The following is a 115343-nucleotide window of genomic DNA, read 5'->3' on the forward strand; positions in this document are numbered from 1 at the left end:
GGTACGTCACCCCGCTCGAAACGAGATCCTTGCTCAGGCAGAGCTTCGTCCCGGCAGCGTAAACACCCGCTGTCCAGTTCGCGGGGGGAACTTCACCGCGCCCCTTTGGGGCGCTTACGCCAGGCCCGCTACCAGGTCGGCGATGTCCTTGCGGCGGCCCGTGTAGAAGGGGACCTCCTCGCGCACGTGCATACGGGTCTCGGAGCCGCGCAGGTGGCGCATGAGGTCGACGATGCGGTACAGCTCGTCGGCCTCGAAGGCCAGGATCCACTCGTAGTCGCCGAGGGAGAACGAGTTGACCGTGTTGGCGCGCACGTCGGGGTAGCCGCGGGCCATCTTGCCGTGCTCGGCGAGCAGGCGGCGGCGGTCCTCGTCGGGCAGCAGGTACCACTCGTAGGAGCGCACGAACGGGTAGACGCTGACGTAGTTGCGCGGGGTCTCGTCGGCCAGGAAGGCCGGGATGTGCGAGCGGTTGAACTCGGCGGGGCGGTGCAGCGCCATGTTCGACCAGACCGGCTCGAGCGCGCGGCCGAGCTTGGTACGGCGGAAGAGGTTGTACGCCTCCTGGAGCTGGTCGGCGGTCTCGGCGTGCCACCAGATCATGAGGTCGGCGTCGGCGCGCAGGCCCGACACGTCGTACGTGCCGCGGACCGTCACGTCCTTCGCGGCGAGCTGGTCGAACAGCTCCTGGACCTCGTCGGCGTATCCGGCCCGCGCAGTGTCGTCGGGGAGTACGTCCTTCAGCTTGAAGACGGACCACAGCGTGTAGCGGATGGCCTCGTTGAGGTCCTTGGCCAGCTTGCCCTTGTTCGGGATGCGGCCGGACTCGGTGGTGGGGGCGTCGTCGCTCATGGGGCTATTCTCCCGCTCCGCCGGACGCGCTCGGCACCGGGTCACCGGTCAGCCGCTCGACGGCAGCGTAGGCGCTCGCGATGGTGGCCGGGATGCCGACGCCGTCGTAGGCCGCGCCGCACACGGCGAGGCCGGGCAGCTTGCCCACGTGCTCGCGGATGCGGGTCACGCGCGCGTGGTGGCCGACCGGGTACTGGGGCAGGCCGTCGGTCCAGCGGGTGACTCGGGTGTCGAGGGGCGTCGCGTCCAGGCCTGTGGCCTCGCGCAGGTCGTGGCGCGAGACGTCGACCAGGTCGGTGTCCTCGCGCTCCAGGATCGCCGTCTCGCCGTAGCGGCCCACCGAGGTGCGCAGGACCAGCACGTCCGGGTTCTCGTCGGCGATCCAGCCCCACTTCTGGGAGGCGAAGGTGGATGCCTTGATGGTGCGGCCGTCGACCGGGGGCACCAAGAAGCCGCTGCCTTCGGGGAGTTCGACGTCCGCGCGGCGGTAGGCGAGGGTGATCAGGGCCATCGAGGCGTACTCGACGGCGGTCAACTCGGCGGCGGCGCCGGGTGCTTCGGGGCGTAGCAGCTCGGCGGCCACGGGTGCGGGTACGGCGACGATCACGCCGTCGGCGTCCAGGACGCGGTCGCCGGCGACGATCCGCCAGCCTTCCGCTCCGCTGCGGCGCAGCTCCGTCACCGGGGTGCCGGTGAGGATCTCGGCGCCCCGTGCGCGCACCGACTCCGCGACGGCGAGCGGGAGTTGGCCCACTCCGCCCTGGATGCCCATGAAGACCGGGCCGGTCTGCTGGGCGGCTGCGGCGCGCTCCTGGATGCCCCGGACGGCCTCCGTGAGGGAGTCGTGGGTCCGCGCCGCCTGGAAGAGCTGGGGGACGGCGGAGCGCATCGAGATGCGGTACGCGTCGCCCGCGTAGACCCCGCCCAGAAGGGGCTCGACGAGGCGGTCGACGACCTCGCGGCCCAGGCGTGCCGCCACATACTCCCCGACCCCGACGTCGTCGCCGACCTCCGTGCGGGGCAGGTCGGCGTCGCGCTCGATGCGGTGCAGGCCCTCGTCCGAGAGGACTCCGGTGAGGGCGGAGGCGGTGCCGGGGACGCCCATGACATGGCCCTTGGGCATGGGGCGCAGGGCACCCCTGGTCCAGATCGACGCGGTGGCGGTGGCGGGCGCCTGGAGGCGGTCGGTGAGGCCCACCTCGCGGGCCAGGGCGACGGCCTCGGGGCGGCGGGCCAGCATCGCCTCGGCGCCGAGGTCCACGCGGGCGCCGGCGATCTCGCCGGGCAGCAGCTTGCCGCCGACCCGCTCCGACGCCTCGACGACCGTCACGCGCACACCTCTGTCCAGCAGCCGGTGTGCGGCGGCCAGCCCGCCGATCCCGGCGCCGATGACGACGACATGCCCTGTGCCCGTCCGAGTCTCCACTTCGCGCATGCACCCAGCCTCTCAGACCCCACTGACAGTCCAACCCCGGCCCGGTGTTCGACGCGAGTCCCGACCGTGACCGCATCGGGACCGTCTGCGGCCAACGTCCCGGCCGGTCCGGGCGTCGAAGGAGCGTCAGTCGTCACGACGACCCTCGGGGGTAGCGACACATGCGCACACGACACTCCATACGGCCCGTCCAGGCCCTGGCCGGGCTCCTGCTGGCCTCGGCACTCGCGCTGACCGGGTGCAGCGGCAGCGGGGACAGCAGCACCGCGAGCCAGGCCGGCGCCGGCGCCGACGACAAGGCCGTCGCTCCAGAAGCCCAGCAGGAGGGCGCGGCGGGCAGCGGCAACGCCCGGAACACCAAGTCCGTGCCCAAGCTCACGGCGAGCAGCATCATCCGTACGGCCTCGCTGTCCGTGCGGGTCAAGGACGTACCTAAGGCGCTCGACGAGGCCCGCGCCTCGACCGAGAACGCGGGCGGGTTCGTCGGCAACGAGACGACCACCCGCGACGGGCAGGGCCACGAGCGGACCCGGGTCGTTCTGCGGGTGCCGACCGACAAGTACGACGAGGTCCTCGCCGACCTGGAGGGCGCGGGCAAGCTGCTGGAGCGCAGCGCGAAGGCGCAGGACGTCACCGACCAGGTCGTGGACGTGGAGAGCCGCATCACCTCGCAGCGGGCAAGCGTGGCACGCGTGCGTGAGCTGATGGACCGGGCCACCAAGCTCAGCGATGTGGTGCAGTTGGAGGGCGAGTTGAGCACCCGCGAGTCCGACCTGGAGGCGCTGCTCGCCCAACAGGCCTCCCTGAAGGACCGCACCGGCCTGGCCACCATCACGCTGTCCCTGTCGCAGAACCCGGTCGCGAAGGCCGCCCCGAAGGACGACTCCCCCGGCTTCGTGGACGCCGTGGCGGGCGGCTGGCACGTCTTCGTGACGATGCTGCGCTGGGCCGCCCTGGCGATCGGCGCGGTGCTGCCGTTCGCGGCCGTGGCGGCGCTGCTGGTCGTCGTGTGGCTGCGTCTCGTACGGCCGCGCCGGGCGGCGGCCGTCCCCGCGGCCACCCCGGTGGGCCCGCTGCCTGCGGCCCGGCCGGTGCGCGAGGAGGAGCAGGGCGGGCAGGACTGAAACCATCGGTCGCCGTAGCGTGTTCGCATGGACATGAGCCGTGCGAGGGGTACCCGGGAACGACTGGTCGTCATCGGCGGTGACGCCGCGGGCATGTCCGCGGCGTCACAGGCACGTCGCCTCAAGGGGCCGGACGAGCTGGAGATCGTGGCCTTCGAGCGGGGGCACTTCACCTCGTACTCGGCGTGCGGGATCCCCTACTGGGTGGGCGGTGACGTGTCCACTCCGGAGGAGCTGATCGCCCGTACCCCGGAGGAGCACCGGGAGCGTGACATCGACCTGCGGATGCGTACCGAGGTCGTGGAGCTGGACGTCGCGGGCGGGCGGGTACGCGCGCGTGACGTCGATTCCGGGGCCGAGTCCTGGACGTCGTACGACAAGCTCGTGATCGGGACCGGGGCTCGGCCGATTCGCCCCGAGATGCCCGGTGTCGATGCCCCCGGGGTGCACGGGGTGCAGACGCTCGACGACGGGCAGGCGTTGCTCGACTCGCTGGCACGCACGCGTGGGCGTCGTGCCGTGGTGGTCGGGGCCGGGTACATCGGGGTGGAGATGGCGGAGGCGTTCGTCAACCGCGGGTATGACGTCACCGTCGTCAACCGGGGCAAGGAGCCGATGTCGACGCTCGACCCGGACATGGGGCGTCTGGTGCACAAGGCGATGGAGGGCCTGGGCATCACCATGGTCAACGACGCCCATGTCACCGAGCTGCGCACCGGGGACGACGGGCGGGTGCGGGCGGTCGTCACCGAGGACGCGGAGTACCCGGCGGACGTCGTGGTGCTGGGGATCGGAGTGCGGCCCGAGACGAGCCTCGCCGAGGCGGCCGGGCTGCCCCTGGGCCAGCACCACGGGCTGCTCACCGACATGGCGATGCGGGTGCGCGGACACGAGAACATCTGGGCCGGGGGCGACTGCGTTGAGGTGCTCGACCTGGTCTCCGGGCAGGAGCGGCACATCGCCCTGGGGACGCATGCCAACAAGCACGGGCAGGTCATCGGCACGAACGTGGGCGGGGGTTACGCGACCTTCCCGGGGGTGGTCGGTACGGCCGTGAGCAAGGTGTGCGATCTGGAGATCGCCCGTACCGGGCTGCGCGAGAAGGACGCCCGTCGCGCGGGCCTGAGGTTCGAGGCGGTCACCATCGAGTCGACCAGCCGCGCGGGCTACTACCCCGAGGCCTCCCTCATGACGGTGAAGATGCTCGCCGAACGCCGTACCGGCCGTCTCCTGGGCGTGCAGATCGTCGGCCGTGAGGGTGCCGCCAAGCGTGTCGACATCGCGGCGGTCGCCCTCACGGCCCGTATGACGGTGGAACAGATGACGGCCCTGGACCTGGGCTATGCCCCGCCGTTCTCCCCGGTGTGGGACCCGGTTCTGGTGGCGGCCCGAAAGGCGACCGCCAAGGTCCAGGCCGGTCTTCGTTGAACGATCCTGTCCGGCCCTTGGTGAACGTTCCTACGCCGTGCCGTTGATGCGGTCTATGGCCTGCCGTGCCTGCTCGGCCGGCGGCCTGGCGGGCAGCGAGGAGACCGACGCGCTGGTCGGCGGCATCATCGCGGCGGGCTGCGCCGCCGCGGGCTTCGCGTGGGCGCCCAGCGCGTTGGACCGCAGCCGGTTGCTCACCGCCTCGTCCAGGGTCACCGGCCGCTGCATCTGCGCGGCCAGGCGTCCCGCTTCCTGGCCGAGCCTGGCGACGTCCTCCCAGGGGAGGCGCACCACCAGGGAGATCTCGGCCTCGCCGTCGGGCGTGGCGGTCATCTGAGGGGAAATACGGTCGTTCATCGCCTGTTCCTCACGTCGTCCCCGCGACACGCCTTCCCCGCACCGCGAGCGGTTGAGGAGTCATACGCACAGGCGGACGGCGGTGTTCACCGGTTCGCCGCGCGGATCGGGGGCACTAATCCCTTGTGGTCATCCCCGTCCATGACGTGAACCCGGTGCGCCGCACCCCTTGGGTGACGTATGCGCTCATCGCCGCGAACGTGCTCGTCTTCCTGTTCACACCCGGAATGGCGGGTTCCGTGGCGGGCGGCAGCGACCTCTCGCAGCTGTGCCATCTACAGGCGTTCCTGGACCACTACGCGGCGGTACCAAGGGAGTTGATCCACCATCAGATGCCGCAGCTCGTCCCGACCGGCGCGGTACAGGCAGGCCCCGGCGGCGCGAGCTGCGCGGCCGGCCCGCCGGGCTACGACAAGTCGGCGCCGCTGAGCGTCTTCACCGCGATGTTCCTGCACGGCAGTTGGATCCATCTGCTGGGCAACATGCTGTTCCTGATGATCTTCGGCAACAACGTCGAGGACCGCATGGGCCACATCCGCTACACGCTCTTCTACGTAGCGTGCGGTTACGCGGCGGGCTACGGCTTCGCGCTGCTCAACGCGGACTCGGCCGACCCGCTGATCGGCGCCTCCGGGGCGATCGCCGGTGTCCTGGGCGCGTATCTGGTGCTGTACGCGAAGGCCAGAGTGTGGGTCCTGGTGCCGTTCCTGTTCTTCCTGCCGCTGCGCCTGCCGGCCTGGCTGGTGCTGGGCTTCTGGTTCGTGCTCCAGGCGTTCTACTCGGCCGGCGAGGGCGTCTCCGGCGCCGGCACCGTGGCGTACGCGGCGCATGTCGTCGGCTTCCTGGCGGGCATGCTGCTGGCCTGGCCGCTCAAGGCGGGCACGCCCCCGCCGCCGGAACCGCGCGGCCTGCTGTTCGGCAGACGGGCCCGGCCCCGGCACACGTGGTGAACGCCTTCTAGACGGCCGTCTCGGTGTGGACGTACTCCACGAGCCGGGTCAGCGCGTCCGGGTCGGTGGACGGCATGACGCCGTGGCCGAGGTTGAAGATGTGCCCCTCCAGGCCCTTCGCCGCGTCGAGGACCTCGCGGGTCTTCGCCTCGACGGCCTCCGTGGGGGCGAACAGGACGGTCGGGTCGAGGTTGCCCTGGAGCGCCTTGCCGGGGCCGACACGGCGGGCGGCCTCGTCGAGCGGGACCCGCCAGTCGACGCCCACGACGTCCGCGCCGGCCTCGCCCATCAGGCCGAGCAGCTCGCCGGTGCCGACGCCGAAGTGGATGCGCGGGACGCCGTAGCCCTCGACGGCCTTGAAGACCTTGGCGGAGGCGGGGAGCGCCGAGCGGCGGTAGTCGGCCGGGGCGAGAGCGCCGGCCCAGGAGTCGAAGACCTGGACGGCGCTGGCGCCCGCCTCGATCTGGACCTTGAGGAAGGCGGCCGTGATGTCGGCGAGGCGGTCCAGGAGGTCGAACCAGAGCTCGGGGTCGCCGTACATGATCGCCTTGGCGTTCTCGTACGTGCGGGACGGGCCGCCCTCGACGAGGTAGCTCGCGAGGGTGAACGGGGCGCCGGCGAAGCCGATGAGGGGGGTGGAGCCGAGCTCGGCGGTCAGCAGGCCGATGGCCTCCGTGACGTAGGAGACGTCCTCGGGGGTGAGGTCGCGGAGCTGGGCGAGGTCGGCGCGGGTGCGGATCGGGTTCTCGACGACCGGGCCGACGCCGGGCTTGATGTCGAGGTCGACGCCGATGGCCTTGAGCGGGACGACGATGTCGCTGAAGTAGACGGCCGCGTCCACCTTGTGCCTGCGCACCGGCTGGAGGGTGATCTCGGCGACCAGCTCGGGCCGCGTGCAGGAGTCGAGCATCGCGATGCCCTCGCGCGCCTTGTGGTACTCCGGCAGCGAGCGCCCGGCCTGCCGCATGAACCACACGGGTGTGTGCGGCACGGGCTCACGCCTGGCCGCCTTCATGAAGGCGGAGTCGTAAGTGGCGGACGGCTGCTGGCCCGTAGGGCTCTGGTTGGCACTCACGGGGCAAGTCTCGCACGGCGCCAGAAGGCGATTACACGGTGTGCTGAGCGGAAGAGCGGGTGTCTAGTCCCGCACGATGCCTCCGTTCCCCTTAATCTTCCCGCATGGCTGCGGCTCAGGGACGATTGTCGGACGGCACTGACGGAATGGACGACTCGAAGGAGGGGGATGGGGGCGGTGCGGCGCCGCCGGCTTTCCAGGCCGCGGTCCAGGCGCTGAAGAGCAGTCGGCTGCGGCCGCAGATCGAGATCGATCCGACGCCGGCGCCTCAGCGGCTCGCCCCCTACGCGTACGCGCTGGAGGCCGCGGTCGTCGACGGCGACCAGGACCTGGCCGACGGCCGGCTGGTGCTGCTGCACGACCCGGCCGGGCACGACGCCTGGCACGGCACGTTCCGGCTGGTGACGCTGGTGCGCGCGGAGCTGGAGCCGGAGATGGCGGCGGATCCGCTGCTGCCCGACGTCTGCTGGTCGTGGCTGACCGGTGCGCTCCAGGCGCGCGGGCTGACGTACGGCGAGCCGAGCGGCACCGTCACGCGGGCCAGCTCGCACTACTTCGGCGGGCTGTCCGAGCGCCCGTCCGCCTCCCAGATCGAGATCCGCGCCTCGTGGACACCGCGCGAGGGGCTCGGCGGTATCCCGGACACGGCGGCGCATCTGGCCTCCTGGTGCGATCTGCTGGCCCAGGTCGCGGGCCTGCCGCCGGCGGGTCCGGGCGACGCGTCCATCGTCACGCTGCCGCAGCGCCGGGGTCCGCAGTCACGCTGAGCCTTACCCGAGGCACACCGAGGTCTTACCCGTCGCTTGCGGTGTCTTTGTCGATACGGCCACTTTCCATCACAACCAGGCCCTCGAACGAGCCGTTTCGTTCACCGAACGATCGACAGCGTGTCCGAATTGAACTGATTGATACTCACTAAATCGTGATCTTTCTCTAAAGGACCGCGGGTTTGCTGCCGAAGACGACTGTGACCTTGAAAGTCGTCCCACACCCCAGGAGGCCTGGTGTCCGTTCTCCTCGAGCAGCCCGCAAGCCTGGTCGCCTACCGCCCGAACAAGCCGACCGCCATGGTGGTCGTGGCCGACCCGCGCGTCCGCTCCACCGTCACCCGCCATCTGTGGGCGCTCGGTGTGCGCGACGTCATCGAGGCCTCGTCCGTCGCGGAGGCTCGTCCCCGCATCGGCAACCCCCGCGACATCTGTGTGGCAGACGTCCACCTTCCCGACGGTTCCGGTCTCACCCTGCTCTCCGAGACCCGAGCCGCAGGCTGGCCCAACGGCCTGGCCCTGTCCGCCGCCGACGACATCGGTGCCGTGCGCAACGCCCTCGCGGGCGGCGTCAAGGGCTACGTCGTCACCGGCACCCGCACCAATGTCGGGCTCCCCACCCGACCCGGCGCCGCCCCCATCGGCTCCGCCGCCGCCCGTATGCACCGCCGCCCCCCGGGCTCCCCGAGCCACCCGGGTGGCTACCGCGAACTGTCCGGCCGTGAGGTCGAGGTCCTGCGTCTGGTCGCGGAGGGCCAGTCGAACAAGGCGATCGGCGTCTCCATGGGCCTGTCCGCACTGACCGTCAAGAGCCACCTCGCCCGGATCGCCCGCAAGCTCGGCACGGGTGACCGCGCCGGCATGGTCGCGGTGGCACTGCGCACCGGAATCATCCACTGACCCTCTCCCGCGACCCCGTCCCCCACCCCTTCCCCTCTCCCCCGCCGAGCCGTGAACCGGATCTTTCACTTACCTGACTGGTTTACGACCCCCAGACGCCCGTCGACGGAACGTTCCGTCGGCGGGCGTTGTCCATACACGGATACCCTTGACAGGTGACCGACGCCCAAGAAACCGCAGCAGACAGCTCACTGCGAACCACCGGAGGCGCCCCTCCGGACGACGTCGAACCGGCGCCGATCCCTTTGCTTGAGCCCCGGGAGGGCATTCCGCCCGTGATCGCCGACGAGGACGCCCTCGCCGAGGTGATCGCGGCCTTCGCCGCCGGCACGGGTCCCGTGGCCGTCGATGCCGAGCGCGCGTCCGGCTACCGCTACGGACAGCGCGCCTATCTGGTGCAGCTGCGCCGTGAGGGCGCGGGCACCGCACTGATCGACCCCGTCGCCTGCCCCGACCTGTCGGGCCTCGGCGACGCCATCTCCGGCGTCGAGTGGGTGCTGCACGCCGCCACCCAGGACCTGCCCTGTCTGCGCGAGATAGGCATGGTGCCGACGCGGCTCTTCGACACCGAGCTGGCGGGTCGGCTCGCCGGATTCCCGCGGGTCGGCCTGGGCGCGATGGTCGAGGGGGTGCTCGGTTTCGTACTGGAGAAGGGGCACTCCGCCGTCGACTGGTCCACCCGCCCGCTGCCCGACCCCTGGCTGCGCTACGCGGCCCTCGACGTGGAACTCCTCGTCGATCTGCGGGACGCCCTGGAGAAGGAACTCGACCGGCAGGGCAAGCTGGACTGGGCCCGCCAGGAGTTCGACGCGATCGCGGCGGCGCCACCCGCCGAGCCCCGCAAGGACCCGTGGCGCCGTACGTCCGGGATGCACAAGGTACGGCGACGCCGGCAGCTCGGTGTCGTACGGGAGCTGTGGCAGACGCGGGACCGGATCGCGCAGCGGAGAGATGTGTCGCCGGGGAAGGTGCTGTCCGACGCGGCGATCGTGGAGGCGGCGCTCGCACTGCCGCTGGACGTGCAGGCGCTGGCGGCGTTGAACGGGTTCGGGCATCGGATGGGGCGGCGGCAGCTGGAGCAGTGGCAGGCGGCGGTCGATCGGGCGAAGGCGCTGCCGGACTCGGCGTTGCCGCAGCCGGGGCAGCCGGTTACCGGGCCGCCGCCGCCCCGCGCTTGGGCCGACAAGGATCCCGAGGCCGCGGCTCGGTTGTCCGCGGCCCGTGCTGCGGTGTCCGCGGTGGCCGAGGGGCTCAACATGCCTCAGGAGAATCTGATCACTCCGGACACGGTGCGGCGGGTTTGCTGGGAGCCGCCGAAGCATGTGGACGCGGAGTCCGTGGGGGCCGCGCTTGCCGGGTACGGGGCGCGGGCCTGGCAGGTGGAGCAGGTGGCGCCGGTTTTGGTGGAGGCGTTGACCGCGAAAGCGCCGTAGGGGTCTGTGTGGTTTTGCGGGTGCGGGTTCGCTGTGGCTGGTCGCGCAGTTCCCCGCGCCCCTTTGGGGCGCGTCACCTGATCGCCTCTCGAGTGCGTGCCGACGAAGCCCGAAAAGCGGATCCCCGGCGTCGAGATCAGGCCAAGATCCTTGGACAGCTTGTGGGGAACAGGGCGCGGTCGAAGTAGGTGGCTGCCAGACTCCGGGGGCAGCCGTCGACCGATCGCCCTGTATCTCGTGGAGCGCACCCGATGACGACAACTCGCGTCACCATCAAGGACGTTGCCGCGCGTGCCGGTGTGTCGAAGGGGGCGGTGTCGCTCGCCTTCAATCACAAGCCGGGGTTGTCGGAAGCGACCCGGGAGCGGATCTTCGAGGCCGCGCGGGCGTTGGAGTGGGCGCCGAACCTGGCCGCGCGGTCGCTGGCCGGGGCGCGGGTGGATGTCGTAGGACTCGCTCTGTGTCGGTCCGCGCGGCTGCTCGGGCTCGAATCGTTCTCCATGGAGTTCGTGTCCGGTGTGGAGAGTGTGCTGACCGAGCGGTCCTGTGGGCTTCTGTTCAGGCTCGTCGGGGATCCGGCGGAGGAGGCCGGGCTGCTGGAAGCCTGGTGGAAGGCCCGGCAGGTCGGTGGGGCGATCCTTGTCGATCTGTGGGCCGACGATCCGCGGGTCGCGGTGGTGCGGCGGCTCGGGATACCCGTGGTGGCCGTGGGGCAGCCCGCGTTGACGGGTGGGCTGACCTCCGTGTGGGTCGACGAAGCCGCTGCCGTGACCGAGGCCGTGCGGTATCTGGGGGCGCTCGGGCATCGGCGGATCGCGCGGGTCGGTGGGGCGGCGGAGCTGGGGCGGACGGCCGTGCGGAGCGCCGCCTTCGAGGCGGCGGTGCGGGCGCTGGGGGTGCCGGAGGTTCGGCAGGTGGTCACGGACCAGTCCGGGGAGGCGGGGGCGCGGGCCACTCGGTCGTTGCTGGCGGAGGCGGAGCGGCCCACGGCGATCGTGTACGACAACGACATCATGGCCGTCGCCGGGCTGGCCGTGGCCGCAGAGGCGGGGCTCGGGGTGCCGGACGATGTGTCACTGCTGGCCTGGGACGACTCCCCGTTGTGCCGGGTCACCCATCCGACGCTCTCCGCGATGGGCCATGATGTGCACGGATTCGGCGCGGACGTGGCCCGGACGCTGTTCGGGGTGATCGCCAGGCAGGGGCCCGGCTCGCATCCCGCGCCCGCTCCGGTGCTGACCCCGCGGGGGTCGACGGCTCCGCCCGGGGGATGATCGGCCGGCGCTCCGGGTGTGACGTTCGCCGCTCCCGCCCCCGGGACTGGGCAGCTTGGTTACCCACAAGTAGCATGGTTCCTGAGCGCGCGCTCAGCGCATCGCAGCAGTGCCGATCCCGCACCCTGGAGGAGAGCCAATCGTGCCTCGTACCGTCAGGGATGTCGTCTTCGTCGACGGCGTCCGCACCCCGTTCGGCAAGGCGGGCCCGAAGGGCATCTACCACGAGACCCGGGCCGACGACCTCGTCGTGAAGGCGATCCGGGAGCTGCTGCGCCGCAACCCCGGACTCGACCCCGCGAAGATCGACGAGGTCGCGATCGCCGCGACCACCCAGATCGGCGACCAGGGGCTGACCCTGGGGCGGACCGCGGGCATTCTCGCCGGGCTGCCGCAGTCGGTCCCCGGTTACTCGATCGACCGTATGTGCGCGGGTGCGCTGACCGCCGTCACGACCACCGCGGGCTCCATCGCCTTCGGTGCGTACGACGCCGTCATCGCCGGTGGTGTCGAGCACATGGGCCGCCACCCCATGGGCGAGGGCGTGGACCCGAACCCGCGCTTCGTGAGCGAGAAGCTGGTCGACGACTCCGCCCTGTTCATGGGCATGACGGCGGAGAACCTGCACGACCGCTACCCGCACATCACCAAGCAGCGCGCCGACGAGTACGCGGTGCGTTCGCAGGAGAAGGCCGCCAAGGCGTACGCCAACGGCAAGATCCAGCAGGACCTGGTGCCGATCTCGGTGCGCAACACCAACGAGCAGGTGGGCGAGACCGGTTGGGGTCTGGTCACCGCCGACGAGCCGATGCGTCCGGGGACGACCCTGGAGAACCTGGCCGGGCTGAAGACCCCGTTCCGGGTGCATGGGCGGGTCACCGCGGGCAACGCGGCCGGTCTCAACGACGGTGCCACCGCGTCGATCATCGCGAGCGAGGACTTCGCCCGCGAGCACAACCTGCCGGTCAAGATGCGGCTCGTCTCGTACGCCTTCGCGGGCGTCGAGCCGGAGGTCATGGGCTACGGTCCGATCCCCGCGACCGAGAAGGCGCTCGCCAAGGCGGGTCTGTCCATCGAGGACATCAACCTCTTCGAGGTCAACGAGGCTTTCGCCGTACAGGTGTTGGCCTTCCTCGACCACTACGGCATCGCGGACGACGACGAGCGCGTCAACCAGTACGGCGGCGCGATCGCCTTCGGTCACCCGCTGGCCTCGTCGGGCGTCCGCCTGATGACGCAGCTGGCCCGTCAGTTCGAGGAGCAGCGACACGTCCGCTACGGCCTGACGACGATGTGCGTCGGCTTCGGCATGGGCGCCACGGTCATCTGGGAGAACCCGCACTTCGAGGGGGACAAGTGAGCACCACCACCGAGCTTCTGAAGGGTGCGGCCGAGCTGTTCCCGGACGAGGTCGTGACGTCCGCACACGTCCGGCACCTCGAACTTCCGTACAGCGCCGGGCGGTTCGCGCTCATCACGCTGGACAACGGCTTCGACCACACCAAGCCGACCACCTTCGGTCCGGCCTCGCTGGCGAATCTGAACACCGCCATCGACCAGGTCGAGAAGGAGGCGGCGGCCGGCGAGATCGTCGGTGTCGGCATCACCGGCAAGCCGTTCGTCTTCGCCGTCGGCGCGGACCTCAAGGGCGTCGAGCTCCTCAAGAACCACGACGACGCGCTCGCCATCGGCAAGGGCGGCCACGAGGTCTTCAAGCGCCTCGCGGACATCGCGGTACCGACCTTCACGTACTACAACGGCGCGGCCATGGGCGGCGGCGTCGAGGTCGGTCTGCACTGCGAGTACCGCACGGTGTCGAAGCACATCGCGGCCTTCTCCCTTCCCGAGGTCTTCCTCGGCCTCGTCCCCGGCTGGGGCGGCTGCGCGCTGCTGCCGAACCTGATCGGCGCCGAGAAGGCCGTCTCGGTGATCATCGAGAACAGCCTCAACCAGAACAAGCAGCTCAAGGGCCAGCAGGTCTTCGACCTCGGGATCGCGGACGCGCTCTTCGAGGGCGCCGACTTCCTGGAGCAGTCGCTGATCTGGACGGCGAACGTCCTCAAGGGCGAGATCAAGGTCGAGCGTCCGGCGATCGACCGCGGCGAGGCCTGGGACCAGGCCGTCGCCAAGGGCCGGCTCGTCGCGGACTCCAAGGTGCACGGGGCTGCCCCGGCCGCCTACCGCGCCCTCGACATCATCGAGGCCGCCAAGAACGGCGACCTCCAGCAGGGCTACGACGCCGAGGACCTCGCGCTCGCCGACCTGATCATGGGTGGCGAACTCCGCGCCGGTATCTACGCGTTCAACCTCGTGCAGAAGCGCGGCAAGCGCCCGGCGGGTGCGCCCGACAAGTCCCTGGCGCGTCCGGTCACCAAGGTGGGTGTGGTCGGCGCGGGCCTGATGGCCTCGCAGCTCGCCCTGCTCTTCCTGCGCCGCCTCGAAGTACCGGTCGTCCTCACGGACATCGACCAGGAGCGCGTCGACAAGGGTGTGGGCTACGTCCACGCCGAGATCGAGAAGCTGCTCGGCAAGGGCCGTATCAACCAGGACAAGGCCAACCGCCTCACGGCCCTGGTCACCGGTGTGCTGGACAAGGCCGAGGGCTTCTCCGACGCAGACTTCATCATCGAGGCCGTCTTCGAGGAGATCGGCGTCAAGCAGCAGGTGTTCGCGGAGGTCGAGGCGGTCGCCCCGGCGCACGCGATCCTCGCCACCAACACCTCGTCGCTGTCCGTCTCCGAGATGGCGTCGAAGCTGAAGAACCCCGAGCGGGTCGTCGGCTTCCACTTCTTCAACCCGGTGGCGATTCTGCCCCTGTTGGAGATCGTGCGCGGCGAGCAGACGGACGACGCCTCGCTCGCGACCGCGTTCGCGGTGGCCAAGAAGCTGAAGAAGACTGCCGTGTTGGTGAAGGACGCCCCGGCGTTCGTCGTCAACCGCATCCTCACCCGCTTCATGGGCGAGATCCAGAACGTCATCGACGAGGGCACCCCGGTCGCGGTCGCGGAGAAGGCGGTCGAGCCGCTCGGTCTGCCCATGTCCCCGCTGGTGCTGCTCGAGTTGGTCGGTCCGGCCATCGGGCTGCATGTCTCGGAGACCCTCAACCGGGCGTTCCCGGACCGCTTCACGGTCTCCCCGAACCTCGCGGCCGTCGTCAAGGCGGGCAAGCGCGGCTTCTACGTCTACTCCGCCGAGAACGGCTTCAAGCCCGAACTCGACCCCGAGGTCGCGGCGTTGCTCCAGCAGGGCGACTCCGTCCTGACCGAGGAGCAGGTGCGTGCGCGGGTCCTGGACGCGGTGGCGCAGGAGATCGGGCTCATGCTCGACGAGGGTGTCGTCGCCGAGGCGCAGGACATCGACCTGTGCCTCATCACGGGCGCCGGCTGGCCCTTCCACCTGGGCGGCATCACGCCGTACCTGGACCGCGAGGGTGTCTCGGAGCGGGTGAACGGCAAGCCGTTCCTGGCGCCGGGCGTGGCGAGCGTTCCGGCGTAACCGCCGTCGTAGGGAAGTGACTTGGGGAGGGCCTCCGCTTTCGGGCGGAGGCCCTCTTCTCATGCCTCGGCCGCCGCGCGCCGTGCCGTGCCGTGCCGTGCCGTGCCGTCAACTCGACGTTCTCCGCCTCCAGATGGGCGATGCGCTTGCGGGCGAAGTAGAGCTCCATGACGCCGTCGTGGAACTCGGAGATGAGTTCGTCGGGGTGAGTTGCATGCCGAATTCCCTTTACACGGGGGCGAGTTGGGTCACCGTACCGGCGGAGCCCTTCCAGAACAGCCTGCCTTCCCGGGCGTAGAGGGAGCCGCCGCCGGCCGCGGCGGGCGCGTCGGTGGGTTCCGTCGTGACGTTCGCGAGGCGTACGGCGCCCTCGGCGAGGACGGCCGACGCGGCTCCGCCGCGCTGGACCACGTGGAGCTGGGTCTGGGGCCTGGCGCCGCGGTCGATGCCGACGCCGATCCGGCCGGTGCCCTTGACCACGAGGTAGTCGAGGCCGTCGTTGTTGCGCAGGACGAGCAGGGCGCCCTTGGTCGCGCCGTTGGTGGCGGTCGGACAGATGCCCTGGGAGGCCGTGCCCGCCGTCTGGAGGTCGATGGACAGGGCGGAGGCGTTCGCGTCCGAGCCGTCGGCGTACCCCACGTGGGCGATCTTCAGCGTGCCGCGGCCGGTCTCCACGCCGGTCGGATACATCGCCGAGGTCTCGGGGTTGTCCGAGGTCACGTTGAGCGCCACCGCCGACCCGGAGGTGGCCTTGTGGTTGATCGTCACCGTGTGGGCGGTCGTGGAGGTGCCGTAGAACCGGGCGGGCGCGGTGTATTCCGTGTACTCGCCGGCGGGTTGGTTGCCCGCGGTTCCTCAGTAGGTTCCGCCGTAGTAGGACGCGGGTGCCGCTCCGGCCGGGGCGGCCATGACCGTGAAGGGGACCCTGGTCACCGGGGACTCCGTACCGGAGGCGTCGACGGCGAAGACGTCGACGACATGCGCGCCCGGGCCCCACTCCCAGCCCGCTTCCCACGACCAGCCGCCGTTCGGGGCCACGGGGGTGCCGCCCAGCAGCACTCCGTTCTCCCGGAAACCCACCTGGGCGAAGGCGGCGGCCGAGCCGGTGAAGACCACACGGGCGGACGGCACCTGCTCGTGGGCCACGGGTTCCAGCACCACCGGCGCGGTGCTGCTCGGACCGACCGTGGAGATCATCGCGGCCCGGTCCATGGGCGGGGCGGCGACCGTCCCGCCCGGGTCGACCGCCGTGAAGCGGATCTCGGTGCGCCGGGACTGGAAGCCCGCCGCGTCCACGCCGTAGACCTTCACGGGGTGTTCGCCCTTGCTCCAGGATCTGCCGAGTTCCCAGGACCAGGTGCCGTGGGGGTCGATGTCGGTCTGTCCGAGGTACTTGCCGTGCTCCCAGACGATCACCTTGACCGCCCCCGGGGCGTGGCCCGCGAGGTGTACGGCGTCCCTGCGGATCTCCGTGCCCGGTGCGGGTGTCGTCACGGTCGGGGGCAGGAACTCCTCGCCCCGGACCATGGTCGTGGCGGCGAGGTAGGAGTCGATGGCGGACCTGTCGCGGTCCGGCTCCTCGAATCCGTTGCTCACGTAGCCGAGCCGCGGGGCGATGCCGTCGATCAGGAGGTTGACGATGCCCATCAGCATCGGGACGTTGCGTCCGGCGATCTGGGTGTGGTCCGCGATGTGCGGGGAGTCGCTGAAGACGAAGTTGAAGTTCTCGTAGTGCTGGAAGAGCCCGAGGAACGGCTCGATCTGGGTCGGGTACTGGTCGTCCTGGGGCGAGGAGACCTGGTACACGTTGCCGCGCGGTTGGCGCCGGAGCGGACCAGGTTGGGAACGAGGGAGTCGACGATCCGCACGTTCTCCTCCGGCACGCTCTCGCCGAGCATGAAGCGGGCGGTGCCGGGGTGCACGTTCTTCACGTACGTGCCGATCGAGAACTGGGGCGCGATGGCGACGATGTTCTTGAAGCCGTACTTCAGGCCGAAGTAGAGGGCCGCGCTGCCGCCCTTGGAAACGCCCCACAGTGTGACCGACTCCGTGGTGAGGTCGCCAGCCGCCGGCCCGCCACGACATCGCGGCGCCGCTGTCGGCGTCGGTCCAGAAGAAGGTGGCCTGCTCCGGGCCGGTCTCCACCCCGGCGACCGTGCCGGGCGAGGTGCGCAGCGCGAAGCCGCGCGGACCCGTGAAGTCACCGCCTGCTTCGAGCTGCCGCCAGACGAACACACCGGTCTCGGCGTCGACGCACACCTCGATCCGGCCGCCGGACAGGGTCACCGGCGCGGGCCACGGGCCGATACCGGAGCCGTGCAGTTCCTCCCAGGCCCGCCACTTGCCGTTCGCCGACTCGCGGCGCAGTACCAGTCCGCCGTGCGCACCCCGGGCGAAGACGTGCACACCGCCGTCCGCCGCGACCGCGCCCACCGGCGGGCCCAGCAACAGCCCCTGCTCCCGGTCCTTGTGCGGGTTGCCCAGCGAACGCCAGTCGGTGAAGGCGAGCCCCGTCTGGTACTGGATCGCGTGCACGACGTCCATCGTGCGTACCCCGTCGGCGCCGGTGCGCTCCCGGCGGCCGAGGAAGTGGACGTAGGAGTCGGCGCCCTGGACCACGGTCAGATGGGTCAGACCGGCGACGGGCACGACGTGGGGTCCGCTCCAGCCGGTTCCGGCCACGGTGTTCTCGGTCCAGCGCAGCAGCCCGCCCTCGGTCGGCGCGTAGAGGCTGAGCCGGCCGTCCCGGCCGAGGGTCAGCCAGTCGCCATGGGCCGCACCGGACGCGGCCGGTCTCGGGGCCCGGGCGTCCGCCCCGGCCGACTCCGACGACTTCTTCCGCATAGCGTGCCGCACTCCCTCGAAGCCGACGCGTCATGCGTACGGACTGGCTGAAACGCGGATCATCATATGTCGCCCGAGCGGATGTTCCAGGGCGGTACCGACGGATGTGCGGGCCTGCGACCAGGGGGTCAGACCTCCCGCCAGGCCTCCAGCGCCAGCCCCGCCTCCGCCTTCCGCCGGGTGACCAGGAGCTGTCCGGTCGACGACGACACCGTCGCGGCGGCCACCCGCTCGTCCTCGTCCAGGGTGAGGGAGACCTCGGCGTCCGCCGGGAGCTGGGTGCCCGACTCGGTCCACCAGGCGCCGGCCGACTCCTGTTCCGTGGGGTACGCGGCGAAGGCGACCCGGCCGCTGGCCGAGCGCTGGGCGAGCAACGTGCAGTCGTAGCCGTCGAGTTCGCAGCGGACGACGGAGACCGGGCCGGGGCCGGCCGAGGCGAGGAGGGGCATCGGCTTGCCGCCGGGGCGCCAGGCGGACAGGTCGCCGGAGTCGTCGGTGTAGAAGAGGGTGGTGCTCTCCGGAGAGGTGGCCAGCGCGCGGAGCGTGCCGGGGCGGACGCGGGCCTCCATCGCCTCCTCCAGCACCGGTTGCGCGCCCGGCTCCAGCTGGCGCCAGTGCAGGATCGCGCCGGACACCGCCGCGTACAGCTCGACCGTGCCGGACTCCCCCGTCACCGCCGCGAGGTCCTCGTGCACGTCGTGCCCCTTGAGGTCGCGCCACGGGTCCCAGCCGCCCTTCTCCCGCTGGGCCAGCATGCTCACCCCGCCCGCGGTGTTGCGCACGAAGACATGGGCGCGGCCCTGCGCGTCGACCGCGAGCGCCGGTACGCCGGTGCGGTCGCCCTTCTTGTCGGGGTGGCCGATCGGGGTCCAGTCGAGGGCCGCCAGTCTGGGCCGGAAGTGCGTGGAGTGGACCAGGCCCGACTCGCCGGCCGCCGTGGGGCGCCAGGACACGAGGTGGGCGTAGCCGTCCGCGCCCTGTCCGATGCCGAGCAGCCCCGGGTGCAGCTTCTGGTCGCCGCCGATCCTGCGCGGGGCGCTCCAGAGGCCGCCGGAGGCGGGTTCCGCCCGGCACAGGACGGCGTCGCCCGAGGGCAGATACACACTGAGCCGGCCGTCACGGCCGCGGAGGAGCCAGTCGCCGTTCACCTCTTCACTGTAATTGGGGCGGGCGTTCGCGCACGGGGCACCCCCCGCCCGCGTGAGACCCTTGCCCCATGGACGAGGACACTCCCCTACTGGTGATCGTCGACGGCGCCAATGTCGTCGGATCGGTGCCCGACGGCTGGTGGCGCGACCGCAAGGGTGCCGCCGAGCGCCTCCGCGACCGGCTCGCGAGCGACGGTCTGCCGGGGCGCACGGACCCCGTGGAGCTGGTCCTCGTCGTGGAGGGCGCGGCCCGCGGTGTGGCGTCCGTCCCCGGCGTACGGGTGGTCTCGGCCCCCGGCAGCGGCGACGACCGGATGGTCGAACTGGTCGCCGAGGTTGCCGGCCGCCCCTGTCTGGTGGTCACCGCGGACCGTGAACTGCGGCGCCGGGTAACGGAGTTGGGCGCGGAGGTCACCGGGCCGCGCAGCGTACGGGGCTGAACCTCCCTCGTGGCGTACGGAGTTGACCTGGACGGCACACGGCCCGGCAACTCCCGCGCACTGAGCGGGACTTACCGGGCCGACGGTCAACCGGTGTGCCTACGGGGCGTTTCCGCCCGGCGGTGCGGTGGACTCGCGCGCCTCCGCCGCCTGTTGCAGACCCAGGCGGCTGTGCGTGCGGCCGTAGAAGAAGTACACGACGAAGCCGATGGCCATCCAGATGGCGAAGCGGAGCCAGGTCTCGGCGGGGAGGTTGAGCATCAGCCAGAGGGAGGCCAGGACCGAGACGATGGGGAGGGCCGGGACCAGCGGGGTGCGGAAGGAGCGGGGCAGGTCCGGGCGCTTGTTCCGGAGGATGACCACGCCGATCGCGACCACGATGAAGGCGAACAGGGTGCCGATGTTGACCAGTTCGGCGAGTTCGCTGAGGCTCGTGAAGCCCGAGACGATCGCGATGATCACGCCCAGGAGGATGGTCGGGCGGTAGGGCGTGCGGAAGCGCGGGTGGACGTGCGAGAAGAAGCGGGGCAGCAGTCCGTCGCGGCTCATCGCGAAGAACACGCGGGCCTGGCCGAGCAGCAGGATCATGCACACCGTCGTCAGGCCGATCGCGGCGCCGAAGCTGATCAGGCCCGCGAACCACGGGTGTCCGGTGGCCTTGAACGCGTCGGCGAGGGGCGCGTCGATCGACAGCGAGCTGTACTTCTGCATACCGGTCACGACGACCGCGACGGCGACGTACAGCGTGGTGCAGATGATCAGTGAGCCGAGGATGCCGCGCGGGACGTCGCGCTGCGGGTTGCGGGTCTCCTCGGCGGCGGTGGCGACGACGTCGAAGCCGATGAAGGCGAAGAAGACCACGGAGGCGGCGGTGAAGATGCCCATGACGCCGAAGTTGGAGGGCGCCCAGCCGAACATCAGCTGGATCAGCGGGGCCTTGAGGTTGCCGCCCGCCTCCACCGACTGTGCCTTGGGGATGAAGGGCTTGTAGTTGTCGCCCTTGATGAAGAAGGAGCCGGCGACGATCACCACGAGGACGACGGCCACCTTGATGGCGACGACGACCGAGGTGACTCGCGCGGAGAGCTTCATGCCGAGCACGAGGATCGCGGTGAGGACCAGGACGAGCGCGGCGGCGAGGATGTCGAAGCCGAAGCCGTGGGCGCCGTCCCGGCCGCTGAGCGCCTCGGGCAGATGCCAGCCCGCGTTGTCCAGCAGCGAGTGGATGTACCCGGACCAGCCGACGGCCACCACCGCCGTGCCGAGGGCGAGTTCGAGGACCAGGTCCCAGCCGATGGTCCAGGCGGGGAGTTCGCCGAGCGAGGCGTACGAGAAGGTGTACGCCGAGCCCGCGACCGGGACCGTGGACGCGAACTCGGCGTAGCAGAGCGCCGCGAGGGCACAGACGACGCCGGCCACGACGAAGGACAGGGCCACGGCCGGGCCGGCGGTGTTCTTGGCGGCCGTTCCGGTGAGGACGAAGATGCCGGTGCCGATGACCACGCCGACGCCGAACACCGTCAGATCCAGGGCCGAGAGGGATTTTCTGAGCGCGTGCTCGGGTTCCTCGGTGTCCTTGATGGACTGTTCGACTCTCTTCGTCCGGAAGAGGGTGCTGCTCACGGGTGTACCTCCCACGCTTGGCGTCCTCGACATGATCGAGAGGGGGCGATGGGGGCGCCCCCGGTCGAGCGAAGCCGAGACTGGGGGACCGTATGCCCCGACGCGGGCGGGTTCACGCGAATGGGCCGCTTTCACCACTGCAAAGAGTGGTGGAAGCGGCCCGTTCGGCGGTGCGGCCGTGCCTCAGTCGCGTGCGGACTCCACCGAGTCGACCTCCGCGGTGGGGCGGTCGAAGCGGCCGTCCAGCTTCGAGACCAGGCCGGTGACCTGGCGGGCGATGTCGGGGGCGGTGAGACCGATCTCCGTCATCACCTCGGCGCGGGAGGCGTGGTCGAGGAAGCGCGGCGGGATGCCGAAGTCGCGCAGCGGAACGTCCACGCCCGCGTCGCGCAACGCCTGTGCGATCGACGAACCGACGCCGCCGACACGGGAGTTGTCCTCGACGGTGACGACGACCCGGTGCTGCTCGGCGAGCGGGGCCATGGCCTCGTCGACGGGCTTGACCCAGCGCGGGTCGATCACGGTGGTGGTGATGCCCTGCTTGTCGAGCAGGTCGGCGATCTCCAGGCACATCGGCGCCAGCGCGCCGACGGAGACCAGCAGGACGTCCGGGGCGTCGGTGCCGGGCGCGCGCAGCACGTCCATGCCGCCGACGCGGCCCACGGCGGGTACGGCGGGTCCGACCGCGCCCTTGGAGAAGCGCACCACGGTCGGCGCGTCCTTGACCTGGACGGCCTCGCGGAGCTGGGCGCGGACCTGGTCGGCGTCGCGCGGCGCGGCGAGGCGAAGGCCCGGGACGACCTGGAGGATCGACATGTCCCACATGCCGTTGTGGGAGGCGCCGTCGGTGCCGGTGACACCGGCCCGGTCCAGGACGAAGGTCACCCCGCACCTGTGCAGGGCCACGTCCATCAGCACCTGGTCGAAGGCGCGGTTGAGGAAGGTGGCGTAGACGGCGAAGACGGGGTGCAGTCCCCCGGTGGCGAGGCCGGCCGCGGAGACGGCGCCGTGCTGCTCGGCGATGCCGACGTCGTAGATCCGGTTCGGGAAGGCGTCGGCGAACTTCTTCAGGCCGACCGGCTGGAGCATCGCGGCGGTGATCGCGACGATGTCCTGGCGCTCCTGGCCCAGCGCGACCATCTCGTCGCCGAAGACGGAGGTCCAGTCGGCGCCGGAGGCCTTGATCGGGAGGCCGGTGTCGGGGTGGATGGGGCCGATGCCGTGGAAGCGGTCGGCCTCGTCCTGGAGGGCGGGCTGGTAGCCGCGGCCCTTCTCGGTGAGGACGTGGACGATGACCGGGCCGCCGAAGCGCTTGGCGCGGGCGAGCGCGGACTCCATCGCCTCGATGTCGTGGCCGTCGATCGGGCCGACGTACTTGAGGCCGAGGTCCTCGAACATGCCCTGCGGGGCGATGAAGTCCTTGAGGCCCTTCTTCGCGCCGTGCAGCGTCTCGTAGAGGGGCTTGCCGACGACCGGAGTGCGCTCCAGGAGGTCCTTGCCGCGGGCCAGGAAGCGCTCGTAGCCGTCGGTGGTCCGCAGGGTCGCCAGATGGTTCGCGAGGCCGCCGATGGTCGGTGCGTACGACCGCTCGTTGTCGTTGACGACGATCACCAGGGGGCGGTCCTTGGCGTCGGCGATGTTGTTCAGCGCCTCCCAGGCCATACCGCCGGTCAGCGCGCCGTCACCGATGACCGCGACCACGTGGTCGTCGCGTTCGAGCACCTGGTTGGCCTTGGCGAGGCCGTCGGCCCAGCCGAGGACCGTGGAGGCGTGCGAGTTCTCGATGACGTCGTGCTCGGACTCGGCCTGCGAGGGGTAGCCGGACAGGCCGCCCTTCATCTTCAGCCTCGAGAAGTCCTGGCGGCCGGTGAGCAGCTTGTGGACGTAGGACTGGTGGCCGGTGTCCCACAGCACCCGGTCCTTCGGCGACTCGAAGACGCGGTGCAGGGCGATGGTCAGCTCGACCACACCGAGGTTCGGGCCGAGGTGGCCGCCGGTCTTGGAGACGGCGTCGACGAGGAAGGTCCGGATCTCCTCGGCCAGCTGGTCCAGCTGCTCCAGGCTGAGCCGGTCCAGATCGCGCGGTCCCCTGATGCGGGTCAGCAGCGGCACCCGTGCCTCCTTGCAGTAGAGCTGATCGAGCTGTTGCCGGGCTTGTCGAGTCTAATGTTCCGCCTTCGCGGACGACGCCCGGGCTGTGCGTCATACGTCACGCGATCGGCTGTACCCACGAACAGTCTTTCCTATGACCTTTCTACGACATGACTGTGCCCGGTACCGCGAGCGGTACCGGGCACTGGGCCGAACGGGTGCGGGTCAGCCGCGCCCGGACGCCTTCTGGCTCTTGCGGGACACCGAGTCGATGACGACCGCGCCGAGCAGAACGCCGCCGGTGATCATGTACTGGATCGACGTGTTCATGTTCAGCAGGTCGAGGCCGGTCTGGATCGACTGGATGACGAGCATGCCCAGGAGGGCGGACCAGACGGTGCCGCGACCGCCGAAGAGGCTCGTACCGCCGATGACCGCGGCCGCGATGGCCAGCATCAGGGTGTTGCCGCCGCCGGCGTTGAGCGTGGCGCTCTGGGTCTGACCGGCGAAGAACATACCGCCGACCGCCGCGAAGCCACCGGAGATGGCGAACACGGTGATGCGGATCAGCGGCACGTTGATACCGGCACGGCGCGCGGCCTCGATGCCGCCGCCGACCGCGAAGACCTTGCGGCCGTACGGGGTACGACGGAGCACGAAGTCCACGATCACCAGCGACACCAGGAAGATCACCAGCGCGTTGGAGACGCCGGCGGACTGGTTCAGCACGTACGCGGTGACGAACGCGGCCACGGCGAGCAGACCGACCCGCAGCCCGATCTCGCTGGTGGGCCGGAACGGCACCCCGGCGGCCTTGCGGCGGCGCTGCTCGACGAGCGAGCCGTAGAGCAGGGAGGCGACGCCGAGGGCGGCCAGGAGGTAGGCGCCCGCGATGGACTGGTCCATGAAGAACGAGCTCTGGCCGAGCAGGTGCACCGGGCCGCTGTCGGTGATGTTGATCGTGCCGCTCGAACCGAGCAGCCACAGCATCAGACCGTTCCAGCCGAGGAAGCCGGCCAGGGTGACGACGAACGCCGGTACGCCGATCCTCGCGAAGAAGAAGCCGTGCAGCGCGCCGATGCCGATGCCGGTGATGATCGTGAGGACCAGCGCCAGCCAGCCGTTCATCCCGTGGTTGACCACGAAGACGGCGAACAGGGTGGACGCCAGACCGCTGACCGAGCCGACCGACAGGTCGATCTCGCCGAGCAGCAGCACGAAGACCAGGCCGATGGCGAGCATGCCGGTCGCGGACAGGTAGTAGCTGATGTTGGACAGGTTGTCCGCGCTCAGGAACCGGCTGTTCTGCGACTGGAAGATGATGCCGATGACGATCAGGCCGGCGACGACCGGCAGCGAGCCGAGCTCACCGCCCTTGACCTTGCGCTTGAACTCGGTGATGTAGCCCCGGTAGCCCTCTTCGCGGACCAGCAGACGCGGGTCGACGACGGTGGCGGACGCGGCCGCCGCCGTGGGGTCGTCCGCGGGAGCCGCGTTGGCCGTGGCCACCGCGTCCTTCTTCACGGTGTTGGACGTGTCGCTCACTTTGCCGCCTCCGTGCTGCGCACCGCACGACGGGTCACGGCGTTGTCCGTGGCACCGGTGATCGCGGCGATGATCGTTTCCTGACTGGTGTCCTTCACCGGGAAGGAGCCGTTGTTCTTGCCCAGGCGCAGCACGTTGACGGTGTCGGCGACCGCCTTGACGTCGGCCATGTTGTGGCTGATGAGGATGACGCCGAGGTTGCGCTCGCGCAGCCGCTCGACCAGGTCGAGGACCTGCGCGGTCTGCTCGACACCGAGAGCGGCGGTGGGCTCGTCGAGGATGACGACCTTGGGGTCACCGATCAGCGCGCGGGCGATGGCGACGACCTGCCGCTGACCGCCCGAGAGGCTGGCGATCGGGATGCGCACGCTCGGGATGCGGATCGAGAGCGTGCTCAGCAGCTCACGGGAGTTCTTCTCCATCGTGACCTCGTCGATGATGCCGCGGTGCAGCAGCTCACGGCCGAGGTAGAGGTTGCCGACGACGTCGAGGTTGTCGCACAGCGCGAGGTCCTGGTAGACGGTGGCGACGCCGAGTCCCTGGGCGTCGTGCGGCTTGTTGATGCTGACCGGGTTGCCCTCCCACTCGATGACTCCTTCATCGATGGGGTGCACTCCGGCGATGGTCTTCACCAGGGTGGACTTTCCTGCGCCGTTGTCGCCGACCAGTGCGACGACCTCTCCGGCGTGAACCTCCAGCTCTACTTCGGTGAGGGCCTGCACCGCACCGAATCGCTTGGAGACTCCGCGCAACGCCAACACGGGCGTAGCGGACACGTGAACCATCTCCTTCGCCGCCTGACCGGCGGGGATGCCGCGCTTGTCAAAAGACGCGGAGGGTTGTGCCTAGGCACAGATTTACAAGATGAACATGCGCGCGGCCGATGCCTGTTGGCAACGGCTGCGTTCGCGCGGGTTCCGATCGGCGCCCGCCCCACAGCGGGGTTGGAAGGTGGGGCGGACGCCGAAGGGGGTCTGTCACCGCTGGGCGGTGGCTGCACCGCCGGGCGGTGCTACTGCAGACCGGCCGCCTTGCACGCCGCGGCGTAGTCGGCGGTGCAGATCTGCGCGACGGTGTAGAGACCGTCCTTGATGACCGTGTCCTTGATGTTGGCCTTGGTGACCGACACCGGGGTCAGCAGCTGCGAGGGCACCTTGTTGCCGGAGCCGCTGGTCTGGGTCGTGGTGGCGAGCGAGGAGATGCTCTTGCCCTGCGCCAGGTCGACGGCGAGCGTGGCGGCCGCCTCGGCCTCCGGCTTGAAGGCCTTGTAGACGGTGCTGGACTGGGTACCGGCGACGATGCGCTGGATACCGGCGAGCTCCGCGTCCTGGCCCGTCAGCGGGATGCCGCTGATCTTGGCGCCCTTGAGGACGGTGGCGATGCCACCGGCCATGCCGTCGTTGGCGGAGTAGACGCCCGCGATGTTCTTGGCACCGAGCTGGGTGATCGCCGCGGACATCTTCTGCCCGGCGACGCTGTCCTTCCACAGACCCGACTGCTCGTAGGCGATGTCGACCTTGCCGTCGAGGGCCTCGTGCGCGCCCTTCTTGAACTGCGCGGCGTTCGGGTCGGCGTCGTCACCGTTGATCATGACGATCTTCGACGACTTGGTGGCCTTCGAGCCCAGCGAGGTGAGGAGCGCCTCGCCCTGGAGCTTGCCGACCTGGACGTTGTCGAAGGACACGTACGCGGAGACCGGGCCCTGGGCCAGACGGTCGTACGCGACGACCTTGATGCCCTTGTCGACCGCCTGCTGGATCGAGGACTTGATCGCGGCGGAGTCCTGGGCGCTGATCACGATGACCTTGACGCCCTTGGTGATCATCGTGCTGACCTGCTGGGCCTGCGTGGCGGCGCTGGCGTTGGCGTTGGCGTACTGGACGCTGCAGCCGGAGCAGAGCTCCTTGACCTTCGCCTCGAAGTACGGCTTGTCGAACTTCTCGTAGCGAGCGGTGACGCTGTCGGGCAGGAGCAGGCCGATCGAGGCGTTGGTGCCGCCCGAGGAGCTGGAGCTGCTGCTGTCGGACTTCTTGTCGTCGCCGGCCTTGCCACAGGCGGCCACCGAAACGGCCATCGTGGTGGCGATGAGAGCAACGGCGGCACGACGCATGCGCGTGTTCACTTTAAACCTCCCTGACGAGGCCGCGTCGTTGCGGCCGAGGTGGCTGGAAGTCAACTCGGCCGCGCGTTCGGCGTCAAGAAGTAAATACTTAACGAGATGGCAACGGCGTCGTGCGTTCTCTAAGTGAAGACAGGTGTCGCTGCGGTCAGCGACCCGTCCAAAAGGGTCGAATCGCCCATCTCGCTGAGTGCGAGAGCGAGCGCTCCGAGCACTTCCGCACGGCCTCCAAGTGCCCCCGGGAGAACGGAAAGTTGACGCGCCGCACTGGGGATCGCGTAGCGGCCGACAGACTCCCTGATCGGCCCGAGCACAAGCTCACCGGCCTCGGCGAGATCGCCACCGAGGACCACTCGGCTCGGGTTCAGCAAATTGCAGAGATTGGCGACTCCACTGCCGATGTGTCGGCCGACGTCGGCGATCACCCGACGGCAACCAGGGTCTCCGTCCCGTGCCAGCCGTACGACTCCTTCCATGGTCAGGTCGGTGCCGTGGCTGGACTGGAGCAGCGGCAGCACATAGCGCGCGGCCGTGAAGGTCTCCAGGCAGCCCCGGTTTCCGCAGCGGCAGACAGGGCCGGACTCATCAAGAGTAATATGCCCGATTTCTCCCGCTGTGCCACCCGGGCCCCGGTAGATCGTCCCGTTGATGACCAGTCCCGCGCCGACTCCGCTCGCGACCTTGATGTACGCGAGGTCCCGGACGCCCCGTCCACTGCCCCAGACCAGCTCACCGAGGGCGCCGAGGTTCGCGTCGTTGTCCACGTGCACCGGTACGCCCAGACGGCTGCCCAGCTCCTCCGCGGGTCTGGTGCCGGTCCAGCCCGGGAGGATCGCGGTGGAGCCCAGGGTGCCCGACTCCACGTCGATCGGACCGGGCACGCCGAGACCCACTCCGGCGATCTTGGAGCGGTCCACGCCGGTCGCCGCGATCAGCCGGTTGACCAGCTCTTCCGCCCGGTCGAAGCCCTGGGTCGAGGAGGCGTCCACATCGACGGGCTCGGACTCCTCGGCCAGTACCTGATGGGCCAGATTCCCGACCGCGACGCGCAAATGCGTGTGCCCGAAGTCCACGCCGATGACAATGCCGGCGTCCCCGCTCAGCGACACGCTGCGGGCCCGGCGGCCGCCCGCCGAAGTCGGTGTGACCTCGACCGTTCCGCCGTCCTTGAGCTCGCGCACGATGTTGGAGACCGTCGCGGCGGACAGGCCCGTCGTCCGCGCGATCTCCGCCTGCGTCAGCGACCCGGCCAACCGCACCGCTCGCACGACCCGTTCGAGATTGGCTCGGTGCAGTGACGACTGCGACCCCGGAGTCTCCACGACGACCTCCTGCGCGCGGGACCGCATCGATGAGGCCCCGTCTATGTCCAACTAGTGAACTCTAAGCTGAGCTGTTCGGGTCGCCTCCCGTCAAGAGGTTGAACCGCATCCGGGGTCTCGGACACATACGTGACCACCGCTCCCGGCCTGCCGGGAACGGTGGTGGAACGATCACTTCCTGTCACGTTCTCCAGGTGCGCTACTTCAGGGTCGCCGAGGTCAGACCGGACTGCACCTGGCGCTGGAACGACAGGTAGACGACCAGCATCGGGATCATGGCGATCGTGACCCCCGCGAAGAGAACGGGCAGGTCGGAGGCGTAGCCCTGCTGCTGCTGGAGCTGGATGAGCCCCTGGGTGAGGACATAGCGCTCGGGGTCCGAGCCGCTCTGCGGCTGCATCAGGACCGTCGGCAGGATGAACTGGTTCCACTGACCGAGGGTGTTGAAGATGCCGACACTGATCAACCCGGCCTTGGCCATCGGCAACATCACTTGGAAGAACGTCCGGGTGTGCGAGGCCCCGTCGAGGACCGCCGCCTCGAAGACCGCCGTGGGCAGCGTCCGGAAGAACGCGTGCATGAAGAACACCGTGAACGGCATCGAGTAGGCGATGTAGACCAGGATCAGCCCCTGGTACGTGTTCAGCATGTCCAGCCGCTTGACCATGAAGAACAGCGGCACCAGCGCGAGGAACACCGGGAACATCGCGCCGGCGACGAAGAAGTAGTACAGCAGCCGGTTGCCCCAGAACTGGTAGCGGGCCAGCACGTACGCGGCCATCGAGCCGAACAGCATCGTCAGCGGTACCGAGAACACCAGCACGATCAGGGTGTTGAGGAAGTAGTCGCCGATGCCCTTGCTCCAGGCCCGCCGGAACACGTCGAACGACCAGTTGTGCGGCCAGCCGAAGGCCGAGTTGCCGATCTGCACGTCGGTCTTGAACGAGCTGAGCACCAGCCACAGCAGCGGCAGCACGATCAGCAGGGCCCACAGGGCCAGGAAGCCGTGCGAGAAGACGTTCAGTACGACGCCCTCGCCGCGGGGTTCACCGGGCCGGGCACTGGACTTCCCGGCCGACGGCTGCGGCGGGACGGTGCCGCCCGTGGGGGCGGTCTCCTTCAGGGGTGCGCTCATCGTCGTATGTCTCCCGCTCAGAACTCGATGCGCTCACGGCGGGTGGCGCGCAGCGTGACCACGGACAGGACCAGGGTGAGCAGCAGCATGACGACGCCCATCGCGCAGGCGTAGCCGCTCTTCCCGAAGTAGAGGAAGTTGCGCATCATCACGGTCGACATGACGTCGCTGCCGTGGTCGGGACCGCCTCCGTAGGCGCCCATGTTGGAGGTCATGGAGGAGACCAGGACGAACATGTCCATCGCGATGATGCCGAGATACACCCAGGCCGTCTGGACGGTCTCCCAGAGCAGCGGCAGGGTGATCCGGAAGAAGGACTGGGAGCGGTTCGCGCCGTCGATCAGGGCGGCCTCGTAGATGTCCCTGGGAATGGACTGCATGGCGGCGGAGAACAGCACCAGATAGAAACCGACGCCGTGCCACACCACGACCGCCATCAGCGCCCACAGCACCACGTTGGGCTCGTTGAGCCATTCCACGGGATTGTTGACGTCCACCAGGTGGAGTTTGATCAGGAAACCGTTGAGCAGACCGCCGCCGTCACTGCGGTACACCGCGTTGAACAGCACCGCGAGAATCGCCAGCGACAGGACCTGCGGGAAGAAGTAGACAATTTTGTAGAACCCGCTGCCGGTGACTCCCTGCACGCCACCGGCCTTGCTTCGCCCTCCCGCGTTCACCATGAAGGCGAAGAAGAGGGCGAGCAGAATGGTGATCACCGGGATGAACACCAGGAACAGGAGGTTGTGCCAGATGGCCTCCTTGAAGACGTCGTCGTGGAGCAGCGCTCGATAGTTGTCCAGTCCGACGAACTTGAAGGTCTGTGACTCGCCCTTCCAGTCGGTCAGCGAATAGCCGAACGTCTGGATGTACGGCCAGATCACGAAGATCAGATAGAGCGCCACGGGAACGAAGAGAAATCCCGCGACGAACCTGTACTGCCCTTTGCGCATTGGCGTTTCCTGCCCCTGGTGTCCCGAGCGTGATCAGGTGGTGCGATCAGGCGTTGTGATCAGGAGTGCACGTTCTTCTTGGACGCCGGGTCCTTGGCCTGCTTGTCGACGGCGGCCTGGCAGCGCTTCAGCCACTCCTTGGGCTGGATGCGCTTGGCCATCAGCTCGTTGGACGCGTTCTGGATGGAGGTGTCCATCTCGCTGTACCAGTCGGGGTACAGGAAGCGGAAGGTGTTGTCGCCGGCCGCCTTGGACGCGTCGACCGTGGACTGCGTGCCCGGGCGCAGGGTGACGCTGGAGTCGACACCGTCCTTGAGGATGGTGAGCGAGTTGGCCTCCTTGGCGAAGAGCGTCGACCACTCCTTGGAGAGCATGTGGCGCATGAACTCCTTGGCGCCGGGGAGGTTCTTGGCCTTCGCGGGGATGATGAAGGGCTCGCCGGAGCCGGCCCGGATCGCCTCGAAGGGCATCTGGCTGTCGGGCAGCAGCGGCATCGGCAGGAACTTCATGTCGAAGTCCGTCGGCGTCAGCTTGAGCTGCTCGTTCTCCAGCCAGGAACCACAGGTGATGAACGCGGCCTTGTACTGGTTCCAGCGCGTCTGCGACTCGGTGTGGGTCAGACCGTTGGTGCCGGGCATCAACAGGTCCTTCTCGACCACCTCGTAGATCGCCTCGACACCGGCCTGCGCGGCGGCCGAGCCGACAAACGCCTTCGGGTCGAGGTTGTCGATCGCCTTGACGGCGTCGAGCCCGCCCTTCTTGGCGATCAGGTCCATGATCGCGACGTTGATGTAGTACGGGTACTTGCCCTGGTGCGCGAGTCCGCCGATCCCGGCCGTCTTCGCCTTCTGGCACACGGCGATGAACTCGTCCCAGGTCTTCGGCGGGGTCCAGCCCTTCTCCTTGAAGAGCTTGCCGGAGTACCACAACCCCCAGACCGTGTAGATGTAGTTGAGGGCGACGACCTTGCCCTCCTGCACACCCGGGTCGAGGGTGCCGGGGATCAGCAGATCGCGCACCTTCTTGGTCGGGTCGTCGATCGCGGGCGCGTCCAGCACCGGCGAGAGGTCGAGCAACTGGCCGTTCTTGTACAGGACGTCGATCTTGATCTGCTGGGCGCCGGAGTCGTCGACGATGTCCGGCGGGTTGCCCGCGTTGAAGCGGGGCTGGAGCTTGCCGGTGATCTCCTGCGTTCCGGTGTGGGTGGAGGCGACGCCGATCTTCGTCTTGAAGTTGGCTTCCCACGCCTTCGCGTAGTCGTCGCCGTAACCGCCCTTGAAGACGACGACGTCGAGCGTGCTGCCCTTCTTCACACCGAAGGGATTCGTCTTCGACGTGGTGCCCTTGGTGCTGTCGTCACTGCTGCTGTCGTCCCCGCCACCGCTGGCACACGCGGACAGGAAACTCATCGTGGGTACGGAGATCAGACCGAGTGCGGCCGACCTCTTGATCAGATCACGGCGGCCGACGCCATTGGAACCGTTGTTCTCGGCTGAAGTGGATCCCATGCTCAAGTCCTCGCCTTCAACAGGACTCAGGCGGTGAACCGGATCCTCCCCGGCACCGCGGTCAGGTCGAGCTTGGTCGTGCAGAGGTACTTCGTGCGTGCTGCTGTGAGAGCGGTGTCGAACGCGACAGGTATAGTCCACTTCCCGCCGACAGAGCAAGATCGAATGCAGGGTAGGTTGTCGGTCTTTTCCGAAGTGAGACCTCGCGGAAATATGAACGCCCTGTGTGTTCGATGGCGGAGAAATCCCCGTTATTGCCCTCGAATGCCTCACTCAACACCCTTGACACACCAGGGCACTTGACTCCCTACTGTTCCTTGCGCGTCGTAGCTGACAACGTTGTCCAACGTGCAGGGAGGGTTCTCTCGTATGCGTCACAGATGGTGGAGTTCAGCAGTCGCTCTGGCGTTGGTGGTGGGATCGCAGGGAGTGGCGGTCGCGCTTCCGGACGGGGCCCCGGCCGCGGGCGGGGAGTTCGCCTCCTCCTTCGAGTCGGGAGATCCGGCACCGGACTGGCTCAACACGGTCGACACCGCGCCGGACGGCACCAAGCGCGCCTCCGGCGTCGACGGCGGCTACAGCACCGGCATCCCCGGCAATGTGACCGACCATGTCACCGACGTCCGGGCGAGCTCCGAGAACACCGGCGGCGGCGAGGTGAAGGAGAACCTCGTCGACGGCGAGTCCGGCACCAAGTGGCTGACCTTCGCGCCCACCGGCTGGGTCGAGTTCGACCTCGACAGACCGGCCAGGATACTGACGTACGCGCTGACTTCGGCGAACGACTTCGCCGAACGCGACCCGAAGGACTGGACGCTGTCGGGCTCGACGGACGGCAAGGACTGGAAGCCCGTCGACACCCGCACCGGCGAGACCTTCGCGAACCGCTTCCAGACGAAGTCGTACGACCTCGCCGCACCGGCCGAGTACCAGCACTTCCGGCTCGACATCACGAAGAACAACGGCGCGAGCGGCATCCTCCAGCTCGCCGACGTCCAGTTCTCCACGGGCGGCTCCACCGCGCCGATCCCCGAGGACATGCTCTCGCTGGTCGACCGGGGCCCCAGCGGCTCCCCCACCGCGAAGGCGGCCGCCGGCTTCACCGGGAAGCGGGCGCTGCGCTACGCGGGCCGTCACACGGCCACCGGGCGGGCGTACTCGTACAACAGGGTCTTCGACGTGAATGTCCCGGTCGGCAGGGACACCGCGCTGTCGTACAAGATCTTCCCGCAGATGGCCGACGGCGACCTCGACTACGACGCCACGAACGTCTCCGTCGACCTGGCCTTCACCGACGGCACCTACCTCAGCGGCCTCGGCGCGACGGACTCGCACGGCTTCGCGCTGACTCCGCAGGGGCAGGGCGCGGCGAAGATCCTCTACGTCAACCAGTGGAACAACGTCCTCTCGCGGATCGGTTCGGTCGCATCCGGGAAGACCGTCGACCGGATCCTCCTCGCCTACGACTCCCCCAGCGGGCCGGCGAAGTTCCGCGGCTGGCTGGACGACGTGAGCCTCAGGACGGCCGCGCCCGAGAAGCCGAAGGCGCATCTGTCCGACTACGCGCTGACCACCCGGGGCACCAACTCCAGCGGCAGCTTCTCGCGGGGCAACAACTTCCCCGCCGCGGCGCTGCCGCACGGCTTCAACTTCTGGACGCCGGTGACGAATTCGTCGTCGCTCAGCTGGCTCTACGACTACGCACGCGCGAACAACGACGACAACCTGCCGACCCTCCAGGCGCTCAGCCTGAGCCATGAGCCCAGCCCCTGGATGGGCGACCGGCAGACCTTCCAGGTGATGCCGTCGGCGGTCTCCGGCACCCCCAACACCGACCCGAACGCACGGGAGTTGGCCTTCAAGCACGAGAACGAGACGGCCCGCCCGTACTACTACGGCGTCACGTTCGAGAACGGTCTCAAGGCCGAGATGGCCCCGACCGACCACGCGGCCTCGCTGCGCTTCACCTACCCCGGCGACGACGCGAGCGTCATCTTCGACAACGTCACCGAGCAGGCGGGCCTGACCCTCGACAAGGCGACCGGGACCTTCACCGGCTACTCCGACGTCAAGTCCGGGCTGTCCACCGGAGCGACCCGGCTCTTCGTGTACGGCACGTTCGACGCGCCGGTGACGGACGGCTCCTCCAGCGGCGTCAAGGGCTATCTGCGGTTCAAGCCGGGCGCCGACCACACGGTCACCCTGCGTCTGGCCACCTCGCTGATCAGCGTCGACCAGGCGAAGGACAACCTGCGCCAGGAGATCCCGGACGGCACCACCTTCGACGCGGTGAAGACCCAGGCCCAGAAGGTGTGGGACAAGCTGCTCGGCAAGGTCGAGGTGGAGGGCGCGACGCCGGACCAGCTCACCACCCTCTACTCCAGCATGTACCGGCTGTACCTGTACCCCAACTCCGGCTTCGAGAAGGTCGGTTCGACGTACCAGTACGCCTCGCCGTTCTCCCCGATGACGAGCCAGGACACCCCGACGCACACCGGCGCGAAGATCGTGAACGGCAAGGTGTACGTCAACAACGGTTTCTGGGACACCTATCGGACCACTTGGCCCGCGTACTCGTTCCTGACACCGAGTCAGGCGGGTGAGATGGTCGACGGGTTCGTGCAGCAGTACAAGGACGGCGGCTGGACCTCGCGCTGGTCCTCGCCCGGCTACGCCGACCTGATGACCGGCACCTCCTCGGACGTCGCGTTCGCGGACGCGTACGTCAAGGGCGTGAAGTTCGACGCCAAGTCGGCCTACGACGCGGCCGTGAAGAACGCCACCGTCGTCCCGCCCGCCTCCGGTGTGGGCCGCAAGGGCATGACCACCTCGCCCTTCCTCGGCTACACGAGCACCGACACCAACGAGGGCTTCTCCTGGGCGATGGAGGGCTATGTCAACGACTACGGCATCGCCCAGATGGGCCAGGCCCTCTACAAGAAGACCGGCGAGAAGCACTACAAGGAGGAGTCGGAGTACTTCCTCAACCGCGCCCAGGACTACGTGAACCTCTTCGACAAGCAGGCCGGGTTCTTCCAGGGCCGGGACGCCAAGGGCAACTGGCGCGTGGACTCGGCGAGTTACGACCCGAAGATCTGGGGTTACGACTACACGGAGACCGACGGCTGGGGCTACGCCTTCACCGCCCCGCAGGACAGCCGGGGCCTGGCCAACCTCTACGGCGGCCAGAAGGCTCTCGGCGACAAGCTCGACGAGTACTTCGCCACCCCGGAGAAGGCCTCGTCGGCCACCGTCGGCTCCTACGGCGGTGTCATCCACGAGATGACGGAGGCGCGGGACGTCCGGATGGGCCAGTACGGCCACTCCAACCAGGTCGCCCACCACGTCACGTACATGTACGACGCGGCCGGCGAGCCCTGGAAGACCCAGAAGGACGTGCGTGAGGTGCTGTCACGCCTCTACACCGGCAGCGAGATCGGGCAGGGCTACCACGGCGACGAGGACAACGGCGAGCAGTCGGCCTGGTACCTCTTCTCCGCGCTCGGCTTCTACCCGCTGGTGATGGGCAGCGGCGAATACGCCATCGGCTCCCCGCTGTTCACCAAGGCGACCGTCCACCTGGAGAACGGCAAGGACCTGGTCGTCAAGGCGCCGAAGAACAGCACGAAGAACGTCTACGTGCAGGGCCTGAAGGTCAACGGCAAGGCCTGGACGTCGACTTCGCTCCCCCACTCGCTGCTGGAGAAGGGCGGAGTGCTGGACTTCTCCATGGGCTCCAAGCCCTCGTCGTGGGGCAGCGGCAAGAACGCGGCGCCGGCGTCGATCACCAAGAACGACAAGGTGCCCACCCCGCGCAGTGACCAACTCGTGGGTACCGGTGCCCTGTTCGACAACACGTCGGCCACGGCCGCGACGGTGACCTCGGCGGACCTGCCGGTCGCGAGGGCCACCAGGGGCGTCCAGTACACGCTCACGTCGTCGGCGGACCACACGCAGGCGCCGACCGGCTGGACCCTCCAGGGCTCGACCGACGGCAGCAAGTGGAAGACGCTCGACAAGCGCTCCGGCGAATCCTTCACCTGGGACAGGCAGACGCGCGTCTTCTCGGTCAAGTCACCGGGCTCGTACGGGTATTACCGCCTGGTGCTGACCGGCTCCTCGACCCTCGCGGAGGTGGAACTGCTCGGCTGAGGGCCGCTCACGGCACGGGGAGGCGGGGCAGCAGCCGCCGCAACGCCTCCGCGTGCTGATGGACCCGTTTGAGCACGCCTCTTCTGGTCGACGCGAAGACGGGGACGTCCTGGGCCGGTCCGCACGCGGCGGCCTTGTACAGGTCGTCGAGCCACGCCCCGCTCCCCCTGGTGCCGTCCGGCGCCAGGGGGATCAGTCGTGTCAGGACCTCCGATTCGGCGCCGCCCAGGAACCAGACGCGCACCATCAGGTCGGAGCGGAGATATCGCAGGCCGCCGTCTATGTCCTCGGGCGGCGCGAAGCCCTCGTCCCCCACCAGGAACGCGAAGGCCGTGCGCGCCTCGGCCCGGAACTCTTCGGGCATGTGCGGCCGTTTCACCATCTGCGGATGCTCGCACGCGCCGATGTGCCCCCGCCACCGAAACCGGCGAGGGCACACGGTGTGGACGTCAGTTCACCGCAAGGGTGAACACATGGAGATCCGGGTCGTCCGGAAGTGTCACGCTCTTGATGGTCTTGCCCGTGGGTGCCGCGAACGGCTTGGTGGCGAACACATAGGTGACGACCGGGTCTTTGTCCGCACCCGCGACATTGCGGTACGCCGTCCTGGCGACGACCTCGTTGCCGTACTGCACGGTGCCGCCGCCCCCGCCGACGGTCCAGTCGGTGAAGGACAGGTCGATCGCGTCGGTGCTGCCGTCGGTGTAGGTGACGGTCGCCTTCGTCTGCTGGTTGCCGTTCACCGCGCTTCCGATGAAGGACAAGTGCGCTGCGGGCTGGGGAAGTTGGACGGTCTGCCCGGCCGTCGAGACATTGTCCGGGCGCCCGTTCGGCGAGCCGGGCCAGGTGAACCCGAGCCCGTCGACCGTACCCGCGCCGCCCGGGGTGAGCCCGGCCGTCGCGAGCGCCTGGAGGGAGTAGCTCCAGCCGCCGCCGTCGTAGTCCGCCTCGTCGTGCTCACCGGTGTCGTCGGAGACCCCGGTGTTGTTGTAGGCGGCGAGAAGAGTGCCGGGCGCGGCGACCGTGAGGGACACCGGCTGCTCGTACGACGTGTCGCCCGAGGTGACGGTCACCTTCACGTCGTAGAAGCCCTGTGTCATGTCGTCGGCCGCGGTGAGGGTGATGTCCTGCGAGCCGTCGACGACCGTGCCCTGCGCGGGAGTTGCCGTCACTCCGGTGGGCGTCTCGACGCTGTAGCGGACCTCGGGTCCGGTACCGCCGCTCAGTGCCAGGGCCTTGATGTTGACCTTCGTGGTGTCGCCGGGGGCGAGGGTCGCGGCGGTCGGGCCCACGCCGATCTGGTACGGCTGCTCGCCGGTGCGGAAGGACGGCGGGGCGTCGGCGGAGGCGCTGCCCCAGGTGCGGTTCGGGGTGCCGGCGAGGGTGTAGTCGAGGGTGCCGCCGTTCCTGACGATCGAGGAGGAGAGCCAAGGCCGTTGCGTGCTACGGCCGTTGACCTTCAGGGACTGGATGTACGGGGCGTCGGTCGCCGCGCCCTTCGCGCGGATGGAGATGTCGTTGCCCTGCGGGCGCTTGATCTCGATGCGCTCGAACAGCGGTGAGGCGAGGGTGAGTTCGGCGCGGGAGGGGACCTGGGGGTACATGCCGAGGGCGGAGAAGACGTACCAGGACGACATCTCGCCGAGGTCGTCGTTGCCGGGGATACCGGCCGGGTCGGTCGTCCAGAGCTGCTTCATGGCCGCCCTGACGGTCTCCTGGGTCTTGTAGGGCGCACCCGCGTAGTCGTAGAGGTAGGGGACGTTGACGGACGGCTCGTTGTCCAGCTCCGACTTGTCGCCGCCGCTGCCCGTGAAGGACCAGCTACCGTCCGCCTCATGGAAGAAGGAGTCGAGGCGGGCCAGCGCCTTGTCCGTGCCGCCCATCGCCGCGAACAGCCCGGCGGGGTTGTGCTGGACCATCCAGGTGTACTGGGCGGCCGTGCCCTCCACGAAGCCGTTGCCGGTGCCCGGGGTGAAGCCGGTGACCCAACTGCCGTCCGCCTTGCGGTTGGCGATGTAACCGCCGGTGGGGTCGGCCGCGATGTTGAAGTTGTTCTGCCACCACTGGGCGCGCTTGGTGAAGTCGGCCGCCGTGCTCTTCTTCCCCGCCGCCGTGGCGAGTTGGGAGAGCGCGAAGTCCGCCGTGGACATCTCCAGCGTCTCGGCGGCGCCGCCCCAGGCGTTGGAGACGGACGGCATGTAGTGCAGGTTCAAGTACTTGTCCAGGGAGGGGCGTTGGCCCACCGAGAGGACCGGCTTGCCCGAGGAGGACAGGTCCTGCGCGGTCGGTACGGTCGCCGCCTTCACGAGGGAGGCGAGGGCCCCCTTGAGGTCGAAGTCCGTGCCGCCGAAGGCGCGGATGCCGGCCAGGGCGGTGGGTGAGGGGTCGCCGTTCATGACGTGGGTGCCGCTCGCGCCGTGCAGCCAGCGGTCCCAGATCCCGCCGTTCTGCTGGGCGAGTTCGTAGAGGGACTGCGCGATGTCCGAGCCGGTGCTGGGGCTGAGGAGGGTGAGCAGTTGGACCTGCGAGCGGTAGATGTCCCAGCCGGAGAAGGTGCCGTACTGCGCCTGATGGCCCCGGCTGACCTTGTGCACCTTGCCGTCGCTGCCGGTGTATCTGCGGTCGGCGTCGCTGATGACGTTCGGGTGCAGGAGGGAGTGGTAGAGCGCGGTGTAGAAGGTGGTGCGCTCGGTGTCGGTACCGCCGCCCACCATGATCGCGCCGAGTTGGTCGCGCCAGGCGCGGTGCGCGGCGTCCTCGACGGCGTCGAAGGAGCGCTTCGACGGGTTCTCCGCCGCGAGGTTGGCCTTCGCGCCGGCCTGACTGACATACGAGATGCCGACCTTGACGCCGACCGGGCCGGTGCCGGGCTCGAACTCGACGTAGCCGCCCGCGCCCTTGCCCGCGACGGGACGGCCGCCGTTGGTGAAGCCGCCCGTGCCGCCGGTCGCGGACGTCGATCCCGGGGTCACCTTGTCGTCCTGCCAGGTGCCGGTGGTCTTGAAGGCGCGGTCGAAGGTGGCGGTGAAGTACAGGGTGTAGTAGGCGCGTTGGCCCTCGGGGTCGAGGTAGCCGCAGAAGTTGCCGGAGGTGACCGAGCCGGAGACCGTGCGGGTCGCCGGGTCGATGGTGACCGACGAATCGGTGGAGCCCACCTCGGAGTTGGCGGTGCGGATCAGCAGCGAGGCGGGCTTGTCGGCCGGGTAGGTGAAGCGGCCGGAGCCGGTGCGGGCGGTCGCCGTGAGGTCGGCGGTGACGCCGGAGGCGAGGCCGACCTTGTAGTGGCCGGGTTCGGCGGTCTCGGCGGTGTGGCTGAAGTCGGAGGCGTAGACGGCGTCCTTGGTGTCGCTCGCCGGGGAGGAGGTGACCTCACCGGCGTAGGGGTAGAACGGGATGTCGCCGCTGCCGCCCGCGCAGCCGGTACCCGACATGTGGGTGAGGCTGAAGCCGCGGATGCGGGTGGCGTCGTACTGGTAGCCGCCCGGTGCGGCCGTGCTGGTCGCGCTGCCTCTGGTGTTCTCCGGGCTCCAGGAGAGCATGCCGAAGGGCACGACGGCGCCCGGGAAGACATTGCCGCCGTTCTTGGTGCCGATCAGCGGATCGACGTAGGCGCTGGGGTCCTTGACGAGGTGCGGTGGGGCGGCGGTGGCCGCCAGGGCGGGGGTGGCGCCGCCGACCGCGAGTGCGGCGGCGAGCATCAGGGACATGGGACGGAAACGCATGACGCGGCCCCTCCTCCTTCGGACGGGTCGCGCACCACAGGTCGCACAAGCCGCAGGGACAGTAACGTGCGCCACCCGTACCACGGAAGAGCGCGTGCGTCGGCGAGGGCGCGCGGACCGGCCACTCGGACGGCGTCCGCAGGCCAACTGGGTTGACATCGTTGTCCGTTGAGGCGGTAGAGTCGTATGCAGACCATTAGACAACGTTGTCGCACCGCAGCGTCGCCCCAAGCCACGCACCACCCGGGCAGGTTCACCCCCATCACCTGCCCGGCTCGCGGACCCGGTGGCCCCCGACCACCGGGTCCGCCCCGAGCGCGCGCTCAACCGACCTGGCAGGGAAGGGCAGTTGCCGGGTCACCGCCGTCGCCGTTCACGACGTATCCGAAGGTGGAGCTCTGGCCCGGACTCAGTGAGCCGTTCCAGTCGGCGTTGTGGACCATCACGTCCTGGCCGCTGTAGGTCGCGTTGCCGTTCCAGAGGCTGGCGACCGACTGGCCGCCGGGGAGCGTCCAGTTGACCATCCAGCCGAGCATCGGGACGTCGCCGGAGTTGGTGACGGTCACCTCGGACTGGTAGCCGCCGGGCCAACTGCCCGTCGTACGACGGGTCGCCGAACAGACCCCCGGCACCGGGTCGGTGGGGTTGCCCGGGTCGTGAATACCCGTCACTTCCCCATTGCCGCCGTCGAATACGACGTCGGAGCAGGAGTAGAAGGTCTCGGTGCTGTCCGAGCGCTGCCACACCATGTAGATGATGTGCCGCCCCGACTTGTTCGCCGGAAGCTGCCCGGTCCAGGAGTAGTTGGCCTCGACCGTGCCCGGGGTGCCGTTGAGCGGCGGGTGGTCGACGGTGAGGAACGGGGTGTCCTCCATGGCGTCCCAGGTGAGCGCCTTCGTCGGGTCGAAGCCGTCCTTGGTGACGTAGACGTAGAACCAACCCGGGTGCGCCGCCCAGGCGTTGTACGAGAAGTCGACCGTCGCGCCCGAGGTGAGATGTGTGAGCGGCCAGTCGTCGCGCGGGAGGTTGAAGCCGGTGAAGTTGGCGTTGCCGCCGCTGCACAACTGCCCGTCGGGCACGAAGCCGCGGGTGCGGCCGGCGCCGTCGGAACGCAGCACGGAGAACCAGTTGTAGAACGGCGTTGTGCCGCTGACCTGTTGGGCCGCCTTGCAGGCCGGGTTGACGGGTTTGATCTCGCCGGTCGAGGTCAGCGCGTCCTGCCAGCAGAGGAAGGTGCGGCTGGCGGGTTTCATGGGCGTGCCGTGCGCCTCCGCGGTGCCGCCGGTGGCGAGGATCAGGGCCAGGGCGGGGACGGTGGTGAGCAGGGCGAGGAGGGTGAGGAAGAGGGCTCGGTGGGGGGTGGGGCGTGGTAATCGCGGCATGGGTTTCGGTTGCGCTTGCGGCTCTGTCATAGACATGACAGTTCTACGTCCCTTCGCTCGGCGGTCGTGAGGAACGTGCGGATGGGGATGCGTGGGGTGGGACGATCCGGTGCCGCCCGACGGGTTCCGGACCGCCGGCCGGGTGGGAGCGCTCCCACCCCACTTGCCCGTGAAGTTAGCGCGGACTGGGGAGGGTGTAAACGGCGGGCGGGGGTTGAAGTGGCTTTCGGGGCGGGCTTGTTCGGGAACCGGGGCTCGTACGATCCCGTCATGATCGCAGTCGTCGTCACGGTCACGCTGACCTTCGCCGGGTATCTCGCCACGTACCTCAACGGCCTGCGGCTGGCCCAGCGGCAGGAGCGGCTCGCCCGGGTCAATCGCCAACTCGGCGACTTCTACGGGCCGTTGTTGGCACTGACGGAGGCGAATGCCCGCACCTTCGCCGCGTTCGTGGAGCGGTACGCCCGGCCCGGGGGCGTCTCGCCCTTCAGCGACGGAACCCCGCCGACCGACGAGGAGTTGGCGCAGTGGCGGCTGTGGGTGACGGCCGTTTTCCTGCCGGCCCTTCGGGACATGCGCGAACTCGTCGTCGGGCGGGCGGATCTGCTGCGCGAGCCGGAGATGCCGCCCTTGCTGCTGGAGTCGTGCGCGCACGCGGCGGGATACGAGATCACTGCGGCACGCTGGGCACAGGGGGACTTCTCGGAGCACCTGTCGTTGGTCGCGTTCCCGGGCGCGGAGTTGTCCGGGTACGCGCGGCGAGGCTTCGGTGAACTGAAGCTGAAGCAGGCGCGGTTGCTGGGCGGCGGTGCGGACGGCGGCAGGTGACCGCGGCGGCCGAACGCCCCGATGCGTGGGGCGACACAGGCGGGGCTTCCTCCACCGCCACCACAGTCGCCCCACAGGCTTGACCCAGTTTTGGCCAAGCGCTCCATGTGGTGACTGTCGTTTGATCCTGTTCGCTTGTCGCGTTGACGGGGTTGGTTCTTGACGTTTTCTGAGTCAGGTGAGCGTTGCGATGGAGGAACAGCTCATGAGAAGGCGGATTCGCGGCGTGCTGGCCGCGTTGACCGGAGCGTTGCTGCTCACCATGGGGGTCACCGCGACCGGTGGCCAGTCGGCGAGAGCCGATGACAACGATGTCGGGCTCAAACCCGTGCTGGGGTGGAGCAGTTGGAGTTTCGTGCGGCGCGATCCGACCGCGGGGACCATCGAGGCGCACGCGAAGGCGCTCAAGACCAGCGGCCTGGCGAAAAACGGCTTCGTCTACGCCAACGTCGACGACTTCTGGTACCAGTGCCCGGGCGGTCAGGGGCCGGACGTCGACCAGTACGGGCGTTGGGTCACCGACCCCGTCAGGTCCCCGCCGCGCGGCGGTGAGAACGGCGTCCAGGTCGTGGCCGACCATGTGCACTCCCTGGGGCTGAGGTTCGGCCTGTACGTCACTCCCGGCATCTCCCAGCAGGCGGTCGCGAAGAACACCGAGATCAAGGGAACGCCGTACCACGCCCGGGACATCGCCACCACGACGACGGAGAGCAACTACAACTGCGGGGGCATGGTCGGCATCGACTACACCAAGCCCGGTGCGCAGACGTTCGTCGACTCGTGGGCCGGGCAGTTCGCCGGGTGGGGCATCGACTATCTCAAGATCGACGGCGTCGGCACGTCCGACCAACAGGACGTCCAGGCCTGGTCGGAGGCCCTGCGGCACACCGGGCGGCCCATTCATCTGGAGCTGTCCAACAAGCTCGACATCAACAACGCCGCCACCTGGAAGAAACTCTCCAACGGCTGGCGCACCGGCGGCGACATCGAGTGCCACTGCGGTCCGGACGGCAGCGGTTACCCGCTGACGACCTGGGCCTCGGTCGCCTCACGGTTCGACCAGGTCGCGGCCTGGGCACCGTACGGCGGGCCCGGCGGATACAACGACTACGACTCCCTGGAGATCGGGAACGGGGACGGCAACGGGCTCACCCCCGACGAGCGCCGGACGCAGATGAGTCTGTGGTCGCTGGCCGCCTCGCCGCTCGTCCTCGGCACCGATCTCACCCATCTCGACCCCGCCGACCTCGCCCTGCTGAAGAACACCGACGTGCTCGCGGTCGACCAGGACGGCATCGACGCCAAGCGGATCTCCTCGGACGCGAACTCCCAGGTGTTCGCCAAGACCGAGCCCGGCGGGGATGTCGTGGTCGGTCTGTTCAACACCGGGTCGGCTCCCCGCGAAGTCGCCACGACAGCGGGCGCGTTGGGGCTGTCCGCGGCGCGCGACCACGCCCTGCGGCCACCTACCCCTCGTGGCTGAAGCTCGTCCGTGACGGCACCTCGTACAGCGGCTACTACTCGACCGACAACGCCAGTTGGAACCTGGTCGGCACCATCGACGTGCCGACCGGCGCCGCCACCCAGGACGTCGGCCTGACCCAGACCTCGCACGCCTCGGGCACGACGGGCGAGGCCGACTTCGAGGGGTTCACGACCTCGCCCTAGGCCGTGTCCGCAAGGTCCCGCCGTCCGCCCGAGAGGCGGCCCCCGCGGCGTCCGGTGCGTGCTCCGGGGGTCCCCCCGGTCGGCGGCTGGGCGTCGCGGGCGGGCGGGACTTCGCGGACACGGCCCGGCGGTCCGGGTCCTCGGTCGCAGCGTCCGTGCGGCGCCGGTGCTCTTCTAGACCGGCGCCGTTCGGGCGTGCAACGCCGTTTCGGCGGGCGGGAGTTCGGTGGCGGCCGCCGGAAGCTCGATGGTGAACTCCGTGCGGCCCGGGACGCTGGTGACGTCGATGCGGCCGCCGTGCGCTCCGGTGATCGCCGTCGCGATGGCGAGGCCGAGGCCGGAGCCGCCCTCCTTGCCGCCGGCGCGGGTGCGGGAGGCGTCGGCCCGGGTGAAGCGTTCGAAGACCGTGGGGAGAAGGGCCGGGGGAATGCCGGGGCCGTCGTCGCGGACCCGGACGACGACGCTGTGGCCGGCCGTGGCCTCGACGCTCGCCGTGACCGTGGTGCCAACAGGCGTGTGCATACGCGCGTTGGCCAACAGGTTGGCCAACACCTGGTGCAGGCGGGCCTCGTCGCCGACGACCAGGGCCGGGGCGTCCAGGGACAGCTGGAGCTGCCACTCGTGGCCGGTGCCGGCCGCGCGCGCGTCCCACACCGCCTCGGCGAGCAGCGCCGCGAGGTCCACCTCGGCGGACTGGAGCGGCCGGCCCTCGTCGAGCCGGGCGAGCAGCAGCAGGTCCTCCACCAATCCCGTCATCCGCGCGGACTCGGCGGTGACCCGGCGCCAGGCGAGACCCGATTCGATGCGGTCGGTGCCCCGGTTCATCAGCTCGGCGTAGCCCGCGATCGAGGCCAGCGGGGTGCGCAGTTCGTGGCTGGCGTCGGCGAGGAAGCGGCGCATGCGTTCCTCGCTGCGGCGCATCTGCTCCTCGCTGCGCTGCCGTTCGGCGAGCGAGGACTCGACATGGTCGATCATCCGGTTGAGCGCGGCCCCGACCTGGCCGGCCTCGCTGCCGGGGTCGGTGTCCCGCTCGGGCACCCGGGTGAGCGCGGTGACCTCGCCGTGCCCGAGCTGCGAGCGCGAGACCTCGACCGCGGTGGCGGCGACCCGGCCCAGCGGCCGTAGCTGCCGTCGTATGACGACCGCGCACAGACAGCCCGCCACGGTCAGGCCGGCGAGGGCGACGGCCGCCTCGACCACGACCAGGCCCCTGATCATGTCCTGTACGTCGTCCATCGGAAGACCGGCGAGGACCCGGACGCCGTTGTCGTCGAGCACGGTGATCCGGTAGGTGCCGAGGCCGGGCACGGTGCGGGTGTGCTTCGCGCCGTCGGCCGTGATGCCCTTGAGGGCCGCGCGCTGGACGGTGGTGAGGTTCTGGGGCGGAGCGTCCTGGCCGACCACGGCCGCCGCGATGATCGCGCCTTTGTCGTCCAGCCGCGCGGCGAGTGTCCCGGCCGCGTGACCGTTCTCCGAGAGGAACCCGAGGTCGTCGTCGAAGCCCGGACGCAGTTCGGCCCCGCCCAGGCTGCGCTGGGCCGCGTTGCCGACCCGGTCGTCCAAGTTGCCCAGCAGATAGGCGCGTTGGACGAGGACGGTGGTAAGCGACATCGCGGCGCAGACCACCACCAGGGTGGCGCTGATGAAGAGGAGCAGGCGGGTGCGCAGTGAACGGCTTTGCAGGCGGCCCCGGTTGCTCTCGCCGTCGCGGTCCCGGTTGCGGGTCAGGAGGTTCATCTGCCGTCCTCCACGGGCCTGAGGGCGTATCCCATCCCGCGCACGGTGTGGATCATCGGAGCGCGGCCCCGGTCCATCTTCCGGCGGAGGCTGGAGATGTAGACCTCGACGAGGTTGCCGCCGCCGTCGAAGCTGCTGCTCCAGACCTGGTCGAGGATCTGCGCCTTGCTCAGTACCTGGCGGGGATGGTCGAGGAACAGGGTGAGCAGGTCGAACTCCTTGGCGGTGAGCTGGATCGGCTCACCGGCGCGGCGCACCTCACGCGTCTCGCCGGACAGTGTCAGATCGCCGAGGACCCGTACGGAGTCGTCGGTCGGGGTCCGTTCGCTGCCGGCCCGGCGCAGCAGTCCGCGCAGCCGCAGGACGACCTCCTCCAGGGAGAAGGGCTTGGTGACGTAGTCGTCGGCGCCCGCTTCGAGGCCGTCGAGGCGGTGCTCGATCGCGTCACGGGCGGTGAGCATGAGGACGGGCAGCCGGGGGTTCTCGTACCGGAGTCTGCGCAGCACCTGGACTCCGTCGAGGTCGGGCAGCATGCCGTCGAGGACGACGGCGTGCGGGGCGCAGCCGCGGGCGATCCGCAGCGCGCTGTAGCCGTCCGGCGCGGGGTAGGGCCGCCAGCCGGCCTCGGTGACCGCGACGGAGAGCAGCTCGGTGAGCGCGGGCTCGTCGTCGACGATGAGCACGCGCACGCGGCTGCTGCGGGACCCCGAAGTGCCAGTCATGTCCCGATTCTGTCCCGGCCCGCTGAGGGAACCCTGTGTTCCACCTGAGCCGCAGCCGTGTGAACGGGCCGCAAGCCTGGGCGAGCGCGGGGGCGGGCGACCGGCCGGGGCCGCGCCCGCCGACCGGCGGTTTCGTCAACTGCCGTGGCCGAAGCGGGCGTTGGCACTCTCCGGCCACCTGATCCTCTTGAGTCGCCGTCGACCCGGCACTCACTCTGATGACTGGCTTCCGCTCACCGGGCGGAAGCGTTTCCGCGTTCAGGGGAGGACGTCCACCCATGCGAAGACTCCACGCCCTGTGGGCCGTGGCCTCAGCGGCCGGACTGCTCTCGGGGGCCATCACGCCCGCGACAGCCGCCGCCGGTCCCACGGTCTCCACCCACCTCACGGGCCCGAGCACCGCCCCACCGCAGACCGTCACCCTCATCACCGGCGACACCGTGACCCTCACCGTCGGACCGGACGGCAGGAACGCCGTCGACGTCCGGCGCGGCAAGGGCCGCGAGTCCGCCACCTTCCTGTCCAGCGAGAAGGACGGCGAGATCAGCGTCCTGCCGGCGGACGCCGTCCCGCTCATCAAGGCGGGCCGCCTCGACCCGGCCCTGTTCAACATCACCCAGCTCGTCGAGCAGGGGTACACGGACGCGAAGACCGGCTCCACCCCGGTCATCGCGACGTACGGCAAGGGCACCGAGACCCCCGAGGGCGCGCGCCGGACGCTGGCGCTGCCGGGGATCGACGGCGCCGCGCTCAGCGCGAAGAAGTCCACGGCCTTCTGGTCGGACATCGCCCCGGCGCTCGGCACCGCGCCCACCGCGAAGGCCGCGAAGCAACTCGGCGACGGCATCGACAAGCTCTGGCTGGACGCCAAGGTGCAGGCGTCCCTCGACGTGAGCGTGCCGCAGATCGGCGCGCCCGAGGTGTGGAAGGCGGGCTACGACGGCACGGGCGTCGACGTCGCGGTCCTGGACACGGGTGTGGACACCGGGCACCCGGACCTGGCCGGGAAGATCGCCGGCTCGGAGAGCTTCGTACCGGACGAGACGATCCAGGACGGCTTCGGCCACGGCACCCATGTGGCGTCCACGATCGTCGGCTCGGGCGCGGCCTCGGGCGGCCGGTACAAGGGGGTGGCGCCGGGCGCGCGGCTACTGGTCGGCAAGGTGCTGGACGACACGGGCCACGGCCAGTCCTCCTGGATCATCGCGGGCATGGAGTGGGCGGCGCACTCCGGCGCGAAGATCGTCTCGATGTCCTTGGGCGGTACGGCCTACGGTCCCTCCGACGTGCTCAGCGAGACCGTCGACCAACTGTCCGCGTCCACCGGCGCGTTGTTCGTGATCGCGGCCGGCAACGCGGGCCCGGGCGAGCAGACCGTGGGCACCCCGGGCATCGCAGACTCGGCGCTGACGGTGGGCGCGGTCGACAAGTCGGACCAGTTGGCCTCGTTCTCCAGCCGGGGTCCGCGCCTCGGCGACTACGCGGTCAAGCCGGAGATCACCGCGCCGGGCGTGAACATCACCGCCGCCCGTGCCGCCGGCACCACCATGGGCACGCCGGTGGACGCCAACTACACGACGGCCAGCGGCACTTCGATGGCCACCCCGCATGTCGCGGGCACGGCGGCGCTGGTCGTACAGGCCCATCCTGACTGGACCGGCGAGCAGATCAAGGAGGCGCTGGCCAGCACGGCGAAGACGAACGCCGGCGACTCCGTGTTCGAGCAGGGCGACGGCCGGGTCGACGCCGTACGGGCGGTCGAGCAGGACGTCTTCGCGACCTCGGCGCTGAGTTTCGGCAGGTTCGAGGACGGTGACAACGGTGTCGTCGGCAAGGACATCACGTACACCAACACCACTGACAACGCGGTGGAGTTGACGCTCTCGTCGTCGCTCGCCGACCTGACTCTGAGCGCGGACACCTTGGCCGTGCCCGCGCGGGGCACCGCGACCGTCTCCGTCGGCGTCGACCCGGCACAGGAGAACGAGGGCCGCTATACGGGCCATGTCACGGCGACCGCCGACGGCGGCGTCCAGGTCACCACGGCCGTCGGCTTCGAGAAGGCGCCGAAGACCTACGACCTGAAGGTCTCGCTCGTGGACCGCGAGGGCAACCCGTCGACCGGGGCCTCGCTCTTCACGCTCCAGGAGCTGAACGGCGCCTACCCCGACGACTACGGCTTCCTCGGTACCGGCTGGACCTGGCAGGTGCCGGCCGGCACCTACTCCATCGCGACCTGGATCCCGGACCAGGACGGGAGCGGTCTGGCCGTGGGCACCTCGATCGTCGGCAACCCTGAGATCAAGGTCGACGGCGACACCGCGGTGGTCCTAGACGCCCGCAAGGCGGTGGAGATCAAGCCGCGGACGAAGGAGGACTCCGAGTTCCGGGGTTTCAGCACCAGTTGGCATCGGGAGGGGCCGGGCAGCGCCTGGGGACTCACCTACAGCCAGGGCTTCTGGACCGATCACGTCTACGTTGCGCCGACCCCTCCGGTGACCGTGGGCACCCTGGACTTCAACGCCAAATTCCGGCTGTACGCCAAGGAGTTGACGGCGAGCGTCACCAGTCCGGAGAAGACCTCGCTGTCGTCGCTGTACTACTCCCAGACGTACAACGACTTCCCGTTGAAGATCAGCGGTGACCACAAGGTCCAGGCGGTGGACGCGGGCGGCGGTACCGCGGCCGACTTCGCGGGACTCGACGTCAAGGGCAAGGTGGCGGTGGTCGGCATCGGCGCCACCGAGCGGGCACAGAGCGCGCTGGACAACGCGACCAGGGCCGGGGCGGGTTACCTCATCGTCTACCGCAAGACGCCCGGCTTCTGGATCGAGGCCGTGGACCGGGCGACCACCGTCCCGCTGATGATCGCCACCGGGGAGCAGGGCGCCGCGCTGGCCGATCTGCTGAAGACCGGCAAGAAGGTCACGCTGAAGCTGAGCGGCACACCGGTCAGCCCGTACGTCTACAACCTGCTGGCCGCGCAGAGCGGCGCCATCACCGCGAACCAGACCTACCGCCTGGACAAGTCCAACACCGTGAAGCGGAAGGCCCGTTACTACGGTGGCACGGCCGGCGAGCCAGGCGCGGACACCCTGTACACCTTCCGCCCCTGGCAGCTCTTCGGCGTCGAGAACAGCGTGTACACGCAGTTGGGCACGGAACGCGACGAGTACTACTACGTCGACCCGGACACCCGCACCTGGCATGTCGTCTACCCCAACTGGAAGGCTTACCGGGGCGAATGGAGCCCGTTGCACACCTTCACCAAGGCGGCCACCGAGCCCACCGAGGAGTGGCTGCGCCAGGTCGTCCGGCCGGGGAGCAGCAAGGAGTACGGCCTCTCGGCCCGCGCCGGCGACAAACTCACCCTGTCCGTAACGGAGTTGAACGACTCCACACCGGGCCACTACGGATACATCGACGGCATCGACAACACGGCGCAGGGCAAGCTCTACGCGGACGGCCAGCTCGTCGGCGCCTCGACGCGCGGCGGCTACGGCGTCTTCGACGTCCCGGCGGCCAAGTCGACGTACCGCTTCGATCTGGACGTGCAGCGCAAGGCGGCCTGGGCGAAGTACTCCACGAGCACGCACACCGAGTGGACCTTCGCCTCGGCGCACACCGACACCGCGACGGCACTGCCGCTGCTCACCGTCGGCATCGCCCCGAAGGGCCTCGATCTCCTCAACCGGGCCGACGCCAAGCGGGAGTTGACGGTCGGGCTGCCGGTCGCGAACCCGTCGGGGAGCGTCCGGGCGAGCAGCCTGAAGGCGTGGGTCTCCTACGACGACGGCGTGTCCTGGAAGGAGGTGAGTGTGAAGAAGGGCGAGGCACGGTTCAGGCCCGCGAAGGGCGCCGCGTCGGTGTCGCTGCGGGTGCGGGCCGCCGACCGCGACGGGAACGGGATCGACCAGACCGTACTGCGGGCCTTCGGCCTGAAGTGAGCCCGACGGTAGCCCCGAGTGAGCCCGAACCGAGCGGTCGGGCCGACCGACGGTAAGGACTCTTAACAAACACGCTCTACCGTGGCGAGCCATGGTGAACACGGCACAAGACCCTGCGGGACAGACCCCTGCCGCGAGCCCCTGGGCCGCGGTGGGGGTCTCCGCCTACGACGAGTTGGTGTACGGGTCGATTCTCCACCAGCCCGACGCGGGTGCGGGCGGCTGGGCGCTGCTGACCGGCGGGACCCCGGCCGAGCTGCGCGAGGCCTGCAACCGGCTGCTCACGCTCGGGCTGCTCCAACCCCCGGACTCCATGGGCGGGTTACGGGCGGTCGACCCGCGGGTGGCGATCCGCGCGCTGATCCGGCGACGCGAGACGGAGTCCGAACTGGTCGCCGCCACCGCCGAGGAGATGGCCACCGCGTACGAGGCCGGGCTGCTGCGCGAGGAGCCGTCCCGGCTGATCGAGGTCGCCTCCGGCGAGGGCGCCATCGCGGCCCGCCTGGAGGAGATGTACGCCCGCGCGGAGCACGAGGTGTGTCTCTTCGACACCCCGCCGTACCTCGCCCCGCCCGCACCGCAGGTGGACCTCCAGGCCGATCTGCTCAAGCGCGGGATCGTCTCGCGCGGTATCTACGCGGCGACCGCCCTGGAGGATCCGAACGCCCTGTCCCGCGCCTGGAACATGGTCGAACTCGGCGAGCAGGCCCGGGTGTTGCCGTCCGTGCCACTCAAACTGCTGGTGGTGGACGGCCGTCGGGCGCTGCTCCCCCTGACCTCGTCGGCGGCGGGCGGCTACTGCGCCGTCGTCGTATGGCACTCGGCGGTGACCGAGGCCCTGCAGAAGCTTTTCGAGCTGGCCTGGCGGCAGGCGACCCCGCTCGGCCGGGCCGCGGGCAACGGTGAACTCTCCGAGGACGAGGAGGCGTTGACGCGGCTGCTGGCGGCCGGGCTGAAGGACGAGGCGGTGGCCCGCCATCTGGGGGTGAGTCTGCGCACGCTGCGGCGACGGGTGAGCGACCTTCAGGAACGGCTCGGGGCGGCGAGCCGGTTCCAGCTCGGGCTGCGGGCGGCGCAGCGGGGCTGGCTGTAGGGAACGGCGGAGGGCCGCACCCCCGTCGCCGGGGATGCGGCCCTCAACTGCCCTACCGGATCTGCTAGTTGCGGATCAAGTTGCGCAGCACGTACTGGAGGATGCCGCCGTTGCGGTAGTAGTCGGCCTCGCCGGGGGTGTCGATGCGGACGACCGCGTCGAACTCCACGCCGGTGTCGGTGGTGACCTTGACCGTGCTCGGGGTGGTGCCGTCGTTCAGCTCGGTGATGCCGGCGACGGAGAAGGACTCCTCGCCGGTCAGGCCGAGGGACTCGGCGGTCTGGCCCGCCGGGTACTGGAGCGGGACGACGCCCATGCCGATGAGGTTCGAGCGGTGGATGCGCTCGTAGGACTCGGCGATGACGGCCTTGACGCCGAGGAGCGCGGTGCCCTTGGCGGCCCAGTCGCGGGACGAGCCGGAGCCGTACTCCTTGCCGGCCAGGATGACCAGCGGGATGCCCTGCTCGATGTAGTTGCGCGAGGCGTCGTAGATGAACGCGACCGGGGCGTCCGCCTGCGTGAAGTCGCGGGTGAAGCCGCCCTCGGTGCCCGGCGCGACCTGGTTGCGCAGGCGGATGTTGGCGAAGGTGCCGCGGATCATGACCTCGTGGTTGCCTCGGCGCGAGCCGTAGGAGTTGAAGTCACGCCGCTCGATGCCGTGCTCGGTGAGGTACTTGCCGGCCGGGGTGTCGGCCTTGATGGCGCCGGCGGGCGAGATGTGGTCCGTCGTCACCGAGTCGCCGAGCTTGGCGAGCACGCGGGCGCCGGCGATGTCCGAGACCGGGGTGGTCTCCATCGTCATGCCCTCGAAGTACGGGGGCTTGCGGACGTAGGTGGACTGCGCGTCCCACTCGAAGGTGTTGCCCTCCGGGATGGGCAGCGCCTGCCACTGGGCGTCGCCCGCGAAGACGTCGGCGTAGGACTTGTTGAACATGTCCTCGCCGATGGAGTTCGCGACGACGTCGTTGACCTCGGCCTCGGTCGGCCAGATGTCTTCCAGGTAGACCGGCTTGCCGTCCTGGTCGGTGCCCAGCGCGTCGCGGGTGATGTCCACCTTCATGGAGCCCGCGAGGGCGTACGCGACGACCAGCGGCGGGGACGCCAGGTAGTTCATCTTGACGTCCGGGTTGATCCGGCCCTCGAAGTTGCGGTTGCCGGAGAGCACCGAGGTCACGGCCAGGTCATGGTCGTTGACGGCCTTGGAGACCTCTTCCGGCAGCGGGCCGGAGTTGCCGATGCAGGTGGTGCAGCCGTAGCCGACGAGGTTGAAGCCGACCTTGTCGAGGTAGGGGGTGAGCCCCGCCTTGTCGAAGTAGTCGGTGACGACCTTGGAGCCCGGGGCGAGGGTGGTCTTGACCCACGGCTTGCGGGTCAGGCCCTTCTCCACGGCCTTCTTCGCGACGAGCGCGGCGGCGACCATGACGTACGGGTTCGAGGTGTTGGTGCAGGAGGTGATGGCCGCGACCGTCACCGCGCCGTGGTCGATCTCGTAGGTCGAGCCGTCGGGGGCGGTGACCGTGACCGGGTTGCTCGGGACGCCGTTGGTGGCGGCCGGGGCGTCGGAGGCCGGGAAGGACTCCTTGCCCGCCTCGTCGTCGTCGGCGACGTAGTTGCGCACGTCGCTCTTGAACTGCTCGGAGGCGTTCGCCAGGACGATGCGGTCCTGCGGGCGCTTCGGGCCTGCGATCGAGGGGACGACCGTGGCGAGGTCGAGCTCCAGCTTCTCGGAGAAGTCGGGCTCGGCGGCCGGGTCGAGCCAGAGGCCCTGCTCCTTGGCGTACGCCTCGACGAGCGCGACCTGCTGGTCGCTGCGGCCGGTCAGGCGCAGGTACTTCAGGGTCTCCCCGTCGATCGGGAAGATCGCGGCGGTGGAGCCGAACTCCGGCGACATGTTGCCGATGGTGGCGCGGTTCGCGAGGGAGGTGGCGGCGACGCCCTCGCCGTAGAACTCGACGAACTTGCCGACCACGCCGTGCTTGCGGAGCATCTCGGTGATGGTCAGCACGAGGTCCGTGGCGGTGGTGCCCGGGGTCAGCTCGCCGGTCAGCTTGAAGCCGACGACGCGCGGGATGAGCATCGAGACCGGCTGGCCGAGCATCGCGGCCTCGGCCTCGATGCCGCCGACGCCCCAGCCCAGCACACCGAGGCCGTTGACCATCGTGGTGTGCGAGTCGGTGCCGACCAGGGTGTCGGGGTACGCCTGGCCGCCCCGGACCATGACGGTCCGGGCCAGGTGCTCGATGTTGACCTGGTGGACGATGCCGGTGCCCGGCGGGACGACCTTGAACTCGTCGAACGCGGTCTGGCCCCAGCGCAGGAACTGGTAGCGCTCGCGGTTGCGGCCGTACTCCAGCTCCACGTTCTGCGCGAACGCCTCGTGGGTGCCGAACTTGTCGGCGATGACGGAGTGGTCGATGACCAGCTCGGCCGGCGCCAGGGGGTTGATCTTCGCCGGGTCGCCGCCCAGCTCCTTCACGGCCTCACGCATGGTCGCGAGGTCCACCACGCAGGGCACGCCGGTGAAGTCCTGCATGATCACACGGGCCGGCGTGAACTGGATCTCCTGCGACGGCTGGGCCTGCGAGTCCCAGGTGCCGAGGGCGCGGATGTGGTCGGCGGTGATGTTCGCGCCGTCCTCGGTGCGGAGCAGATTCTCCAGCAGGACCTTAAGGCTGTAGGGGAGCCGAGCCGAGCCCTCCACCTTGTCCAGGCGGAAGATCTCGTACGACTCGTCGCCCACCTGCAGTGTGCTGCGGGCGTCGAAGCTGTTCGCCGACACGACAGTCTCCTTCATTGATGTGCGCGTTCCCACCGCATCCTGCCGCCACAACGTCTTGGCCGATCCGCTAAGGTAAGGCTAAGTTAGGCAAGCCTTACTACTGGGATCGGCGGAGTGTGCGGCTGCGGTGCACCTCGGCAGATATCTCGATGTCGAGATAACTCTAGTACATGGGGGCGGGCTGGTCATGCCCGGACCCTTTCCGCCGCCATACCCGCGCATCTTCGGGGTACCAGGTGCGGGACGAAAGGGGGCGGGATGCCGCTCACGTTCCGCAAGAGCTTCCGGATCCTTCCTTGGCTTCGGCTCAACATCAACAAGGGGTCCATGTCGTTCACCACGGGTGGCAAGAAGGGCCCGCGGTACACACGCAGCACCTCAGGGCGCCGTACGACGTCGATGAACCTGCCCGGGCCCTTCGGGTGGCGCAAGACGCGCACCAAGAAGGACGACTGACCGGCCGTCACCCGAACGGCCCCCCCCATGAGGCGCCATCTCATATCTGAGATAACCTCGGCCTCATGGCAGACGACTACCTCGTACGCATCGGCAAGCTCATCCGTGACGCCCGGCAGCATCGGGGCTGGACACAGACACAGCTCGCCGAGGCGCTCGGCACCAGTCAGAGCGCCGTCAACCGCATCGAGCGCGGCAATCAAAACATCAGCCTTGAGATGATCGCTCGAATCGGTGAAGCCCTGGACAGCGAGATCGTCTCTCTGGGCTACGCCGGTCCGATGCATCTCCGGGTGGTCGGCGGTCGTCGGCTCTCCGGCGCGATCGATGTGAAGACCAGCAAGAACGCGTGCGTGGCACTGCTGTGCGCCTCGCTCCTCAACAAGGGGCGCACAGTGCTGCGCCGGGTCGCGCGGATCGAGGAGGTGTACCGCCTTCTGGAGGTACTCGGCTCGATCGGCGTCCGCACCCGCTGGATCAACGACGGCGTCGACCTGGAGATCGTGCCGCCCGCCGAGCTGGAGATGGCCGCGATCGACGCGGAGGCCGCCAAGCGCACCCGCTCGATCATCATGTTCCTCGGCCCGCTGCTGCACCGCATGGACAGCTTCAAGCTGCCGTACGCGGGCGGTTGCGACCTCGGTACCCGCACGATCGAGCCGCACATGATCGCGCTACGGCGGTTCGGGCTCGACATCGCCGCGACCGAGGGCCTCTACCACGCGCGGGTCGACCGGTCCGTCTCCCCCGACCGCCCGATCGTGCTGACCGAGCGCGGCGACACCGTCACCGAGAACGCGCTGCTCGCCGCCGCCCGCCACGACGGCGCCACGGTCATCCGCAACGCGTCCTCCAACTACATGGTCCAGGACCTCTGCTTCTTCCTGGAGGCGCTCGGCGTACGGGTCGAGGGCATCGGCACCACCACGCTCACCGTGCACGGCGTGCCGACCATCGACGTCGACGTGGACTACTCCCCCTCCGAGGACCCGGTCGAGGCGATGAGCCTGCTGGCCGCCGCCGTCGTCACCGAGTCGGAGCTGACGGTCCGCCGGGTGCCCATCGAGTTCCTGGAGATCGAGCTCGCGGTCCTGGAGGAGATGGGCCTCGACCACGACCGCACCGCCGAGTACGTCGCGGACAACGGCCGTACGCGTCTGGTGGACCTCACGGTCCGGCCCTCCAAACTGGAGGCGCCGATCGACAAGATCCACCCGATGCCGTTCCCCGGCCTGAACATCGACAACGTGCCGTTCTTCGCGGCGATCGCGGCGGTCGCGCAGGGGCAGACCCTCATCCACGACTGGGTCTACGACAACCGCGCGATCTACCTCACCGACCTCAACCGCCTCGGCGGACGCCTCCAACTCCTCGACCCGCACCGGGTGTTGGTCGAGGGCCCGACCCGCTGGCGGGCCGCCGAGATGATGTGCCCGCCGGCGCTGCGGCCCGCGGTCGTCGTCCTGCTGGCGATGATGGCGGCGGAGGGAACCTCCGTGCTCCGCAACGTGTATGTCATCAACCGGGGTTACGAGGATCTGGCGGAGCGGCTCAACTCCGTGGGGGCGCAGATCGAGATCTTCCGGGACATCTGATCGGCGGGGGTGTCGTGCCCCTGGGAGATGAGGGGCACGACACTCCTAAATGCCCGCTGACCTGCTGCTTCACACTTGCAGGACCCTCCATTGATCATCGCCGTTTTTCATCACCTTGTGCAACGTGTGTGCAAGATGATCTTAAATTGGTGACGATGCATCAGAGGTACCTGAGTGACCGTCAGCCTTCACGGAGAGTGCTCGCCCAAGGGGCCTCGCAATGTCCGCACGGACGGTGCCACTGGCGTTCCTGAGATTCGGAGTTCAGTCCTCGCCGCGCACGCGCATCAAGCCCACTACACCGCTACGGCCAGTTCCAGCCCGGACCCCCACGCGCACCGGCGCTCCTTCGATCATCCGGCTGACCCCCACGTCCGGGTCCACGACCTGCTGACCGAGGCGCCCGCCAACAACATTCGCGACGATGATCACCTGCTAATAATCACGTCCGAGACCAGCAAGAGCGCGTCAAACTCCACCCACACCAGCGGCCCGACCTGCGAGTTCAAGATGAAACGATCTCACTGGGAGGACGCCCGGCCTGGGTGCCAGGTCAGGGACCCGGTTTGGGATCCTGCTCCAGAGTGCGGGCGATCTCCAGGGCCAGGCGTAGTTCCATCGGGTCGCCGATGGGGTGGCCGAGCAGTTCCTCGGCCTTGTGAACTCGGTAAGTGACGGTGTTGCGGGCGATGTGGAGTTGTTCGGCCGCGGCCCGGGGGCTGCGTTCGCAGTCGAGGTAGACGCGGAGGGTCTCGCGGAGTTCGCGGGTGCGCTCGTCGTCGGCCAGTAGTGACCCGAGGATGTCCTCGGCGTACCAGCGGGCTTGTTCGCGGTCAGCGGTGGCCAGGGACAGGGCCCGCACCTGGGCGTAGTCGCACCAACGGAACGTCGGGTCGCTGTGCTGCGCGGCAACGCGGGCGCCTTCGCGGGCGCCCAGATGGCTGCGCCGCATGCCCTTGGGCCCGTACGCCACCGGCCCGGCGGCGACCCTGATCCCGGGCGGCTGCGGCAACTGCCGAGCCCGGTCGGTGCGGTCGGGAGCGGGCTCGGCTCGCCAGCCTGCCCAAGCCGATACCTGGCCGGGGACGGCCGGGACGGCGAGCCAGCCGTCGGCGGCCAGCGCACGGCCCAGGTCCTCGACGTAGCGTTGCAGGCCGGTGGCTGCCCTGTGCCGGTCGTCGGCCACCACCACGAACGCCTGGTGGTGACGGGCCAGTTCGTACCCCAGCGTGGTGGAGGCGGCCCCGGCGGGGACATCCTTCCCGGTCAGCAGCCTCTCCACGACGCGACGCCGTTCGGCCTCCCGGCCGGCCTTCCAGTGGGCTCGCTCGGCCAGGTATTCCTCGGCCACGAGACTGGCATGGGCATCGGCGTAGGCGAACAGCAAGTCGCTCACCCGGCGGCTCTCCGTCCGACGGTCCGGCTCGGGCAAGGTGGCGATGGCCGCGGCGAGCGCCTGGTGCAGACGGGCGTGCCCGATCCGCACCCCACGCAGCACCCGGTCCAGGGGGATCCCCCGGCGTGCGAACTCCGCACCACCGGCGGCGGCTTCCTCGGTGATCGCCTCGTCTCTGGGCGAGAGGTCTTCGAGGAGGCCCCGCAGCGCCAGCAGCACGGTCGATTCCACCGTGGCACGCAGGGTGGCGAACGGCGCGGGACCGCCGCCGAACTCGGGCATCCGCGCGATGCTCTCCTCGGTCATCTCCAGCGCGGTCTGCACGGCCCAGGCCACCGGCCCGGGTCCCAGCACCGCCGTGGAGACAGCGATGGTGACCGCCGAGCAGACGGGCTCCGGTCCGGGTGCGCCGTCCGGCGTGCCGTGGGGCACCAGGGTGAGGATCCAGTGGTGCGGGGCGCTGCTCATGCGGTCAGTCCTATCAGCTCAGCGCCGCCAGTTCGCCGCGGAAGAACACCAGTGGTCTCGCGTTGCCGGACGCGTGCGCATCGTGGACCAGGCCTGCCACCGCGAGATGGTCGCCGACCTCGTGGACCGCGTGGAGTTCGCAGTCCAGCCAGGCCAGGACGCCTTCCAGCAGCGGAGATCCCAGGGGGCTGGGCACCCAGGCCTGACCCGTGAACCGGTCGGTCTTCCTCGCCGCGAATGCGGTGGCGATCTGTGGCTGGCGGGCCGCCAGCACGTTGACACAGAACCTGCCCGCAGTCTCGATGAGCGGCCAGGTGGTAGAGGATTTTCCGGCAAAGAACGACACCAGCGGCGGATGCAGCGACGCCGAGGTGAACGAACCAACGGTCATCCCGATCGGGACGCCGTCGTACAGGGCCGTGATGACCACGACACTGGACGGCACATGCCGCATGATCTCTCGCAACGCGTTCATGGCATCCACCTTGCGCGGCCGGGTTGGGCCTCGCTTGGCCTCCGGGTACCAAACGGCACAGGTCCTTTGGTCACAGCGCCAGTTCCCCCTTGACGTACATCTGCCGGAGCGCCCCCGGGCTGCCGTCCGGCTCGGCGAGAGGCCTGGCCTCCAGCACGTCGGCAAACCGCCTGATCTCCAGAGCGAGCCGCACCTCAAGTTGATCCACCACGTCGGATGAGCCCAGCAGTTCCTCGGCCCGCTTGACTCGGTAGGCGACGGTGTTCCGGGCGACGCCGAGCTGGGCGGCCGTGGTCTTCAGGCTGCGCCCGGACGCCAGATAGCAGCGCAGGGTGTCGCGCAACTGCCCCGACCAGTCGTCCGCCGCGCCCAGCGGGCCCAAGGTCTCGTCCATGTACCAGCGGGCGTGCTCGGCGTCCGCGGTCAGCAGGCACGCGGTGCGTACGTCCCCGTAGTCGCACACGCCGCCCTCAGCGGGCATGGTCTCGGCGATCCGTGCGGCGCGCCGCGCGCCGAGGTGGCTGCGCCGCATGCCGGCCGAACCGTACGAAGGTGGGCCCGCCGCGGCCCGCCAGCCGGTCGGCAGTCCGGGCGGCCATGACAGTCCGGACGACGGCCAGGCACCGAAACCGATCCATACCCAGACCGTCCTGGCATGACCGCCCACCCGCAGCAGCGATTCACCGCCACAGGCTGCCAGCAGGTCGGCTGCCAGCAGGTCCGCGGTCGTCGTCCCGGTGTCCGCGGCGCCTTCACGCCACAGGATCAGAGCCACGTGGTAACGGTCCAGCGCGTAGTCCAGCATGCGCTCGGCCGTCACCGGATCAGGATGCTCACCCGCGACGATCGCCTCGACCGTCCGCCACCGTGCGCCCTCCTCGCTCACCTCCCACCGGTCGCGCTCGGCGACGTACACCTCCGCCAGCTCACCCGTGAGCCGGTCCACCTGCTCGAACAGCGCCTCCGTGATTTTCGCGGGCATCTCACCGTCCGGCGCGCCGTCGCGCAGGGCCCGGTGCAGGAACGCGTGCCCCACCCGGATCCCGCGCAGCATCCGGTCCAGCGGGATCCCCCGGTGCACGCAGTCCCGGATGGTGTCCACCCCGTCAGCGGGTACGGCGTACGCAGCCTCCTGGCCGTCCACGAGGGCGCACAGGCAGGTCAGCACCATCGCCTCGACCCCCCGGCGCAGCGTCTCGAACGGAGCCGGGCCGGACGGATCCTCGGGCACGTTGCTGATGATGTGCTGCGTGACGCCCTCGGCGGTGGCGATCGCCCACCGCAACGGACCGTCCCCCAGGAGAGTGCCGGCCAAGGCGAGGGTGGCCGGGTCGCAGCACGGTTCCACCGACCGTGAACTGTCCAGATCCGAGATCCACGAGAATTCCATTACCCAACTTCACCACCGGCCGGACCGCGAAGCGAACGTGTTCAGTGCAATCCCGTCCCTGGACTTTGGGCCGGCAGACCAAGCGGGACGACCGGGCAGGGCCATGAAATCGGCGTACGCAGCACCCATTCCAGGAGGTATCCCGTGTCTGTTTCAGGCGTTCCCGGCGACTTCCCGCTGCAGTACAGCCCGGCCATCGACGCCGGCCTGGTCCAGCGCGCCCGTGACCTCGGCCCGCTGATCGCGGCGGGCACGGCGGAGGCCGAGCGGGAACGGCGACTGCCCGAGGCGACCGTCACCGCGCTCGCCGAGGCGGGGCTCTTCAAGCTGACCGTGCCGCTCCGCTACGGCGGCCACCAGGCCGACTTCGCCACCTTCCTGGCCGTCAACGCCGAGATCGCCCGGGCCTGCGGCTCCACCGCCTGGGTGTCCAGCCTGACCAACATCTGCAACTGGGCCGCCGGCCTCGGCCCCGACCGGCTCCGCGACGAGGTATTCGGCACCGACCCCGACGCCCGGCTCTGCGGCGTCCTGGCGCCCAGCGGCACCGCCGTACGCACCGGCGACGGCGCCTACCTGGTCAACGGCTCCTGGGGCTTCGCCTCCGGCTGCCTGCACGCCACCTGGGCATTGGTGGGCGTGCAGGTCGCCGACGACAGCGGCCAGGTTACCGAGTTCGGCAACGTCCTGATCCCGATGGACCAGATCACGATCAAGGACACCTGGCACGTCACCGGGATGCGCGGCAGCGGCAGCAACACCCTCATCGCCCGGGACGTCCTCGTCCCCGCTCACCGCTACACCCCGCTCGCCATCGGCGGCGACCAGCCCGACAACCACCCCGGCGAGCCGCTGTACCGTTCCTCCCTCGTTCCCGCCCTCACACTGATCCTGGCCGGCCCCCAGCTCGGCCTCGCCCGCGCGGCCCTCGACCACACCCTGGCGACCATCGGCAAACGCGGCATCTCTTACACGTTCTACGAGCAGGCGGTCCAGGCGCCCTCCACTCAGTTCCTCGTCGCCGAGGCCGTCGAACTGATCGACACCGCCGCACTGCACGTCTTCCGCTCAGCGGCTCAGATCGACCAGGCAGCTGCCGAAGGCCGCGCCATGGACGTCACAGAACGGCTGCGCGTCCGCATGGACACCGGCTACGCCATCACCCGCTGCCGCCAGGCCATCGACCTGCTCCTCGACGCCAACGGCGCCTCCAGTTTCGCCGAGTCCAACCCTCTCCAGCGCATCTGGCGCGACTCCGCCACCGCCGCCCGTCACGCCATCGCCAGTCCCGGCATCAGCGCCGAAGCCTACGGACGCGCCCTGCTCGGCATCCAGGAACAGATGACACCCGTCATCTGACACCCCTGTTCAGAATGCAGGAGGCCCGATGAGCGATCGCATCGACGTGCGCCAGTACATGCTGCCGCACCTTCTTGAGTGCGTCCCTTGAGCGCACAACTCTGGGACTGCGCGGGCGGGGGCATGCATACAACTACCAGGAAATGAAACTGCCCGACTGGAGCCCGCAGACCGCGCTGGACTACGGGGATTGGAGCGGCATCACGACCGGCGTCCCATCCATCAGCGCCCCCGGCGCCCATCTGGGCGACGATGCCGAAGCCTGTGCCATGGCCCGCCACCAGACCTTGGCCCTGGTCGACAACATCTCGCCCGTCGCAGCCCGCCCTGGCCGTCCACGCCGCCGCCCTGAGGCGCCGCTCGGCGACAAGGGCTACGACTCCAACTCCAACCGCGAACAACTGCGGAAGCGCCGAATCCTGCCGGTCATCTCCCGCAAGGGGCCTCCGACCTCAAGGGCCTGGGCAAGCTCCGCTACGTCGTGGAGCAGGCCTTCGCTCTGCTCCACCAGTTCAGACGTCTCGCCGCCCGCGGGGAACGCCGCACCGAACTCCACGACGCCTTCGTCTCATTGGCCTGCGGCCTCATCTGCTGGAGGGGGCTGAAGAGGCACCGATGATGAGCTTTCAGCTACAACCCACACCACTTACACGGTGTCATCCGTCAGATGGACCACCTCGTGATCATCTCGGAAGGCCAGGGCCAGCGCCGGGAACGCCCTGGTCGGCGGCCTAACCTCGATATACCCCTGGCCAAGAGAACGCAGGTCGTTAAAGCGGTCCGCCAGATCCTTCGCCTCGGAACGCCTCTCATCCGGATGGAAGAGTCCCGATTCCGGTGACGTCGCCGCCGATACCACGCTCATCGAGCCCCCTTCCTCACACAGCCCATTGCCCACGATCCAGGGCCACGCACCCACGCTCCACCACGACTACTGGGACTGGGTCGCATGATCGTGCTACGAGCTCTTCGGGTTGAGCCTGCGAACACCTTCCCCAACGGCACGGGAGCCACGGAAGCCCAGGGGTCGCTGCCCCTGAGCTTCGGATCCACTCAATGCGTGGCGTCGGCGTGCTCCTCGTCGCGGTCGGCTTCCCCCGCCACCGGCTCCTGGTGGTGCTTGCCGACGGACCGGCGGCCGGGCAGGACCAGCAGGACGATCACGGTTCCGGCGGCCATGATGATCCCGCCGATGAGGCTGGTGTGGGCGATGGCGTGGGCGAAGGACTCGTGGACCGCGCCGACCAGGGTCTGGGCCTGCTGGGGTCCGCCGCCCGGCTCCTTCGCGACCTGTTCGGCGACGGCGAGACCGCCGCCCACCGAGTCCTTGGCGGTGTCCATCGCGGCGGCCGGGAGATGACCGCCGATCAGGTCGGTCAGCTTGTCCTTGTAGGACGTGGCGAGGAGCGAACCGAGGATGGCGATGCCCAGGGAGGCACCGAGTTCCAGCGCGGTGTCGTTGGCCCCGCCGCCGACGCCCAGCTCCGACTCCGGGAACGAGCCCATGATGGTGTCCGTGGCCGGTGAGACGCTCAGACCGATCGCGAAGCCGAGCAGCAGCAGCGGGGCCAGGAAGTCGGCGTAGGTCGAGCCCGACTCGATCCGCGTGAGCAGAAGGGCGCCCGTGGTCCCGAGCACCATGCCCGCCCCCACCACCAGCTTCGCGCCCAGCTTCGGGGCGATTCGCCCGGTCACCGCGGCGCCGAGGAACACGGCTCCGGCCAGCGGCACCAGCCGTATGCCGGTGTCGAGCGCGTTGTAGCCGAGGACGAACTGCAGGAACTGGGTGGAGTAGTAGATCGAGCCGAAGGTGCCGAAGAAGAAGAACAGCACCGCGAGCATGGAACCGCTGAAGGGACGCTCCCTGAACTTGCGTACGTTCAGCATGGGGTGGGGGTGGCGCAGTTCCCAGGCGACGAAGGCCGGCAGGCCGACGCCGGCGACCACGGCCGCGGTGATCGGGCCGGTGCCCCAGCCGAAGTGGGGGCCCTCGATGGTCGCGTAGACCAGACTGCCGACGGTGACGATCGACAGCAGACCGCCCACATAGTCGATGCCGCCCATCTTCTCCGCCTTCGACGGCGGTACCAGGAGCAGCGCTCCGACGACGCCGAGGACCGCGAGGGGGACGTTCATCAGGAAGGTCGAGCCCCAGGCGTGGCTCTCCAGCAGCCAACCGGCGGACAGCGGACCGGCGGCGATGGCGAGTCCGGAGGTGGCGCTCCAGGCCGTGATGGCCTTGGCGCGCTCCGCCCTCGGGAAGATCGCGACGAGCAGGGAGAGGGTGGCCGGCATGACGACGGCGGCGCCCACGCCCATGATCGCGCGAGCGATGATGACCAGTCCGGTCTCGTCGACCAGACTGCCCATCACCGAGCCGGCGGCGAAGATCAGCAGACCCAGGATCAACGCGCCGCGACGGCTGTATTTGTCGCCGATCGAGCCCAGCAACAGCATCAGTGCGGCGTACGGGACGGTGTAGCCGTCGATGACCCACTGCAGGTCGCTGCTGGACAGGCCGAGGTCCTTCGTCATGTCCGGCGCGGCGACGATCAGCGACGTGTTCGCCATGACGACGATCAGCAGACTCAGGCACAGCACCAGCAAGGCCCACCATCGCCGCGCATAGGGCTCCGCCATCTTCTCGATGGGCGTGTTGACCAAGAGCGGCATCGGGACCTCCTCAGACGAAGCGGCAAATTCAAAGGGGATGGGTCGGCAGGTGCGGTGCAAGTGACCGCGACATCACAGACGGGGCACTTAATTGCCCATCAATGTGCAGTCTAGTTTATTGCTCATAGATGTGCAAGTATGCAGATGCCCTCTCACCCTCGACCGTAGGTCTGACATGACTGGACCGCATATCACAGGCGACGAAGACCGCCGGCCACAGCTCACGCGGGCCCGCATCCTCGAAGCGGCGAGGCAGGAACTCGGCCGTGATCCCGACAGCAGCCTCAGCCACATCGCTGGGGCGGCCGGAGTGGCACGTCGCACCGTCTACGGTCACTTCGCCGGCCGATCCGCGCTGATCGAGGGGCTGGTCGCGGACGCCACGGAGGCGCTGCGACGCGCACTGGTGGCCGTGAAAGTCTCCGATCCCGACGCCGTCGCGGCCATGGCACGCTTCGTCCTGGCCCTCTGGCCCGTCGGCGACCGGTACCGCACTCTGCTGAGGCTCTCGCCCCAGGACCTGGGGACGGAACGCGTGAACGAACTCCTCGCCCCGGCCCGCGACATGGCGACCGCGATCATCACCCGGGGGCAGCGCCAAGGTGTCTTCCAGAGCAACGTCCCGCCCGGGCCACTGAGCCGGGCTGTCGAAGGACACCTGCTGGCACTCCTGGAGTGTGTGAACGCGGGGACCTGGCGCGACGACGGCACGCGCTCCGCGACGGCAGCCCTGATCGCGGTGGGGGCGGACGGTGACCTCGCGGTCGCACGGGTCCGTCAGCAACGGGAAGTCTCGTTCGAAACCGGCTCACCGGCTGGTTCGCACCACCGTTGATCACTCCCCGGGAGGAAGACCATGTACCGGTCCCAGCACGGCGAAGAACCCATGAGTGAGACTCGTCGCAGCGATGGGGCCGCGTGCTCGCCGGCCCCCTGGAGGCGGCGCAGGATCATCGCCGCGGCGTCCCTGACGGCGTTGCTGGTGGGCGCCGTCGCCGTCGACCGTGTTGCCGCGGCCCGCGCGGAGAGCTGTACGGCGAAGGCGTTCCAGGAGGGCTTGGAGACCCCGGAGCAGCCTGCGGTGCACGTCAGTGGTTTTCCTGTACTGACACAGCTGGCCGAGGGCAGCCTGCGACACGTCGACATCACCGCATATGACATCCCGGCAAGTGGAACGAGCAGGCCGCTACCGGTGACAAAGCTGACCGTCGGCCTGGACGGGCTGAGGACTTCGGGGAGCGCCGACGAGGCTCACGCGCGCAGCGTCGAGGCGATCGCGTTCCTGTCGTACGAGGACATGTCGAACGCGCTGGGCCTGGACGTCTCGCCGGGAGACGCGCCGGGCCGGGTCGACGTGAAGGTCCGCCTGCCGCTCGGCGGCGAGGTGACCGTGAGCGCCGCCGTATCGGCGGCGAGCGGGAACCGTATCGCCTTCACCGACGCCCGGGTCACCCAGGGTGAACTGACACCTCCCGCGAAGGCGTTGGTCGACACGGCACTACGAGAACCCGTCCCCCTGCAGAACGTCCCCGAGGGACTGCACCTGAGGTCGGTTGCCGCCACGGAGGACGGAGTGAACGCACGCTTCACGGGTGAAGGGGTCACCTCCGCCCGAGTTCGTCGTCCGCGTGATGCCCCCGGGAGGTGCCGCCGTGGAGTCAGCCGTCGGCGGTTTCGGCGCGCATCTCCGACGCCACGTCGTCCACGATCTCGGTCGCCGACCGTTCGGCCACGCCCGCCGCGACCAGTGTGGCGACAGCGGTGCGCGTCCCGTCGTCCTCCCAGGTTCCCTTGTTGACGCTCTCCAGCAGGGAGAGCGTCAGGGCTTCCAGGGCGGCGCTGAGCACCGGCGCCGGCAGGTGGTCGTGAAACGCCCCCTCCGTCTGCCCTCGCTCAAGGATGGCCGTCGCCTCGTCGCGGGCCGGGGCGAGGATCTCGGACACGCGTGCCGTGCCCAGGTCCTGGCGGGCGAGCGCGAGGAGCAGCCGGTAGCGGTCTCCGACGGGCCAGATCGACAGGACGAAGCGGGCCAGGGCACGTTGGGGCGTCTCCTCGGTCCCGGGCGCGTGGGCAGCGGTGCCGCGCAGGGCCTCGGACGCCTCGTCGGCGAGAGCGTCCACGAGAGCCGCCCGCCCCGGGAAATGCCCGAAGAGCGTACGACGGACCACACCGGCGGCCCTCGCGATCTCCTCCAGGGTCACGTCGGGGTTCCGGCCCAGCTCCTGCCGGGCGGTGGCGAGGATACGGGCCCGGTTGGAACGCGAATTGCTTCGCAGCGGTTCGCGGACGACAGGTTTCGGCACAGCGGTCGGTCCCTTGTCAGTCGATGTCGGGCAGTGGGCGCCGGGACACGTCATGGGCGTCCTCCGGCGGGACGCCGAGCATCCGCAGCAGCATCTCGGCCAGGTTCGAGGCCGCCTCGTCGCCGTCGAGATCCGGGCGGGCGAACCGCAGTTCCACCAGCGCCAGCAGGGAGCCGCCCAGAGCGGTCAGGGCGACGGTCGGGTCCCCCGTGGTGAAACGGCCGGAGGCGATGCCGGCCTCCAGGTCCCGCACGGCGCGCGGGGCCAGGCCCGAGTGGGAGTGGATGTGGCCGAGGCCGCGGTGGCGCAGGACCTGCATGAGTTCCGGTCGGGAGTCAGCCAGGCGCGCACTGAGGCGGAGGCCCGCCGCGACGAGTTCCGCCGGGTCGTCCACGTCCCGCAGGTGCTCGTCGAAGGTCTGGCCGAGCTCTTCCAGGGCGTCCACGACGGCCGCGTCGAACAGCTCCGTCTTCGATTCGAAGTGGTTGTAGAAGGAGCCGAAGCCCACGTCGGCGCGTTCGGCGATCGCCTGGATGCTGGCGCTGGTGTCGCCGGTCTCGGCAAGGATCTGCCGGGCCGCGCGGACGAGCGCCTGACGGGTCTCTGCGCGGCGCCGTTCGAAGCGGTTACGGGGCGGGGCTGATGTCGGCATACGCGCGAGTCTACCTGCGAGAACCCTTGCACCACAGATCTGATGAAGCAATCAGTGCATATCTGATGCAATTATCACTGATACCCGCCCTCGCTATTGACGATCCATGAGTCAAGGTTGATGATTTCCTCATTACGGCAATGTTGCTTGGAGGACACCATGTCCGAAACTCGCGTCAACGCAGTCGGTGACCACGACGTCAGGACGGCCCATCAGGACCTCCACAGTGAGCAAGGCGCCCTGCGCGGCGAGCACTCCGGACGGTCCCGCAACCCGGTGATCAAGGTCGCCGACCTGGCCTGGCTGGAGTTCGAGAAGCCCGACCTGGACCGGGCCGAGGTGTTCGCCCGGGACTTCGGCTTCCAGGTCGCCGCCCGCACGGAGCGGGACCTGTGGCTGCGTGGCACCTTCGCCGGCTCACCGTGCATGGTGATCCGCAAGGGACGTGCCAGCCGCTTCATCGGCCCGGCGTTCCGCGCGGCCGAGCACGCCGACCTGGACCGGCTGGCGCGCGTCACCGGAAACGCGGTGCGGGAGGCCGATGTCCCGGGCGGCGGCCGGACGGTCGACCTGCTCGCCCCGTCCGGTTTGCCCGTACGCGTCGTGCACTGCGGCGAGGAACTACCCGCCCTGCCCGAACAGCAGCCGCAGCTCCTCAACTTCGGCACGGATCACCGCCGCGTCAACGCGACGCAGCGTCCACCGCGGGAGCCGTCGCGCGTCCAGCGGCTCGGGCACATAGTGCTGGAGACCCGCGTTTTCCGAAGGGCTCTGGACTGGTACCTGGACACGCTCGGCATGATCGTCAGCGACTTCCACTTCCTGGACGGTCAGCGCGACCGAGGTCCGGTGATGGCGTTCATCCGCTGCGACCTGGGAAGCGAGCCGGCCGATCACCACACGCTGGCCCTGCATCTCGGCCCCGGCAACGGCTACGTCCACTCCGCCTACCAGGTCACCGACCTCGACGCGATCGCCGCAGGCGGGGAGTACCTCGGCGAGCGTGGCTACGAGCGCAGCTGGGGGATCGGCCGGCACGTCAAGGGCAGCCAGTTGTTCGACTACTGGCGTGACCCGGACCGCTTCCTGCTGGAGCACTTCGCCGACGGCGACCTGTTCCCCTGCGACGTCGAGCCCGGCTGGTCGCCCATGTCGGCCAGCGGACTCGCCCAGTGGGGGCCGCCCGCCTCCCGCGACTTCCTCGGTACGAATCCGTCCCCCGCCAAGCTCCGCGAGGTCATGCACGCCCTGCGCGGCGACAACGAACTCGACCCGGCGCGGCTGCTGGGCCTGCTGAAAGCGATGAACTCATGAGCACCGACGTCCTGCGCACCGCCGACGGCTGGTGGGTGGTGCGCGACGCGCGCGCCGTCCGCATCGACACCAAGGCCGTCACCACCGCCGAGCTACTGGCCGACCGGGCCGCCGTAGCGGAGGCCGCCGACTCGGGCGAGGCGGGCACGCCCGTGGCCGACCTGGTCGCCCTGTCCCCTGTCACCACCCCCTGCCGGGTGGTCGCCCAGATGGTCAACTACCGCAGCCACGCCCGCGACTCGGGCTTCACCGGCGACATCCCGCCCGCCTTCTTCCGCAAGGCGTCCGGCTCGGTCAGCGGCCCGCAGGAGAGCATCGTCCGCCCGCCGCACGTGAGATTCCTCGACTACGAGATCGAGCTCGGCCTGGTCATGGGCGCGCCCCTTCCGGTCGGCACCGTCGTGGAGGAGCGGGACCTTCCCTCCTACGTCGCCGGTCTCGTGCTCACCAACGACGTCAGCGCGCGCGACGTCCAGCTGACCAAGACGCAGTTCTACGAGAGCAAGTCCTACCCGACCTTCACACCCACCGGCCCCTACCTGACCCTGCTGGAGCCCGAGGACTTCGCCCACCTCCTCGACCTGCGGCTGAAGCTGTCCGTCAACGGTGACCTGCGCCAGGACCGCACCCTCGCCGACATGATCGTCCGCCCGGCACAGGCGCTGACGCTGCTCGCCCGCTTCCAGACCCTGGCCCCCGGCGACCTGCTGCTGACCGGCACTCCCGGCGGCACGGCTCTGAAGGCTCCACCGAAGGCCGTGGAGAAGATCGGCGCGCTCCTGCCGCCCGCGCTGAAGTGGAAGGTGTTCTTCAAGAACCAGGCCAAGAACCCGCGCTACCTGCACCAGGGCGACCTGATCACCGCGACGATCGCCACGCCGGACGGGCGGATCGACCTGGGTGAGCAGCGCACCCCCGTCACCGACGCGACATGACCGACGCGAACCGATCCCCGAAGTGAGCCGCACATGACCGCCGACCAGGCCACCGGACCACGGGACTTCGCACCCCGCCCGGGACACGTACCCGTGGTGATCGTCGGAGCCGGACCCGTGGGCGTGACCGCCGCCCTCCTGCTGGCCCGGCGTGGCGTGAGGACCCTCGTCCTCGAACGCCATCACGACGTCTACCCCCTGCCCCGCGCCGTCGCCACCGACGACGAGGTGCGCCGCATCCTCCAGGCCGCGGGTGTGCAGGAGGAGTTCACCGCGATCGCGCGCCCCGCGCGGGGGCTGCGGCTGCTGGACGCCCGGCACCGGGTGATGGCCGAGTTCCCGCGCGCCGCACAGGGGGCCCACGGCTTCCCGCAGACCAGCATGTTCGACCAGCCCGAGCTGGAACGGGTGCTCCGCGACGCCCTCGGCCGCACCCCGGAGTGCGAGCTGCGCGGCGGCGTGGAAGTCACCGGCGTGGAACAGGACGGCGACGGTCCGGCCCGGGTGGCCTACCGCGACGACGAGGGCGAACACATCGTGCGGGCGGACGCCGTCCTCGGCTGCGACGGTGCGAACAGCCTCACCCGCGACGCCATCGGTGCCATGTGGGAGGACCTGCGCTTCGAGGAACGCTGGACGGTCATCGACGTGCGCACCAGCCTCCCGGTCCGCTGCTGGGAGGGTGTCGAGCAGATCTGCGACCCGCACCGGCCGGCCACCTTCATGCGCGTCAGTGAGGACCGCTACCGCTGGGAGTTCCGGCTGCCGGACGACTCGGAACCGGACCACGAGCGGCTGCGGGAGCTGACCGCCCCCTGGGTGGACCTCGCGCCCGGTGCCGACTTCGAACTGGTGCGGCAGGCGCAGTACACCTTCCGGGCCCGTATCGCGGACCGCTGGAGCAACGGCCGGGTCTTCCTCCTCGGCGACGCCGCGCACCAGACCCCGCCCTTCATCGGGCAGGGTCTGTGCGCCGGCCTGCGCGACGCCTACAACCTCTCCTGGAAGCTCGCCCGCGTCCTCCGACAGGGCGCCGCTGAACGGCTGTTGGAGACGTACGAAAGCGAACGCAAGCCGCACGCCCGCCATTTGATACGGCTCGCGGTCGCCATGGGCTGGGCCATGACCGGCGGCCAGGACGGCGCCGCGGCCGTCCGCCGCGGCGTCCTGAGCGCCGCGTGCCGCGTCCCCGGTCTCAGTACGGCGGCCGCACGCGACCTCAGCCCCACCCTGGCCGCGGGGCCGCTCGTCCGCCGTCGGCCCCGCCGGGGCGGCCGCGGTCTCGCGGGCACCTTCTGCCCCCAGCCGTGGGTGACTGTCGACGGACGGCGCTCCCGCCTCGACGACCTGCTCGGCGACTCCTTCACCATGCTGACCGCCGTGCCCTCGCCCTCGCTGCGGGCGGTCGCCGACGGCCTCGGTGCCCGGACCGTCTCCGTGGCCGGCCTCGGCGACGACGGCCGCCTCGCCGCATGGCTGCGCGAGGGGCGGGCGGACGCCGTACTGCTGCGACCGGACCGGATCGTGATGGACGTCGTCCCGCCCGGCGGCCACGACTTCACGGACACGGCCGGCTGGGCATCCCTGCTGCACACCACCCGAAGCCCCCGTCCTTCCCAACGGATCATTGGGAAAAGCCTGTTGAGGAGCATGACGTGACGACCACGCCGTATCCGACCCCCTTCTTCACCCCCGATCCGCAGGCCGCGACCGCCAGCCGCATCGTGGACTTCGGCCGCTGGGCCTCCCAGCGCTGGGAGGTCGACGCCGACCTCACCGACTACGCCGCACTGCATCGCTGGTCGGTCACCGACCTGGAGGGCTTCTGGGGCGCGGTGTGGGAGTACTTCGACATCGAGGCGTACGCCCCGTACGAACGGGTGCTGGGCGAAGAGGCCATGCCCGGCGCCCGGTGGTTCGAGGGCGCCACCCTCAACTACGCCCACCACGCCCTGCGCAACCTCGCGGACGACGAGGTGGCGATCGTCGCCCTCGACGAGACCGGCTCGGCATACGAGATCACCGGGGAGCGACTGCGCGCCCAGGTCGCCTCCGTCGCCGCGACCCTGCGCGACCTCGGCGTGGGCATGGGCGACCGGGTCGTCGGCTACCTGCCCAACACCCCGCACGCCATAGTGGCGTTCCTCGCCGCGGCCGGCCTCGGAGCCGTCTGGTCGGTGTGCGGCCAGGACTACGCTCCCAAGGCCGCCGCCGACCGCTTCGCGCAGCTAGAACCCACCGTCCTGATCGCCGCGGACGGCTACCTGTTCAACGGCACCGCCTATGACCGCCGCGACGCCACCCTCGAACTGGCCACCGCACTGCCTACGTTGAAGGCCACCGTACTGGTCGACCACGTCGGCCTGCCCTGGCCCTCGCGGAACTACCCCTCGCTGGTCATGCCATGGGAGGACGCCGCCACCCGCACCGAGCAACTGGCGTGCACACCCGTGCCGTTCGACCACCCCCTGTGGGTCGTCTTCTCCTCCGGCACCACCGGTCTACCCAAAGGCATCGTCCACGGCCACGGCGGCGTCCTCATCGAGCACCTCAAGACCCTCGGCCTGCACTCCGACCTCGGCCCCGGCGACCGACTGCTCTGGTACACCACCACCCACTGGATGATGTGGAACCTGGTCGCCTCCACCCTCCTGACCGGCGCGACCACCTGCACCTACGACGGCAGCCCCGCCCCGCTCACCCGCCCCGACCTCCTGTGGGAACTCGCCGCCCGCCACCGCGTCACCGTCTTCGGCACCAGCCCCCAATACCTGCTGGGTATGGCCAAGTTCGGCATCGACCCGTCCGTGCACGACCTGTCGTCGATCCGCGTCGTCGGCTGCACCGGCTCCGCACTGCCGGCCTCCGCCTACCCGTGGGTCCGCGACCACGTCGGCGGTCATGTCCTGCTCGCCTCCATCAGCGGCGGCACCGACATCGTCTCCGGCTTCGCCGGGAGCGCACCCAACACCCCTGTCTGGGCAGGGGAGTTGTCGGCCCCGCACCTGGGTGCGGCACTCGCCGCGTACGACGCCGAGGGCCAGCCGGTGGTCAACCAGGTCGGCGAGCTGGTCGTCACCCGCCCCATGCCGTCGATGCCGCTGTCCTTCTGGAACGACCCCGACGGCACCCGCTACCACGACGCCTACTTCTCCGCGTACCCCGGTGTGTGGCGGCACGGCGACTGGATCACCCGCACCTCCCACGGCTCGGTGATCGTCCACGGCCGCTCCGACAGCACGCTGAACCGCAACGGCGTACGGCTCGGCAGCGCCGACATCCACGACGTCGTGGAGCGCCTCGCGGAGATCACCGAGGCGCTGGTCATCGGCGCGGAGGAACCGGACGGCGGCTACTGGATGCCCTTGTTCGTGGTTCCCGCCGCCGGCGTGACCCTCGATGAAGCACTGCGCGACCGCATCCGGGAGGCCATCCGCACCGGCGCCTCACCCCGCCACGTCCCGGACGAGATCATCGAGGTCCCGGCCATCCCGCACACCCGCACCGGCAAGAAACTCGAGGTCCCGGTCAAACGACTGCTCCAGGGCGCCGCCGTCGAGCAGGTCGTCAACCCTGCTGCGTTGGACGCTCCGGAACTCATCGACTACTACGCCCGTCTCGGCGCCGAACGCCGCAGCGGAAAGGCCTCGGCGTGAGAGCGGCGCAGATCACCACCGCGGTCGTCCTGGCCCTGATCCTCCTTCCGTTGGGCGTGGCGAAGATCGCCGCCCTGCCAGTCATGCGCCAGGCGGCGGCGCACTTCAACATGTCGCCGGGCTTCTACCGCATCGTCGGCGTCCTGGAGGTGGCCGGCGTCGCCGGGCTGTTGCTGGGACTGACCGCGCCCACTCTCGGCATCACCGCCGGGACCGGGCTGGCACTGCTGATGGCCGGAGCCGCCGCCGTCCACCTGCGCCACGGCGACCCGCCCGTACGGGCTCTGCCGGCCGCCGTGCTGGCCCTGGCAGCGGCGGCATACGTCGCTCTGTCGGCGACCCTTTGACCACGGGACCGCCACACACGGTCCCTTCCCACGCTCAAGGCCACCCCGCCGGATCCGTGACGGGGTGGCCTTGAGGCGTTGGCTGTCTCCCGGTTCAGGTGGGAAGCTCCTTGATGTCCGTCGGCTCCTGCCGTTCGACGCCGTTGAGGCGGTGGCGGAAGTCGCTTCATGGGCGAGGGCGGCATGATCCACCACGGGCGACCTTGACCGCGTGTGAGCGGAGATCGATTGTCTGGCGACGTCGCAGCTGTGCCGGCGTTCCTCGCCGGAACGAGCGAGAGATGGCGGTGGGGCGCCGGTATCGCGTCGCGTCAGCTCGTCAAACGGAAGGTGTCGTCGCTGCGCCCCATCGCGGTGCTGATCGGGTCGAGCCGCAGCTGGAAGACGTAGTGCCGGATGTAGCGGTCCGGGTGGTTGTACGACTGGAACGGCGGCCATGCGGAGTCGGCGAGCCCGGCGACCTGGCGGAAGGTGGCGTCCTCGGCGAACGCTGTGGTGCCGTCGTTGTGGATGAGCTGGAAGTCGAATCCGGAGTGCCGTAGGAAGTACCCGGGGAAGTTCACCGACTCGAAGGAGACGGTGCCGGGGCCCGCCAGGCCGGGCCTCATCCGGAACTGGGCGTCCTGGTCGGGGCTGACGTTCGGGTCGATGCGCACGTCGAAGTTGGTGTGCCGCACGTAGCGGTCCTGGTAGTTGAACGACTGGAGCCGGTCGGTTTCCGGGACAGCCATTTTCAGACGCGGGAAGCAGCCCGGGTCGGCATGCTGTCCGACGGTCGACCGTCCGGTACTCGTTGGCTTTTCGACTACGGCGAACTCGACCTGGTGGCCATGCTCAGCTACCGCGTCGACCTGGCCCGCGAGTTCGTGCGACGCGAGCTCGGCACGCTGGCAGGGTCCCGGTGAGTCCGCCGCCACGGTACGGACCACGCTCAAGTGCTACCGGGCCGAGGAGCGCAGCCTCAGCAGCGCGGCCGAGCGCCTGCACGTCGCACGCAACACGGTCGCCTGCCGGGTGCAGCGGGCGGAACAGCTGCGCGGGAGGGAGATCAGCGTGCGGCGCATGCAGCTCCAGGCCGCCTTGACGTTGGTCGAGGAGCTCGGCGAGGCGGTCCTCCATCCGGAATCGAAGCCGTCCTCGGGCAGTCATGACCGGGCTTCCTGGCCCGCAAGGTGGCTGGAGTGCAAGCCGGGCGCATGTGTTTGCACTGCGGTCCAAGCGACGGCACGGTGCCGCGGGGCTTCATGGAGGGGTCCGTTCCGATCCCCGACGCCGCTGACTCGGTACGTCTGCCCTTGCCATGAGCCCAGGAGCCCGTGATGCCGGCTGCCACGAACAACCCGACCCGCCTTCCGGCCGAGGCGCTCGCATCCGTCGAGCGGCGTGTCCTGTGGCTCTCGTCCGCCATGGTCGACCACGCCGACAACATGTGCGAGAACCCCTCGGGCCTGAGGTCGGAGGTCACCAGGCATAGAGCGCGTCGATGGTCTCGGTCATGACCGCACTGTGGTTCCAGCACCTCCGGCCGCAGGACCGCGTCGCGGTCAAACCCCCCGCCTCACCGGTGCTGCACGCGATCAATTACCTTCTCGGCGGTCTCGACGCCAGGTACCTCACGACGCTGCGTGAGTTCGGCGGCCCGCAAAGCTACCCCAGCCGTACCAAGGACCCCGATCCGGCCGACTACTCGACCGGATCGGTCGGCATCGAGGCGACGGCACCGGTCTGGGGCGCGCTGGCACGACGCTATGCCCTGGTCACGGTGCTCGACGGGCATCCGCACACCCTGGCCTTCCTCGCCGGAGTGCAAGGCGTTCCCGCTGCGCACCTCGGTGTCAGCCGGTTCGGGCAGTCGGGCGACCTGGCGAGCGTGTACCGCCACCACCGCATCGACGAGCCGGCGATCGTGTGCGCCGCCCTGGACCTCGTCGACTGAAGCCGACCGACCCGGCCCAGCCCCAAACCCCCACTTCCGCAAGGCAGTTCCACCACCACCCCGGAGGCTCGCCCATGGTCACCCATCTGGCCCATTACCGCTCCGACGGCGGCGACAACAGGTGGGGTGTCGTCGTCGACGGTGGGCTCTCGCCTCTGAGCGACACCTACCGCACCACCACGGAACTCATCCGGCACGGCACCGACGATTGGCGAGCCGCGAGCCGCCGGCCGGCAGTCCTCCACCTGGACGACGTGGAACTGCTGTCCCCGGTGACGCGGCCCTGCCGGGTGATCTGCCAGGGAACCAACTACCGTCAGCACGCGATCGACTCCGGGATGAACCCCGACGCCCGCGCGTTCAACCTCTTCTTCGACAAGACCGACGCCTCCCTCACCGGCCCGCACGCGTCTGTCGTACGGCCGAGCCACGTACGCCTCCTCGACCACGAGATCGAACTCGCCCTGGTCATGCGCAAGGAGGTCACCGAGCCTGAGGAAGTCACGGACCAGAACCTTCACGAGTACGTGTTCGGCGTGACGATCGCCAACGATCTCTCCGCCCGCGACGTCCAACTGCCCCAGGGCCAGTACCTCAAGGGCAAGAGCTACCGCGGCTTCTGCCCCGTGGGTCCCTTCCTCGCCGTACCGGAACCCCACGAGTTCCCCCTCCTCGACGAACTCGGCCTGCGTCTCGAGGTCAACGGACAGCTCCGCCAGCAGGACAGCACCGCCAACCTGCTCCACCGCCCCGCCGAGACCCTCACGGAGCTGACCACCTTCTGCGACCTCAGCCCCGGTGACCTCCTCCTCACCGGCACCCCCCACGGCTGCGCGGCGACAACACCTCCCGCCCTGGTGCGACGGCTCGCCACCGCCCTGCTGCCCGAGGACAAGCTGTGGGCCCTGTTCGTCCGACTGAACCTGAAGAAGCCCTACCTCACGCCGGGTGATGTCATCACCGCGGCCATCCACAACGCCGACCGGTCCATCGACCTGGGCATCCAGCGCACCACCGTCACCACGCCCTGAGCGGCCCCGTGGAAGGACAGCACATGCAGCACACGAACCCCGACACCGCGGCCGGCCAGGGATCACCGTCCGCGGACGCCGTCGCTCCCGACTTCCTGGCCCACTGGGTCGTCAAGACCGCCCGCAGCAAGGAGATGACCGCCTGGTACGGGACCGTCTTCGGAGCGCACGTCGTCCACGAGGACAAGCAGATCGCCTTCCTGACATGGGACGAGGAGAGCCACCGCCTGGCCCTCGTCAAGGTCCCTCGCCTCCTTCGATACGTCTTCCCCCTGGCCCGGTTCCGCCGGAAGATCTACGGAATCGACCACCTCGCCTTCACCTTCCGGTCGTTGGAGCGGCTGCTGTCGAACTATGACCGCCTCAGGAAGGCCGGAGTGCTGCCGGTGTGGGCGATCAACCACGGCCCCACGACCTCCCTCTACTACGAGGACCCCGACGGCATCCGGCTGGAGTTCCAGACCGAGAACTTCCCCACGTCCCAAGAGACCGCGGACCACTTCGGCAGCACCGCCTTCGCCGACAATTCCATCGGCACCGAGATCGATGCCGGCTATCTGCTCGAACGGCTCAGGAGCGGTGCGTCCCCAGCGGACCTGCTGAAGCCCGGCGCCGGCACCCGCCCGGGCACGACCCCGCGGGCCAACAAGCGGGCGATCACGTGGAAGACGCTCTGAGCCGTGTCCATCGAACCGACTGAAGCGACCGACACGACCGGCCCGACAGAGACGACTGACCGACCGAGCCAGTCGTCATCGTCGGAGCGGGAGCGACAGGTTGCACCCTCACTCTCCTGCTCGCCCGCCACGGCATACCCGGCACCGTCGTCGAACGGCGAACGAACCCCCTGCTGCATCCCGCGGCACATGTCGTCAACGCGCGCTCCTTCGAGATCTGGCACCAGGCATCACCGAAACCGGCACAGGAGATCACTGAGCTGGACCCACCCGTCGAGACGGTCAACATCATCCGCCGGAACTGCCGGCTCACCGACGAACCCTGGGCGAGATCGACCTCCTCGAAGACTCCGCACAGCTTGCGCACGTACGCACCCACAGCCCGTTCCTCTCTCCCACATCGGACAGCACCTCCTGATGCCCGTGCTGCGGAAGGCCCTGGAACGGGAACCCCTCGTGGACTTCCGGCGCGGCACCACGGTCCGTGACACGGAGGACGTGACCGCGAGATTCGTCGTAGCCGCCGACGGCGCCAACAGTGCCCCCGCCCTTCACCCGGAGGGCACAGACACACCCCTGCTCGATCTACGAACCGAACCTCTGCGGCGTCCTGATCGCCCACGCAGACGGCGACTACGTGCTCATGACCGCCGGTGAGGGCGCACCGCGCCAGCACATGGACCTCGACGCACAGCAGCGCGTCTACCGCCACGCGCTCGACCACCTCGCCGACCGCGATGCCATCGACACCGACCGGCTGGGCGTCGTCGGCACCAGCATGTCCGGCGGTCACGCACTGGCCCTGGCCTCGACCGATGCCCGGATACGCTCCACCGTCGCACTCGTCCCCTTCACCGGCCTGGATCTCTCGGCCTACCCCGCCGAGCTTCTCTCCGTGGTCGAGGAGGCCGCCAAGAATCTCGCCGCGGGCGAGGAGCCCCTGATGATCGCCAGCGTGGGTCACCCCGGCGACGGCGCCTGGGACTGGATGGAGCGGATGACTGCCGACACGCCCAGCTACCGCAACGAGGTCACCCTCGCCGCCCTGTGGAACCTCGCCAACCACCGTCCCGCCGACAAGCTTCAGGCATCAGCACGCCGGTACACGCGATCCTGGCCGCAAACGATGCCACTACCGACTTCCAGTGACCGTTGCCGCCATCCCACCTGGATGGGTGGCGGTCCTGCCGGCCTGCACGATGAGACTGCGGGCGACCGATCCAGCACATCGCGGCGGAAGCCGGTGTCCCCCGCCGCTGTCCGGCCAAGCGGTACGCCCTCCGGCGCGCGCACGGCGAGAACGGCCTGCTCGACCAATCCTCCCCGCCCGCCCAATGCCCGACTCACCGCCGACCTGCAGCGGCAGCACGGCATCACCGTGACCCCGGCCACGGTGCACCCCGTCTCGTTCGGCGCGGACTGAACCGGCTGTGCGAGGTCGGCCGCTACGAACACGAGCGTCCTGGCCACGTTGCCCACGGCGACAACAAAAAGCTCGGATACATCCCCGCGGTAGCGCCCTGTCGTGCGAGGACGTCGTCCACGCCGACCGCGTACGGACCGCCCGTGCGACCGGCCTCATCACCCGTCGCCTCGGACACGGCTGCATGATCTCGGCGCCAGGAAGTGGCCACCCGCTTGACAGCAATCCATATCGGCAACACTGTAACCGTTATGAGTATCTGGTCTGAACCCCAATCCGACTCACTGTTCGTGGACGTCGATGGTCTGCGGGTCCACTACAAACGCGCCGGGCACGGACCGGCGGTCGTGCTGTTGCACGGCAGTGCCTCGTCCCTGCACCACTTCGAGGGCGTGGCATCCCGGCTGTCGGCGTCCTACGACGTCATCCGCCCCGATCTGCCGGGATGGGGTCTCACCGGGCCGCGCGCCGACCGCAACTACCGCGTGCCCACGTACGCGGCCACGGTCGCCCGGTTCCTGGAGGCCCTGGGTGTTCGCCGCAGTGTCGTGGTGGGCAACTCCCTGGGCGGCAACATCGGGTGGAACCTCACGGTGGACCGTCCGGAGCGGGTCAGCGCTTTGGTGCTCGTCAACGCCACCGGTTACCCGGAGAAGTCGCTCCCGACAGGCATGCGACTGGCCCGCAACCCACTGTTGCGCCCCCTCCTGCGCCGGGCGATGCCGCGTCGCGTGATCGAGCGGAACCTGCGCTCGGCCGTCGGCCCGAACCCCCGCATCGCCGAAGAGTCGATGGCGCAGATGGTGGAGCGGTCGTACCAGCTGATGAGCCGGCCCGGGAACCGGTCGGCCTTCGTCGACTTCGTCAACACCGACCAGCCCGACCGCAGTGCGGAGATCTCCGGTATCGCGGTGCCGACCCTGGTGCTGCGCAGCGCGGGCATCGACGGCCAGCACTTCGCCAGGGACATCCCCGGCGCCCGGGAGTTGGTCCATCCGGAAGGCGGCCATCTGTTGCCCGAAGAGGATCCGCACTGGGTCGGCGGCGCCATCGCCACGTTCCTCGACTCCCACTCCGACAGCACCCGGCAGCGGCAAGGAGGCCGACCATGAGGTACTTCGTAGCCACCGACGAGGACCGCCGTCTCGACCCGGTCTCGCGGCAGAGCCTGCGCGGCAGCTTCATCGAGCTGTCCGTCGGTGTCACGCACTACGAGCTGGCAGGACCCGAGGCCGGCGACGTCGTCCTGCTGGCCGGCAGTCTCACGGTTCCGCTCTTCTACTGGGACCGCTTGGCTGCGGAACTGCAGGCCCGGGGGCTACGCACCCTGGCCTGCAGCGCGTACGGGCGCGGCTACTCGGACCGGGTGCGGGCGACGTACGACGAGACGCTCTTCGTCCGCCAGCTCTTCGAGCTCAAGGACAGGCTCGGCATCAGGCAGCCGGTACATCTCGTCGGCACCTCCATCGGCGGCCTCGTCGCGATGCGGTACGCCGCGCGGTACCGGGAGTCCCTGATGACCCTGACCATCGCGGGACCCGCGGGGCTCATCCCCAAGAAGGTACCGACGCACCGGCTGTTCACCAGTGACCTGCTGACCGGGGTCATCGCGCGCCGGTTCGGGCGCCGGCTGCTGGAGGGACACCTGGGCCACAACGTGCGTGATCCCCAGCGGCAGGCAGAGCTGACCGCGATGGTTCTCGACGCCTACCGCTACGAAGGCTCGCTGTACGCGTTCTTCGACACGCTCCAGCATGTGCCGTTGTCCGGCCGCGCCGAGCTGTTCGGGCGCGCGGGCGAACTGGGCATCCCGACGCTGCTGCTCTGGGGCGCCGACGACAACGTCACGCCCATCGACCAACTCGACACCGCGCGAGCTCTGTTGAAGCCGCAGCAGTGCCACGTCATCGACTGCGGCCGCATGGCCCCCTACGAACGACCCCGCGAAGTCGCCGAGCACATCGTCTCGTTCACGGCGGCCCACGCGAAAAGGCAGGACTCATGAACCAGCACAAGACCCTCGACGTCCTGGTCATCGGCGCCGGTCCGACCGGGACCACCCTGGCGGTCGACCTCGCCCGGCGCGGCCTGGACATCCGTGTCGTCAACAAGTCGGACCACGTCTTCGACGGTTCACGGGCCAAGGGCGTCCAGCCCCGCACCCTGGAGGTGCTGGAGGACCTCGGAGCACTCGACTCGGTCCTCGCGAGCGGCAGTCCCTATCCGCTGCTCGGGATCCACGCCGGCCCGCTGGCGGTTCCGTGGCGGATGATGCGCAACCGGCAGCCGAGCACGGACGTTCCGTACCCCAACACGTGGCTGATCCCCCAGTACAGCACCGACCGCGCTCTGCACGACCGCCTCGAACAGCTCGGCCACCACGTCGAGTTCGCGACGGAACTCGTCGAACTGACCCAGGACAGCGACCTTGTCACCGCCAAGGTGGCGGGCGCCGACGGCACCGAGGAGATCACAGCTCGTTACGTCGTCGGCGCCGACGGCGGTTCGAGCACCGTCCGCAAGCAGCTCGGCATCGACTTCACCGGGTCGACGGACGAACAGGACCGGATGATCATCGTGGACGCCATCACCACGGGCCTGTCCCGGGACCGGTGGCACATGTGGCCCCGCCTCGGAGGCAGGTTCGCCGGCGCCTGTCCGCTGCCCCACAGCGACATCTTCCAGTGGATGATCCGGCTGGCGGCCGACGAGGAGCCCGTGCTCGACGAGGCGCGGCTCAACGAACGGATCCGCTCGATCACCGGCAACAAGCGCATCACGCTGAACGACATCCGGTGGACATCGGTGTTCCGGCCCAACATCCGCCTCGCCGAGAGGTACCGCCAAGGGCGCGTCTTCATCGCAGGCGACGCCGCCCACGTACACACCCCGGCCGGCGCCCAGGGGCTGAACACCGGCATCCAGGACGCCTACAACCTCGGCTGGAAGCTCGCCCAGGTCCTGGCCGGCACCGACCCCGCACTCCTTGACACCTACGAGAGCGAACGGATGCCGATCGCGGCCGAGGTGCTCGGCCTGTCCACGAAGAACTACGCCGGCATGACCAAGCTCGACCCGTCGAGCCTCAAGCGCGGCAAGGACGAACAGCAGCTCGCCCTCACCTACTTCGGCGGCCCCCTCGCCCCCGCCCACAGCGACCGCACCACGACCCTTCGCGTCGGCGACCGGGCGCCGGACGCCGTGCTGAGCGGCGGCGACGGCAAGCACGTCAGGTTGTTCGACGTCCTGCGCGGACCGCACTTCACCGCCCTCGCCCACGGCCGGCGAGCCGTCCACGCCCTCGATCAGCTCGAATGGCCCGCATCCGGCGCGCCGTTGCAGCGGATCGCCGTCGGCTCCGCCGCCGTGCGCGCCGACCACGTCCTCGCCGACCCCGCGGGAACACTCGGCTCGGTCCACGGCCTCACCCAGGACACTCTGCTGCTCGTGCGCCCCGACGGCTACATCGGACACATCGCGACCGAAGACATCCTCTTGAGCACCCGCACCGCCATCCAGGCCGTAACGCCCTCCGCAGGAGCGGCACCGTGTCAGGAGCCTCCCGGTATGAAGGGCATCGCATGAACCGCACACTGCTGCGCGGCGCGCGGGTCGTCACCATGGCGCCCGGCCGCCCCGACGCCGAACGTGCCGACATCCTCATCGACGGCGACCGCATCGCGGTGGTCGGCCAGGACCTGGACGCATCCGACGCCGAATCCGTCGACCTCACCGGACGCGTGATCATCCCCGGCCTGGTCAACGCCCACCTGCACACCTGGCAGACGGGGTTGCGTGCCGTGGGCGCCGACTGGACGCTCATGGAGTACCTCACCCACCTGCACGGGGGCGCCGTCCGGCACTACCGGCCCGACGACATGTACGTCAGCAATCTCGCCGGCGCGCTGAACCAGCTCAACTGCGGTACCACCACCCTCGGCGACTGGTGCCACAACAGCGTGACGCCCGAGCACGCCGACGCCGCCGTCGAAGGGCTCGTACAGGTCGGCATCCGGGCCGTCTTCCTGCACGGCACCCCCTACCGGGACCCGGATCTCCCCCATCCGCTCGCCGAGATCGACCGCCTGCTGGACGGACCCGCCGGCGATCACCCCCTCCTCACGCTCGGCATGGCCGTCCAGGGACCGCAGTACTCCTCCCCCGACACCGCGGTGGCCGACTTCAGAGCCGCGGCCGAACGCGGTCTCGTCACCTCCCTCCACCAGAGCGGCGGGGACCTCGCGCCCGGTTGGGACGCCGTACGCGACGCCGGACTGTTCGGCCCCCGCACCAACGTGGTGCACGGCTCCGACCTGCCCGACGGCTGGGTCAAGAGGCTCGTCGAGTCCGGCGTCACCTTCACCAGCACACCGGAGAACGAACTCGGCCAGGGCCACGGCACCCCCGTCACCGGCGCCCTGCTGCGCCACGGCGCGGCCCCCTCGCTCGGCACCGACGTCGACACCGTCGTCCCCGGCCAGGTCCTCACCGCCGCCCGCGTCGCCCTCGCCCACCAGCGGGGCCTCGATCACGCCCGCCACCGGCAGAGCACCGGCACACATGCCACCACGCCGTCGGTCACCGCCAAGCAGGCGCTGGCATGGGCCACCGTCGAAGGAGCGAAGGCACTCGGCCTCGCCGATCGGGTCGGCCGCATCGAGCCGGGTATGCAGGCCGACCTCGTCGCCGTCGACACCCGTGCCCTCAACCTCTGGCCCGCCCACAACCCGGTCGCCGCGGTCCTGCACGCCGACATCGCGAACATCGAAGCGGTGATGGTGGCCGGCCGCTGGCGCAAGCGCGACCATGCCCTGCTCCATCCCGGCCTCGACAAGATCAAGGACCGGCTCCTGGAGTCGGGCGAACGACTCCTCCGTGCGATGGACACGGCGTGAGGCCTCGTAGTCGGCTCCCCGCGTCCCCCGGACAGCCACGCCTGGACGAACGTCCGCGCCGACCCTCCGTACCGCGAGGTACGGCGTTCTGGCTGGTGGCCCTGGCCTTCGCCGTGATCATGCTGGGCACCACCCTGCCGACCCCTCTGTACGTGCTCTACCAGCACCGCATGGGCTTCTCGACCCTCATGAGCACAGTGATCTTCGCCGCGTACGCGGTGGGGGTCCTGACCGCGCTGGTGCTGTTCGGGCGGGTCTCGGACGTCCTCGGACGGCGGCGCACGCTGCTGCCCGGCCTCGCCTGCGCCGTACTCAGCGCACTGGTGTTCCTGAGCGCGGACAACCTGCCCCTGCTGATCGCCGGACGCGTCCTGTCGGGCCTGTCCGCGGGCGTCTTCACCGGGACCGCGACCGCCACACTGGTCGACCTGGCCGACCAGGACGCGGGGGAACGCGCCACGCTGGTGGCCACGGTGGCGAACATGGGCGGCCTTGGTGCGGGGCCGCTACTGTCCGGCCTGCTCGCCCAACTCGCCCCCGCTCCCCTGCGGTTGCCGTTCGAGGTGCACCTCGGCATGCTCGCCGTGGTCACGGCCGGGGTATGGCTGATGCCGGAACCGGTGGAGGTCACCGGGCGGCCGCGGCTTCGCATGACCCGCCCGAGGGTGCCCGAGCAGGTGCGTGCCACCTTCCTACGGGCCTCCATCGCCGGATTCGCGGGCTTCGCGGTGCTCGGGCTGTTCACGGCGGTCGCACCGTCGTTCCTCGGGCGGCTGCTCCACCTGCAGGATCCCGCGCTGTCGGGCGCCGTGGTCTGCACGGTGTTCGCCGCCTCGGCCATCGGCCAGATCACCCTCGTACGACCACTGGGCCGAGCCGCCCTGCCCGTGGGGTGCAGTCTGCTGATGGCAGGCATGGCCCTACTGATCGCGAGCCTCGCCGTCGGATCGCTGGTACTCCTGCTGGGCGCAGCCGTGACGGCCGGCCTCGGCCAAGGGGTGAGCTTTCGCGCGGGGTTGGGCGCGATCAATGCCGAAGCGCCCGGTGGGCAGCGGGCGGAGGTCGCCTCGACCTACTTCACCGTGCTCTACGTCGCCATCTCCGTGCCCGTGGTGGGCGTCGGGCTGGCGGCCGACGTGGTGGGGCTCCGGGCGGCCGGCATCGGCTTCGGCCTGGCGGTGGCCCTGTTGGCCGTGAGTGCGCTGGTGGCTGTGCACCGGGGCCTCCGTGAGCGGCGAACCGACGCTCTGACGTAGAAACGGCCACCCGGCGCCGTTGCCGGCGACGCCGAGTGGCGTACCCGTACGGTGCGGGTCTTACGTCAGCCGCGGACGGCCGACAGCGGCTGACGGCCGATCCACTCGAACATCAGCTTGAGCACCTGGGGCATCTTGGAAACGGCACAGTGTCCGGTGTCCGCGAGCAGGTGGACTTCCGTGTCCCGGCGGCCGTCGAAGACGAGGGTGTCCTGCTGGGGGACGTGGACGTCGTCGGCTCCGTTGATCACGAGCATCGGGACGTTGGTGTCGAGGTCGAGCAGTGGACGCAGGACGAAGTGCGGCCAGTTCTCGGCCAGTTCGTCGGGGGTCGGTTCGTGGTCGAACCCCAGCGCGTTGCCGACGATGCCGTCCATGCCGTGCGCGAACCCCCGGCCCCGGGCGAACGCCGTCTCGACGGGACCGCCGATGACGATCGCCGCGTCCACGTCACCGGCCAGGCCCGAGCGGGCCGAGAAGTGTCCGCCCATGGACATGCCCAGGTGCAGGACGCGCCCATTGCCCAGCGCTCGCGCCTCGGCGGCCAGTGCGCGCACGATATCGGCGCCGACCTCCGAGTTCATGGGACCGGCGCACTCACCGGTGCCGGGGATGTCGAAGGCGAGCACGCCCATGCCGGTGCGCAGGGCGACCATCTCGAACAGCCCGTGGGAGTCCATCTTCCATGTGTCCACTCCCCCGCTGGCGAGCAGGACCGGAGTATCGCCGGACCAGCCGCGCGGAGTGAGCAGGTGTACGGGGAGGGCGGTGACACCCTCCCCGCAGGGCACGTCGACGATGCGGCGCTCGAACGCTGCCTCGAACCCGGGAGCGGCGAGGACGTACTGCTCCAGCTGCCGCTCCAGAGCCGTGCGTTTAGTGTCGTCGGCCAGGGTGGGGAACTTCGCCCAGCCGTAGGCGAGCGCCGCGAGTCGGTGCTGCCGACGCTCGGCGTATCCGGCGGCCAGTCGCGACCACTCGTACACCCAGCCGCCCGGCCGGTCGGGCCACATCTCGGCGATCGCCGATCGGACCGCGTCGACATCCTCGGCCGGCAGACCGCTGTTCACCATCTGCCGGTACCGCTCCACGAACAGGTCCTCGGGGGCGACTTTCCACTGGTAGGGCATGCGGCTCCTCATTCCCACCGCATCGACGCGGTGTTTTGGTGTGAACGCCGTGGTCGGCATGGATCTCAGCGGGGTGCGCCATCGGTCCGCCCGTCCGGAGGCCGTGCGGGCAGCACGAGACGGAAGGTGCACCCCTGGCCCGGCGCGGTGTCGAGTTCCAGGCGGCCGCCGTGGCCCTCGGCGATGGCGGCGGCGATGGCGAGGCCCAGCCCGCTGCCGCCGTGGGAGCGGGAGCGGGAGGAGTCGGCACGGTAGAAGCGCTCGAAGACGTGCCTGGCGTTCTGGGCGGCCAGTCCGGGCCCCTCGTCCGCCACTTCGAGGACGCCCACGGGTGTGCCGTGAGGCAGTGGTGGTGACGCACTGGTGCGTCCCGGACGGTCGGCTCCGCAGGTGTCCACGCTGACTCCGGTCGCGCCCACTCTGACATGGACCGGGGTGCCGGACGGGGTGTGCAGGCGGGCGTTGGAGAGCAGGTTCTCGACGATCTGTCTCAGCCGGTGAGGATCGCCGGTGGCTTCGACCACCTCCAGTTCGTCGTTGCCCGCCGGGTCCGGCAGCGGCCCGAGGTCGACCGGATGGCTCGTCCCGTGCAGGGCGGCGGTCCGCACGGCGTCCGCCGCGAGGGAGAGCAGGTCCACCGGGGCGCTCTCGTACGACGGTTCTCGGTCCAGTTGAGCGAGGAGTTGGAGGTCGTTGACGAGGAGGCCCATGCGCTCGGCGTTCTGCGCGATGAGCTGATGGGCCTCGCTCTGCTCGTCGGCCGACAGACGCGCTCGGCGCAGTGCAAGCTGCGCATAGCCCTGGATCACGGTGAGCGGAGTGCGCAGTTCGTGGCCGGCGTCGGCGACGAAGCGCCTCATGCGCGCCTCGGAGGCCTCTCGTTCTCGAAGCGCCTGCTGCAGTCTCTCCAGCATGGAGTTCAGCACCCCACCGAGCCGTCCGATCTCGGTGCGTGCATCGGTGTCCGGGAGTCGTAGATCGAGTTGCCCCGCGCTGATCCGCTCAGCCGTGTGCTCCATGCGAGTCAGCGGGAGCAGGCCGAGCCGCACGACCCAGCGGCCCAGCGCGAGCAGGGCGGCGACAGCGACGGTCAGCAGCATGGCATTGAGCCACAGGAGTTTGGAGGTGGCGCCGTCGACCGTGTCCAGGGGCAGGGCCACGACGGCGTGCATGCCGTCCGGCCCGGCACTCGGCAGCACCCTCCATCGGCTGTCGCCGCTGACAGCGTCCACCGTCTCCGGATGGCCGTCCCGCAGACCCAGCCGCGGCACGGAATCCGCGATCCTCGGCCCTGGCCTGTCATCCGCACCGAGCGACCTGTCCATCCGGCGGCCGGAGGCATCGTAGAAATAGACCCGGAAATCGGACGGCAGAAAACCGAGCCGCTCGCCGGGGACGCCCCCTCTGGCGGCATCGAAGTAGGCGGGGTCAGGCGGGTGGAAGTCGGTGAGCTGCTGGTCGACGCGGTCCACCAGCCAGGAGTGCAGCACCGCGTAACCGATGACCTGGGAGACGAGCACGGCGACCGTGGCCAGCACAGTGGCACCCAGGACCAGGCGTCGGCGCAGGGAACCGGGCGGGCGGGGGAGGAACCGTCTCACTGGTCCGCCGCCCCGCGCGGCAGCCGCAGACAGTAGCCGACGCCGCGCACGGTATGGATGAGCGGCGGTTCGAAGCAGTCGATCTTCTTGCGCACGTATCTGACGTACGTCTCGACGATGCGTGCGTCCCCGGAGAAGTCGTAGCTCCACACATGATCAAGGATCTGCGCCTTGCTCAGCACCTGACCGGAACTTGCCATCAGATAGGCCAGCAGCTTGAACTCGGTCGGCGACAGCGGAACGTAGTGCCCGGCGCGGTGTACCTCGTGCGCCCCCTCGTCGAGTTCGAGGTCGGCGTAGCGCAGCAGGCTCTCCGGAAGGAGCGGTTCCGCCCCGTGGTCGGCCGTGCGGCGCAGGATGGCCTCGATGCGCAGAAGCACCTCCTCGATGTGGAACGGCTTCGTCACGTAGTCGTCGCCGCCGGAGCTCAGCCCCTTGATCCGGTCGTCGACGTCGATGCGGGCGGTCAGGAACAGCACGGGCACGACGTTCCCGGCCGCCCGCAGCCGCCGCGTGACCTCGAAGCCGTCCAGGTCGGGCAGCATCACGTCGAGCAGCACCAGGTGCGGTTTCCGCCGTTCGATCTCGACGAGGGCCGACTGGCCGTTCTCCGCTCCGCTCACCTCGTATCCGGTGAGACGGAGGGTGGACTCCAACAGTGTGCGGATGCTGGGTTCGTCCTCGACCACGAGGAGCCTGTACCGCGGCCTGCCCTGGGGCTGCTCGTTCATCGTGCTGCGGGGTCCGTCCTGTCGCTGTTCATCGACCGGCGCAGTCGTAGAGCACGGTGTCGCCGAAGAGCGCCGCGATGCCCGTGTTCTGCTGCGACGTCGTACTGCCTCCGTACGCCGAGGCGGAGACCTTGGTGCAGTTCTTGGAGATCCAGTCCGAGCGCTGCTTGGCCGGCCCCGTCGACATGTTCGGCAGCATCGTCGCCGTACCGCCGGAGTTGTCCGTTCCGAGGACGTACCGCAGCTCCCCGTCCCTGGTCCACTTCTTGAGCTGGGCGACCGACGGAGTGTCGTCGGAGTTCAAGAAGCCACCCATGCCGATCACCGTCTCGTCACTGTTGAGGATGAACGCGCTGGTGGCGCTGGACCCCGACCCGCCTGCCACAGCGAGCTTGATCCGCGCCTTCGGCGCGTGCTTCACGGCGTAGGCGAGCATCTTGCGCTGGTCGGAGGTGAGCGTCGCGCCGTCGGAGCCGCCGGAGGCGCGTTTGAGATCGGCGGAGCCACCCGAGAAGGAGGGCATCTCCTGACCGCCGGACGACGAGCCGGAACCACCGGACGCACCGGGCATGCCGCTGGGGTCACCGGAAGGCATACCGCCCTGACCGGCGCCGGGCATTCCGGACGGCATCCCAGACGGCATTCCGGAAGGCATCCCGCCCTGTCCCGAGCCGGTGTCCCCGCCGGGGAAGCCCTGCATGTCCGTCGGCATCCCGGAGGGCATGCCCGACAACCCCTGGCCCCCGCCGAAGCCCTGGCTCGGCAGGCCGCCGCCACCGAACATCGAAGAGGTTTTCGGGCCCGCTGTCGGGTTGGAGCCCTCCCTGGACGAGCTCGAAGAGGCCGACGCGCTCGCCGCCCACGCCCCCGGCGCCACCAGCATCGACACCACCGCGGCGACCGCCCCGGCCAGGAGAATCCGTCCACCGCGCCGAGCCAACAGGAGCGCGATCGCCGCGCAGCCGATCAGCAGCACGGGCCAGATCAGCCACCCGTTCCAGTCCGGCGTACGGCGGATGAGCACCACCGACCAGACGACCGTCACCGTCACTGCTGCCGCTCCGACCCAGGGAGCCCACGACAGGCCCGCCCGGTGGACACGGATCAGGGCTGCCAGCATCCCACCGCACAGTGCGGCGACCGCCGGGGCCAACTGGGTGGTGTAGTAGGGGTGGAAGATGCCCTTCTGGGTGGAGAACACCACCGCGCACACGATCAGCCAGGATCCCCACAGCAGCCACCCGGAGTCGGGCAGCACCCCGGACGGGTCCAGTCCCCCACGGCGGCGCAGCACCGCGCACACCACCCCGATGGCCAGGGCCACGGCGCAGGCCGGCAGCAGCCAGCTGATCTGTCCGCCGATCTGGGAGTTGAACATACGCCCGAGACCGGCCTCGCCGCCGAAGCCCCCGGCCATGCCGGACATCACCTGCGACGAGCTCCCGCTGGAGCCGAAGACCCGGCCCAGCCCGTTGTAACCGACCACCAGGTTCCAGGCGGACCCGTCCTCGCTGCCGCCGATGTAGGGCCGGTCCCCCGGCCACAGTGCCACCATCGCGACCCACCACAACGAGGACGCCACCATGACGGCTCCCGCACCCAGCAGCCGGCCGACCCGGGACGCCCAGGCGCCGCTTCCCGCCACGAGCCAGGCGAGGGCGAACGAGGGGACCACCATCCACGCGGCGAGCATCTTGGTCATGAACCCGCACCCGATCAGGAACCCGCTCGCACACAGCCACCAGGTCGCCGTCCGACCCTCGGCCTGCAGGGCGCGGGTGAGCGCGTAGGCCGCCGACAGCAGCATCAGGACGAGCAACGTGTCGGGGTTGTTGTCCCGGTTGATGGCAACGGTGATGGGGGTGAGGGTGAACACGAGGGCCGCGAGCAGCGCGGCTCCCTCCCTGGCCCAGCGGCGCACAGTCCGGTGCAGCACGAACACCGCGGCCACCCCCTCGATCACCTGCGGGAGGATCAGCGCCCATCCGTGCAACCCGAAGATCTTGCTGCTGACGACCTGGGGCCACAACGCGGCGGGCGGCTTGTCCACGGTGACGACTCCGGCCGGGTCGTAGGCACCGAAGAGGAAGTTGGTCCAGTTCCTGCCCATCGACTTCACGGCCGCGGAGTAGTAGGCGTTGCCCCAGTCCAACGAACCGAGCGCCCAGCCGTACAGCACAGTCGCCAGCAGCAGGATCGCACCGAGTGCGGCCGGTGCCGCCCAGGCGGGCAGGGAGCGGGTGGGGGCATCCGAGGGACCGCTGGGCGTCTGCGCGACGGACAGGGTCCGGTAGGACTCGTTCATGGAAGCAGATCAGCTCTCGTCAGGAGTGCAGGAGTGGTGGTGGCGGTGCTCGGGTGAGGAGGCGGGCGTGCTGCGGAAGACGGCCAGCCGCAGCACGGCGAAGCGGACGGCGGTGACCCCGACGGACGCGACGGCCAGCACGGCGGTCTCGGCGGCCGCCGAGGCGCCCGGATCGGACTGCTTGAACCACAGCACCGCGCCGGAGGTGACCAGGTAGCCGAGCACGAACAGGACGCCCGCGCCCAGGTGGGCCCGCGCGGGCCGAGCGTCCGCGTGCCGGAACGTGAGGCGGCGGTTCGCCTCGGTGTTCAGCACCGTCAGCACCAGCAGTGACACCAGGTTGGCGAGTGCCGGCTGCCACCAGTCGCGCAGCAGCCAGTACAGCAGCGCCTGCCCGACGGTGGAGGCGATACCGATCGCGATGAAGCAGCCGACCTCCCACGACAACACGCCTCGTCTGGTGGGCGGCGCCAGGACGGCGTCCGGGTGCTCGGCGGCCGGGGCGGGGCGGCGGGGCAGTTCGACGCGAGCGGCGCCGGACGCCTTCAGCCGCGCCATCCGCCACAACCCCTTGAGGTCGTCGGTGGCCGTGCTCATCACGTCGACCCGGGTGTCGATGTCCTCCACCCAGTCGACCGGCACCTCGTGGACGCGCAGCCCGTTGTGCTCGGCGAGCAGCAGCAGTTCGGTGTCGAAGAACCAGGCGTCGTCCTGAGTCACCGCCAGCAGAGGCCGAAGCACCTCCGTACGGGCGGCCTTGAAGCCGCACTGGGCGTCGGTGAAACGCACCCCGTGGGTGAGCCGGATGATCCCGTTGTAGCAGCGGGAGATGAACTCACGGCGCGGCCCGCGCACGGTGCGGGCACCCGGTGCCAGCCGGCTGCCGATCGCGAGGTCCGAGTGCCCGGTGGCCAGCGGGGCGACGAGCGGCAGCAGCCCGTCGAGGCCGGTGGACAGGTCCACGTCCATGTAGGCCACGACGTCCGCGTCGCTGGACCCCCACACGATGCGCAGGGCGAGGCCCCGGCCCTTGCGTTCCAGGTGCACGACGTCGACACCGGGCAGTTCTTCCGCAAGGCGCTGGGCGACGGCAAGCGTGGCGTCCGTGCTGGCGTTGTCGGCGACGGTGACGCGCCAGGGGAAGGGGAACTCCTCGGTCAGCCGGGCGTGCAGGGTACGCAGGCAGCCGGGCAGGGCCCGTTCCTCGTTGTAGACGGGGACGACGATCTCCACGGTCGCGGTGCCGGAGTCGGCGCGCGCGGGCCCACTCGAGGGCTGGAAGGCGACTGTCCGGCCGGAGTTGTGGGTGAGAGCCGTGCTGTGGGGGATGGGCGACATGGCTTCCTCAGACGAGAAGGGACACGGGGGCGGCTCCAATGCCTTGATCGCGAACAGGTCACGACTGTCACCCACGCGCCTGGGAGACCTGGGGGAGCAAAGCGAGAACTGACAGAGAGTCAGAGATTTTCGGCCTGCTTCCCCGCTACCGCAGCCGCACCGTCACCCGGGGTCCGCCGCATCCCACGGCACCCCGCCCGACAACCAGTGGGAGATTTTCTCCTCCTGATCATTGCTCTGTAGGTGGCGCGGCGGACTGGCGAACGTGGCGTAAGGCCGGCAGCGGATGACGACCCGGTCCTCCTGGTCGGCCATGGCTTCGACGAACGGCCGGGCCTCGTCGCCCAGCGCCTGTCCCGACATCCGGCCGCCCACCGCCATCATGACGTCGATCACGAAGTCGCGGTCCCGTTCGATCACCGCGTCCGCGTACACCTGCAGATAGGTGAAGGGCCAACGCTCGTCGAGGACGCAGAGGCCGACCTTGCCGTCACGTTGGACGACGCGCCCCTTGCCGCGTCCGGCCATGGTCGACACGAGCAATTCGTCGTCGTCAGTGGGGACGTAGTAAACGACCGACATGGCCGGACCGTCGTGCCGCCGACGATGGCCGAAGACGCATGTACGGTGCGTTCGCACGAACTCCCGTCGCTCCGACGGGAGCATGTCGCGGTCACTGGGGGCCGTGTACGGCTCCGAGGCAAGGGGTAGCAGCATCGCTCGTCGTCTCCCGCTCTTGGCGCGTATGAGCACACGTTTCGGCTACAGTGTTGTCACTAATGTCCGGGCGCGTCAAGCGTCCCGCTGTCCCGCCGGCTCTCCCGCGACGGTGTCGGTCTCATACGGCAGGAGGAGCCCGAAGGTGCAGCCCTCACCGGGCCCGGTGCCGAGTTCGTGGCGGCTGTCGTGGGCGACGGCGGAGGCGGAGGTGACCACCCTCGCGGTCATGGCCCCGCCACGTTGCGGCGCGGTGCTGATGACGGACTCGGGCGTCTTTGCCGCCGACCTGAGGCTCACCGGACTGCGGAGACGGTGTCCCTGATGAAATGGCCCGAAACTGTCAGCCGGCGCGGCACGTCGGATCACGAGTGCTGTGGCAGACGCGCGCCCAGCAGACCGTGGCCCGCTTCCCGCTCATCTGCCGCGCACGATGTGCAGCACCTTGGTCTCCGTGAACGACAGCAGACCGGCCAGTCCGTTCTCCACACCCAGCCCGCTCCACTTGTGCCCGCCCATCGGCACGCCCGGGGTCGGTACGGCGTGTGCGTTGACCCAGGACGTGCCGCACTCCAGGCGGGCCGCGAGCGCCGCGGCGCGCTCCGGGTCCGCACCCCACACCGAGCCGTTGAGCCCGTACCGGGTGCCGTTGGCCCGGGCCAGGGCTTCCTCGACGTCGTCGTAGGGGATCACCGGCAGGACAGGGCCGAACTGCTCCTCGTCGACGATGCGCACGCCATCCTCGAGGTCCCTCAGGATGGTCGGCGCGAAGAAGTAGCCGTCACCGTCGAGGCGTCGGCCGCCGGCGGCCGCGTCGGCGCCGCCCGCCAGAGCCTCCTCCACCAGTTCCTGGACACGGGCGAACTGCGGCGCGGTCGCCAGCGGCCCCAACTGGATGTCGGGCAGCATGCCGTCGCCCACCTTCAGGGCCCGCGCCCGGTCCGCCAGGCCGTCGACCACCTCGGTGTACCGGGAGCGCGGCACGTAGAGACGCTTCATCGCCGCGCACAGCTGCCCGCAGTTGACGAACGCGGCCCAGAACAGGCTCTCGGCGTGGGCATCGAGGTCGACGTCGTCGAGGAGGACGGCCGCGTCATTGCCGCCCAGCTCCAGGGTGAGGCGCTTGAGATCGGGCGCGACCGCCGCCGCCACACGCTTGCCGGTGGCGACGGAGCCGGTGAACGACACCTTGCGGGGCACGGGGTGTTCGGCGAGCCGTGCGCCCAGGGGGTCCTGGCCGCTGATGACGTTCAGCACGCCCGGCGGCAGCACCTCGCGCAGAGCGACTCCGAGCGCGAGGGTCGACAGCGGCGTGAACGGAGAGGGCTTCAGCACCACGGTGTTGCCCGCCAGCAGGGCCGGCCCGCATTTCAGGGCGGCGAGGGCCAGCGGGAAGTTCCACGGGGTGATCACCGCCACCACGCCCATGGGTGGGTGCAGCACCTCGATCCGTTCCCTGTCGTCGTCCCGGGTGACCTCGTGCGGCACGTCGAGCGTGGCCGTGACACGCAGGCTCAGCGCGGTCAGCTGGACCTCGAACCGGGCGTCGGGCAGAGGCTTGCCCTGCTCCAGGGTGAGCAGGAGCGCGAGGTCCTCGGCGCTTTCCTCGATCCGTTCGGCCGCCGCGAGCAGCGCCGCGCGGCGGGTTGCGATGTCTGCGCTCCAGAGCGGGAAGGCAGTCGCGGCCGCTTGCAACGCCTCGTCCAGCCCGGCGGGCGAGCAGTCGGGGGCCTGGGCGAAGACCCGGCCGGTGGCGGGGTTGTGCACGTCGAAGGTGTCGCCGGCGTGGACGTCCTTGCCGTTCACGGTCATGGGTTGGAGGTACTGGGTCACGGGGTCTCCTGGAGGGCGGTGGCGGCCGGTGCCGTCCGGGGTGTGAGAAGCATGGCGGCGACGGCGAGGGCGGCGAGTACCGCCAGGGCGGTCGCGGTCCGGACGGTGATGCCGATCGCACGGGCCACTGCGACGCGCCGCGCCGCCTTCGGGCCGATGGTCGGCGTGCTCGCGGAGGAGGAGGTTGACGGGCCGTGGGGCCCGGAGCTTTCGGGCAGTTGCGACATCGGAATCGCTCCTGGTCCGTCAGGACACCATGTGCATGCGACAGGGGGTGACGTTGAGCTCGTCAGGCCCGCTCTCGCCGACGACGACGGTGCCGCCGATGTTGACGCGGTGCTGTCCGGTGCAGGCGTTGGGCTCGAAGGCGAAGGCCATGCCGGGGACGAGTTCCAGGTCCCAATTCGGCTCGATGGTGCGGAAGACACGGCGGGTGTCCTGGCCGGGGATCTGCTCGGCGTTCAGGGCGATGTGTCCGACGAAGGCCGCGGGGGCGAGGGTGTGCACGAGGGGTGTCATGTTGTAGTGGCCGGCCTTGAGAAGGGGCTCGCTCATGGCCCGGGCCACGTCGAGGAAGCCGGCTCCCGGGCGCAGGGCCCGAAGGCCGGCGTCGTAGCAGTCGCGGGCGACGTCGTGGAGCGTGTGCAGCACCTTCGGCACCGGTTCGACGGCGACGGCCATCTGGACCTGCGTCTCGAATCCCCCGTAGCAGGACATGATCTCGGCCTGGACCAGGTCGCCGGGCTGCACCGTCCGGGAGGGGCCGCCGGCATAGGTCCAGTAGGGCGGCGCCCAGCCGGGATCGTCGGCGCCGACGCTCACGATGACGTGCGGGTAGGTGGTGACGCACGAGTTGCGGTGCAGCACTTCCACGACCGCCGCGTAGATCTCTGCCTCGCGGATCCCCGGCCGGGTGATCTCCAGCATGGTCCGGCACGCTTCCTCCGCCGCCTGGGCGGAGAAGCGTACGAGTTCCAGTTCCTGCGGGGTCTTGGGCAGCATCGTCTGGGCGAAGTCGAGGGAGACGTCGGTGAACTCGGCCTCGGGCAGGTTCTTCAGGACGTAGTCCCACATCATGTGGGTGACAAGGCCCTCCAGTTCACCTGCCGAGCTTCCGGTCAGACCGACCACGCCGACCCGGCTCGACGTCTTTCCGTATTCGGTGAGCGCCTGGACGACCCCGCGGCCGAACGGACCGACGCGTACGTCGTCGATCCAGAAGTGCACGTCCCGCATGTTCGCGGCCAGGCGGCGGGTGTAACGGTGGTGCGTCCAGGTGAGATGGATGGGGTCGCGGTCGGCGAAGAACACGATCACGCCGTCGAGGACCTCGTTGGCGAGGTAACCCTCGTACCGTTCACGGCCCTTGAGGCCGAAGACGAGCAGACAGTCGAGGTCCTTGTCCTGCATGAAGGCGCGGGTGCGCTGCCAGCGCAGTTCGCGGGCGGTGAAGGGGAGAACGGGATAGTTCTTCGCGGTCATGCCCCTGCCCCCTGCGTCGACTCCCCGACAGCGGCGTCGGCGCGGTCGTTCTCCAGGATCCTCGGATCGGCGCCCGCCGCCTCGGCCACGTCCCGGTAGTACTGCAGCCAGTCGGTGCCCTCGGGCACGTGACCACCGCCGGCCATGATGCCGCGGGTGAGCCCGGGGTTGTCCACGGTCACCGGAAGCTCCCCGGTCGCGGCGTACGCGTCGACGGCCTTGAGGAGGCGCCGCCGGGTCCTGCTGATCATCAGATCCGAGGCGGACAGGTGCTCGAAACTCCGGTCCACGACCGCTCCCATGCTCTCCGTGATCATCTTGTCCTGGATCTGGATGCCCTCGACTCCGGAGTAGTTGCCCTTCGCCTGGGCGTCCCGGTCGAGGAAGTAGTCGTTCTCCTCGGACGGGGTGAGCCGCCACCTGCCGTACCAGTCGTCGCTGTTGGGCTGGAGCAGGTCGGCCATCCGCACCACGACGCCCGGCAGCTTCTCCAAGGGGCCCAGGAAGACCGACTTGCCGTCCACGAGCCCCTGTTTCCGGCTGACCTGGAAGATCATGGAGTGGGTGTCGTCCATCGGTAGCCAGAACCGTACGAGGGGCTCTTCCGCTTCGAAGAGGTTCTGACCCGGGACGGTGGTGGACGGCAGTACCTGTTGGGTGTAGTGCCGGTAGTCGGGGGTGAAACTGTCGGGCCTGCGGTGGCCCTCCATGGTGCCCCAGACGGTGTTGACGACCTTGGTCTCGACGGCCCTGCCCGTGGTGAGCCACTTCATGATGAAGTGCTCGCCCGCCTCCTCGGGGTCGTGGCCGCCGTGGTGGAGGAAGGCGAGGTGGGACGCGTCGATGTCGCCCTCCATACCTTGCAGCCAGTTGCACTCACGTAGCCACATCTGGATTTCCAGCTCCTCGTCGCCGGCGACCACGCCGATCTCGGGCAGCGGCGGCGGGGCCTCGCGCGAGCCCATGTAGATCCAGACGAGACCGTTGCGTTCCCGCACCGAGTAGGCCTTGGCCCGTACCCGGGTGGGGGCGCCTCCTCCGGCGATGCTCGGGACGTCGGTGCAGCGGCCTTCCACGTCGAACTTCCAGCCGTGGTAGGAGCAGCGCAGGCCGCCCTCTTCGTTGCGGCCGAAGAACAGCGACGCGCAGCGGTGGGGGCAGCGGTGGTCGAAGATGCCCATCCGGCCGTCGCTGTCGCGGAAGCCGACGAGTCGCTCACCCAGGGCCATCAGGCGGATCGGGGCGCCGTCGGCCTCGAACTCGTCGGATCTGGCGATCGGCAGCCAGAACTGGCGGAAGAACTCTCCGGTCGGACTGCCGGGGCCGACCTGCGTGAGCTTGGCGAAGGGGTCAGTCATGAAACGGTCCCTTTCTGTGCGGAAGCGGTGGTTCGCGTGCTCACCATGCGAGGGCCGGCCCGACGAGGTTCATCCGGTCGTTCGGGAACAGGTCGCTGACCTCCGGTGTGGCCCAGCCGAGGTCGACCGGGTGGCTGACCTCGGCGAAGGTCAGGGCCAGCTCGTAGAGGGCCTGCTCCCGCGGCGGCATGTCGTCGACAGGAAAGAGGTTCAGATGGGTGACGACGGCCTCGATGCGGGGGAGCATGGCGGCGCACAGCTCGCGCAGCTCCTCGATGTCGGCGGCGGCCATGGCCGCCATCCGCTCCGACGAGTTGCGCAGGCGCCAGCGGTCCACGAAGCGTTCCAGGTCTGCGAAATGAGCGGGTATTTCCATTACTTGGCTCCGATCAGCTCGTCGACGAGTCCGTAGCGGTGCTGGAGCGCGAACTCCTGCAGGGAGAGGTAGACGTCGCCGATGGCGCCCGACTCGAGGCCGCGCTGCACGTCCTCCATGGCGGCCAGGTCCTCCCGGGCCACCGTGTACTGCAGGGCCCGCGTGTACGCCTGGGCCAGGCGGTCGCCGGCGTGCCGGGCCTTGCGGGCGTAACTGTCGAAGATCAGGCGGGTGTGGTTGCGGTCGATCGGCCAGACCGTGACGACGCTGTACCAGTGCGAGCCGTTGAGGATGGCCACGTTGGGGAACTGCCACACGATGTCGAAGAACCACGGGCGGTGGCGGGTCCGGTTGACCGCCGGCGGGAGCATGGAGAAGTCGGTCTCGACCGCCGGGGTGAGCTTGCGTCCGAGGGCGTACAGGGCTTCCTCGACGGGCGGGCTGACATAGTCGGGGTTGGCCGGGGTGCTGGTGCGGATGTGGCGCTCGTACATGTCGATCATGGGCTTGTGCCGCATCGGGTTGCTCTTGCCCGCCAGCTTCGGCTGCGTACGCCGGTGCAGGAAGACGGTGTGGTATCCCTCCGAGAAGGAGTCCATGGCGATGTTCCAGTTGGCCCGGACGTCGATGGAGAAGGTGCTGATCTTCTCCATCTCGCTGTAGTAGCCGTCGAAGCCGTCGGCGAGTTCCCCCAGCCAGTCGTCGAGCGGCTCGGGGTGGTCGCTGAAGTTGGCGTAGATCAGCCCGTACCGGACCTCGCTGTGAATCGGGACCAGCCCGAGGCGGGACTTGTCGACGGAGCGGAACTGCTGCTCGTCCGGGACCGAGCGCAGGGTTCCCTCGCCGGTGTAGGACCAGCCGTGGAACCAGCATGTGTGCGCCGACGCCGTCCCCTCGGCGAAACCGCAGGCGGTGGGGACCACCTTCTTGCCACGGTGGCGGCACACGTTGTGGAACGCGCGCACCTCCCCGTCCCGGCCACGCTGGATGAGTACCGAGATGTTGAAGGTGGGCACGTCCAGGACGAAGTAACCACCCTGCTCCGGAAGGTCGTTGACGTTTCCGACGAGGAACCACGACGGGCGGAAGACCTTCTCGACGACGGCGTCGTGGTACTCCTGCGTCAGTTTGTCCTTGACGGACACGACATCCCGCAGGCCGGCGAACGGGTGGGGCGGCGGGGCCCCGCCGGGGGGCGCGGAAGCAGCATGGACAGCGGCATCAGCCATAAGGGCTCCATAAGTTAGGACGATAGTCCTGTTATCAAGGACCGTAGGCCCAAAAAGCGGCGATTGACAATAGACGGGCGTCGAATCGGCTCACACCTGCGCAGATGTCGACCTCGCTCCACCTGGACCCTTTCACCTGCACGACGCTTGACCCCCTCAAGCTACGGCTATACGGTCCCCTTACCGTCCCAACTAGTAGATTGAAATCCTGAATATCAGGACACTATCCGTTTCTCGGTAAGGAGGGGTGTCCATGTGGGATCCCGCGAACATGTTTCTCAACGGGCCTTACGCGCCCTGGCGTGAGCAGGGCGAAGCCTTCGATCTGGAGATCGAGGGACGACTGCCGGACGAGCTGAACGGCGCCTTGTACCGCATCGGCCCCAGCCAGTTCTACGGCCCGGAGGACCCGAGCCGGTATCACTGGTTCGAGGGCGACGGCATGGTCCACGCGGTCTTCCTGCGCGACGGCAGGGCGACCTATCGCAACCGGTATGTGGAGACTGCAGGCCTTCAGCTGGAGAAGCAGCAGGGACGGGCGATCTTCAGCGGCTTCATGAACGGCAGGGAGAAGCCGCTGCCGGCCGACACCTTCCCGAAGAACCCCGCCAACACGAGCGTGACCCTCTACGACAACCGTCTGCTGGCCTTCTGTGAGGCGGATGTTCCGCACGAGCTGCGGCCGGACACGCTGGAGACGGTCAACCAGCGCTATGACTTCAACGGTGCCGTCGTCGGACCCACGACCGCTCACCCCAAGGTCGATCCAACCAACGGCGACCTCCTCTTTTTCGGCAACATCGACGGCACGGTCACGTGGTACCGGGCCGACCGCCACGGGAAGGTCCTCGACCGTCACACCCTCGATCTGGGCGTTCCCACCTTCACCCACGACTACGTCGTCACCGCCGACTACGCGATCTTCCTGGTCAATCCGTCGATGGTGCGTATCGAGGACATCCTCGCGGGACGGCCGTCGACGGTCTGGGAACTCGAGACGTTGGAGACGTGCCGCTGGGCTGTCCTGCACCGCCGGACCGGGGAGGTCCACTGGATCGAGGCGCCCGACGCCTTCGCTCCGACCCACTTCCTGAACGCCTACCAGGACGGCACCAGGATCGTCATCGACGGGCACCGCGTCGACCGCTTCGGCCCCACCCCAGAGGAGTTGGAGTCACCGCCGCCGGGCGGGGACTGGAACCACTGGTTCACGAAGATGGTCTCCACGCCCTGGCGCTGGGAGCTCAACCTCGCGACCCGGACGGTGAAAGACAGTCAGGTCACCGATCTGCTCGGCGAGTTCCCCCAGATCAACGAGCAACGGACCGGCCTGTCCCACCGGTACGGCTACTACGCCACCACACGGGGAGCCGGTGACTGGTTCACCGATGGCCTGGCCAAGCACGACTACCTCACGGGTGACACGTCGATGCAGACACTCGGCGGTTCACTGACGTCGCCCAGCGAGCCCCAGTTCGTGCCCCGCCCAGGTGCCACGGCCGAGGACGACGGCTGGTTGCTGTCGATCTGGTGGGACGCGGCCACCGACCGCAGCGAGGTCGTCGTTCAGGAGGCGCAGGACTTCACGGCCGTCCCTGTCGCCCGGATCAAGCTGAACCATCGTGTCCCCTTGGGATTCCACGGCAGCTGGTCGGATGCCGTGGAACTCGACGCCGCTCTCGGCGCCGCCCGCGACGCCGTCTGAGGCGCGGCAAGCCAGTGCCCGACGGGGGGCGAACGCTCCCCGTCGGGCTACGGCCGCCCGAGTTCGGCTCACGCAGCAGCTTCCCCGCACGCCCCAGGACAGCGGGTCCGTGTCCGTGTCCGTGACCGACGCAATCGTCCAAGCGGGCCCCCGCCCGGGGCCCACAGTCCGCCGTGTGGCAACCGCGCGGCGTCCTGTGCTGCTCCACTCCCTCCTGCCCGCGCCCAGCCGGGCGAGGGAAAGCCCGGCCTCCGCCTCGGGTTCGCGGTCATCACACACCTCTCGTCGTCCCGTCACCGCGGTGATGATCAAGCGCTCCGCCGTCGACGCCGTCCAGAAGGATCCGTTTCATGACCGATGTGCTCGACCTCGTTGTCGCCGACCGCCGCCAGGAGGCGGCCGGCGTCGTATCCCTGGTCCTGCGTGCCTACGACAACAGTCCGCTGCCGGCCTGGGAACCCGGCGCCCACATCGACCTCGTGCTCACAGCCGGTCTGGAGCGTCAGTACTCCCTGTGCGGCGGAGACACACACTCGTGGCGCATCGCCGTCCTGCGGGATCCCGGGGGGCGGGGCGGATCCGAGTTCGTTCACACGATCCTCCGGCCCGGAACACCGGTACGGGCCCGAGGCCCCCGCAACCACTTTCCCCTCGAAGCAGCACCTGCCTACCGGTTCATCGCAGGCGGCATCGGCATCACCCCGATCCTCCCGATGCTGGACGCCGCCAGGGCTCCATGGACGCTGCTCTACGGCGGGCGCTCCCGCAACTCCATGGCCTTCACCGAAGAGCTGACTGCTCGTCATCCCCCGGATCGCGTCTTCGTCCACGAGGGCATCCTCGATCTGCGGGGGCACCTCGCGGACCTGCGCCCGGGTGAGGTCGTCTACGCCTGTGGCCCCGCTCCACTGCTCGAGGCGCTGGAGTACCTCGTCCCCGCGGATTCACTCCGCACGGAGCGCTTCACCGCGCGCGTGGCAGACGATGCCGTGGACAGCGCCTTCGAGGTCGAACTCGCCCGCTCGCGCCGGATCGTGCCCGTCCCGGCCGACGAGTCGATCCTGGCTGCCTTGCTGGCCGCGGGCGTGGATGTCGCGCACTCCTGCACCGAGGGCATCTGCGGCACCTGCGAGACCCGCCTCCTCGCCGGCGATGCCGAGCATCGCGACAGCATCCTGACCCCGCAGGAGCGAGCCACCGGTGAGTCCCTGATGATCTGCGTCTCCCGGTCACGGACCCCGCGGCTCACCCTCGACCTCTGAAGTGGGTGCGGTTCGGGTCGATGGAGGCGCCGTTGCTCCGTACTTCCGGTGTGCGGCGAGACTCTCCTGTTCGCCGGAACCAGGCGGCGCGGCAAGAGTCGGCCGAGGTTTCACCCGGGCCGGTGAGCTGCCCCACGAGATCGTCTGCGAAAGCGCTCAGGTCCGTGTAGTCACCATCGCCGAGTCCACAGCCGCCCGCCTGGCGACGCAGGACATCGAGATCGGCGGCAGGACCATCGCGGCCGGCGAGGGCGTGGTGGCGTTGTCCACGGGTGCCTCGCATGTGCCCGGTCGACGCGTCGGCCCGGTCTCGCTTCGGGCGACTGTCGTCCGCGCGGCGAGCGCCATCGCCACCGGACTTCCGGGAATACCGCGGCCTGCAAACGGGCACCAGGGCAGCCTCCGGGTCAGGGTCCCTGCGGGGGAACCGCGACTGCTGACGCTCATCGGCCGCGGCCACCACCGCCGGCCGAGCGACGGGTCGCCGACCTTCCGCCTTCGCGCCGTACCGCATGCCCTGGCAGGCGGGTTCAGCCGGCGGGCGGCGCAGGAACCGCCCCCACGCTCAACTTCGGCCATGGCGTTCGTCAGTGGCTGCCCGGGAGCCCGTCGACAGGGACTCCGTCAGCGCGGAAGCCCTCCTGCGGGGGGCTCGGCCGGTCCTCGCCCGACGCGGCGGAGGAAGTCATCGACGCGATCGTTCGCCTGATCCGCGAGGGGGACGGGGAACGAGGTGAAGATATGCGTGCCGCCCGGGTAGACAGCCAGCTCGGCGTGGTTGCCGGCCGCGATCCAGCGGACATGCATGAACAACGAGTCGTCCAGGAACGGATCCAGGGTGCCTACGGTGAACAACGCCGCCGGGAGATCCCGCAGATCCGCGAACAGAGGTGACAGGTCCGGGTCCTGACGTTGTTCACTCCGGGGCGCCACCGCGCAGGTGGACGCTCGGATGATGTCCGTCGAAATCGGTACCGCGTCGGCACCGAGCAGCTTCTGACTCGGGGTCATCGAGAGGTCGAAGCACCCGAAGATCAGATTCGCCGCCTGGAATCCGGTGGACCCTCGCCGTTCGCGCAACCGGACCAGGACGGAGGCAGCGAGTGTCGCGCCCGCCGACTCGCCGCCGATCGCGAGCGCATCGGTTCCGAACTCCGACCGGGCATTCTCGATCAGCCACATCGCCGCGGATTCGGCGTCGTCCCAAGCCGCCGGGTGCGGGTGCGTGGGCGCCAGCCGGTAGTCCACGTCGATGCAGGCGAGGTCTGTGTTGCGCGCGATCCGCTCCATCACCGGATCCGACTGCGCCGCGCTGCCTCCGACGAAACCGCCGCCGTGGAAGTGCAGGTAGACACCCTTGGGGCGGTCCGGAGCGATGACCCGCAGGGCCAGTTCGTGACCGCCCAGTCCCGCTATCCGGATGGTGCGCGCACGCTCCGATGGCTCCCTGGCAGACACGGGAAGGCCGCCGCCGCCCGCCTCGGGATCAGGCAGATCCTTTAGTCGCTCGCGAAGTCGGCGGTTGAACTCGGCTGTTTCGGGCGCGATCGCTTCCGCCCGGAACGACGTCCCGTCAAGTCCGCTCACCTGGCCCGGCCCGGAAGTCGTCATCGATGCCCCACCCCGCCTGCGGCCGCCGAGTGTTCCGTGGCGGCCACGTCGATGCTGCTGGGCGCGTGCCAGCTCCTGGTCTCCGGAAGAGGGTGCGCGGTCAAACACCGCATGTGGCACACCGACTCGTCGTCGGGCGTCCGGCCGGAGAACGGTTGCGGAAAGAGCTCCTGTGGCTGGTTCTGGAGATCAGCCATCAGAGCCTCGGTCGGCACCGGCAGCTCGCGGGTGTCCGTGAGGACCGCCTTCTTCCTCTTTCCGCCAGGCTCGTGCCAACCAAGGACCGATGCCACTGCCCGGTCCGGTGATGAACGCGACCCGGCCCGCAAGATCTCTCATGCGTGCATGACCTCCTCGGCAAGCCCTTCAGCTGTCCTGATTTTCCGGACAGTAATTCCGCAAGACAGGACAAGCAAACCGGAGCGGGTCCGACCAGTCAAGGCCTGGCGTTCATGACCCCGGGACGGACCGGACGGCCTGGAACCGCCGCCTCACGGAACACATCGACGCCGGAACCAAGATCACCGGATCCGGGGGCAGGTCGCGTCACCGCCCTCGGACGACAGGCAGAGGCGCCTCCGCCCTGACCACGAAGAGCCGCTCCCCCGCCACCAGTCGCCGCCCCTCACTCCCTGTCCGCGCGGCACGAGATCGAGTCCGAATGGGAACTTTCCCTCGTAGCGCCGACAAGAGCCGACGACCACTGCGGTCGCAGGGAAGAGCGACGGGTCCGCCTCACCGGAAGCGGGAACACACCGCCGAGCAGGACGGCTCCGCGCACGCCGTTCGCACAGCGCCACGGCGGCGCCGATGCGGACGGCGAACTCCTCCGCCGTCAGCGATCAGCGTCACGCGGTTGACGAAGTACCGGAAGGCGGTCGCCGTGCCGGATGCCGGACACTGGGCGGGGTCCGCGTCGACAGTGCCTCGGCGCCCGCCTTTTCCTGTCGCTGCCCCGCAGTGCTCGTCCGGCCGAGTGCGCCCGCCACCACCGAGCGCGAACCATGGGCACCGTGATGCACATTCTGCAAAACATGCACATTGAGAAAATATGCACAGACTGCAATCATAGGGTGTATGACTCGTAGGAAAGAAGGACTGCGTGAGCGCAGGCGCCGTGAGACCCGACTCGAGATCCGGACCGCCGCGCTGCGACTCTCGCAGGAACACGGCTTCGACAAGGTCACCGTAGAGATGATCACCACCGAGGCCGACGTCTCCCATCGAACCTTCTTCAACTACTTCCCGAACAAGGAGGCGGCCGTCGTCCAGGCGCCGCCGAAACTGTTGGACGAGGACGCCGAGGCCTTCACCGCCGCGGGGCCCGCGCACCCCCGCGAGATCCTGGCAGACCTCACCGCGCTACTCCTGCGGGACATGGCCGAGCAGCCACCACAGCGCGACGAGTTCACCACCACCTTCTCACTGGCCCGCGAGCACCCGCCCGTGCTGGCCGCGATGCTGGCGAGCTTCGCGGAGTTCGAGCAGTCCCTGGTCGTCATCGTGGCGGCACGCACGGGGGAACGGCCGGAGGACGAGGCGCCACGCCTGATCGCCGCTCTGGCGATAACCGCTCTCAGGACGGCCATGGAGAGCTGGGTGGCCGACGACACCAAGGACCAGGACGACAGCCCGATGCCGTACGTGGAGCGCGTGATGACCTTGTTGCGCACCTTCCTCGGCTCCTGACTCCAGCATGACCCCTCGTGGGTTCGCCGCGCGGCCGCCACCACGACATCACCTCTCTGGAGCGCTTGATGACCGACCTCGCCCCCGCCGCGCAGGCAGAACGACCTGACTCCGCTGCCCTGCCGCCGCGATTCGGCCTGCTGTTCGCCAGTCTGATGACGACCATGCTGCTCGCCTCACTCGACCAGACGATCGTCTCCACCGCGCTCCCGACCGTCGTCGGTGAACTGCACGGCCTGGACCACATGGCGTGGGTCACCACCGCCTACATCATGGCCGCCACGATCGGCATGCCCATATACGGCCGTTTCGGGGATCTGATCGGCCGCAAAACCCTCCTGCTCGGCGGGATAGGTATCTTCATCGCCGGATCGGCACTCGCCGGAGCCGCGAACAGCATGACCATGCTGATCATCGGGCGGGCCGTTCAGGGGCTGGGCGGCGGCGGCCTGATGATCACCTCTCAGGCGATCGTCGCCGAGCTCGTACCACCGCGGGAGCGTGCGCGCTTCATGGCGCCGATCGGCGCGGTGTTCGGCCTCTCCGCGGTGGCCGGACCGCTTCTCGGCGGCTGGTTCACCGACAGCGTCTCCTGGCGGTGGTGCTTCTGGCTCAACCTGCCGGTGGGGGCCGCCGCCTTCGCGGTGGGCGCCTTCGCGCTGCGCACGCCGCGCAAGTCCGTCAAGGTCACCGTCGACTACCTCGGCATCACCCTGATGGTCCTCGCCGTCGCCACGACGGTGCTGGTGGCGAACTGGGGCGGCAACGCATACGGCTGGACGGACCCATTGGTCCTCGGTCTGGCCGCCGGCGCCGTCGTCGCCTGGGTCCTGTTCTTCTTTTCGCAGAGCCGCGCCGCGGAGCCCATCGTCCCGCTGTGGCTGTTCCGCAGCCGGATCTTCAACATCGCGACGCTGATCGGCCTGATCGTGGTCGGCGTCGGGATGTTCGTGGTCGTCGCCTATCTGCCCACCTGCCTGCAGATGGTGTACGGCGTCTCCGCGACCGAGTCCGGACTGCTGCTCTTCCCCATGATCATCGGCCTCACGGCTACCGCCGTTCCCTCCGGAATGCTGATCACTCGGACCGGCCGCTACAAGATCTACCCGATCATCGGCTCGCTGCTGGTGACCATCACCGCCGTACTGCTGTCCACGATGGACGTCGACACTCCGGTGGCTGCGGTCTCCGGATACACCTTCCTGCTCGGCGCCGGCGTCGGCCTTGTCATGCAGAACCTCGTCCTGGCCGTGCAGAACGCGTTCCCCACCAGTGAGGTCGGCACCGCAACCGCCTCCAACAACTTCTTCCGCGAGATCGGCGCGACGATCGGCACGGCGGTCGTGGGAGCGGCCTTCTCCCAGCGACTAACCGACCAGCTCTCCGCACGACTGACGAGCAGTTCCGACAGCGGCCTGGGTGACACCGACTCCCTGACACCGTCGCTGGTGCACTCGCTGCCAAAACGGCTCCAGGCCTCCGTGATCGACGCTTACCAGCAGGCGTTGACACCGATCTTCGGGTACGTGGCGGCCCTGTTGGCCATCGGCTGCGTCCTCGCCTTCCTCCTCCCGCAGAAGGAACTCGCCCTCACCAACGCGGACAAAGGCGCCGACCTGCCGACCGTCCCGCCGTCCGCGCAGGACGGCGACAGGACAGCCACCCTGACCTGACGCCAGTCGTCGATCCGCAGGCCGGTCGCGTCTCGGAAGCACCTGTCCCCGCAGGACAGGCACGCAGAGACTCGACGGGCTGCTTGCACCGTCGCCGGTTCCGACCCACGAGGGACCGCGAAGACCGGGCCGGCCTTCCATGCCATGCATCCACGGTTCCGCGGACCGCATTCCCACATCCACTCCCCGCCGCACCCACAGACGGTGACGGATCCGGAACGGGCCTGTGTCAGGCCCCTCTCCGTCACGTCTGCGGCTGGAGCTCCGACGCTTCCTCCACGGGGGCCGTCTCCCCCTTCCGTACGGGCCGGTGGCCGGCACGGCGCTCCCGCCGGGTCTCGACCATCGTGTAGGGGGTCGGGATCAGGATGAGCGTCAGCAAGGTGGAGCTGAACAGTGCGCCGATGACGACCACGGCGAGGGGCTTGGAGATGAAGCCGCCCGAGCCGGTGGCGCCGAGCGCCATCGGGGCCAGCGCGCATATGGTGGCGAGCGCCGTCATCAGGATGGGCCGCAGCCTGTGGCTGCCGCCCTCTCGGGCCGCTTCCGCGATGCCCATGCTCCGGGCTCGGTACTGGTTGATCAGATCAATCAGCACGACGGCGTTGGTCACCACGATGCCGATGAGCATGAGCAGGCCGATCAGTGCCGCCACACTCAGCGGGGTGTCGGTGGCGCGTAGCAAGGCGATGGCACCCGTGGCGGCGAAGGGGATCGACACCAGCAGGATCAGGGTCTGGCGGATGCTGCGGAACACCGCGCCCAGCACCAGAAAGACGATGGTGATGGCCGCCACGATCGACAGGGCGAGCTGGCTGAAGGCGTCGTTCTGGCTGGAGGTGACACCGCCCATCTCGTAGGAGACAACCGAGGGGCAGGTTCACCTTCTTCACCGCGTCCTCCACCGCTGTGCTCGCGGCGCCGGTGTTGTCGCCCACCGGGGTCGCCGAGACGGTGACGGACTCGGTGGCGTCGACACGTGACCGCTCGACGGGCTCCTCGGTTTGCGTCACGGTGGCGACGCGACGAGGGCGGGCTCGCGCAGTCGGGCACGCCCCGCCTCTCGGGCGAGTGACGTCACCCGGTCCCTCCGGCCGTTGGTTCTCATGGTTGCAGCGTAGGCACCGCTACCGCCCTCGTTCGTCGCCTGAACGTGGCGTTGGCCTTTACCGCGAACGCGGTAGATGGTCTCGGGATCATGTCCTGCTTGACAGAATTGGATGTCAATTTACAGGACATCGAGAGGCGACGGAAGAAGGAAGGTTGACGACGTCAAGCCACGTCAGGTGACACCACAGAGAGTTGACGCGCACATCGGTGCTGCCTACAGTCCTATAAAACGAAACTTAGATCCTGAAAAGAGGGACAGCGATGGCGATCACGGGTCTCGGTCACACCGGCTTCTGGGTCGACGACCTCGACACGATGCGCGACTTCTACACGCGGGTCATGGGCCTGACGGTGACCGACGAGGACGAGGAGATGGGCATCGTCTTCCTCTCAGCGCGCCCGGCGGAGGAGCACCACGAGTTCGTCCTCCAGCGCGGCCGCACAGCTCCGCCCGGCTCCAAGCTCACCCATCAGGTCTCGTGGCGGGTGGACTCCCTGGAGACGGTCATCGACTTCCACCACCGGTTCCGCGCCGAGGGCATCGAGGTGCAGCAGGAGGTCACCCACGGCAATGCGATCGGCATCTACTTCTTCGACCCGGAGGGCAACCGCAACGAGGTGTACCTGCGGGTGGAGCGCGACGTGCGGCAGCCGTTCCGCAAGACGCTCGACCTCGACCAGGACCCCGCCGAGATCCTCGCCGACGTGGAGCGGCTGCTGACCGAGGGCGGCCCCGCATACCAGCCGGTCCAGTAGCCCACCGTGCCCCGCACCCGCCGTCGACCGATGGAGTCCCGCCCATGAGCGAGCCACTGACACCACCCGAGGATCCCCGGCACATACCTTCCTGCGCCGGTCCGGTGAAAACCGACGTCCTCGTGGTCGGCGCTGGTCCCACGGGACTCACGGCCGCCCATCTGCTCGGCTCTCTCGGGGTGCGCGTCCTGCTGGTCGAGCGCAATCCGACTACCAGTGACGACGCCAAGGCCATCAGCCTGGACGACGAATCGCTGCGAACCCTGCAGTCGGCCGGCATCGCGGACGCGGTCTATCCGATCATCGTGCCCGGCACCGGAACGAGGTACTTCGGCGCCGACGGCCGACCCCTCCTGCACGCGCGCGGACTCGGCGACCAGCGCCTGGGGCACCCATTCAAGAACCCCTTCGCCCAGCCCGACCTTGAACGGGTGCTCCTCGAAGAGCTACGGCGCCGCTCCTGCGTCGAAACCCGTTTCTCCACACGGCTGTTCACGCTGGAGCACTACGACGACCATGTCGGCGTAGGGGTGGGGCCGGCCGAGGGTGAGGGACCCACCGAGCACTTCGACGTCTCGTACGTCCTCGGCTGCGACGGCGGCCGCAGTACCGTCCGGGAACTGCTGTCCATCCCCATGCGGGGGGAATCCTTTCCCGACGTGTGGCTGGTCGCCGACACCCTCGGGGATCCGCACGACCAGCGCTACGGCATGCACTTCGGAGACCCCCGCCGTCCCACGGTCGTCGTACCGGGCCGCGACGGACGGTGCCGCTACGAGTTCCTGCTGCACCCCGGGGAGGGCAGGCCCGGTGATCCGCCGCCGTTCGAGCTGGTGCGCGAACTGCTGCGGCCATACCGGGAGATCACCCCGGACCAGGTCGAACGCGCCGTGTCGTACACGTTCCATGCCCTGCTGGCCGACCGCCTGCGCGACGGGCGCTGCTTCCTCCTGGGCGACGCCGCACACATGATGCCGCCGTTCGCCGGCCAGGGCCTCAACTCCGGCGTGCGCGACGCGGCCAACCTCTGCTGGAAGATCGCCGACGTCCTGTCCGGACGGGCCGGGGACGCGCTGCTCGACACCTATGACAGCGAGCGCCGCCCACACGCCCGAGCGGTGATCGATCTCTCCGTCCGGCTCGGCCGCATCGTGATGACCACCAGCCGTGGCCGGGCACTTGTGCGCGACCTGCTGGCACGCGCAGCCATGCACACGCCCTGGGGACGCCGGTATCTCACCGAGATGCGCTACCGGCCGGACACCCGCATACGTTCCGGCGCGGTGGTCCCCCTGGACGGCCAGGTCCGGTCGCCGGTGGGCACCCCGCTTCCCCAGCCGCGCGTCCTCCACGGCCCGCGGCTCCAGGTCACCTGGTTGGACGACGTGCTCAGCCGTGGCTGGAGCCTGCTGGGGGAGGGACTCACCGACGCGGACTGGGCCGCCGCCGCGCGCGCCGGCCTACCCGCCGGTACCCGCGTGGACGTCGTCCTCGACGACCGCTTCCCTCGCGACCATCCGGGACGCACCAGCATCGCCGACGCGGACGGCCGGCTCGACGCCGCCTTCAGCAGACTGACCGCCCGCTTCGTGCTCGTGCGCCCCGACCGGCTGATCGCCGCCGTGTTCGAGCCCGACCAGATCGAACGCGTCGCGAACAGCCTGCACCGGTTCGCGCCGCACCCGGGCGCTGAGGTCCACGTTCCGGCGACGGAACAACACCCCGCACGGATCGGCGATGAGAACGCCGGTCGGCCATCAGCCGAGCCCGAGCGCTCCGTCACCGTTTCCCGCACCCCGAGTGTTTCCGAGACCCGAGGAGGGCTTCGATGAGGCTCAGCACCGTCCGTCTGCACGACGGGCGCGGCACGGCCGCCGCCCGCCAGGAAGGCGACGAACTCGTCCTGCTGCCGTACTCCGACGTCGGGGAGCTTCTGTCGAGCGGCGACGACTGGCCGGAGCGCGCGACCGCCGAGGCCGGTGAGCGCATCCCCCTCGGGACGATGTCGCTCGCCCCCGTCGTCCCCCACCCGAACAAGATCGTGTGCCTGGGTCTCAACTACGCCACGCACATCAAGGAGATGGGCCGCCCGACCCCGGCCCACCCGACCCTCTTCGCCAAGTACGACGGCTCTCTCATCGGCGCGCACGACGACGTACGCATGCCGTTGGTCAGCGACCACCTGGACTGGGAAGCCGAACTCGGAGTCGTGATCGGACACCGAGCACGTCATGTGAGCGCGGACGAGGCCCTGGCGTACGTCGGCGGGTACACCGTCGTCAACGACGTCACCGTCCGGGACTGGCAGCACCGCACTCGCGAGTTCCTGTCGGGCAAGACCTTCGAGGCCACCACCCCGGTGGGGCCCTGTCTCGTCACCCCGGACGAACTGCCGCGTGGCGCCTCGGGGTTGACGATCAGTTGCAGCGTCGACGGTCGCACCATGCAGAAGTCCAGCACGGCGGACCTCCTCTTCGACGTCGCCTCGATCATCGCGTACGTCAGCACCATCATCACGCTGCTGCCCGGTGACCTGATCGCCACGGGCACTCCTGGCGGCGTCGGCGCCGGCCGCGACCCCAAGGTCTTCCTCCGGCCGGGCCAGGAACTCGTCACCACCGTCGAAGGGATCGGCGAGCTCCGTAACACCGTGGTCAGAGAAGAGATGTGACGCAGGAGCGTAGTGCCGCCCCGACGAGTTAAGGTGTCTCGCATGTCAGGATCAGCGTCGCCAAGCTACCGTGAGCGCAACTCCACAGCAGACCGGGCCCTGGACATCCTCCTCATGTTCTCGGATGCCCAGCTCGTCGTCTCGGGCACTGCCGTCGCCGAGCGACTCGGCGTAGCTCGTTCCACCGCCTACCGCTATGTGCAGAGCCTCGTGAGCAGCCGGTTCCTGGAAGAGGCTCCGGGCGGCGGCTTCCGTTTGGGCCTGCGCGTCCTGGAGATCGCCCGGCTGGCACGACGCAGTTACGGCCTGTCGGAAGTCGCGCTTCCGGTGATGGCGGCGCTCGCCGACGACGTGCGCGAGACGATTCTGCTGACGCGGCGCGCCGAGGGGCTCGTCGTCTGCGTCGACCGGGCGGAAGCCGGAACGGGCGCCGTGCGCATCTCGTACGAGAGGGGCAGCACACTCCCCCTCAACGCCGGTGCGGCGGCGCTCGTCCTGCTGGCCTGGATCCCCGAGGAGGAAGCCCGCAGGCTCCTGGAGTCGGCAGACCTCCAACGCTTCACTCCCGCCACGCTCACGGATGTCGACACCCTCATGAGACGGCTGGACCACATCCGGCGCGCCGGATACTCGGTCACTCGTGGCGAGCTCGACGCCGACGTGATGGGTATCGCCGCTCCGGTGCGGGACGAGGAGCAGCAGGTGGTGGCAGCGGTGAGCGTCGCGGCCCTGGCCTCCCGTGTGTTCCCCGAGGCCGAAGCTGAGCTCGCCCGGAAGGTCCGGGAGACGGCGCAGGTGATCAGCGACCGGCTGATCACCGTCGGAGGCTGACACCCGACGACCAAGGCCCCGGCCGTCGGGTGGTGCGCGCTTGGGGGCAGATGACGTGGGCAGGCACGAAAGCCGTCGTCTCGCACCTTGACGTCGTGTTCCCGGTGGAGTGTCTGAAGGGCCGGGTTCAGTGGCCACCTCTGTACGTACTCCTCGGCCGGCTGCGGGAGTGGGTTCGTGGTGGTCTCGCCGTCACCTGTCGGAGCCGGGGTGAAGCGGCTGCGGCACCGGTGCGGTGGGGCCGGCCTTCTGGCCCGGGGGGCGGGGAATGTCCTCGAACACACGCGGCGCCACGCTGAGCGTGAGCGACCGGCAGTAGCAGTCGGCGATCACCACACCGAGCATCGTCAGGACGAAACCGGCGCTCTTGCCTGCGGCGACGTTCACCAGCATGATCACGGTCACTACCGCGGTAGGTGGGTTGATCAGCACGAACGCGACCGTGGCCCGAACGGTCCGCGAGAGCGAGGTGGGTGTCTCGCTCCGGTGGATCGCCACGCCCGCCACGGCGAAGATCGCTACAATCGCGCCCGCGTTCAGCACCGCGTTGAAGCGGAGGTCAGCGGACGTGAGTCCGGTAAGGGCCGACCAGGCAATCAGGTTCGCTCCGATCAGGCCGATGCCCATCCACACGACGACGCGTCGGCCCGGCTTGCGGTGCACCGCCCGAACAGGAGCCAGTACGGACATGTCGGTGCCGCGTGGCAGTAGCCACAGAGACAGGGCAAGGGCGATGAGCCCCACGCCCGCTCCCACGGCCGTCATGAGACGCCAGGCATCCTCGACGGCCAGCGTGCCCATGGTGTTCTGGGTGGCAAGTCCCGCGACCGGCATCCCGAAGGACACGATTCCGAGCGCGATCTTGAATCTTTTGGTGATGTCCTGGGCGAGGCCCAGGGTCAGTGGAACGGCGGCGCCCACGCCGATCCCCGTGAGCATCCTGAGGAACCCCAGTTGCCAAGGGGTGGCGGCGACCGCGCAGGCCCCGGACCAGAGCGTGAGCCACAGGAATGATGCGAGCGTCGCCCGTCGGCGCCCGAGACACCGGGCCAGCGGCACAGCGGCGGTGGCGCCGGCCATCATCCCCAGAAAGATCATGCTCCCGACCAGACCCGCACCGCCCGGTGACAGGTCCCAGCCGGGTTCCGCGCGCAGGGACTGGAGGAAGTTGGGGAACACGACGATCTGGTAACTCAGTGCGGCCACGAGAACGAACCCGAGCGGAATCAGACGGCGGCCTATCGAGGGTGTGACGGTGCCGGACGACATAGTCGGATCTCCAGACGGCGAACGAACAAAGGGGGACCGGCAACGGCAAGGCACCGGGCCGTGGTGAAGAGGTGTTTCGCGGTCGGAGGTGTCCTGCCCCTGCCAGGAAGGCCGCTGGGGCAGGACGTCGGCGGTGGCGCCGGATCCTGACGGCGAGCCGCTGAACAGTGCGCACCTGCGACCACTGCCACACCGCAGCCATCGGCTGTCTCCATGACGGTGGCAGCCGCCCGGAACCATCTCGAAGGCGCGTCGGTCAGCCCTGGCGGAGTGCGGCGTCCAGTTCGGCGGCGGAGGACCAGCTTCCGTGGAAGCCCAGAGGCACCCGGTGATTGAGCTTGATCCGCGCGACCGGGGCCGCGGTGAAGTCCTGGGCGTCCTGGACGATCACCTCGCTGCGGTCGGTGGCCGGGTCCCACCAGATCGTCAGCACCCAGCCGTCGTCCTCGGCAGTAGCTCCCTCACGCGGCACGAACACCGGCTCGCTGGGCGAGGTGACCCCGCCGTCGAGCGACTGCACCTCGGTGTTTCCGCTGGTGAAGTCGACTTTGGCCACGCCGTCGGTAATCCACTCGTTCAGGCCGCGGTTGCTGGCGAAGTAACCGAAGTTGTGCCGCAGGCCGGCAAGTTGGTCGTTGATCCGCGGGAACCCGGACCCGACGTCGGTGACCGCACCGCCGCCGACCACGCCGCGTTCGAGGTCCAGTTCCCACCGCCACACAGTGCCGGGCTTCATGTCTTCCTTGGCTGACACCGACGATTCGATGTCCTGCAGGAGAGTGCCCATCGTGGGGACACGCTCCCCGTCGACAATGACCTTCGAGCCGTCCTGGTAGGCGTTGAAGAAGTGGGTCGGCGCGAAGGCGTCGGGGGTGTCGATCCACTGCACCGCGCCGGTGTGTCGGTTGAGCACCGCGAAGCGGCAGGTTTCGAGCGTGTCCGTGTCCCAGATCAGGGGCGGCAGCCCCGTCACCGCGTTCTCTATCCGGAAGAACATCGGGTAGATCAGGAAGACCGCGTAGTCAGGGGTCACCACGTAGTCGTGGATCCAGCTCGGCACACCCATGTCGAAGTGGTGGACGTCGCACAGCTTGCCTGACCGGTCGGCCCGGTACCAGGTCATGTCGTTGCCCATGGACACGAAGAAGAGCAGGTCACCGTTGCCCGGATCGATCCTGAAGTGCGGCGTGAGGCCCAACGGACCGGGCCCCGGGCTGGTGAGGGCACCGTGGAAGTCGTACCTGCCCACGGTCTCCAGGGTGTCGGGCCGCAGCTCGTGCGGCAGGTCGGCGGAGAAGACCAGCAGCCGGTCGTTGAAGAGGGTCACGTGGGTGTTGGCCGGGTCCCTGAACAGCGGCGCGCCTTCGGGCAGATCTGCGAGGTCGCCGCCGGTCATCATGCCTCCCAGCACCGGCCCTCCCTCCTGCATCTCCAGCTTCAGGGCGTCGGTGCGGACATAGCGGTTGCGGTAGCTGGCACGTCCGTCGCGGATGAAGACCGCGTGGATCATGCCGGTGCCTTCGAACCAGTGGTAGCGGTCCGGGTTGGGCGGCCGGTAGTGCTGGTTCGATCCGGTCCGGTACAGCACGCCGTTGAGCTCGCGGGGCAGTTCGCCCTCGATTTCCAGATCGAAGGCCTCGCCTTCCTCGCGCCATGGCGCGAACGGGCCGTTGAGAAACATGTTGTCCGTGTCCCACATGGGCTTCTTCTCCCTTGGATCAGCGAGGGACGGGTCGAGTACATCCCGGGACCGACGCAGAAGATCTGCGCCATCTGCCGGCCTCAACCTCGGCTCCGACAGGACTGTCGCCAGGTGGGCGTGAGGCTCCCCGTCCGCGATCACAACCGTAGTACTTTTTGCATATCATGCAAATACTGCACTTGTTGCAATAACCAAGAGGGCCCAGCCTGCCACGACCTCGCCTTGAGCATGAACGGTGCCGTCACGCCACTGCCGTGCGATGCGCGGGCACGGTTGCAGCCCCGCGGATCACGGCCGCACGGGATGAGCGGGAGGCATCGCCACGCCCCCTTGACATCCCCACACTCTCAAGAAAGTGTCCTGTTTAACAAGTCATACATCCTATCATGCGAGACATTGAATGGCGGGCCGGCCTGGCGGGTCGCCGCCTGGATCACGCAGAACGGAACATCATGGCCTTTCTGGACGCAGTCGACTGGCAGGGGCGGATCTTCTCGGGCGGATGGATCAAAGGGTCGAGTGAGCCGTACGACTCGACCGAGCCGGCGACCGGTAAGACACTGGGCCGCGTCGGCGCAGCCACGCCTGCGGATCTCGACCGGGCCGCAGGGCACGCGCAGCAGGCCCAGCTCGCGTGGACGGTGCTCCCGTACGTCGAGCGGGCGCAGGTCCTGCGACGCGCCGCGGCCCTGTTCGAGAAGCACCACGCGGAGATCGCGGAGTGGATCGTGCGCGAGTCGGGCGCCCTGCGACCGTTCGCGGACATCCAGACGTCGATGGGTGCGGCCGAGGAGTGCCACGAGGCCGCGGCGCTCGCCGCTGCCCCCTTCGGCGAGGTGCTGCGGTCGGTCGAGGACCGCCTCTCGTTCTCACGGCGGC

General features: G+C 69.4%; 88 protein-coding genes and 6 pseudogenes (1 of these 94 running past the window's edge). 46 read left to right on the forward strand and 48 right to left on the reverse strand.

Annotation, left to right across the window (positions count from 1 at the left end):
• Positions 1 to 114: 114 nt before the first annotated feature.
• Both hemQ and hemG read right to left on the reverse strand, forming a co-directional pair.
• Positions 115 to 852, reverse strand: a complete 738-nt coding sequence (gene hemQ / locus ACIRRY_RS43255) for a hydrogen peroxide-dependent heme synthase (protein ID WP_403984348.1) — start codon at positions 850 to 852, stop codon at positions 115 to 117.
• A gap of 4 nt (positions 853 to 856) precedes the next feature.
• Positions 857 to 2287: a protoporphyrinogen oxidase gene (gene hemG / locus ACIRRY_RS43260; protein ID WP_403984350.1), complete on the reverse strand. Its 1431-nt coding sequence runs from the start codon at positions 2285 to 2287 to the stop codon at positions 857 to 859.
• Between the two features lie 161 nt (positions 2288 to 2448).
• Here hemG and ACIRRY_RS43265 point away from each other — a divergent pair, with 161 nt between their 5' ends.
• Positions 2449 to 3411: a DUF4349 domain-containing protein gene (locus tag ACIRRY_RS43265; protein WP_403984352.1), complete on the forward strand. Its 963-nt coding sequence runs from the start codon at positions 2449 to 2451 to the stop codon at positions 3409 to 3411.
• A gap of 27 nt (positions 3412 to 3438) precedes the next feature.
• A complete protein-coding gene (locus ACIRRY_RS43270) occupies positions 3439 to 4839 on the forward strand; it encodes an FAD-dependent oxidoreductase (protein WP_403984354.1) in 1401 nt (466 codons plus the stop codon).
• Positions 4840 to 4869: 30 nt separating this feature from the next.
• On the opposite strand, the gene ACIRRY_RS43275 is transcribed toward ACIRRY_RS43270, so the two are convergent.
• On the reverse strand, positions 4870 to 5196 hold the full coding sequence (locus ACIRRY_RS43275; RefSeq protein ID WP_200689883.1) for a hypothetical protein: 327 nt from the start codon (positions 5194 to 5196) through the stop codon (positions 4870 to 4872).
• Between the two features lie 125 nt (positions 5197 to 5321).
• Here ACIRRY_RS43275 and ACIRRY_RS43280 point away from each other — a divergent pair, with 125 nt between their 5' ends.
• A complete protein-coding gene (locus tag ACIRRY_RS43280) occupies positions 5322 to 6146 on the forward strand; it encodes a rhomboid family intramembrane serine protease (RefSeq protein WP_403984357.1) in 825 nt (274 codons plus the stop codon).
• Positions 6147 to 6153: 7 nt separating this feature from the next.
• On the opposite strand, the gene hemE is transcribed toward ACIRRY_RS43280, so the two are convergent.
• Complete coding sequence (gene hemE / locus ACIRRY_RS43285) at positions 6154 to 7221, reverse strand: uroporphyrinogen decarboxylase (RefSeq protein WP_403984359.1); 1068 nt, start codon at positions 7219 to 7221, stop codon at positions 6154 to 6156.
• A 104-nt stretch (positions 7222 to 7325) separates the two neighbouring features.
• Between hemE and ACIRRY_RS43290 the strand changes: the two genes are divergently transcribed.
• From ACIRRY_RS43290 to ACIRRY_RS43315, 6 genes are all read left to right on the forward strand, one after another.
• A complete protein-coding gene (locus ACIRRY_RS43290; RefSeq protein WP_403984361.1) occupies positions 7326 to 7988 on the forward strand; it encodes a DUF3000 domain-containing protein in 663 nt (220 codons plus the stop codon).
• Between the two features lie 237 nt (positions 7989 to 8225).
• Positions 8226 to 8888 (forward strand): response regulator transcription factor, encoded by a 663-nt coding sequence (locus ACIRRY_RS43295; protein WP_030605794.1) that lies wholly within the window; start codon positions 8226 to 8228, stop codon positions 8886 to 8888.
• Positions 8889 to 9043: 155 nt separating this feature from the next.
• Complete coding sequence (locus tag ACIRRY_RS43300; RefSeq protein WP_403984363.1) at positions 9044 to 10321, forward strand: HRDC domain-containing protein; 1278 nt, start codon at positions 9044 to 9046, stop codon at positions 10319 to 10321.
• 251 nt (positions 10322 to 10572) lie between these two features.
• Positions 10573 to 11595 (forward strand): LacI family DNA-binding transcriptional regulator, encoded by a 1023-nt coding sequence (locus tag ACIRRY_RS43305; RefSeq protein WP_403984365.1) that lies wholly within the window; start codon positions 10573 to 10575, stop codon positions 11593 to 11595.
• Positions 11596 to 11737: 142 nt separating this feature from the next.
• Positions 11738 to 12955, forward strand: a complete 1218-nt coding sequence (locus ACIRRY_RS43310; RefSeq protein ID WP_403984367.1) for a thiolase family protein — start codon at positions 11738 to 11740, stop codon at positions 12953 to 12955.
• The gene (locus tag ACIRRY_RS43315; protein WP_403984369.1) at positions 12952 to 15090 is read left to right on the forward strand and encodes a 3-hydroxyacyl-CoA dehydrogenase NAD-binding domain-containing protein; all 2139 of its coding nucleotides are present in this window, start codon (positions 12952 to 12954) and stop codon (positions 15088 to 15090) included. Before ACIRRY_RS43310 ends, ACIRRY_RS43315 begins: the two co-directional genes overlap by 4 nt.
• 228 nt (positions 15091 to 15318) lie before the next feature.
• On the opposite strand, the pseudogene ACIRRY_RS43320 reads toward ACIRRY_RS43315, so the two are convergent.
• The 3 genes and pseudogenes from ACIRRY_RS43320 to ACIRRY_RS43330 all read right to left on the reverse strand — a co-directional run.
• Positions 15319 to 15873: pseudogene (locus ACIRRY_RS43320) on the reverse strand (hyaluronoglucosaminidase); the annotation flags it as partial.
• A 72-nt stretch (positions 15874 to 15945) separates the two neighbouring features.
• Positions 15946 to 17934 (reverse strand): hypothetical protein, encoded by a 1989-nt coding sequence (locus ACIRRY_RS43325; protein WP_403984371.1) that lies wholly within the window; start codon positions 17932 to 17934, stop codon positions 15946 to 15948.
• A 128-nt stretch (positions 17935 to 18062) separates the two neighbouring features.
• Positions 18063 to 19082: a hypothetical protein gene (locus ACIRRY_RS43330; RefSeq protein WP_403984373.1), complete on the reverse strand. Its 1020-nt coding sequence runs from the start codon at positions 19080 to 19082 to the stop codon at positions 18063 to 18065.
• Between the two features lie 68 nt (positions 19083 to 19150).
• On the opposite strand from ACIRRY_RS43330, the gene ACIRRY_RS43335 reads away from it, so the two are divergent.
• The gene (locus tag ACIRRY_RS43335; RefSeq protein ID WP_403984375.1) at positions 19151 to 19522 is read left to right on the forward strand and encodes an NTP pyrophosphohydrolase; all 372 of its coding nucleotides are present in this window, start codon (positions 19151 to 19153) and stop codon (positions 19520 to 19522) included.
• 99 nt (positions 19523 to 19621) lie between these two features.
• Here ACIRRY_RS43335 and ACIRRY_RS43340 read toward each other — a convergent pair whose 3' ends face one another.
• The 9 genes from ACIRRY_RS43340 to ngcE all read right to left on the reverse strand — a co-directional run bounded on the left by ACIRRY_RS43340 (position 19622) and on the right by ngcE (position 31818).
• Positions 19622 to 21145 carry an amino acid permease gene (locus ACIRRY_RS43340; RefSeq protein ID WP_403984377.1) on the reverse strand — a complete coding sequence of 508 codons (1524 nt, stop codon included), beginning with the start codon at positions 21143 to 21145 and terminating at the stop codon, positions 19622 to 19624.
• 183 nt (positions 21146 to 21328) lie between these two features.
• Positions 21329 to 23257 carry a 1-deoxy-D-xylulose-5-phosphate synthase gene (dxs, locus tag ACIRRY_RS43345; RefSeq protein WP_403984379.1) on the reverse strand — a complete coding sequence of 643 codons (1929 nt, stop codon included), beginning with the start codon at positions 23255 to 23257 and terminating at the stop codon, positions 21329 to 21331.
• Between the two features lie 204 nt (positions 23258 to 23461).
• On the reverse strand, positions 23462 to 24781 hold the full coding sequence (locus ACIRRY_RS43350; protein WP_403984381.1) for a sugar ABC transporter permease: 1320 nt from the start codon (positions 24779 to 24781) through the stop codon (positions 23462 to 23464).
• Positions 24778 to 25566, reverse strand: coding sequence for an ATP-binding cassette domain-containing protein (locus tag ACIRRY_RS43355; protein WP_403984383.1), 789 nt, complete (start codon positions 25564 to 25566; stop codon positions 24778 to 24780). Before ACIRRY_RS43355 ends, ACIRRY_RS43350 begins: the two co-directional genes overlap by 4 nt.
• A 227-nt stretch (positions 25567 to 25793) precedes the next feature.
• Positions 25794 to 26891: a sugar ABC transporter substrate-binding protein gene (locus ACIRRY_RS43360; protein ID WP_403984593.1), complete on the reverse strand. Its 1098-nt coding sequence runs from the start codon at positions 26889 to 26891 to the stop codon at positions 25794 to 25796.
• Positions 26892 to 27022: 131 nt separating this feature from the next.
• On the reverse strand, positions 27023 to 28222 hold the full coding sequence (locus ACIRRY_RS43365) for an ROK family transcriptional regulator (RefSeq protein ID WP_329259484.1): 1200 nt from the start codon (positions 28220 to 28222) through the stop codon (positions 27023 to 27025).
• A 199-nt stretch (positions 28223 to 28421) separates the two neighbouring features.
• Complete coding sequence (locus ACIRRY_RS43370) at positions 28422 to 29357, reverse strand: carbohydrate ABC transporter permease (protein WP_403984386.1); 936 nt, start codon at positions 29355 to 29357, stop codon at positions 28422 to 28424.
• Between the two features lie 17 nt (positions 29358 to 29374).
• Positions 29375 to 30310: a carbohydrate ABC transporter permease gene (locus tag ACIRRY_RS43375; RefSeq protein WP_403984388.1), complete on the reverse strand. Its 936-nt coding sequence runs from the start codon at positions 30308 to 30310 to the stop codon at positions 29375 to 29377.
• Positions 30311 to 30369: 59 nt separating this feature from the next.
• Positions 30370 to 31818 (reverse strand): N-acetylglucosamine/diacetylchitobiose ABC transporter substrate-binding protein, encoded by a 1449-nt coding sequence (gene ngcE, locus ACIRRY_RS43380; RefSeq protein ID WP_403984390.1) that lies wholly within the window; start codon positions 31816 to 31818, stop codon positions 30370 to 30372.
• 369 nt (positions 31819 to 32187) lie between these two features.
• Between ngcE and ACIRRY_RS43385 the strand changes: the two genes are divergently transcribed.
• On the forward strand, positions 32188 to 35970 hold the full coding sequence (locus ACIRRY_RS43385) for a GH92 family glycosyl hydrolase (protein ID WP_403984392.1): 3783 nt from the start codon (positions 32188 to 32190) through the stop codon (positions 35968 to 35970).
• 7 nt (positions 35971 to 35977) lie between these two features.
• Here the strand turns inward: ACIRRY_RS43385 and ACIRRY_RS43390 are convergent, their stop codons facing one another.
• From ACIRRY_RS43390 to ACIRRY_RS43400, 3 genes are all read right to left on the reverse strand, one after another.
• On the reverse strand, positions 35978 to 36334 hold the full coding sequence (locus tag ACIRRY_RS43390) for a hypothetical protein (protein WP_403984394.1): 357 nt from the start codon (positions 36332 to 36334) through the stop codon (positions 35978 to 35980).
• A gap of 85 nt (positions 36335 to 36419) precedes the next feature.
• Positions 36420 to 39692: a GH92 family glycosyl hydrolase gene (locus ACIRRY_RS43395; protein ID WP_403984396.1), complete on the reverse strand. Its 3273-nt coding sequence runs from the start codon at positions 39690 to 39692 to the stop codon at positions 36420 to 36422.
• A gap of 323 nt (positions 39693 to 40015) precedes the next feature.
• Positions 40016 to 41074, reverse strand: a complete 1059-nt coding sequence (locus ACIRRY_RS43400; protein ID WP_403984398.1) for a lytic polysaccharide monooxygenase — start codon at positions 41072 to 41074, stop codon at positions 40016 to 40018.
• A 270-nt stretch (positions 41075 to 41344) separates the two neighbouring features.
• Between ACIRRY_RS43400 and ACIRRY_RS43405 the strand changes: the two genes are divergently transcribed.
• Positions 41345 to 41902, forward strand: coding sequence for a hypothetical protein (locus ACIRRY_RS43405; RefSeq protein ID WP_403984400.1), 558 nt, complete (start codon positions 41345 to 41347; stop codon positions 41900 to 41902).
• A 205-nt stretch (positions 41903 to 42107) separates the two neighbouring features.
• On the forward strand, positions 42108 to 43385 hold the full coding sequence (locus ACIRRY_RS43410; protein ID WP_403984402.1) for a glycoside hydrolase family 27 protein: 1278 nt from the start codon (positions 42108 to 42110) through the stop codon (positions 43383 to 43385).
• A 359-nt stretch (positions 43386 to 43744) separates the two neighbouring features.
• Here ACIRRY_RS43410 and ACIRRY_RS43415 read toward each other — a convergent pair whose 3' ends face one another.
• Both ACIRRY_RS43415 and ACIRRY_RS43420 read right to left on the reverse strand, forming a co-directional pair.
• A complete protein-coding gene (locus ACIRRY_RS43415; protein ID WP_403984404.1) occupies positions 43745 to 45307 on the reverse strand; it encodes a sensor histidine kinase in 1563 nt (520 codons plus the stop codon).
• Entirely contained in the window at positions 45304 to 46029 is a 726-nt protein-coding gene (locus ACIRRY_RS43420; protein ID WP_403984406.1) for a response regulator transcription factor, read from the reverse strand. The genes ACIRRY_RS43415 and ACIRRY_RS43420 overlap by 4 nt, the downstream gene beginning before the upstream one ends.
• Before the next feature lie 278 nt (positions 46030 to 46307).
• Here ACIRRY_RS43420 and ACIRRY_RS43425 point away from each other — a divergent pair, with 278 nt between their 5' ends.
• Both ACIRRY_RS43425 and ACIRRY_RS43430 read left to right on the forward strand, forming a co-directional pair.
• Positions 46308 to 49976: a S8 family serine peptidase gene (locus ACIRRY_RS43425; RefSeq protein ID WP_403984408.1), complete on the forward strand. Its 3669-nt coding sequence runs from the start codon at positions 46308 to 46310 to the stop codon at positions 49974 to 49976.
• A 91-nt stretch (positions 49977 to 50067) separates the two neighbouring features.
• Positions 50068 to 51069, forward strand: a complete 1002-nt coding sequence (locus ACIRRY_RS43430; RefSeq protein ID WP_403984410.1) for a helix-turn-helix transcriptional regulator — start codon at positions 50068 to 50070, stop codon at positions 51067 to 51069.
• 64 nt (positions 51070 to 51133) lie between these two features.
• On the opposite strand, the gene acnA is transcribed toward ACIRRY_RS43430, so the two are convergent.
• The gene (gene acnA / locus ACIRRY_RS43435) at positions 51134 to 53848 is read right to left on the reverse strand and encodes an aconitate hydratase AcnA (protein WP_403984412.1); all 2715 of its coding nucleotides are present in this window, start codon (positions 53846 to 53848) and stop codon (positions 51134 to 51136) included.
• 258 nt (positions 53849 to 54106) lie between these two features.
• Between acnA and ACIRRY_RS43440 the strand changes: the two genes are divergently transcribed.
• Both ACIRRY_RS43440 and ACIRRY_RS43445 read left to right on the forward strand, forming a co-directional pair.
• Entirely contained in the window at positions 54107 to 54304 is a 198-nt protein-coding gene (locus tag ACIRRY_RS43440; protein ID WP_403984414.1) for a DUF4236 domain-containing protein, read from the forward strand.
• 65 nt (positions 54305 to 54369) lie between these two features.
• Complete coding sequence (locus ACIRRY_RS43445; RefSeq protein WP_200679360.1) at positions 54370 to 55899, forward strand: UDP-N-acetylglucosamine 1-carboxyvinyltransferase; 1530 nt, start codon at positions 54370 to 54372, stop codon at positions 55897 to 55899.
• 553 nt (positions 55900 to 56452) lie between these two features.
• On the opposite strand, the gene ACIRRY_RS43450 is transcribed toward ACIRRY_RS43445, so the two are convergent.
• The 3 genes from ACIRRY_RS43450 to ACIRRY_RS43460 all read right to left on the reverse strand — a co-directional run bounded on the left by ACIRRY_RS43450 (position 56453) and on the right by ACIRRY_RS43460 (position 59628).
• On the reverse strand, positions 56453 to 57763 hold the full coding sequence (locus ACIRRY_RS43450; RefSeq protein ID WP_403984417.1) for a PucR family transcriptional regulator: 1311 nt from the start codon (positions 57761 to 57763) through the stop codon (positions 56453 to 56455).
• Positions 57764 to 57776: 13 nt separating this feature from the next.
• The gene (locus tag ACIRRY_RS43455; RefSeq protein ID WP_403984419.1) at positions 57777 to 58238 is read right to left on the reverse strand and encodes a flavin reductase family protein; all 462 of its coding nucleotides are present in this window, start codon (positions 58236 to 58238) and stop codon (positions 57777 to 57779) included.
• Positions 58239 to 58308: 70 nt separating this feature from the next.
• Entirely contained in the window at positions 58309 to 59628 is a 1320-nt protein-coding gene (locus ACIRRY_RS43460) for a PucR family transcriptional regulator (RefSeq protein WP_403984421.1), read from the reverse strand.
• A 144-nt stretch (positions 59629 to 59772) separates the two neighbouring features.
• On the opposite strand from ACIRRY_RS43460, the gene ACIRRY_RS43465 reads away from it, so the two are divergent.
• Complete coding sequence (locus tag ACIRRY_RS43465) at positions 59773 to 60987, forward strand: acyl-CoA dehydrogenase family protein (protein ID WP_403984423.1); 1215 nt, start codon at positions 59773 to 59775, stop codon at positions 60985 to 60987.
• Positions 60988 to 61360: 373 nt separating this feature from the next.
• Here ACIRRY_RS43465 and ACIRRY_RS43470 read toward each other — a convergent pair whose 3' ends face one another.
• The 3 genes from ACIRRY_RS43470 to ACIRRY_RS43480 all read right to left on the reverse strand — a co-directional run bounded on the left by ACIRRY_RS43470 (position 61361) and on the right by ACIRRY_RS43480 (position 63660).
• Positions 61361 to 61543, reverse strand: coding sequence for a hypothetical protein (locus ACIRRY_RS43470; RefSeq protein ID WP_403984425.1), 183 nt, complete (start codon positions 61541 to 61543; stop codon positions 61361 to 61363).
• 90 nt (positions 61544 to 61633) lie between these two features.
• Entirely contained in the window at positions 61634 to 61852 is a 219-nt protein-coding gene (locus tag ACIRRY_RS43475; RefSeq protein WP_403984427.1) for a hypothetical protein, read from the reverse strand.
• Positions 61853 to 62040: 188 nt separating this feature from the next.
• Positions 62041 to 63660: an MFS transporter gene (locus ACIRRY_RS43480; RefSeq protein WP_403984429.1), complete on the reverse strand. Its 1620-nt coding sequence runs from the start codon at positions 63658 to 63660 to the stop codon at positions 62041 to 62043.
• 175 nt (positions 63661 to 63835) lie between these two features.
• Here ACIRRY_RS43480 and ACIRRY_RS43485 point away from each other — a divergent pair, with 175 nt between their 5' ends.
• Positions 63836 to 64495, forward strand: a complete 660-nt coding sequence (locus tag ACIRRY_RS43485; protein WP_403984431.1) for a TetR/AcrR family transcriptional regulator — start codon at positions 63836 to 63838, stop codon at positions 64493 to 64495.
• 51 nt (positions 64496 to 64546) lie between these two features.
• A pseudogene (locus tag ACIRRY_RS43490) lies at positions 64547 to 65185 on the forward strand (DUF2993 domain-containing protein); the annotation flags it as partial.
• 133 nt (positions 65186 to 65318) lie between these two features.
• Here ACIRRY_RS43490 and ACIRRY_RS43495 read toward each other — a convergent pair.
• Both ACIRRY_RS43495 and ACIRRY_RS43500 read right to left on the reverse strand, forming a co-directional pair.
• Entirely contained in the window at positions 65319 to 65963 is a 645-nt protein-coding gene (locus tag ACIRRY_RS43495; RefSeq protein WP_403984433.1) for a TetR/AcrR family transcriptional regulator, read from the reverse strand.
• A 16-nt stretch (positions 65964 to 65979) separates the two neighbouring features.
• Positions 65980 to 66615 carry a TetR/AcrR family transcriptional regulator gene (locus ACIRRY_RS43500; RefSeq protein WP_403594958.1) on the reverse strand — a complete coding sequence of 212 codons (636 nt, stop codon included), beginning with the start codon at positions 66613 to 66615 and terminating at the stop codon, positions 65980 to 65982.
• Between the two features lie 159 nt (positions 66616 to 66774).
• Here ACIRRY_RS43500 and ACIRRY_RS43505 point away from each other — a divergent pair, with 159 nt between their 5' ends.
• From ACIRRY_RS43505 to ACIRRY_RS43525, 5 genes are read left to right on the forward strand one after another with little or no spacing between them, the layout of a single operon-like run.
• Positions 66775 to 67929: a VOC family protein gene (locus ACIRRY_RS43505; protein WP_403984435.1), complete on the forward strand. Its 1155-nt coding sequence runs from the start codon at positions 66775 to 66777 to the stop codon at positions 67927 to 67929.
• On the forward strand, positions 67926 to 68864 hold the full coding sequence (locus ACIRRY_RS43510) for a fumarylacetoacetate hydrolase family protein (protein WP_403984437.1): 939 nt from the start codon (positions 67926 to 67928) through the stop codon (positions 68862 to 68864). Before ACIRRY_RS43505 ends, ACIRRY_RS43510 begins: the two co-directional genes overlap by 4 nt.
• A 33-nt stretch (positions 68865 to 68897) precedes the next feature.
• Complete coding sequence (locus ACIRRY_RS43515; RefSeq protein ID WP_403984439.1) at positions 68898 to 70523, forward strand: bifunctional 3-(3-hydroxy-phenyl)propionate/3-hydroxycinnamic acid hydroxylase; 1626 nt, start codon at positions 68898 to 68900, stop codon at positions 70521 to 70523.
• Complete coding sequence (locus ACIRRY_RS43520) at positions 70520 to 72520, forward strand: acetoacetate--CoA ligase (RefSeq protein WP_403984441.1); 2001 nt, start codon at positions 70520 to 70522, stop codon at positions 72518 to 72520. Before ACIRRY_RS43515 ends, ACIRRY_RS43520 begins: the two co-directional genes overlap by 4 nt.
• On the forward strand, positions 72517 to 72867 hold the full coding sequence (locus ACIRRY_RS43525; RefSeq protein ID WP_403984443.1) for a DoxX family protein: 351 nt from the start codon (positions 72517 to 72519) through the stop codon (positions 72865 to 72867). The genes ACIRRY_RS43520 and ACIRRY_RS43525 overlap by 4 nt, the downstream gene beginning before the upstream one ends.
• Positions 72868 to 73178: 311 nt before the next feature.
• Here ACIRRY_RS43525 and ACIRRY_RS43530 read toward each other — a convergent pair.
• Positions 73179 to 73580 (reverse strand): annotated as a pseudogene (locus tag ACIRRY_RS43530) (AbfB domain-containing protein); the annotation flags it as partial.
• Positions 73581 to 73628: 48 nt separating this feature from the next.
• On the opposite strand from ACIRRY_RS43530, the gene ACIRRY_RS43535 reads away from it, so the two are divergent.
• From ACIRRY_RS43535 to ACIRRY_RS43590, 12 genes and pseudogenes are all read left to right on the forward strand, one after another.
• Positions 73629 to 73772 carry a hypothetical protein gene (locus tag ACIRRY_RS43535; protein WP_403984599.1) on the forward strand — a complete coding sequence of 48 codons (144 nt, stop codon included), beginning with the start codon at positions 73629 to 73631 and terminating at the stop codon, positions 73770 to 73772.
• A gap of 31 nt (positions 73773 to 73803) precedes the next feature.
• Positions 73804 to 74187: pseudogene (locus ACIRRY_RS43540) on the forward strand (helix-turn-helix domain-containing protein); the annotation flags it as partial.
• Positions 74187 to 74617, forward strand: a pseudogene (locus tag ACIRRY_RS43545) (pyruvate dehydrogenase); the annotation flags it as partial. The pseudogenes ACIRRY_RS43540 and ACIRRY_RS43545, both read left to right, overlap by 1 nt.
• Positions 74618 to 74877: 260 nt before the next feature.
• Positions 74878 to 75834: a fumarylacetoacetate hydrolase family protein gene (locus ACIRRY_RS43550; RefSeq protein WP_403984445.1), complete on the forward strand. Its 957-nt coding sequence runs from the start codon at positions 74878 to 74880 to the stop codon at positions 75832 to 75834.
• Between the two features lie 23 nt (positions 75835 to 75857).
• The gene (locus ACIRRY_RS43555) at positions 75858 to 76511 is read left to right on the forward strand and encodes a VOC family protein (protein WP_403984447.1); all 654 of its coding nucleotides are present in this window, start codon (positions 75858 to 75860) and stop codon (positions 76509 to 76511) included.
• Positions 76512 to 76588: 77 nt separating this feature from the next.
• Positions 76589 to 76999 (forward strand): FAD-dependent monooxygenase, encoded by a 411-nt coding sequence (locus ACIRRY_RS43560; protein ID WP_403984595.1) that lies wholly within the window; start codon positions 76589 to 76591, stop codon positions 76997 to 76999.
• A 50-nt stretch (positions 77000 to 77049) separates the two neighbouring features.
• Positions 77050 to 77934 (forward strand): hypothetical protein, encoded by an 885-nt coding sequence (locus tag ACIRRY_RS43565; RefSeq protein WP_403984449.1) that lies wholly within the window; start codon positions 77050 to 77052, stop codon positions 77932 to 77934.
• A gap of 251 nt (positions 77935 to 78185) precedes the next feature.
• Complete coding sequence (locus ACIRRY_RS43570; RefSeq protein ID WP_403984451.1) at positions 78186 to 79046, forward strand: alpha/beta fold hydrolase; 861 nt, start codon at positions 78186 to 78188, stop codon at positions 79044 to 79046.
• Positions 79043 to 79939, forward strand: a complete 897-nt coding sequence (locus tag ACIRRY_RS43575) for an alpha/beta fold hydrolase (protein WP_403984453.1) — start codon at positions 79043 to 79045, stop codon at positions 79937 to 79939. The genes ACIRRY_RS43570 and ACIRRY_RS43575 overlap by 4 nt, the downstream gene beginning before the upstream one ends.
• The gene (locus tag ACIRRY_RS43580) at positions 79936 to 81519 is read left to right on the forward strand and encodes an FAD-dependent oxidoreductase (RefSeq protein WP_403984455.1); all 1584 of its coding nucleotides are present in this window, start codon (positions 79936 to 79938) and stop codon (positions 81517 to 81519) included. Before ACIRRY_RS43575 ends, ACIRRY_RS43580 begins: the two co-directional genes overlap by 4 nt.
• On the forward strand, positions 81516 to 82829 hold the full coding sequence (locus tag ACIRRY_RS43585; protein WP_403984457.1) for an amidohydrolase family protein: 1314 nt from the start codon (positions 81516 to 81518) through the stop codon (positions 82827 to 82829). The genes ACIRRY_RS43580 and ACIRRY_RS43585 overlap by 4 nt, the downstream gene beginning before the upstream one ends.
• Positions 82826 to 84085: an MFS transporter gene (locus ACIRRY_RS43590; protein ID WP_403984459.1), complete on the forward strand. Its 1260-nt coding sequence runs from the start codon at positions 82826 to 82828 to the stop codon at positions 84083 to 84085. The genes ACIRRY_RS43585 and ACIRRY_RS43590 overlap by 4 nt, the downstream gene beginning before the upstream one ends.
• A gap of 65 nt (positions 84086 to 84150) precedes the next feature.
• Here ACIRRY_RS43590 and ACIRRY_RS43595 read toward each other — a convergent pair whose 3' ends face one another.
• The 13 genes from ACIRRY_RS43595 to ACIRRY_RS43655 all read right to left on the reverse strand — a co-directional run bounded on the left by ACIRRY_RS43595 (position 84151) and on the right by ACIRRY_RS43655 (position 98185).
• Positions 84151 to 85215: an alpha/beta hydrolase gene (locus ACIRRY_RS43595; protein WP_403984461.1), complete on the reverse strand. Its 1065-nt coding sequence runs from the start codon at positions 85213 to 85215 to the stop codon at positions 84151 to 84153.
• A 65-nt stretch (positions 85216 to 85280) separates the two neighbouring features.
• Positions 85281 to 86816 (reverse strand): sensor histidine kinase, encoded by a 1536-nt coding sequence (locus ACIRRY_RS43600; RefSeq protein WP_403984463.1) that lies wholly within the window; start codon positions 86814 to 86816, stop codon positions 85281 to 85283.
• Positions 86813 to 87547: a response regulator transcription factor gene (locus ACIRRY_RS43605; RefSeq protein ID WP_403984465.1), complete on the reverse strand. Its 735-nt coding sequence runs from the start codon at positions 87545 to 87547 to the stop codon at positions 86813 to 86815. Before ACIRRY_RS43605 ends, ACIRRY_RS43600 begins: the two co-directional genes overlap by 4 nt.
• A 28-nt stretch (positions 87548 to 87575) precedes the next feature.
• Complete coding sequence (locus tag ACIRRY_RS43610; RefSeq protein WP_403984467.1) at positions 87576 to 89852, reverse strand: ArnT family glycosyltransferase; 2277 nt, start codon at positions 89850 to 89852, stop codon at positions 87576 to 87578.
• A 9-nt stretch (positions 89853 to 89861) separates the two neighbouring features.
• Positions 89862 to 91190, reverse strand: coding sequence for a glycosyltransferase (locus ACIRRY_RS43615; protein ID WP_403984469.1), 1329 nt, complete (start codon positions 91188 to 91190; stop codon positions 89862 to 89864).
• A gap of 162 nt (positions 91191 to 91352) precedes the next feature.
• Positions 91353 to 91907: a pyridoxamine 5'-phosphate oxidase family protein gene (locus ACIRRY_RS43620; protein WP_403984471.1), complete on the reverse strand. Its 555-nt coding sequence runs from the start codon at positions 91905 to 91907 to the stop codon at positions 91353 to 91355.
• A gap of 75 nt (positions 91908 to 91982) precedes the next feature.
• Positions 91983 to 92138: a hypothetical protein gene (locus ACIRRY_RS43625; protein ID WP_403984473.1), complete on the reverse strand. Its 156-nt coding sequence runs from the start codon at positions 92136 to 92138 to the stop codon at positions 91983 to 91985.
• Between the two features lie 186 nt (positions 92139 to 92324).
• Positions 92325 to 93719, reverse strand: coding sequence for an aldehyde dehydrogenase family protein (locus ACIRRY_RS43630; protein ID WP_403984597.1), 1395 nt, complete (start codon positions 93717 to 93719; stop codon positions 92325 to 92327).
• 17 nt (positions 93720 to 93736) lie between these two features.
• Positions 93737 to 93967: a hypothetical protein gene (locus ACIRRY_RS43635; RefSeq protein WP_403984475.1), complete on the reverse strand. Its 231-nt coding sequence runs from the start codon at positions 93965 to 93967 to the stop codon at positions 93737 to 93739.
• Positions 93968 to 93986: 19 nt separating this feature from the next.
• Positions 93987 to 95222 carry a M24 family metallopeptidase gene (locus tag ACIRRY_RS43640; protein WP_403984477.1) on the reverse strand — a complete coding sequence of 412 codons (1236 nt, stop codon included), beginning with the start codon at positions 95220 to 95222 and terminating at the stop codon, positions 93987 to 93989.
• Entirely contained in the window at positions 95219 to 96580 is a 1362-nt protein-coding gene (locus ACIRRY_RS43645) for a Rieske 2Fe-2S domain-containing protein (RefSeq protein WP_403984479.1), read from the reverse strand. The genes ACIRRY_RS43640 and ACIRRY_RS43645 overlap by 4 nt, the downstream gene beginning before the upstream one ends.
• A gap of 40 nt (positions 96581 to 96620) precedes the next feature.
• Positions 96621 to 96956, reverse strand: coding sequence for a hypothetical protein (locus ACIRRY_RS43650; RefSeq protein ID WP_403984481.1), 336 nt, complete (start codon positions 96954 to 96956; stop codon positions 96621 to 96623).
• On the reverse strand, positions 96956 to 98185 hold the full coding sequence (locus tag ACIRRY_RS43655) for an aromatic ring-hydroxylating dioxygenase subunit alpha (RefSeq protein WP_403594883.1): 1230 nt from the start codon (positions 98183 to 98185) through the stop codon (positions 96956 to 96958). Before ACIRRY_RS43655 ends, ACIRRY_RS43650 begins: the two co-directional genes overlap by 1 nt.
• Before the next feature lie 253 nt (positions 98186 to 98438).
• Between ACIRRY_RS43655 and ACIRRY_RS43660 the strand changes: the two genes are divergently transcribed.
• Both ACIRRY_RS43660 and ACIRRY_RS43665 read left to right on the forward strand, forming a co-directional pair.
• Positions 98439 to 99890 carry a carotenoid oxygenase family protein gene (locus tag ACIRRY_RS43660; RefSeq protein WP_403984483.1) on the forward strand — a complete coding sequence of 484 codons (1452 nt, stop codon included), beginning with the start codon at positions 98439 to 98441 and terminating at the stop codon, positions 99888 to 99890.
• Positions 99891 to 100240: 350 nt separating this feature from the next.
• Positions 100241 to 101152 (forward strand): PDR/VanB family oxidoreductase, encoded by a 912-nt coding sequence (locus tag ACIRRY_RS43665; RefSeq protein ID WP_403984485.1) that lies wholly within the window; start codon positions 100241 to 100243, stop codon positions 101150 to 101152.
• A gap of 624 nt (positions 101153 to 101776) precedes the next feature.
• Here ACIRRY_RS43665 and ACIRRY_RS43670 read toward each other — a convergent pair.
• On the reverse strand, positions 101777 to 102739 hold the full coding sequence (locus ACIRRY_RS43670; protein ID WP_403984487.1) for an alpha/beta hydrolase: 963 nt from the start codon (positions 102737 to 102739) through the stop codon (positions 101777 to 101779).
• A 1101-nt stretch (positions 102740 to 103840) separates the two neighbouring features.
• Here ACIRRY_RS43670 and ACIRRY_RS43675 point away from each other — a divergent pair.
• Entirely contained in the window at positions 103841 to 104452 is a 612-nt protein-coding gene (locus ACIRRY_RS43675; RefSeq protein WP_403984489.1) for a TetR family transcriptional regulator, read from the forward strand.
• 68 nt (positions 104453 to 104520) lie between these two features.
• Positions 104521 to 106125 (forward strand): MDR family MFS transporter, encoded by a 1605-nt coding sequence (locus tag ACIRRY_RS43680; protein WP_403984491.1) that lies wholly within the window; start codon positions 104521 to 104523, stop codon positions 106123 to 106125.
• Positions 106126 to 106369: 244 nt separating this feature from the next.
• Here ACIRRY_RS43680 and ACIRRY_RS43685 read toward each other — a convergent pair.
• A pseudogene (locus tag ACIRRY_RS43685) lies at positions 106370 to 107150 on the reverse strand (efflux RND transporter permease subunit); the annotation flags it as partial.
• Between the two features lie 346 nt (positions 107151 to 107496).
• On the opposite strand from ACIRRY_RS43685, the gene ACIRRY_RS43690 reads away from it, so the two are divergent.
• Genes ACIRRY_RS43690 through ACIRRY_RS43705 form a run of 4 tightly spaced genes read left to right on the forward strand, consistent with a single transcriptional unit; the run spans position 107497 to position 111493 of the window.
• The gene (locus tag ACIRRY_RS43690; protein WP_403984493.1) at positions 107497 to 107991 is read left to right on the forward strand and encodes a VOC family protein; all 495 of its coding nucleotides are present in this window, start codon (positions 107497 to 107499) and stop codon (positions 107989 to 107991) included.
• Positions 107992 to 108035: 44 nt separating this feature from the next.
• Entirely contained in the window at positions 108036 to 109823 is a 1788-nt protein-coding gene (locus tag ACIRRY_RS43695; RefSeq protein WP_403984495.1) for a bifunctional 3-(3-hydroxy-phenyl)propionate/3-hydroxycinnamic acid hydroxylase, read from the forward strand.
• On the forward strand, positions 109820 to 110662 hold the full coding sequence (locus tag ACIRRY_RS43700; protein WP_403984497.1) for a fumarylacetoacetate hydrolase family protein: 843 nt from the start codon (positions 109820 to 109822) through the stop codon (positions 110660 to 110662). The genes ACIRRY_RS43695 and ACIRRY_RS43700 overlap by 4 nt, the downstream gene beginning before the upstream one ends.
• A gap of 42 nt (positions 110663 to 110704) precedes the next feature.
• On the forward strand, positions 110705 to 111493 hold the full coding sequence (locus tag ACIRRY_RS43705) for an IclR family transcriptional regulator (RefSeq protein ID WP_403984499.1): 789 nt from the start codon (positions 110705 to 110707) through the stop codon (positions 111491 to 111493).
• Positions 111494 to 111685: 192 nt separating this feature from the next.
• Here ACIRRY_RS43705 and ACIRRY_RS43710 read toward each other — a convergent pair whose 3' ends face one another.
• Both ACIRRY_RS43710 and ACIRRY_RS43715 read right to left on the reverse strand, forming a co-directional pair.
• Positions 111686 to 112762, reverse strand: a complete 1077-nt coding sequence (locus tag ACIRRY_RS43710) for an MFS transporter (RefSeq protein WP_403984501.1) — start codon at positions 112760 to 112762, stop codon at positions 111686 to 111688.
• 256 nt (positions 112763 to 113018) lie between these two features.
• Positions 113019 to 114461 carry a carotenoid oxygenase family protein gene (locus ACIRRY_RS43715; RefSeq protein ID WP_403984503.1) on the reverse strand — a complete coding sequence of 481 codons (1443 nt, stop codon included), beginning with the start codon at positions 114459 to 114461 and terminating at the stop codon, positions 113019 to 113021.
• Positions 114462 to 114916: 455 nt separating this feature from the next.
• On the opposite strand from ACIRRY_RS43715, the gene ACIRRY_RS43720 reads away from it, so the two are divergent.
• Positions 114917 to 115343, forward strand: partial view of an aldehyde dehydrogenase family protein gene (locus ACIRRY_RS43720; RefSeq protein WP_403984505.1) — the beginning only. It continues 1037 nt past the right edge of the window; the window shows 427 of its 1464 coding nt (coding positions 1–427); its start codon is at positions 114917 to 114919; the stop codon falls past the right edge of the window.

The organism is Streptomyces sp. NPDC101776 (genome assembly GCF_044766845.1).
Lineage (GTDB): Bacteria > Actinomycetota > Actinomycetes > Streptomycetales > Streptomycetaceae > Streptomyces.

Excerpts from the sequence above, each read along its gene's own strand:
- hemQ (WP_403984348.1), bottom strand. The coding sequence starts at position 852 with ATGAGCGACGACGCCCCCACCACCGAGTCCGGCCGCATCCCGAACAAG.
- hemG (WP_403984350.1), bottom strand. The coding sequence starts at position 2,287 with ATGCGCGAAGTGGAGACTCGGACGGGCACAGGGCATGTCGTCGTCATC.
- ACIRRY_RS43265 (WP_403984352.1), top strand. The coding sequence starts at position 2,449 with ATGCGCACACGACACTCCATACGGCCCGTCCAGGCCCTGGCCGGGCTC.
- ACIRRY_RS43270 (WP_403984354.1), top strand. The coding sequence starts at position 3,439 with ATGGACATGAGCCGTGCGAGGGGTACCCGGGAACGACTGGTCGTCATC.
- ACIRRY_RS43275 (WP_200689883.1), bottom strand. The coding sequence starts at position 5,196 with ATGAACGACCGTATTTCCCCTCAGATGACCGCCACGCCCGACGGCGAG.
- ACIRRY_RS43290 (WP_403984361.1), top strand. The coding sequence starts at position 7,326 with ATGGCTGCGGCTCAGGGACGATTGTCGGACGGCACTGACGGAATGGAC.
- ACIRRY_RS43305 (WP_403984365.1), top strand. The coding sequence starts at position 10,573 with ATGACGACAACTCGCGTCACCATCAAGGACGTTGCCGCGCGTGCCGGT.
- ACIRRY_RS43325 (WP_403984371.1), bottom strand. The coding sequence starts at position 17,934 with ATGCGGAAGAAGTCGTCGGAGTCGGCCGGGGCGGACGCCCGGGCCCCG.
- ACIRRY_RS43335 (WP_403984375.1), top strand. The coding sequence starts at position 19,151 with ATGGACGAGGACACTCCCCTACTGGTGATCGTCGACGGCGCCAATGTC.
- ACIRRY_RS43355 (WP_403984383.1), bottom strand. The coding sequence starts at position 25,566 with ATGGTTCACGTGTCCGCTACGCCCGTGTTGGCGTTGCGCGGAGTCTCC.
- ACIRRY_RS43360 (WP_403984593.1), bottom strand. The coding sequence starts at position 26,891 with ATGCGTCGTGCCGCCGTTGCTCTCATCGCCACCACGATGGCCGTTTCG.
- ACIRRY_RS43370 (WP_403984386.1), bottom strand. The coding sequence starts at position 29,357 with ATGAGCGCACCCCTGAAGGAGACCGCCCCCACGGGCGGCACCGTCCCG.
- ACIRRY_RS43375 (WP_403984388.1), bottom strand. The coding sequence starts at position 30,310 with ATGCGCAAAGGGCAGTACAGGTTCGTCGCGGGATTTCTCTTCGTTCCC.
- ngcE (WP_403984390.1), bottom strand. The coding sequence starts at position 31,818 with ATGGGATCCACTTCAGCCGAGAACAACGGTTCCAATGGCGTCGGCCGC.
- ACIRRY_RS43385 (WP_403984392.1), top strand. The coding sequence starts at position 32,188 with ATGCGTCACAGATGGTGGAGTTCAGCAGTCGCTCTGGCGTTGGTGGTG.
- ACIRRY_RS43390 (WP_403984394.1), bottom strand. The coding sequence starts at position 36,334 with ATGCCCGAAGAGTTCCGGGCCGAGGCGCGCACGGCCTTCGCGTTCCTG.
- ACIRRY_RS43395 (WP_403984396.1), bottom strand. The coding sequence starts at position 39,692 with ATGCGTTTCCGTCCCATGTCCCTGATGCTCGCCGCCGCACTCGCGGTC.
- ACIRRY_RS43400 (WP_403984398.1), bottom strand. The coding sequence starts at position 41,074 with ATGCCGCGATTACCACGCCCCACCCCCCACCGAGCCCTCTTCCTCACC.
- ACIRRY_RS43405 (WP_403984400.1), top strand. The coding sequence starts at position 41,345 with ATGATCGCAGTCGTCGTCACGGTCACGCTGACCTTCGCCGGGTATCTC.
- ACIRRY_RS43410 (WP_403984402.1), top strand. The coding sequence starts at position 42,108 with ATGAGAAGGCGGATTCGCGGCGTGCTGGCCGCGTTGACCGGAGCGTTG.
- ACIRRY_RS43415 (WP_403984404.1), bottom strand. The coding sequence starts at position 45,307 with ATGAACCTCCTGACCCGCAACCGGGACCGCGACGGCGAGAGCAACCGG.
- ACIRRY_RS43420 (WP_403984406.1), bottom strand. The coding sequence starts at position 46,029 with ATGACTGGCACTTCGGGGTCCCGCAGCAGCCGCGTGCGCGTGCTCATC.
- ACIRRY_RS43425 (WP_403984408.1), top strand. The coding sequence starts at position 46,308 with ATGCGAAGACTCCACGCCCTGTGGGCCGTGGCCTCAGCGGCCGGACTG.
- ACIRRY_RS43430 (WP_403984410.1), top strand. The coding sequence starts at position 50,068 with ATGGTGAACACGGCACAAGACCCTGCGGGACAGACCCCTGCCGCGAGC.
- ACIRRY_RS43440 (WP_403984414.1), top strand. The coding sequence starts at position 54,107 with ATGCCGCTCACGTTCCGCAAGAGCTTCCGGATCCTTCCTTGGCTTCGG.
- ACIRRY_RS43445 (WP_200679360.1), top strand. The coding sequence starts at position 54,370 with ATGGCAGACGACTACCTCGTACGCATCGGCAAGCTCATCCGTGACGCC.
- ACIRRY_RS43450 (WP_403984417.1), bottom strand. The coding sequence starts at position 57,763 with ATGAGCAGCGCCCCGCACCACTGGATCCTCACCCTGGTGCCCCACGGC.
- ACIRRY_RS43455 (WP_403984419.1), bottom strand. The coding sequence starts at position 58,238 with ATGAACGCGTTGCGAGAGATCATGCGGCATGTGCCGTCCAGTGTCGTG.
- ACIRRY_RS43460 (WP_403984421.1), bottom strand. The coding sequence starts at position 59,628 with ATGGAATTCTCGTGGATCTCGGATCTGGACAGTTCACGGTCGGTGGAA.
- ACIRRY_RS43475 (WP_403984427.1), bottom strand. The coding sequence starts at position 61,852 with ATGAGCGTGGTATCGGCGGCGACGTCACCGGAATCGGGACTCTTCCAT.
- ACIRRY_RS43480 (WP_403984429.1), bottom strand. The coding sequence starts at position 63,660 with ATGCCGCTCTTGGTCAACACGCCCATCGAGAAGATGGCGGAGCCCTAT.
- ACIRRY_RS43485 (WP_403984431.1), top strand. The coding sequence starts at position 63,836 with ATGACTGGACCGCATATCACAGGCGACGAAGACCGCCGGCCACAGCTC.
- ACIRRY_RS43500 (WP_403594958.1), bottom strand. The coding sequence starts at position 66,615 with ATGCCGACATCAGCCCCGCCCCGTAACCGCTTCGAACGGCGCCGCGCA.
- ACIRRY_RS43505 (WP_403984435.1), top strand. The coding sequence starts at position 66,775 with ATGTCCGAAACTCGCGTCAACGCAGTCGGTGACCACGACGTCAGGACG.
- ACIRRY_RS43510 (WP_403984437.1), top strand. The coding sequence starts at position 67,926 with ATGAGCACCGACGTCCTGCGCACCGCCGACGGCTGGTGGGTGGTGCGC.
- ACIRRY_RS43515 (WP_403984439.1), top strand. The coding sequence starts at position 68,898 with ATGACCGCCGACCAGGCCACCGGACCACGGGACTTCGCACCCCGCCCG.
- ACIRRY_RS43535 (WP_403984599.1), top strand. The coding sequence starts at position 73,629 with ATGCTGTCCGACGGTCGACCGTCCGGTACTCGTTGGCTTTTCGACTAC.
- ACIRRY_RS43550 (WP_403984445.1), top strand. The coding sequence starts at position 74,878 with ATGGTCACCCATCTGGCCCATTACCGCTCCGACGGCGGCGACAACAGG.
- ACIRRY_RS43555 (WP_403984447.1), top strand. The coding sequence starts at position 75,858 with ATGCAGCACACGAACCCCGACACCGCGGCCGGCCAGGGATCACCGTCC.
- ACIRRY_RS43570 (WP_403984451.1), top strand. The coding sequence starts at position 78,186 with ATGAGTATCTGGTCTGAACCCCAATCCGACTCACTGTTCGTGGACGTC.
- ACIRRY_RS43575 (WP_403984453.1), top strand. The coding sequence starts at position 79,043 with ATGAGGTACTTCGTAGCCACCGACGAGGACCGCCGTCTCGACCCGGTC.
- ACIRRY_RS43580 (WP_403984455.1), top strand. The coding sequence starts at position 79,936 with ATGAACCAGCACAAGACCCTCGACGTCCTGGTCATCGGCGCCGGTCCG.
- ACIRRY_RS43585 (WP_403984457.1), top strand. The coding sequence starts at position 81,516 with ATGAACCGCACACTGCTGCGCGGCGCGCGGGTCGTCACCATGGCGCCC.
- ACIRRY_RS43595 (WP_403984461.1), bottom strand. The coding sequence starts at position 85,215 with ATGCCCTACCAGTGGAAAGTCGCCCCCGAGGACCTGTTCGTGGAGCGG.
- ACIRRY_RS43605 (WP_403984465.1), bottom strand. The coding sequence starts at position 87,547 with ATGAACGAGCAGCCCCAGGGCAGGCCGCGGTACAGGCTCCTCGTGGTC.
- ACIRRY_RS43610 (WP_403984467.1), bottom strand. The coding sequence starts at position 89,852 with ATGAACGAGTCCTACCGGACCCTGTCCGTCGCGCAGACGCCCAGCGGT.
- ACIRRY_RS43615 (WP_403984469.1), bottom strand. The coding sequence starts at position 91,190 with ATGTCGCCCATCCCCCACAGCACGGCTCTCACCCACAACTCCGGCCGG.
- ACIRRY_RS43620 (WP_403984471.1), bottom strand. The coding sequence starts at position 91,907 with ATGCTGCTACCCCTTGCCTCGGAGCCGTACACGGCCCCCAGTGACCGC.
- ACIRRY_RS43625 (WP_403984473.1), bottom strand. The coding sequence starts at position 92,138 with ATGACCGCGAGGGTGGTCACCTCCGCCTCCGCCGTCGCCCACGACAGC.
- ACIRRY_RS43630 (WP_403984597.1), bottom strand. The coding sequence starts at position 93,719 with ATGACCGTGAACGGCAAGGACGTCCACGCCGGCGACACCTTCGACGTG.
- ACIRRY_RS43635 (WP_403984475.1), bottom strand. The coding sequence starts at position 93,967 with ATGTCGCAACTGCCCGAAAGCTCCGGGCCCCACGGCCCGTCAACCTCC.
- ACIRRY_RS43640 (WP_403984477.1), bottom strand. The coding sequence starts at position 95,222 with ATGACCGCGAAGAACTATCCCGTTCTCCCCTTCACCGCCCGCGAACTG.
- ACIRRY_RS43645 (WP_403984479.1), bottom strand. The coding sequence starts at position 96,580 with ATGACTGACCCCTTCGCCAAGCTCACGCAGGTCGGCCCCGGCAGTCCG.
- ACIRRY_RS43650 (WP_403984481.1), bottom strand. The coding sequence starts at position 96,956 with ATGGAAATACCCGCTCATTTCGCAGACCTGGAACGCTTCGTGGACCGC.
- ACIRRY_RS43655 (WP_403594883.1), bottom strand. The coding sequence starts at position 98,185 with ATGGCTGATGCCGCTGTCCATGCTGCTTCCGCGCCCCCCGGCGGGGCC.
- ACIRRY_RS43660 (WP_403984483.1), top strand. The coding sequence starts at position 98,439 with ATGTGGGATCCCGCGAACATGTTTCTCAACGGGCCTTACGCGCCCTGG.
- ACIRRY_RS43665 (WP_403984485.1), top strand. The coding sequence starts at position 100,241 with ATGACCGATGTGCTCGACCTCGTTGTCGCCGACCGCCGCCAGGAGGCG.
- ACIRRY_RS43675 (WP_403984489.1), top strand. The coding sequence starts at position 103,841 with ATGACTCGTAGGAAAGAAGGACTGCGTGAGCGCAGGCGCCGTGAGACC.
- ACIRRY_RS43680 (WP_403984491.1), top strand. The coding sequence starts at position 104,521 with ATGACCGACCTCGCCCCCGCCGCGCAGGCAGAACGACCTGACTCCGCT.
- ACIRRY_RS43690 (WP_403984493.1), top strand. The coding sequence starts at position 107,497 with ATGGCGATCACGGGTCTCGGTCACACCGGCTTCTGGGTCGACGACCTC.
- ACIRRY_RS43695 (WP_403984495.1), top strand. The coding sequence starts at position 108,036 with ATGAGCGAGCCACTGACACCACCCGAGGATCCCCGGCACATACCTTCC.
- ACIRRY_RS43700 (WP_403984497.1), top strand. The coding sequence starts at position 109,820 with ATGAGGCTCAGCACCGTCCGTCTGCACGACGGGCGCGGCACGGCCGCC.
- ACIRRY_RS43705 (WP_403984499.1), top strand. The coding sequence starts at position 110,705 with ATGTCAGGATCAGCGTCGCCAAGCTACCGTGAGCGCAACTCCACAGCA.
- ACIRRY_RS43710 (WP_403984501.1), bottom strand. The coding sequence starts at position 112,762 with ATGTCGTCCGGCACCGTCACACCCTCGATAGGCCGCCGTCTGATTCCG.
- ACIRRY_RS43715 (WP_403984503.1), bottom strand. The coding sequence starts at position 114,461 with ATGTGGGACACGGACAACATGTTTCTCAACGGCCCGTTCGCGCCATGG.